At 38.2% G+C, this 115,343-nt stretch carries 122 protein-coding genes and 2 other annotated features (2 of these 124 only partly in view); of the genes, 96 read left to right on the top strand and 26 right to left on the bottom strand.

What is annotated here, in order from left to right:
• Together I5435_RS22780 and I5435_RS22775 are read right to left on the bottom strand one after the other, a co-directional pair.
• Window positions 1–14, bottom strand: partial view of a redoxin family protein gene (locus I5435_RS22780; RefSeq protein WP_337983028.1) — the beginning only. 517 nt of this gene lie to the left of the window's left edge; 14 of the gene's 531 nt are visible here — the first part of the coding sequence; it begins with the start codon at window positions 12–14; its stop codon lies beyond the left edge, outside the window.
• A gap of 14 nt (window positions 15–28) precedes the next feature.
• Window positions 29–745 carry a cytochrome c biogenesis protein CcdA gene (locus tag I5435_RS22775; protein ID WP_337983027.1) on the bottom strand — a complete coding sequence of 239 codons (717 nt, stop codon included), beginning with the start codon at window positions 743–745 and terminating at the stop codon, window positions 29–31.
• A gap of 215 nt (window positions 746–960) precedes the next feature.
• On the opposite strand from I5435_RS22775, the gene I5435_RS22770 reads away from it, so the two are divergent.
• Window positions 961–2,169, top strand: a complete 1,209-nt coding sequence (locus tag I5435_RS22770; protein WP_337983026.1) for an MFS transporter — start codon at window positions 961–963, stop codon at window positions 2,167–2,169.
• Between the two features lie 72 nt (window positions 2,170–2,241).
• On the opposite strand, the gene I5435_RS22765 is transcribed toward I5435_RS22770, so the two are convergent.
• The 9 genes from I5435_RS22765 to I5435_RS22725 form a co-directional block, all read right to left on the bottom strand.
• Window positions 2,242–4,137, bottom strand: a complete 1,896-nt coding sequence (locus I5435_RS22765; RefSeq protein WP_024364307.1) for a BMQ_0737 family morphogenetic spore coat protein — start codon at window positions 4,135–4,137, stop codon at window positions 2,242–2,244.
• Between the two features lie 208 nt (window positions 4,138–4,345).
• Complete coding sequence (locus tag I5435_RS22760) at window positions 4,346–4,618, bottom strand: hypothetical protein (RefSeq protein WP_024364306.1); 273 nt, start codon at window positions 4,616–4,618, stop codon at window positions 4,346–4,348.
• A complete protein-coding gene (locus I5435_RS22755) occupies window positions 4,615–5,283 on the bottom strand; it encodes a hypothetical protein (RefSeq protein WP_025220883.1) in 669 nt (222 codons plus the stop codon). Before I5435_RS22755 ends, I5435_RS22760 begins: the two co-directional genes overlap by 4 nt.
• Before the next feature lie 173 nt (window positions 5,284–5,456).
• On the bottom strand, window positions 5,457–5,870 hold the full coding sequence (locus I5435_RS22750; protein WP_024364304.1) for a MarR family winged helix-turn-helix transcriptional regulator: 414 nt from the start codon (window positions 5,868–5,870) through the stop codon (window positions 5,457–5,459).
• A gap of 72 nt (window positions 5,871–5,942) precedes the next feature.
• Entirely contained in the window at window positions 5,943–7,439 is a 1,497-nt protein-coding gene (locus I5435_RS22745) for a serine hydrolase domain-containing protein (RefSeq protein ID WP_025220882.1), read from the bottom strand.
• 33 nt (window positions 7,440–7,472) lie between these two features.
• Complete coding sequence (locus tag I5435_RS22740; protein ID WP_024364302.1) at window positions 7,473–8,132, bottom strand: hypothetical protein; 660 nt, start codon at window positions 8,130–8,132, stop codon at window positions 7,473–7,475.
• A 2-nt stretch (window positions 8,133–8,134) separates the two neighbouring features.
• A complete protein-coding gene (locus I5435_RS22735) occupies window positions 8,135–8,542 on the bottom strand; it encodes a permease prefix domain 1-containing protein (RefSeq protein WP_024364301.1) in 408 nt (135 codons plus the stop codon).
• On the bottom strand, window positions 8,539–8,868 hold the full coding sequence (locus I5435_RS22730) for a PadR family transcriptional regulator (protein ID WP_024364300.1): 330 nt from the start codon (window positions 8,866–8,868) through the stop codon (window positions 8,539–8,541). Before I5435_RS22730 ends, I5435_RS22735 begins: the two co-directional genes overlap by 4 nt.
• Before the next feature lie 176 nt (window positions 8,869–9,044).
• The gene (locus I5435_RS22725) at window positions 9,045–10,235 is read right to left on the bottom strand and encodes a M14 family metallopeptidase (RefSeq protein WP_337983025.1); all 1,191 of its coding nucleotides are present in this window, start codon (window positions 10,233–10,235) and stop codon (window positions 9,045–9,047) included.
• A gap of 352 nt (window positions 10,236–10,587) precedes the next feature.
• Between I5435_RS22725 and I5435_RS22720 the strand changes: the two genes are divergently transcribed.
• Window positions 10,588–13,335 (top strand): CHASE3 domain-containing protein, encoded by a 2,748-nt coding sequence (locus I5435_RS22720; protein ID WP_337983024.1) that lies wholly within the window; start codon window positions 10,588–10,590, stop codon window positions 13,333–13,335.
• 9 nt (window positions 13,336–13,344) lie between these two features.
• Window positions 13,345–14,199 (top strand): CheR family methyltransferase, encoded by an 855-nt coding sequence (locus I5435_RS22715; RefSeq protein WP_024364451.1) that lies wholly within the window; start codon window positions 13,345–13,347, stop codon window positions 14,197–14,199.
• Window positions 14,200–14,306: 107 nt separating this feature from the next.
• Here the strand turns inward: I5435_RS22715 and I5435_RS22710 are convergent, their stop codons facing one another.
• Entirely contained in the window at window positions 14,307–15,449 is a 1,143-nt protein-coding gene (locus tag I5435_RS22710) for a SpoIIE family protein phosphatase (protein ID WP_025220879.1), read from the bottom strand.
• Between the two features lie 280 nt (window positions 15,450–15,729).
• Complete coding sequence (locus I5435_RS22705; RefSeq protein ID WP_337983023.1) at window positions 15,730–16,740, bottom strand: hypothetical protein; 1,011 nt, start codon at window positions 16,738–16,740, stop codon at window positions 15,730–15,732.
• A 322-nt stretch (window positions 16,741–17,062) separates the two neighbouring features.
• Here I5435_RS22705 and I5435_RS22700 point away from each other — a divergent pair, with 322 nt between their 5' ends.
• A complete protein-coding gene (locus I5435_RS22700; RefSeq protein WP_337983022.1) occupies window positions 17,063–18,406 on the top strand; it encodes a GNAT family N-acetyltransferase in 1,344 nt (447 codons plus the stop codon).
• Here I5435_RS22700 and psiE read toward each other — a convergent pair.
• Window positions 18,354–18,803: a phosphate-starvation-inducible protein PsiE gene (psiE, locus tag I5435_RS22695; protein ID WP_337983021.1), complete on the bottom strand. Its 450-nt coding sequence runs from the start codon at window positions 18,801–18,803 to the stop codon at window positions 18,354–18,356. The two genes, I5435_RS22700 and psiE, sit on opposite strands and share 53 nt — an antisense overlap.
• A gap of 263 nt (window positions 18,804–19,066) precedes the next feature.
• Here psiE and I5435_RS22690 point away from each other — a divergent pair, with 263 nt between their 5' ends.
• Window positions 19,067–19,291 carry a hypothetical protein gene (locus tag I5435_RS22690; protein WP_024364446.1) on the top strand — a complete coding sequence of 75 codons (225 nt, stop codon included), beginning with the start codon at window positions 19,067–19,069 and terminating at the stop codon, window positions 19,289–19,291.
• Between the two features lie 210 nt (window positions 19,292–19,501).
• On the opposite strand, the gene guaC is transcribed toward I5435_RS22690, so the two are convergent.
• Complete coding sequence (gene guaC / locus I5435_RS22685) at window positions 19,502–20,485, bottom strand: GMP reductase (RefSeq protein WP_029747417.1); 984 nt, start codon at window positions 20,483–20,485, stop codon at window positions 19,502–19,504.
• Window positions 20,486–20,776: 291 nt separating this feature from the next.
• Here guaC and I5435_RS22680 point away from each other — a divergent pair, with 291 nt between their 5' ends.
• Window positions 20,777–21,199 carry a VOC family protein gene (locus tag I5435_RS22680; protein WP_025220876.1) on the top strand — a complete coding sequence of 141 codons (423 nt, stop codon included), beginning with the start codon at window positions 20,777–20,779 and terminating at the stop codon, window positions 21,197–21,199.
• A gap of 246 nt (window positions 21,200–21,445) precedes the next feature.
• On the opposite strand, the gene I5435_RS22675 is transcribed toward I5435_RS22680, so the two are convergent.
• The gene (locus tag I5435_RS22675; RefSeq protein WP_025220875.1) at window positions 21,446–23,395 is read right to left on the bottom strand and encodes a methyl-accepting chemotaxis protein; all 1,950 of its coding nucleotides are present in this window, start codon (window positions 23,393–23,395) and stop codon (window positions 21,446–21,448) included.
• Between the two features lie 246 nt (window positions 23,396–23,641).
• On the opposite strand from I5435_RS22675, the gene I5435_RS22670 reads away from it, so the two are divergent.
• Complete coding sequence (locus I5435_RS22670; protein WP_024364442.1) at window positions 23,642–24,016, top strand: VOC family protein; 375 nt, start codon at window positions 23,642–23,644, stop codon at window positions 24,014–24,016.
• Between the two features lie 115 nt (window positions 24,017–24,131).
• Here I5435_RS22670 and I5435_RS22665 read toward each other — a convergent pair whose 3' ends face one another.
• Entirely contained in the window at window positions 24,132–24,878 is a 747-nt protein-coding gene (locus I5435_RS22665) for a hypothetical protein (RefSeq protein ID WP_108031070.1), read from the bottom strand.
• Window positions 24,879–25,160: 282 nt separating this feature from the next.
• On the opposite strand from I5435_RS22665, the gene I5435_RS22660 reads away from it, so the two are divergent.
• From I5435_RS22660 to I5435_RS22625, 8 genes are all read left to right on the top strand, one after another.
• On the top strand, window positions 25,161–26,327 hold the full coding sequence (locus I5435_RS22660) for an acyl-CoA dehydrogenase family protein (RefSeq protein WP_108031069.1): 1,167 nt from the start codon (window positions 25,161–25,163) through the stop codon (window positions 26,325–26,327).
• Window positions 26,328–26,362: 35 nt separating this feature from the next.
• Entirely contained in the window at window positions 26,363–27,232 is an 870-nt protein-coding gene (locus tag I5435_RS22655) for a transporter substrate-binding domain-containing protein (protein WP_025220873.1), read from the top strand.
• A 113-nt stretch (window positions 27,233–27,345) separates the two neighbouring features.
• Window positions 27,346–28,053 (top strand): amino acid ABC transporter permease, encoded by a 708-nt coding sequence (locus tag I5435_RS22650; RefSeq protein ID WP_337983020.1) that lies wholly within the window; start codon window positions 27,346–27,348, stop codon window positions 28,051–28,053.
• 12 nt (window positions 28,054–28,065) lie between these two features.
• Window positions 28,066–28,767 (top strand): amino acid ABC transporter permease, encoded by a 702-nt coding sequence (locus I5435_RS22645; RefSeq protein WP_024364437.1) that lies wholly within the window; start codon window positions 28,066–28,068, stop codon window positions 28,765–28,767.
• A 13-nt stretch (window positions 28,768–28,780) separates the two neighbouring features.
• On the top strand, window positions 28,781–29,536 hold the full coding sequence (locus I5435_RS22640) for an amino acid ABC transporter ATP-binding protein (protein WP_024364436.1): 756 nt from the start codon (window positions 28,781–28,783) through the stop codon (window positions 29,534–29,536).
• 243 nt (window positions 29,537–29,779) lie between these two features.
• Window positions 29,780–30,517 carry a DUF4184 family protein gene (locus I5435_RS22635; RefSeq protein WP_337983019.1) on the top strand — a complete coding sequence of 246 codons (738 nt, stop codon included), beginning with the start codon at window positions 29,780–29,782 and terminating at the stop codon, window positions 30,515–30,517.
• Between the two features lie 292 nt (window positions 30,518–30,809).
• Entirely contained in the window at window positions 30,810–32,222 is a 1,413-nt protein-coding gene (locus I5435_RS22630) for a YfcC family protein (RefSeq protein WP_337983018.1), read from the top strand.
• Window positions 32,223–32,249: 27 nt separating this feature from the next.
• Window positions 32,250–33,419 (top strand): M20 metallopeptidase family protein, encoded by a 1,170-nt coding sequence (locus I5435_RS22625; protein ID WP_337983017.1) that lies wholly within the window; start codon window positions 32,250–32,252, stop codon window positions 33,417–33,419.
• 163 nt (window positions 33,420–33,582) lie between these two features.
• Here I5435_RS22625 and I5435_RS22620 read toward each other — a convergent pair whose 3' ends face one another.
• Complete coding sequence (locus tag I5435_RS22620) at window positions 33,583–34,773, bottom strand: coenzyme F420-0:L-glutamate ligase (protein ID WP_337983016.1); 1,191 nt, start codon at window positions 34,771–34,773, stop codon at window positions 33,583–33,585.
• A gap of 135 nt (window positions 34,774–34,908) precedes the next feature.
• Here I5435_RS22620 and I5435_RS22615 point away from each other — a divergent pair, with 135 nt between their 5' ends.
• The gene (locus I5435_RS22615; RefSeq protein WP_029747416.1) at window positions 34,909–35,829 is read left to right on the top strand and encodes a LysR family transcriptional regulator; all 921 of its coding nucleotides are present in this window, start codon (window positions 34,909–34,911) and stop codon (window positions 35,827–35,829) included.
• Window positions 35,830–35,865: 36 nt separating this feature from the next.
• On the opposite strand, the gene I5435_RS22610 is transcribed toward I5435_RS22615, so the two are convergent.
• On the bottom strand, window positions 35,866–36,753 hold the full coding sequence (locus I5435_RS22610; RefSeq protein ID WP_337983015.1) for a LysR family transcriptional regulator: 888 nt from the start codon (window positions 36,751–36,753) through the stop codon (window positions 35,866–35,868).
• Window positions 36,754–36,866: 113 nt separating this feature from the next.
• On the opposite strand from I5435_RS22610, the gene I5435_RS22605 reads away from it, so the two are divergent.
• The gene (locus I5435_RS22605; RefSeq protein ID WP_337983014.1) at window positions 36,867–37,883 is read left to right on the top strand and encodes a YeiH family protein; all 1,017 of its coding nucleotides are present in this window, start codon (window positions 36,867–36,869) and stop codon (window positions 37,881–37,883) included.
• Window positions 37,884–38,008: 125 nt separating this feature from the next.
• Here I5435_RS22605 and I5435_RS22600 read toward each other — a convergent pair whose 3' ends face one another.
• On the bottom strand, window positions 38,009–38,344 hold the full coding sequence (locus I5435_RS22600; protein WP_024364429.1) for a heme oxygenase: 336 nt from the start codon (window positions 38,342–38,344) through the stop codon (window positions 38,009–38,011).
• Window positions 38,345–38,670: 326 nt separating this feature from the next.
• Here I5435_RS22600 and I5435_RS22595 point away from each other — a divergent pair, with 326 nt between their 5' ends.
• The 7 genes from I5435_RS22595 to I5435_RS22565 all read left to right on the top strand — a co-directional run bounded on the left by I5435_RS22595 (window position 38,671) and on the right by I5435_RS22565 (window position 45,718).
• On the top strand, window positions 38,671–39,357 hold the full coding sequence (locus tag I5435_RS22595) for a response regulator transcription factor (protein ID WP_337983013.1): 687 nt from the start codon (window positions 38,671–38,673) through the stop codon (window positions 39,355–39,357).
• On the top strand, window positions 39,341–40,771 hold the full coding sequence (locus tag I5435_RS22590) for a sensor histidine kinase (protein ID WP_337983012.1): 1,431 nt from the start codon (window positions 39,341–39,343) through the stop codon (window positions 40,769–40,771). The genes I5435_RS22595 and I5435_RS22590 overlap by 17 nt, the downstream gene beginning before the upstream one ends.
• A 152-nt stretch (window positions 40,772–40,923) precedes the next feature.
• Entirely contained in the window at window positions 40,924–41,787 is an 864-nt protein-coding gene (locus I5435_RS22585) for a peptidylprolyl isomerase (protein ID WP_337983011.1), read from the top strand.
• 17 nt (window positions 41,788–41,804) lie between these two features.
• Entirely contained in the window at window positions 41,805–42,506 is a 702-nt protein-coding gene (locus tag I5435_RS22580) for a polyphosphate polymerase domain-containing protein (protein ID WP_024364426.1), read from the top strand.
• Between the two features lie 17 nt (window positions 42,507–42,523).
• Window positions 42,524–43,207, top strand: a complete 684-nt coding sequence (locus tag I5435_RS22575) for a DUF4956 domain-containing protein (protein WP_024364425.1) — start codon at window positions 42,524–42,526, stop codon at window positions 43,205–43,207.
• Window positions 43,208–43,242: 35 nt separating this feature from the next.
• The gene (locus tag I5435_RS22570) at window positions 43,243–45,030 is read left to right on the top strand and encodes a CotH kinase family protein (protein ID WP_337983010.1); all 1,788 of its coding nucleotides are present in this window, start codon (window positions 43,243–43,245) and stop codon (window positions 45,028–45,030) included.
• Window positions 45,031–45,121: 91 nt separating this feature from the next.
• A complete protein-coding gene (locus tag I5435_RS22565) occupies window positions 45,122–45,718 on the top strand; it encodes an SAM-dependent methyltransferase (protein ID WP_025220862.1) in 597 nt (198 codons plus the stop codon).
• Between the two features lie 217 nt (window positions 45,719–45,935).
• Here I5435_RS22565 and I5435_RS22560 read toward each other — a convergent pair whose 3' ends face one another.
• Window positions 45,936–47,363, bottom strand: a complete 1,428-nt coding sequence (locus I5435_RS22560; RefSeq protein WP_337983009.1) for a cryptochrome/photolyase family protein — start codon at window positions 47,361–47,363, stop codon at window positions 45,936–45,938.
• Window positions 47,364–47,437: 74 nt separating this feature from the next.
• Here I5435_RS22560 and I5435_RS22555 point away from each other — a divergent pair, with 74 nt between their 5' ends.
• The 7 genes from I5435_RS22555 to I5435_RS22525 all read left to right on the top strand — a co-directional run bounded on the left by I5435_RS22555 (window position 47,438) and on the right by I5435_RS22525 (window position 53,543).
• Window positions 47,438–47,866 (top strand): hypothetical protein, encoded by a 429-nt coding sequence (locus tag I5435_RS22555; protein WP_024364421.1) that lies wholly within the window; start codon window positions 47,438–47,440, stop codon window positions 47,864–47,866.
• A gap of 317 nt (window positions 47,867–48,183) precedes the next feature.
• The gene (locus I5435_RS22550; RefSeq protein ID WP_024364420.1) at window positions 48,184–49,404 is read left to right on the top strand and encodes an ABC transporter substrate-binding protein; all 1,221 of its coding nucleotides are present in this window, start codon (window positions 48,184–48,186) and stop codon (window positions 49,402–49,404) included.
• 206 nt (window positions 49,405–49,610) lie between these two features.
• Window positions 49,611–50,486, top strand: a complete 876-nt coding sequence (locus I5435_RS22545) for a branched-chain amino acid ABC transporter permease (RefSeq protein WP_337983008.1) — start codon at window positions 49,611–49,613, stop codon at window positions 50,484–50,486.
• A gap of 13 nt (window positions 50,487–50,499) precedes the next feature.
• Window positions 50,500–51,435, top strand: coding sequence for a branched-chain amino acid ABC transporter permease (locus I5435_RS22540; RefSeq protein WP_024364418.1), 936 nt, complete (start codon window positions 50,500–50,502; stop codon window positions 51,433–51,435).
• Window positions 51,435–52,214 carry an ABC transporter ATP-binding protein gene (locus I5435_RS22535; protein WP_024364417.1) on the top strand — a complete coding sequence of 260 codons (780 nt, stop codon included), beginning with the start codon at window positions 51,435–51,437 and terminating at the stop codon, window positions 52,212–52,214. Before I5435_RS22540 ends, I5435_RS22535 begins: the two co-directional genes overlap by 1 nt.
• Window positions 52,214–52,921, top strand: a complete 708-nt coding sequence (locus I5435_RS22530) for an ABC transporter ATP-binding protein (protein ID WP_024364416.1) — start codon at window positions 52,214–52,216, stop codon at window positions 52,919–52,921. The genes I5435_RS22535 and I5435_RS22530 overlap by 1 nt, the downstream gene beginning before the upstream one ends.
• 124 nt (window positions 52,922–53,045) lie before the next feature.
• The gene (locus I5435_RS22525) at window positions 53,046–53,543 is read left to right on the top strand and encodes a cupin domain-containing protein (protein WP_258842818.1); all 498 of its coding nucleotides are present in this window, start codon (window positions 53,046–53,048) and stop codon (window positions 53,541–53,543) included.
• Between the two features lie 373 nt (window positions 53,544–53,916).
• On the opposite strand, the gene I5435_RS22520 is transcribed toward I5435_RS22525, so the two are convergent.
• Window positions 53,917–54,636: a DUF6904 family protein gene (locus tag I5435_RS22520; protein ID WP_025220855.1), complete on the bottom strand. Its 720-nt coding sequence runs from the start codon at window positions 54,634–54,636 to the stop codon at window positions 53,917–53,919.
• Between the two features lie 22 nt (window positions 54,637–54,658).
• Window positions 54,659–55,360, bottom strand: a complete 702-nt coding sequence (gene rluF, locus I5435_RS22515) for a 23S rRNA pseudouridine(2604) synthase RluF (protein ID WP_069514256.1) — start codon at window positions 55,358–55,360, stop codon at window positions 54,659–54,661.
• A gap of 242 nt (window positions 55,361–55,602) precedes the next feature.
• On the opposite strand from rluF, the gene adh reads away from it, so the two are divergent.
• The 5 genes from adh (at window position 55,603) to I5435_RS22490 (ending at window position 60,818) form a co-directional block, all read left to right on the top strand.
• Window positions 55,603–57,123, top strand: coding sequence for an aldehyde dehydrogenase (adh, locus tag I5435_RS22510; RefSeq protein WP_024364412.1), 1,521 nt, complete (start codon window positions 55,603–55,605; stop codon window positions 57,121–57,123).
• A 21-nt stretch (window positions 57,124–57,144) separates the two neighbouring features.
• Window positions 57,145–57,507 (top strand): DUF779 domain-containing protein, encoded by a 363-nt coding sequence (locus I5435_RS22505; RefSeq protein WP_024364411.1) that lies wholly within the window; start codon window positions 57,145–57,147, stop codon window positions 57,505–57,507.
• Window positions 57,508–57,832: 325 nt separating this feature from the next.
• On the top strand, window positions 57,833–58,801 hold the full coding sequence (locus I5435_RS22500) for a DUF4003 family protein (RefSeq protein WP_337983007.1): 969 nt from the start codon (window positions 57,833–57,835) through the stop codon (window positions 58,799–58,801).
• Window positions 58,802–58,841: 40 nt separating this feature from the next.
• On the top strand, window positions 58,842–60,269 hold the full coding sequence (locus tag I5435_RS22495) for an aldehyde dehydrogenase family protein (protein ID WP_337983006.1): 1,428 nt from the start codon (window positions 58,842–58,844) through the stop codon (window positions 60,267–60,269).
• 69 nt (window positions 60,270–60,338) lie between these two features.
• Window positions 60,339–60,818, top strand: a complete 480-nt coding sequence (locus I5435_RS22490) for an acyl-CoA thioesterase (protein WP_024364406.1) — start codon at window positions 60,339–60,341, stop codon at window positions 60,816–60,818.
• Window positions 60,819–60,866: 48 nt separating this feature from the next.
• Here the strand turns inward: I5435_RS22490 and I5435_RS22485 are convergent, their stop codons facing one another.
• Entirely contained in the window at window positions 60,867–62,177 is a 1,311-nt protein-coding gene (locus tag I5435_RS22485; RefSeq protein WP_337983005.1) for a protoglobin domain-containing protein, read from the bottom strand.
• A gap of 320 nt (window positions 62,178–62,497) precedes the next feature.
• Between I5435_RS22485 and I5435_RS22480 the strand changes: the two genes are divergently transcribed.
• Complete coding sequence (locus I5435_RS22480) at window positions 62,498–62,707, top strand: hypothetical protein (RefSeq protein WP_024364404.1); 210 nt, start codon at window positions 62,498–62,500, stop codon at window positions 62,705–62,707.
• Between the two features lie 197 nt (window positions 62,708–62,904).
• On the opposite strand, the gene corA is transcribed toward I5435_RS22480, so the two are convergent.
• Window positions 62,905–63,867 carry a magnesium/cobalt transporter CorA gene (corA, locus tag I5435_RS22475; RefSeq protein WP_337983004.1) on the bottom strand — a complete coding sequence of 321 codons (963 nt, stop codon included), beginning with the start codon at window positions 63,865–63,867 and terminating at the stop codon, window positions 62,905–62,907.
• Between the two features lie 160 nt (window positions 63,868–64,027).
• Window positions 64,028–64,705, bottom strand: coding sequence for a class I SAM-dependent methyltransferase (locus I5435_RS22470; RefSeq protein WP_231785309.1), 678 nt, complete (start codon window positions 64,703–64,705; stop codon window positions 64,028–64,030).
• Window positions 64,706–64,829: 124 nt separating this feature from the next.
• Here I5435_RS22470 and I5435_RS22465 point away from each other — a divergent pair, with 124 nt between their 5' ends.
• From I5435_RS22465 to secY, 59 genes are all read left to right on the top strand, one after another.
• Window positions 64,830–65,135 carry a DUF4870 domain-containing protein gene (locus I5435_RS22465; RefSeq protein WP_024364401.1) on the top strand — a complete coding sequence of 102 codons (306 nt, stop codon included), beginning with the start codon at window positions 64,830–64,832 and terminating at the stop codon, window positions 65,133–65,135.
• Between the two features lie 248 nt (window positions 65,136–65,383).
• Window positions 65,384–65,854, top strand: coding sequence for a CtsR family transcriptional regulator (locus I5435_RS22460; RefSeq protein WP_024364400.1), 471 nt, complete (start codon window positions 65,384–65,386; stop codon window positions 65,852–65,854).
• A gap of 13 nt (window positions 65,855–65,867) precedes the next feature.
• Complete coding sequence (locus tag I5435_RS22455; protein ID WP_024364399.1) at window positions 65,868–66,410, top strand: UvrB/UvrC motif-containing protein; 543 nt, start codon at window positions 65,868–65,870, stop codon at window positions 66,408–66,410.
• Window positions 66,407–67,516 (top strand): protein-arginine kinase McsB, encoded by a 1,110-nt coding sequence (locus I5435_RS22450; RefSeq protein WP_024364398.1) that lies wholly within the window; start codon window positions 66,407–66,409, stop codon window positions 67,514–67,516. The genes I5435_RS22455 and I5435_RS22450 overlap by 4 nt, the downstream gene beginning before the upstream one ends.
• Window positions 67,506–69,950, top strand: coding sequence for an ATP-dependent Clp protease ATP-binding subunit (locus I5435_RS22445; protein ID WP_024364397.1), 2,445 nt, complete (start codon window positions 67,506–67,508; stop codon window positions 69,948–69,950). Before I5435_RS22450 ends, I5435_RS22445 begins: the two co-directional genes overlap by 11 nt.
• Window positions 69,951–70,060: 110 nt before the next feature.
• Window positions 70,061–71,437, top strand: a complete 1,377-nt coding sequence (gene radA / locus I5435_RS22440) for a DNA repair protein RadA (RefSeq protein WP_337983003.1) — start codon at window positions 70,061–70,063, stop codon at window positions 71,435–71,437.
• Window positions 71,438–71,738: 301 nt separating this feature from the next.
• Complete coding sequence (locus tag I5435_RS22435) at window positions 71,739–72,824, top strand: PIN/TRAM domain-containing protein (RefSeq protein WP_024364395.1); 1,086 nt, start codon at window positions 71,739–71,741, stop codon at window positions 72,822–72,824.
• A 12-nt stretch (window positions 72,825–72,836) separates the two neighbouring features.
• Window positions 72,837–73,532, top strand: a complete 696-nt coding sequence (gene ispD / locus I5435_RS22430) for a 2-C-methyl-D-erythritol 4-phosphate cytidylyltransferase (RefSeq protein WP_024364394.1) — start codon at window positions 72,837–72,839, stop codon at window positions 73,530–73,532.
• Window positions 73,533–73,726: 194 nt separating this feature from the next.
• Window positions 73,727–74,203 (top strand): 2-C-methyl-D-erythritol 2,4-cyclodiphosphate synthase, encoded by a 477-nt coding sequence (gene ispF, locus I5435_RS22425; RefSeq protein ID WP_024364393.1) that lies wholly within the window; start codon window positions 73,727–73,729, stop codon window positions 74,201–74,203.
• Between the two features lie 124 nt (window positions 74,204–74,327).
• Entirely contained in the window at window positions 74,328–75,788 is a 1,461-nt protein-coding gene (gene gltX, locus I5435_RS22420) for a glutamate--tRNA ligase (RefSeq protein WP_025220849.1), read from the top strand.
• A gap of 49 nt (window positions 75,789–75,837) precedes the next feature.
• Window positions 75,838–76,056 (top strand) — a binding site (T-box leader).
• A 181-nt stretch (window positions 76,057–76,237) separates the two neighbouring features.
• Window positions 76,238–76,888, top strand: a complete 651-nt coding sequence (gene epsC, locus I5435_RS22415) for a serine O-acetyltransferase EpsC (RefSeq protein ID WP_024364391.1) — start codon at window positions 76,238–76,240, stop codon at window positions 76,886–76,888.
• On the top strand, window positions 76,885–78,285 hold the full coding sequence (cysS, locus tag I5435_RS22410) for a cysteine--tRNA ligase (RefSeq protein WP_025220848.1): 1,401 nt from the start codon (window positions 76,885–76,887) through the stop codon (window positions 78,283–78,285). The genes epsC and cysS overlap by 4 nt, the downstream gene beginning before the upstream one ends.
• 5 nt (window positions 78,286–78,290) lie before the next feature.
• Window positions 78,291–78,710: a Mini-ribonuclease 3 gene (locus I5435_RS22405; RefSeq protein WP_024364389.1), complete on the top strand. Its 420-nt coding sequence runs from the start codon at window positions 78,291–78,293 to the stop codon at window positions 78,708–78,710.
• Window positions 78,710–79,462 (top strand): 23S rRNA (guanosine(2251)-2'-O)-methyltransferase RlmB, encoded by a 753-nt coding sequence (gene rlmB, locus I5435_RS22400; protein WP_024364388.1) that lies wholly within the window; start codon window positions 78,710–78,712, stop codon window positions 79,460–79,462. Before I5435_RS22405 ends, rlmB begins: the two co-directional genes overlap by 1 nt.
• A gap of 2 nt (window positions 79,463–79,464) precedes the next feature.
• Window positions 79,465–79,977, top strand: coding sequence for an NYN domain-containing protein (locus I5435_RS22395; RefSeq protein ID WP_024364387.1), 513 nt, complete (start codon window positions 79,465–79,467; stop codon window positions 79,975–79,977).
• A gap of 68 nt (window positions 79,978–80,045) precedes the next feature.
• Window positions 80,046–80,693: an RNA polymerase sporulation sigma factor SigH gene (gene sigH, locus I5435_RS22390; protein ID WP_024364386.1), complete on the top strand. Its 648-nt coding sequence runs from the start codon at window positions 80,046–80,048 to the stop codon at window positions 80,691–80,693.
• A 77-nt stretch (window positions 80,694–80,770) separates the two neighbouring features.
• Window positions 80,771–80,917 (top strand): 50S ribosomal protein L33, encoded by a 147-nt coding sequence (gene rpmG / locus I5435_RS22385; protein WP_080653390.1) that lies wholly within the window; start codon window positions 80,771–80,773, stop codon window positions 80,915–80,917.
• 48 nt (window positions 80,918–80,965) lie between these two features.
• Window positions 80,966–81,151 carry a preprotein translocase subunit SecE gene (secE, locus tag I5435_RS22380; protein ID WP_004233589.1) on the top strand — a complete coding sequence of 62 codons (186 nt, stop codon included), beginning with the start codon at window positions 80,966–80,968 and terminating at the stop codon, window positions 81,149–81,151.
• A 311-nt stretch (window positions 81,152–81,462) separates the two neighbouring features.
• The gene (gene nusG, locus I5435_RS22375) at window positions 81,463–81,996 is read left to right on the top strand and encodes a transcription termination/antitermination protein NusG (protein WP_024364385.1); all 534 of its coding nucleotides are present in this window, start codon (window positions 81,463–81,465) and stop codon (window positions 81,994–81,996) included.
• Window positions 81,997–82,227: 231 nt separating this feature from the next.
• Complete coding sequence (gene rplK, locus I5435_RS22370; protein ID WP_004233593.1) at window positions 82,228–82,653, top strand: 50S ribosomal protein L11; 426 nt, start codon at window positions 82,228–82,230, stop codon at window positions 82,651–82,653.
• 118 nt (window positions 82,654–82,771) lie between these two features.
• Window positions 82,772–83,470 (top strand): 50S ribosomal protein L1, encoded by a 699-nt coding sequence (gene rplA, locus I5435_RS22365; protein ID WP_024364384.1) that lies wholly within the window; start codon window positions 82,772–82,774, stop codon window positions 83,468–83,470.
• Between the two features lie 57 nt (window positions 83,471–83,527).
• Window positions 83,528–83,674 (top strand) — a sequence feature (ribosomal protein L10 leader region).
• A 32-nt stretch (window positions 83,675–83,706) separates the two neighbouring features.
• A complete protein-coding gene (gene rplJ / locus I5435_RS22360) occupies window positions 83,707–84,207 on the top strand; it encodes a 50S ribosomal protein L10 (RefSeq protein ID WP_024364383.1) in 501 nt (166 codons plus the stop codon).
• Window positions 84,208–84,279: 72 nt separating this feature from the next.
• On the top strand, window positions 84,280–84,639 hold the full coding sequence (gene rplL / locus I5435_RS22355; RefSeq protein WP_010860618.1) for a 50S ribosomal protein L7/L12: 360 nt from the start codon (window positions 84,280–84,282) through the stop codon (window positions 84,637–84,639).
• Between the two features lie 74 nt (window positions 84,640–84,713).
• On the top strand, window positions 84,714–85,316 hold the full coding sequence (locus I5435_RS22350; protein WP_337983002.1) for a class I SAM-dependent methyltransferase: 603 nt from the start codon (window positions 84,714–84,716) through the stop codon (window positions 85,314–85,316).
• A gap of 241 nt (window positions 85,317–85,557) precedes the next feature.
• Window positions 85,558–89,133, top strand: a complete 3,576-nt coding sequence (gene rpoB / locus I5435_RS22345; protein ID WP_172583030.1) for a DNA-directed RNA polymerase subunit beta — start codon at window positions 85,558–85,560, stop codon at window positions 89,131–89,133.
• Between the two features lie 200 nt (window positions 89,134–89,333).
• Window positions 89,334–93,020: a DNA-directed RNA polymerase subunit beta' gene (gene rpoC / locus I5435_RS22340; protein WP_305068877.1), complete on the top strand. Its 3,687-nt coding sequence runs from the start codon at window positions 89,334–89,336 to the stop codon at window positions 93,018–93,020.
• Window positions 93,021–93,157: 137 nt separating this feature from the next.
• Window positions 93,158–93,406, top strand: coding sequence for a ribosomal L7Ae/L30e/S12e/Gadd45 family protein (locus tag I5435_RS22335; protein ID WP_024364379.1), 249 nt, complete (start codon window positions 93,158–93,160; stop codon window positions 93,404–93,406).
• 98 nt (window positions 93,407–93,504) lie between these two features.
• Complete coding sequence (rpsL, locus tag I5435_RS22330; RefSeq protein ID WP_010860613.1) at window positions 93,505–93,924, top strand: 30S ribosomal protein S12; 420 nt, start codon at window positions 93,505–93,507, stop codon at window positions 93,922–93,924.
• A 149-nt stretch (window positions 93,925–94,073) separates the two neighbouring features.
• A complete protein-coding gene (gene rpsG / locus I5435_RS22325; protein WP_024364378.1) occupies window positions 94,074–94,544 on the top strand; it encodes a 30S ribosomal protein S7 in 471 nt (156 codons plus the stop codon).
• Window positions 94,545–94,586: 42 nt separating this feature from the next.
• The gene (fusA, locus tag I5435_RS22320) at window positions 94,587–96,665 is read left to right on the top strand and encodes an elongation factor G (RefSeq protein ID WP_024364377.1); all 2,079 of its coding nucleotides are present in this window, start codon (window positions 94,587–94,589) and stop codon (window positions 96,663–96,665) included.
• 135 nt (window positions 96,666–96,800) lie between these two features.
• Window positions 96,801–97,988, top strand: a complete 1,188-nt coding sequence (gene tuf, locus I5435_RS22315; protein ID WP_024364376.1) for an elongation factor Tu — start codon at window positions 96,801–96,803, stop codon at window positions 97,986–97,988.
• A 100-nt stretch (window positions 97,989–98,088) separates the two neighbouring features.
• The gene (locus tag I5435_RS22310; protein WP_025220844.1) at window positions 98,089–98,772 is read left to right on the top strand and encodes a response regulator transcription factor; all 684 of its coding nucleotides are present in this window, start codon (window positions 98,089–98,091) and stop codon (window positions 98,770–98,772) included.
• A gap of 6 nt (window positions 98,773–98,778) precedes the next feature.
• Window positions 98,779–99,795, top strand: coding sequence for a sensor histidine kinase (locus I5435_RS22305; RefSeq protein WP_258842850.1), 1,017 nt, complete (start codon window positions 98,779–98,781; stop codon window positions 99,793–99,795).
• 96 nt (window positions 99,796–99,891) lie between these two features.
• On the top strand, window positions 99,892–100,653 hold the full coding sequence (locus I5435_RS22300) for an ABC transporter ATP-binding protein (RefSeq protein WP_337983001.1): 762 nt from the start codon (window positions 99,892–99,894) through the stop codon (window positions 100,651–100,653).
• Window positions 100,643–102,622: an FtsX-like permease family protein gene (locus tag I5435_RS22295; protein WP_337983000.1), complete on the top strand. Its 1,980-nt coding sequence runs from the start codon at window positions 100,643–100,645 to the stop codon at window positions 102,620–102,622. The genes I5435_RS22300 and I5435_RS22295 overlap by 11 nt, the downstream gene beginning before the upstream one ends.
• A gap of 166 nt (window positions 102,623–102,788) precedes the next feature.
• Window positions 102,789–104,105, top strand: a complete 1,317-nt coding sequence (locus I5435_RS22290) for a Na+/H+ antiporter family protein (protein ID WP_337982999.1) — start codon at window positions 102,789–102,791, stop codon at window positions 104,103–104,105.
• 172 nt (window positions 104,106–104,277) lie between these two features.
• Window positions 104,278–104,754 (top strand): IS200/IS605 family transposase, encoded by a 477-nt coding sequence (gene tnpA / locus I5435_RS22285; RefSeq protein ID WP_337982998.1) that lies wholly within the window; start codon window positions 104,278–104,280, stop codon window positions 104,752–104,754.
• A gap of 439 nt (window positions 104,755–105,193) precedes the next feature.
• A complete protein-coding gene (gene rpsJ / locus I5435_RS22280; RefSeq protein WP_004233624.1) occupies window positions 105,194–105,502 on the top strand; it encodes a 30S ribosomal protein S10 in 309 nt (102 codons plus the stop codon).
• Between the two features lie 49 nt (window positions 105,503–105,551).
• Entirely contained in the window at window positions 105,552–106,181 is a 630-nt protein-coding gene (rplC, locus tag I5435_RS22275) for a 50S ribosomal protein L3 (protein ID WP_024364370.1), read from the top strand.
• A 26-nt stretch (window positions 106,182–106,207) separates the two neighbouring features.
• Window positions 106,208–106,831 (top strand): 50S ribosomal protein L4, encoded by a 624-nt coding sequence (gene rplD / locus I5435_RS22270; RefSeq protein ID WP_337982997.1) that lies wholly within the window; start codon window positions 106,208–106,210, stop codon window positions 106,829–106,831.
• Window positions 106,831–107,115, top strand: a complete 285-nt coding sequence (gene rplW / locus I5435_RS22265) for a 50S ribosomal protein L23 (RefSeq protein WP_036205532.1) — start codon at window positions 106,831–106,833, stop codon at window positions 107,113–107,115. The genes rplD and rplW overlap by 1 nt, the downstream gene beginning before the upstream one ends.
• A gap of 47 nt (window positions 107,116–107,162) precedes the next feature.
• Entirely contained in the window at window positions 107,163–107,993 is an 831-nt protein-coding gene (rplB, locus tag I5435_RS22260; protein ID WP_024364368.1) for a 50S ribosomal protein L2, read from the top strand.
• A 60-nt stretch (window positions 107,994–108,053) separates the two neighbouring features.
• On the top strand, window positions 108,054–108,332 hold the full coding sequence (gene rpsS / locus I5435_RS22255; protein ID WP_004233637.1) for a 30S ribosomal protein S19: 279 nt from the start codon (window positions 108,054–108,056) through the stop codon (window positions 108,330–108,332).
• 22 nt (window positions 108,333–108,354) lie between these two features.
• On the top strand, window positions 108,355–108,699 hold the full coding sequence (gene rplV / locus I5435_RS22250) for a 50S ribosomal protein L22 (protein WP_004233639.1): 345 nt from the start codon (window positions 108,355–108,357) through the stop codon (window positions 108,697–108,699).
• Between the two features lie 3 nt (window positions 108,700–108,702).
• The gene (gene rpsC, locus I5435_RS22245) at window positions 108,703–109,356 is read left to right on the top strand and encodes a 30S ribosomal protein S3 (protein ID WP_024364367.1); all 654 of its coding nucleotides are present in this window, start codon (window positions 108,703–108,705) and stop codon (window positions 109,354–109,356) included.
• A gap of 1 nt (window position 109,357) precedes the next feature.
• Window positions 109,358–109,792 (top strand): 50S ribosomal protein L16, encoded by a 435-nt coding sequence (gene rplP / locus I5435_RS22240; RefSeq protein WP_010860599.1) that lies wholly within the window; start codon window positions 109,358–109,360, stop codon window positions 109,790–109,792.
• On the top strand, window positions 109,782–109,982 hold the full coding sequence (gene rpmC, locus I5435_RS22235) for a 50S ribosomal protein L29 (protein WP_004233646.1): 201 nt from the start codon (window positions 109,782–109,784) through the stop codon (window positions 109,980–109,982). Before rplP ends, rpmC begins: the two co-directional genes overlap by 11 nt.
• 18 nt (window positions 109,983–110,000) lie before the next feature.
• The gene (rpsQ, locus tag I5435_RS22230) at window positions 110,001–110,264 is read left to right on the top strand and encodes a 30S ribosomal protein S17 (RefSeq protein ID WP_024364366.1); all 264 of its coding nucleotides are present in this window, start codon (window positions 110,001–110,003) and stop codon (window positions 110,262–110,264) included.
• A 43-nt stretch (window positions 110,265–110,307) separates the two neighbouring features.
• Window positions 110,308–110,676, top strand: coding sequence for a 50S ribosomal protein L14 (gene rplN / locus I5435_RS22225; RefSeq protein ID WP_004233650.1), 369 nt, complete (start codon window positions 110,308–110,310; stop codon window positions 110,674–110,676).
• A 35-nt stretch (window positions 110,677–110,711) separates the two neighbouring features.
• Window positions 110,712–111,020 (top strand): 50S ribosomal protein L24, encoded by a 309-nt coding sequence (gene rplX / locus I5435_RS22220; protein WP_004233652.1) that lies wholly within the window; start codon window positions 110,712–110,714, stop codon window positions 111,018–111,020.
• A 29-nt stretch (window positions 111,021–111,049) separates the two neighbouring features.
• Entirely contained in the window at window positions 111,050–111,589 is a 540-nt protein-coding gene (gene rplE, locus I5435_RS22215; protein ID WP_024364365.1) for a 50S ribosomal protein L5, read from the top strand.
• Window positions 111,590–111,610: 21 nt separating this feature from the next.
• Window positions 111,611–111,796: a type Z 30S ribosomal protein S14 gene (locus tag I5435_RS22210; protein ID WP_004233656.1), complete on the top strand. Its 186-nt coding sequence runs from the start codon at window positions 111,611–111,613 to the stop codon at window positions 111,794–111,796.
• Window positions 111,797–111,825: 29 nt separating this feature from the next.
• Complete coding sequence (rpsH, locus tag I5435_RS22205; protein WP_008181717.1) at window positions 111,826–112,224, top strand: 30S ribosomal protein S8; 399 nt, start codon at window positions 111,826–111,828, stop codon at window positions 112,222–112,224.
• A gap of 30 nt (window positions 112,225–112,254) precedes the next feature.
• Window positions 112,255–112,794, top strand: coding sequence for a 50S ribosomal protein L6 (rplF, locus tag I5435_RS22200; RefSeq protein ID WP_024364364.1), 540 nt, complete (start codon window positions 112,255–112,257; stop codon window positions 112,792–112,794).
• A 32-nt stretch (window positions 112,795–112,826) separates the two neighbouring features.
• Complete coding sequence (gene rplR, locus I5435_RS22195) at window positions 112,827–113,186, top strand: 50S ribosomal protein L18 (RefSeq protein WP_024364363.1); 360 nt, start codon at window positions 112,827–112,829, stop codon at window positions 113,184–113,186.
• Window positions 113,187–113,207: 21 nt separating this feature from the next.
• Entirely contained in the window at window positions 113,208–113,711 is a 504-nt protein-coding gene (rpsE, locus tag I5435_RS22190) for a 30S ribosomal protein S5 (protein WP_024364362.1), read from the top strand.
• A 13-nt stretch (window positions 113,712–113,724) separates the two neighbouring features.
• Window positions 113,725–113,907 carry a 50S ribosomal protein L30 gene (gene rpmD / locus I5435_RS22185; protein ID WP_024364361.1) on the top strand — a complete coding sequence of 61 codons (183 nt, stop codon included), beginning with the start codon at window positions 113,725–113,727 and terminating at the stop codon, window positions 113,905–113,907.
• Window positions 113,908–113,941: 34 nt separating this feature from the next.
• On the top strand, window positions 113,942–114,382 hold the full coding sequence (gene rplO / locus I5435_RS22180; protein ID WP_024364360.1) for a 50S ribosomal protein L15: 441 nt from the start codon (window positions 113,942–113,944) through the stop codon (window positions 114,380–114,382).
• Window positions 114,382–115,343, top strand: partial view of a preprotein translocase subunit SecY gene (secY, locus tag I5435_RS22175; protein WP_024364359.1) — the 5' portion only. The gene runs 334 nt beyond the window's last position; the window shows 962 of its 1,296 coding nt (coding positions 1–962); its start codon is at window positions 114,382–114,384; its stop codon lies beyond the right edge, outside the window. Before rplO ends, secY begins: the two co-directional genes overlap by 1 nt.

The following is a 115,343-nucleotide window of genomic DNA, read 5'->3' as shown; positions in this document are numbered from 1 at the left end:
TTTAAATGATTCATACTAAATCTCCTTTCTATTGTGGAATGAATGTTAATAATAGGTTTAAATTATTTGTCATTAAAACAATTCCCATGAAAATAATCATGACACCACCGGCAATTTTAATTTTCTTTGTATGCTTATTGATTTTTGTAACATGACGTAAAAGGAAATCGGAAAAAAGTGCAAGAACTAAAAAGGGAATTAGTAATCCAAGTGCATAGAAAAACATCATCAGCGCCCCATAAGTAGCTTGGCCCTCACTTGCTGATAAGCCTAACACTGCTCCTAAAATTGGTCCGATACAAGGTGTCCAACCCATACTAAATGTTAGACCCAAAAGATAGGTGCCGAGTAAGTCACGTTTATTACTCCGTGTTAGCTGCACTTTCGTTTCTTTATGAAGCACGGCTAATTTAATGAAGCCAATTTGATGTAGACCGAGCAAAATGACTACTGCCCCACAGACGACGATAAACCAGTCTGTATTAATGACCGAACCAAGAAAACCGGCGCCAAATCCTAAAATCACAAAGCTTGTTGAAAGACCGACAACAAAAATAATCGTTTTAAATAGTAAATGTGTATTTACATGCCATTTACCGATAGAGAAGCCATGTTGCATAGCAGTTCCACTTTCATTGGTTGACAAAACTGAAAAATAAACCGGTAGTAAAGGGACAATGCAGGGGGAGAGGAAAGAAAGAATTCCCGCAATAAAAACCGTACTGAATAAAAGCTGTCCGTCCATGATCGAAGCACCACCTTTCTTGTATAGTTTTATAGTAAGAAAAGTGAATGCAAAGCAACATAGAATGATTTTATGAAACTCTTAGAAATCATCTTGTAAAAACATTAAGTGTGTAAAGTTAGTGAATTTTGTGCGTTTAGGGTAAGAAGGTATTAAACGAATACACTATTATTTTTCAAGTTTTTGGTAAGATAAGGTAGGGGGGAGGGGTTGCTATGAAGATTTTTCGAAGCTATGGCTTATTATTAGGGGGATTTGGCTTTTCTTATTTAGGAAATTGGATTTATCTCGTTGCTTTAAACTTAATGGTTTGGCATTTAACGTATTCAGCAACAGCAGTAGCAGGTATCTTTATTGTTGGTCCGATTGCCCGCATCCTTACAAATTTTGTGGCAGGTTCCATTATTGATCGGTCAAATAAAAGAAACATTATGATTGCGATGGATGTTTTACGTGGACTAATTGTTTTCTTAATGCCCTTTATGACATCCATCTGGCTTGTCTACGGCTTATTATTTTTAGCGAATGTCGCTAGTAGTTTCTTTGGACCAAGCAGTACATATTATATTGCCAAATACGTGCACGATGCAGATAAGCAACGTTTTAATGCCCTGTTAGGCACATTCAATTCAGGTTCTTTTATGTTAGGCCCGGCCATCGCGGGTGTGCTTATTGCCTCTTTTAATATTAATATTGCGATGTGGGTAAACAGTGTGACATTTTTTGTTTGTGCATGGGTGATTGCCCGTTTACCGAACTTAGAGGAGGAAGTGAAAGAGAAGCGGGGAGTCCTGACAATTCGAGTAATGATAACGGACTTTAAAATCGTTTGGACTTTTATACAACAACAAAGGCAATTTTTAAAATTTTTTATTGCCTATCAAATTGCACTCATGGTTGCTTTTGCATTAGACTCGCAAGAAATGACGTTTATCAAAAAAGTTTTATCAGCTTCTGATAGTTTGTATGGTGTACTTGTCAGTGTTGCAGGGGTAGGGGCTATTGTTGGTGGTTTATTGGCAATGGCTTTAGTACAGAAATTTTCAATCACTACCTATATAGGAGTTGGACTAACATGTACGATGTTATCCTATACCTTGTTCTATGCGTCCAGCAATATTTGGTTTGCAACAGGTTGCTTTATCACGTTAGGTGTTTTTATGGCATTTAGCAATACGGGATATGATACGGTCTACCAAAAAAACATTCCACCACATTTAATGGGGAGATTCGGTAGCGCTGTCAGCCTTGTTCAAAGTGTTATTCAAATAGTACTTACATTTAGTTTAGGCGTAATGGCAGATTGGTTTTCTCTACAGCTTGTAGCTGTTATGTTTGGTGCAATTGGTCTGGTATTTGCCATATACATGGCTATCCATATTGCAACAAATAAGCAGGCACTGCAAATCAAAAAAACAAATTGACTATATTTTTATAGACTGTGAAATAAAGGTAGGACCCATCAACTAGTGAAAGGTCCTTCTTTGTCATAGCAATTATGGAATTGGCGTTGACACATTGCCCATTAAAGCAAAAGCATTTAATGACATCGTTCCTGGGGCATCAGTCATATTATAGCCAACTGGATCATTCGGAAAAACGACGTCATAAATATTTGGTGGTACTACTAATCCCCAAGGTAAGGCCACATTAAATATATTGTTATAGACTTGTATTTGGCCATTGGCTGGAATGGATGTTGGAAGCCCGAGTGTATAAGTATAGTCTACATAAACAGAAAGGTTACTTGAAACAGAAAATGGATCTGGACTTTCAATAGGTGGATTAGGATTTGTGATTTGATTGTTTTCAATCAATATCGGTGCAATTGTTGAAAAATTGTACGGCTGTGTAGGAGGAATAAACGTAATGGTCGGCCCTGGTCGGTCTTGTTGGTCAATAACATTGTTTGAAACATGAATAGAAACAGTGTCGTTAGCTGCAAGGTTAAATAATACAAAGTGTGAAAAACGGGTCACAGTATTATTTAATATAATAAATGAAGCGTTAATAAAAGTGTCTGTAGGTGTATCTACTTGGAAAATAATAGCGTTTCTGCTATCGGGTCCACCTGAAAATGTGTTGCCGGAAATATTCATTGTTCCTGTCCCGCTTCTGAGCTCTATGGCATGTCGATTACCAGTATGAATAAATGTTGAATTGAGGATGGCTATATTGGAGGCATTGATAATTGCAAGACGCTTTGGTCCTCCTTCTATAATAAGATTATTTAACGTTATATTATCATATAAAGTGTTGCCAGGAGCATGGTCAATTCTCAATAATGACACATCATCTGCATTTGTAATGGTCGGACTGAGAAAATGAAGATTGTTAATTGTCACATTATTTGCGGCAATATTGAGATTTGATTGTGCCACCGGTGGATTTGGAAACTCAATCACTGTATTCTGTGCAGAAAGGCCAGAAATTGTTAATGGTTTATTGACAGTGATATCAGCTGTTTCAATAAAATTTCCTGGGAAAACAATAAGACTATCCCCAGCATTGGCCCCATCAATTGCTGGTTGTAAATCGTTATAATAGATTCCCTGATTAATGTTAAGTATACGCCCTGCTGGTGGCGTACAAACAAAATCAGGTGAAAGTGAACGCCCTCCGGCAGGGCAAAATGTGCAGTTCGATGAAGTAAGACTTAATAATAATGTACAACTTTGGTTAGAACAAATGAAAGTCTCCTCACATATGCCCGTACACGTTTTACAAATGTAATCTCCAATACTAATACCATTACAATTTCCCGCCACATACATTACCTCATATACACAGGAAAAGGGAACATTGATTTGTGGAATGCTAATCGGTGTAATAACCCAATCATATACTTGTGGGACTTTCAAGCAGAGCTTTTCAAACAGTTGTGTTGTTTTTTCTAGATTTGGCTTAAATGGAATGGACGGTTGTTGATCTGGTAAAAAACATTTTGATAGTAATATATCTTTTCGAGGTTTACAAAACTGACTTTCCATTGTGACTACAATGTCATGGATAGACTGAACTGATAAACATAGGTCGATGGCTATTAATAAACCTTGGAACATACCATTTGCATTAACTGCCTGAGAGGAACAGTGAAAATCAGTCAGTCTACAGGTTATTTGCGTCCCCTCGGGTGCACATAATAAAATTTGTTTTGTTACAGAAAAAGGTTCTATATGTCTAAGGCCATTATCGAGCACAATCGTTACATAACCAGTGATAAGAATATCTACTCGTTGAAGGTCAATAGTTGTTCCATTTGGCAAGACGGACCATTGTTTAGGACGTGCGTTTGCAGTAGTTAACTCTGTACAGCTTATACTCTTTGGCAAATACGGGTCCAGTTCACGCCCGTTTTCATCTGATAGAAAACAACATAAGACGCTTACCATAATACCCTGTTAACGGATTTAAGCTTGTTTATTTTCATTATAAAATTGCTCCTTTTTCCATTACTCCTATCTCCCATTATTATATGTACGTTGTGGTAAGTTAACAGGTGATTGGCCTAGAAACCAATTTCATTTCCAACAAATGAAAAGAGGTTCAAGTAGTGATATAAAGATGTGAACCTCTTTGCTAAGAGCACGACGCACCATTTTAAAACTTTAGTTTTGAAAAACAAAATGTGATCGAACGTTTGATGTAAAGCGAGCAAAAGAACAGCAAGCAAGATATAACGAGTGCAAAAGGGATACTGAAAGCAATCGGAAGTTCAATGCCTTGCCAAATGCTCATTTTGATTTCATCAATGCCTACAGTTCGTAAAATACCAGCAAGTATGGATATTATGGCGCTTACAACCAGTCCTACGTATAGAATGGTTAACACAATAAGGGCTAAGGAACAAAAAAATCCACGAATCATTTTCATCCTTGTTCCCTCCTAATGATGTGATGTACTTTCGCAAGGGGGGAAATGGTATAACTTTCGGTGTAATAAAGTTTCTGTATTGTACAATGGTCCCCAACTTCAATAACAGTACCGTCTACAACCTCTGCAATTGTGTAAGCAAGGTGTAAATTTTTGCCCTTTATCGAATGACAATGCAGTTTTTTACTGAGAAGAGAAAGTGAGAACTTATCTTTTTCTATGATGATGTCATCTGCAACGAGTTGGGTAATGCTACTTGGACCAGATAATTTTAAGTGAAAATGAGATGCCTGTATTTCTTGAGCTTTCACAAAGCCGATTGCCTGGAACTGCTGTGCATGTAAGGATTGTGCAATTGTCAGTTTTCCTGTACTCGTAATAGTCGAAACTTCCCCAGAGCGGATTGTTACATTCCCCGCATTCGTCAACTCTCCTATTTCACAATAATCTTTCATATTACAAGAGCCTGTATTTTTTAAAGTGCGAGCAATAACACGGGAATGAAATACACTATGTCCATGTGTGGATATAATCTTTAAGTTCACTTTTTGATGGACACCAACCGCCCCGCGAATATTCAACTGTTCGCAGTCGGGCATTAAATCATAAATTTTGCCACTAGTAAGCGTAATACTATGCTGTTTTTGTATGCGTTCATTTGTCATGCTAATTATCACCTCTTTTAATTTAATTAATATATATTTTAATAATTAAAACATATATTAATTAAATTATATGCTGCTCTATTTTGTCAAGAATAAAAAACTGCCTAGTCTATAGGTGAAAAATAAATACCGTTATGAGGGCAATAAAAAAAGGATTTCAATGTTTGAAATCCTTAAAAAATTTTTTGCATTAACTGATTTACATCCGTTAATACATTTGCTATTTCTGTTAGTTTTTCTTGTGGAAGTTTTAAAAAAATTTCTTGTACTTTTTGTTCTCCTTCTGTCGTTAATTTCATATTTACGACACGTCGATCTTCACTTTCTCTAACGCGTTGAACAAAATTAAGCTTCTCCAATTTATCGCACATGGATGTAACAGCCCCGGGGGTTACACTAAAGAAATCAGCAATTTCTGTTGCCTTCATACCACCGTTGATTTTTAGCTGAAGAAGAAGGATAAGCTGGTTTTGAGATAATGTTTCGCCTTCTGACAGCAGATTCACAAACATCATAGATTTTTGCTGTATTTCAAGCATTTCGCGCATGATGCTTTCAACTTCGTGCATTGGATTATTTTTTGACATATGATCACAGCCCACTAAAATATTTACTTATTAAATTATATAGTAAATATATAATTTATGTGAAGTGAACCATTAATAATTTCCACGTAACCTTGAAGCGAGTATGGGTTTCTTCAGTAGGTATTGAACTAACGTGATGAGCCCTATTATTAAAAGTGATACAGGTACTATAAATAACAAATGTCCTATTCCAGGAGCAAATAAAGTTACAGTAGATAATGGACCAAATAATTGTGGGAAAGCAATTAAAACAAATGAAGGTAGTAGCAAGTTAAAGACCGCTAGTGAGAACCACTGAAACGCCCGCTGAAAAGTTGTTACTTTAGGTTTTTTACGGTTAAACAATCGATAAATAGACCGAACAATAAGCGCAATAATAATCGCTAATAGTAAATCGAATAGTATATATTTTAGAAAAGGCTTACTATTCGATAATGAGGGTTGTTCTTGATGGACAAGTTGATGAAGTCCATTTACGATGGCATCATATTCATTTAAATTAAAATAATCCATTGCATTGATTTGGAGACTAATACCGTATTCCTTGTCCAATAACACTTTTGAATAGGTGTTTTCTGTCCAGCCATTATGGGAGATAATCGCATTTTTTACTTCCCAACCCATGGCATAATAAGTACTATCCCCGATAAATGCAAAAGGGTGGTGTAATTTGTTCATTGCGTTTGGTGATAGTATGTTTTTCCCGTTAAAGTGACCATTATTCAATTGCGCTATCATGTAATTTGCCATATCTTCTGCACTAGAAAGAAGATATCCTGAAGAAACAGTACCACGATGGATTAACTGTTTTGTAGGCATCTTAAATCCAAATACAGTTTGATAACCCGTAGCGCTAGTATTGTTGCGATCATCTTTTGGATCTGCATAACTATTATGCATTGCCAGCGGCTTAAAAATATGTTCCTCTACATATTCTTTATAGGATGTATTTGTAACTTCCTCTATGACTGCACCTAATAAGTTATAATTCAAATTTGAATATTCATATTGGCTACCTACAGGTGATGCCAACTTTATAGTGGCTAAGGTTTTTACATGTTCTTGTAATGTTTGATCACCGTCGGATATTGCTACTTGGCCATCATAAGTAGAGAGACCGCTTGTATGGTTTAACAAGTGTAGAATAGTTATTTTTTTAGCTTCTTCTTTATTAGCAAGTTGAAACGTTGGTAGTATGGAGGACACTGTATCATCTAAATGGAGTTTCCCTTGTTCCACAAGCTGCATGATGGCAAGAGCAGTAAACGATTTACTAACGGAGCCGATGACGATAGGTGTTTGTGGTGTCATTTTTGTCCCATCTGGTTTTGAAACACCATAACCTTGCAAATATTCAACTTGGTGTTCCTTAACGATAGCGAGTGAAGCCCCTGGGATGTGCAATCGGTCAATTTCTTTTGTCATAAATGCGTCAATAGCAGAAATATCTAAGGTTTTATCTTTATCCATGACATGATCGCTAGTGGCAAATACAACACCATTGACAGTGAATAGTATGAGCAGGAAGATGACGATAATTTTCCCAATAGCTGATTGTTGTTTATACATAAAGTATGATTCCTTTAGCTGTATTGTAGTCGTTTAAAAATCTTTGGTCATGGTAGAACTTTGATAAAGTCTTCTTTTATAAACATAAAAATACATACTTAATGGCCACCAAAGTACTAAGAATATTGGGTAGATCGCCCAAATTACGCTTGGTGAAGAAACAATGTTGACGATAATAAAAAAGATACTGATGTGTAAGCTAGCATAAACCGAGAAGGCAACGAACGTTCTTTTTTGGGCATGATATAGAGCTAATGGCCACCATATCACTAAAAATGCCGGGTAAATCGCCCAAGGATATTGTGGGGACATGATGAAATTGATGAATGAATAATAGAAGATGGTGCTTGCACAGCCAATCAGTGCAATATTTAATGATTTCGCTTTTTCCTCTAAATACATAAGAATGGGCCACCATACTATCGGATAAATAGCATAGATAAACCATAAATGCTGCGGTGAATACAATAGATTTTCAATAATGAGAAAAGCAATAACCATGGCGCTACAAATGACGGCGTATTGTTTATATAGTTTTTTGGACATGAAATATAGAGTGATTGGCCATAGCAACAGCAATATACAAGGGTAAATAAACCATATTGTTTGAGGAGTTGTTGTATAATTGACAATTCCTAAAAATAGCATAGTCATCAAACTGCCAACAACCGAAAAACTAATAAAATGTTTCATATTTACTCACTCCATTTCTTACGTGACCAGACGAAGTACATCGAAAGGGGCCACCATAGTATTGCGAAAATTGGATAAATCGCCCAAATTGTATTGGGTGTGTAATAAAGATTGATAAAAATAAAGAACGCTGCTATTAATCCACTTCCCCATAGCGAAAATTCTAAATTTAACTTAGCCATACTTTTCTTTTCAGGCTCTTTTACACCCAATTCCTTTTTTAAATCTTCAATATCGCCAAATTCAACGATTGCTTTATTGATGGCATCCTCTTCTTCCTTCCCTTGCTCCATTAAATAAAATACTTTTTCTTCAAGGTTTTCGATGATTTCCTGTTTCACCATTTCTGTTTCAGTATTGCGTGGCATGTCTTTAAATAGCTCATCAATATGATGTTTAATTTTTTTCATTCTAAGCCCTCCATAAATAAGTCGATAATTTCCTTCACTTCTGCCCATTCTTTTACAAGCTCGCTTAAATAAGCCTTGCCTAATGAGGTAATGCGATAATATTTTCTTTTGCCTCCGTGCGATACATCGCCATAATAGGCTTCAATTACTTCTTTTTTTTCTAAACGTTGAAATACGGCGTATAGAGTTGCTTCTTTAATTTGAAAACGATTTTTTGTCCGGTTGCTTATTTCTTGGGAAATTTCGTAACCATAGCGATCCTTCTCTAAAATTAGCCGTAAAATAATTGAATCCAAGTGTCCACGGATAATGTCACTTCGAACCATACGTCACCTACTTAAAATTATTGCTCTATCTGATGGAGTAATATTAGCAAAGATTACTCTATCTGTCAAAGTAATAATTGGTACTTTATAGAAAAAGTTAAAAAATAAAAGCCGACCAAGTAGGACAAGTATCCTGAATGGTCGGCTTCGTTAAGTTTAAAAAGTAAAATTGGTTGTTATAAATACAATCCAGCTAAAAAAATACCTAACGCTTCTTGGTATATAGTATCGAACTGGCTAATTGGCAGCGGGTTTGTACCGCTACCTAGCTCTACTGTGAAGCCTGGTCTGCGCCAATCTTGAATAAACCAATCTTTATAACCAGCATAGCTATTTGCAGATTGAATGGGGTCATAACCACTTACTCTGCTAAATTCTTCTACCATTGTTTGTGATTCAGGTGGTTCAAGATTTTCAAATCCCCAATAAATGACCCTGCCTTGCGTATGAAATGCTAAAACCCAAGCAAAATGGCTGTTCCTTGTTAAATCAGCCATAGCAATAGCTTCTGGCTGGGTCAACGGAGCTTCCCCTCCATAATCACGTGGTCCTGGTGTTTGTGGATTGCGAGCATTTTCAAGCTCCCACTTTGCAGGAAATTGGTCGTTTAAATCAACACCATTAATGTTCGCCTTCCATCCAGAAAAGTTTTGACTGTTATGATTCCAAGCAATTAGTTTATTTTTTAATGCTTCGTTAGCTGGAGGACCGTTGATAACTAAATTGACGCCATCGGGGTTAACCATCGGAACTAGTGATAGCGTTGTTTGGTTATAAAGTGGTCCCATCGAGAGCCCTCTTATGGTCGTTTGATTTGTTAGTGCGAGTAAATAGTCGTTTAGAAAAGTCATGATGGTCGGTGTAGTAATCCATTCATTTGCATGAAAGGAACCGTTATAATGTATGCGTTTTGAGCCGTTTCCAATTAAAATCTCAGGAATTGGTTGTGCTAAAACGGAGTTGCCAATGGATGTGCTTTGAAGAAATGGATAGGCGGTTTGTAGTTTTTTTATATCATTCATCATCATGCTGTAATCATAATTTTGCTGGCCGTTTACGAGCCGCCAAGTTAGTCTTTGAGGAACTTGTATTGTCTGCCCAATGTGTAGTCGACTGGGTTGGATTTCTGGATTGACAAGTAAAATGGCATTGAGCGGAAGATTTTTGTTTTGGGCGATTTGCCACAAAGAGTCGCCTTGGGTAATGGTATAACTAGTTGTTACATAACCAGGTATTTGAATACGTTGTCCTACTTGAAGGTGTTGAGGGTTGATGTTTCGATTGGAGTCCAAGAGTAGTTGAAGGGGTATTTTAAACAAATCGCTGAAATACCACAGTGAATCACCAGGCCTAATCAATATATCCACATTTTTCTCCCCTTATTTCAAAATCATTCAATATAAGATGTATATGAAATTATAAGATGCTTATTAACAAAATCACGAAACAATACAAAAGACTTTCTTTAATTTGTCGACAAAAGAATGAATATAAATAGATATGTATAAATAGACAAATTTTCATTATTTTTTGGGGGTATTTTTGAAATGATAAGATTAAATGGCTTTGAAGCGGGAAATAAGTAGGGAGAAAGAAATGCCTAAATTTATAAATATGCAATTTTAGTAAAATGGATAAAAGGTGAAGTGCATCTGTAATTTTTAATTCCATCATTATACTGTTAATATGTTAGTAGGACAGGTAAAGGTAGGGAATACAATGGATAAAAAAATGAAAATGGGTATTCGGACTAAGATTACCCTCGGTTATGTAGTTATTATTCTTTGTTTACTTGCGTCAGTGATTATATTAAACAATCAAATTACTTCCCTACAAAAGGAAAGGAATTTTATTATTAAATATGATTCTCAAGTACAAACACTTACAAATCGTATTGAAAAATATATTTTAGATATGGAAACGAGCCAACGAGGCTATATTATTACGGGTGATTCGAGCTATTTAGAGCCATACGAAAATGCCGAAGAAAATTGGAAGATTGACTATGATGAACTCTATCAGTTATTAGAAAATAGGGGCAATCAGCAAAAGAAATTAGAAACTATTAAGGCTACGATAGAACATTGGATTGCGACATCTGGTGAACCGACAATACATTTAAAAAAAGAAAAGAATACGGTAGCATTGCAAGAATTTTTTAAAGTAGATGTTGGACGCAAAGATATGGACACGATGCGAAAGCAATTTGACGCTTTCCGTGCAGATGAGAACGCATTTACGCAAACTAAAGCAAAACAATTAGACAAAACAAATAGTAATTTAACTACGGCATTATTTGGTATCTTAGTGCTTGTATCTTTTATTGCGATTGTTATAGCTAGTGGGATTTCACGTTCAATCGTCAAAACAATAACAGAGGTCACACAAACAATTAAAGAAATTGCCGCTTCAAAAGGTAATCATCGAACAAGGATTCACGTTAAAACGAATGATGAAATTAATGCGCTGGCAGATGCGACAAATGAGTTGTTAGATACACTTGAGCGAAGAGAATGGCTGCAAGCTAATATCGCTGAAATCGTTACAAAATATCAAGGTATTTCTGCTATCACGAAATTGGCTGAAACTTTTCTTTCAGAAATGGCGCAAAAAACACAATCATCCTTCGGTGCATTTTATGTGCGAGAAATGCACAATAACGAAGTCTGCTTTGTGAAGAAAGCGTCCTTTGCTGACATGGGAGACAAGGTTGGTATTGACCAATTTAAAATTGGACAAGGTTTAATTGGTCAATGTGCGCTTGAAAAACGGGTTTTCATTAATCACGATGTTTCGCAAGATTATCGTTTAATCGGAACAGGTTTAGGTGAAGCACCACCAAAGAGTATTTTTATTTTCCCCATTATATTCGAAGATGAGGTTATAGCTGTCGTAGAACTTGCGACGATGAAGAGTTATACAGCGTTACAGCAGGAATTGGTGAACCAAGTAATCGAAACATTTGGATTAACGGTCAATAGCATTTTAGGACGTATGGAAATTGTACGACTCTTAAATGAATCAAGAGCCATGACAGAGGAATTACAAGTACAATCGGAAGAGCTACAAACGCAATCGGAAGAGTTACAAATGCAAACAGAAGAGCTCACGATGATTAATGAACAGCTTGAGGAAAGAACAAAAGAAGCTGAAATGAAAACGAAAGAATTAGAGAGCGCCAAAAAAGATTTAGAAGATAGTGCGGAGCAACTTGTATTAAATTCTAATTACAAATCTCAGTTTTTAGCCAACATGTCCCACGAATTACGGACACCATTAAATAGCATTTTAATTTTGTCTGAAATGTTATCAGAGAATGGCAACGATAATTTAACGGAAGAAGAGATGGAATTTGCAAGAGTCATTCATTCTTCTGGTGAGGATCTACTTGCATTAATCAATGATATTTTAGATATATCAAAGGTTGAGGCTGGTAAAATTGAAATTATTTTTGATGAAGTAAATATGAGTGAATTGCCAATGCAAATAGAGCAAATCTTTGCGCCAGTAGCTAAGAAAAAGAATTTAGAATTGCATATTTCGAAAGCACCAAACGTAGTCGATATTTTCTATACAGACGAAAAGAGATTCCAACAAATTTTAAAAAATTTATTATCAAATGCATTGAAATTTACGGAACAGGGTTATGTACATTTAAATATTAAGCAGCTTGATCATCAACAACTAACATCTAATATGCAAGAAGTAAGCACAGAATGGCTTGAAATTACGGTATCTGATACGGGAATAGGTATTCCAAAGGACAAGCATCAGCTAATCTTTGAATCCTTCCAACAAGCAGATGGGGCTACTGTACGTAAATATGGTGGAACAGGTCTTGGTTTATCCATTTGTAAGGAATTTGCAAAATTACTTGGAGGTTGGGTTGCATTACAAAGTGAAGAAGGGAAAGGCAGTAGCTTTACGCTCACTATTCCAAGTTTACCTAACGGCTTAAATACGACAGCCATAGATTCCGCTTATGTTGAAGTGGTCGCTACACTAGAAGCAGATGACATTGTTGAAGAAGTGGAAGAGCAAGTAGATGAAAGCTATCAGGTTTCTCCACAAGAAGTAGAAGTTTTCCAAGGGAAAAATATTTTAATCGTAGATGATGATAATCGCAATATCTATGCATTGAAAGCAGCGCTTGAAAAAAGAGGCATGAATATTCTCGTTGCGAAAGATGGATTAGAATGTTTAGAGATTATGGAGACGAATAATAAAATAGATCTTATTCTGATGGATATTATGATGCCGAATATGGATGGATATGAAACAATGTCTATTATTCGTACGAAAATGAAGCTTACTGATTTGCCAATTATCGCTTTAACAGCAAAAGCAATGAGTACAGATCGTGATAAATCTCTAGAAGCAGGTGCATCTGATTATATTAGTAAGCCGTTAAATCTAGATCAATTAGTATCGGTCTTACGCGTATGGCTAGTTTCTAAAGGGAGTTAAAAAATAAGCATGGATAATCAATTCCAAAATTTTGAGCTAAAGCAACAAATGAATAAGCATGCGGATATGGAAATTGAGTTACTACTCGAAGCTATCTATCGTTTATCCGGTTTTGATTTTCGACAATATAATCGCTCATCTATTTCTCGTCGCATTTATAATCGGATGAGGGTGAGTAATATACCGACTATTTCCCGGGTACAAGAAAAAGCGATACATGAAGAAAGTTTTTTGGAGCAGCTTTTGAATGATTTTTCTATCAATGTCACAGAAATGTTTCGTAATCCTAGCTTTTTTAAAGCGTTCCGTAAAGAAGTTGTGCCCTATTTAAGACAGTACCCAGAAATTCGTATATGGCATGCAGGATGTGCTACAGGCGAAGAGGTGTACTCAATGGCTATATTATTACAGGAAGAAGGACTAATAGATAGATCTGTGATTTACGCTACGGATATGAATGAGCATGTGTTAGAAAAGGCAAAAAAGGGCGCCTTCTCAATAAAAAAAATGCAAGCATATACAACGAATTATATGCTTGCGGGGGGGAATCATGCTTTTTCGGAATACTATAAAACTGACTATCAATACGCCTATTTCCATCCGGAACTTTTAAAAAATATTATTTTTGCACAGCATAATTTAGTAACAGATCAATCCTTTAATGAATTTCATGTGATTGTCTGCCGCAATGTTTTAATTTATTTTTCTCCTGCTCTACAAAGCCAAGTACATCATTTATTTTACGATAGTCTAAGCCGAGATGGCTTTTTATGTTTAGGTGATAAAGAAACGCTACGTTGTGACGGGATCATTTCAAAATATAAAGAAACTGTTGCCATTGAAAAAATTTATCAAAAAAAATAGAAGGTAGTCATAGAAAAAATCCGCTATACATTCTGTTGCAGACATTGCGTTTACGCTTGTCAGCAGCAGAAATGTATGCGGATTTTTGAAATTATTGACTCATAAATTTACATTGCTTGTGCTTGAATCATTAATACACACATATCGTCCGGTTGGTTTTTTTGCTTTTCTTTAGGTAGTAAATTATCAATCAGACATTGTGTATAATTCCATTTTTTTGAGGTTAGTTTTTGTAAAAGTTTTTCAGATTCTATTTCGCATGGTCCCATCGCCTCTAAAACCCCATCTGTATATAAAACAATTTGAACATCCTTTTGATATTGGATTGTTTGTTTTTGTACCTTTATTTCTTCAAAAAAGCCGACAGCACAGCTTCCTTGGTTTAAAGGAACTAGTGTAGTTTCATCAACAAGTGCGTATCCAGCAGGATGGCCCGCGTTAACGTATTCAATTGTTTTTTGTTCCGTATCAATCACTATGTAAATAGCTGTAAAGTAATGAATATTTTCTTCCTTTGCATTTTGCAGAAGCGTCATATAACGATTTAGTTCCTTAATAACGAGCTCGGGTTCCACCAACTGTTTGACAGCTTCCCTTAGTACAGAAGAGATAAACATACAAACGAGCGCTGCTGGTATACCGTGACCCATCATATCGAGTAAAATAACCGCGTAACGGTGATCGTTAATTTTATACCAATAGTACATATCCCCTGCTAAATTTGAAGAGGGGAGGTAGGATACCTCGATTTGAATATGATCTTCAGTTAAAGGTGCACTTAGTAAACTGCGTTGTACACGTGTGGCTAAATCTAATTCATACTTGATTTTCATTTCTTGTTTCATATGCCAATCTAATTCAGCCTTTAATCTTAGAGCAACACGAATTCTTGCAAGAAGTTCCGTCTTATTGATGGGCTTTGTAATATAATCGACCCCTCCAATATCGAGTGCTTCCGCAAGCTTGTTTTTATCTTCTAATGCTGTAACGAAAATAATTTGAATATCTTTGAATTTTTCATTTTGTTTTATCCGTTTGCAAGCTTCAATACCATCTATTTCAGGCATCATAATGTCTAATAAAATCAGCTCGACAGAAGTACCTGCGGGATTTTTTGCATCTAACTGAAGATAGTCGAAAAGCTCATAAGCTGATGAAAGAGATACACAGTTATCATAACCTGCATTTTTTAAAATTTTTTCGATTACGAATAGATTGACTGAATTGTCATCTACAAGAAGAATTGTCATAGTTTTTTCCCCTTATTCTGCTTGAACCATTGATGAAGTGCAGATTATAAATTGTATTAAAAATACTCTTAACATCATTATTATACAAAATATTAGAGAATAACGGTATTTTAATGAATTTAAGGTATATTTTACTAGGAAATAAGTTTGTTTTTTATTGCTAAACCTCTGTTAACTATAGGTGAAAGTCACAACGAGTAGTGAAAAAATATGAAAAAAAATCAATATTAATTTATTACCCTTTCTGTTTGGTGATTTAAACTATTTTTCACAAAGAATTTTAGCGCTTTTTAGCCTTTTTAAAGCCACTATAAATATCAAATGCACTTGCTAGAATCGTCAGAGTAATTACGACAAGTAGTATGCGATCTAGCGTAAACAAAATCTTTGTAGAAGTGGTTTCCATAATAGCCGCCATATAGGGTATTGCCGCACTATGAATAATATCAGGCTGATTTGCCATGACAATCAACACAATTGTACCCATACATTGAAGAACGGCACTTATAATGGCAATCGGCATGGTCCATTGTCTAACCTTCCATTTATATATGGTTAAAGCCATACTTAAAACGATGCAAAATAAAATAATCGGTCTATAAGACAAGAGGGTATCTTGGTTGAAAATAGGCATAACAAATTTTAAGCCACTTCTTTCATCCGAAGAGTAAATTCCAATCAGATGAGCGGCATTCAAATAAACAAACGTAAAAATGGCTATTCCTAATAGGCTAAAGATAATATCAGTAAGCGGTATATAATTGTCTTTGTCGATAATTTTTGTTTTCTTTAAATCTTCCGGTGTCCATTCTTTGTTGCTTTTCATAAAGAATAGTAGATTTTTCGTGTTACCATAGCGTTCCGTTATGATAAAGGCAATGGTAATCCAAAACAGTACTTGTAAGACTACTTCGATCATAGTGGCAATCGTTATAGATATGGCTTGAATAATAGCAGACAACAGCAATCCATCCGCTGGGAAGGAAAAAATACTTTTTACAAGAAGTACAATTATTGTAATAAGGATTGCCCAAGGAAGCACTACTTTGATTGTCTGCATGTAAGTGCTGTACAGTTCAGGACCAATTAAATATTTCGGTTCCTGTTGATAGCTCGCAGCAAGTTTTGCTGGGTCTCCAAGTTTTAAAAGAGCTTCTTTTACCTCTAATTCTGAAAAATCCTCGGGTAACATATCTTCAATTGTAGATTTTAATTCAACTCCAATCGCGTCCCTTTTATTTTTAGGAATCCTTCGAATCACTTCATAAATATAGGCATCAATCAAATCCAACTTTGTCATCCTCCTTATAGTAATGTATATAGCTCTAACAACGTTGTTAGAAGCAAAAGAAATAGCGTTTCAACACATCATATTTGAGGCAACTACTACGCTCTCTGTTTTGCATTTCCCAGCGAACATGTTGATATTGGGGGAAGCTAACAGCCCCGTTCCTTCGAAGGCACATTTTTATCGACACACATTTTTTAGCTTCTCTACAGTTATCATACAGTAATGAATAGTATGTGGTAATATATGTTATTAATGGGGGAGGAATTAATGTGAAAGCAAATGGCATTAAGCCAAATATTTTTATAATAATAGGAGGGTGTATATGCGAATTGTAAAGAAAATTCAAGAAGAAGAAGAAGTTTTAAAATATGTAGATATTGTTATTGGTGCTTATCCGGGAGTCGTGCAAACTTCTCCACAAACAAAGGAGCGATTAGTATCCATTTTTAAGCATAACATGAGCAATGAACCCACTATAAATTATTATGGACTATGGGAAAACCACAATTTATTGGGTGGTATGCGTATCCATGATTTTAAAATGAACTTATTTTCGAATATCATTCCAATTGGTGGTGTTGGTCAAGTTGCAGTAGACTTACTGCATAAAAAAGAGCGAGTTGCTAAAGAACTAATCGATCATTTCTTTCAAATTTTTTTAGAGAAGGATGTGCACATCGTTGCCTTATATCCATTTAGACCGGATTTTTATAAAAAAATGGGCTTTGGCTATGGACCGAAAATGTACCAATATTCAGTCCAACCATCAAGCTTTCCGAAAGGGTCCACCAAACAGCATCTTAAATATTTACATCAACAGGATCAGCAATTGTTGGAAGATTGTTATAACAGAATAGCACTGAAAAAGCATGGTATGTTTTTAAAAACAAAAAATGAGTTGGATAGCATTTTTCAAAGTTCGCAAAACTATATTATTGCAGTCGACAAAGGTGACCATATAGAAGGCTATATCGTATTTTCGTTTAAAAAGCAAAGTGAGTCGAATTTTTTGCTGAATAATATGGTTATAAAAGAATTTTTATATGAAACACCCGAGGCTTTACTGGAGCTTAGTACGTTTTTAAATAGTCAGGCAGATCAAGTAAATCGAATTGAATGGCATACACAGGATGACAATATTCATTTCTTTTTAGGGGATGTCCGTAATGAATCCAATCATTTAATTCCGAGTGTATACCATGCCAATGCTATTGTAGGGATTGGTTTAATGTATCGGATAATCAATGTAAGAGGTTTCTTTCAGGAACTCAAGCGACATCATTTTAATAATAGCAATATAACGTTTAAGCTTACTGTTTATGATTCGTTGTTAGAAGAAAATAATAAGCCTCTTATAATAAGAACGGTAGATGGCGCTCTGGAGATGTTAGAAAACGCACACTATGATGTAGAAATGATAATTGATATTGCGGAGCTTTCTTCGCTAGTGATGGGCGTGGTGACGGTTCAAGAATTATTTATGCTCGGCATGCTAAAGGTTAGTGATGAACAGTTTTTACAGGAATTGCACAAGTTCTTCTTTGTTTTGAATAAACCAACGTGTGTAACAGCATTCCATTCTAATAGAAGAAAGACGTTAAAATTTTTTCGTGTTAATCCTTTTTCATTAGGATGGATGAACGGATGGGTCTTTCTAAAGGTGTAATATTAATAATAAAATAGCTAATAATTAATATTAAAATAATAAGGGCATAGATTAATGTGTTAATGGCATGATCGTGTTCGACAATGATTAAGCGAATCATCGCTGTAATCCCTATATAGATAAAGTATCGTAGCGGGAAATGGTAATCCTCTTTAAAGTACTTAATAATCATTGTAATAAATTCAAAATACAAAAAGAAAATAAGAATATTTGCTAGGAAAAGTTTGTAGTCACTAGTACCACCTTTTAATAAGATGTTTAGAAACTCAATGAGCTCTTTCATAAGCAGGAAGGACAGTATAAGTGCTAATAATACAAGGCAGACGTTGAGAAATAATTGTAAAGATTTTGGGACAGCTTTTACAAGTTGTTGATACGTATTATGCTTGTGATTCATGTAATTCCTCCATCTTCTTATTTAAACATAATATTTATCTTATAGAATATGAATAAAACGTCGAAAAGAGAATAGCAATTTCACAAAAATTTGAGTTATTTGGTGTATTTTCTTACTTTTATTGAATATAACATGATAACGTAAACAGAAGATGCGTAATACTGTAAATAACTGTATAGTATTGTAAAAGAAAGTTTTTAAAAAATTTAGGCTGTATGATAAAATAGAGTTGCATGAATATAAAATAAAAGGGGTTTTTTTAAATGGCAAAATCAGCAAAATCTGATGCAAAAATTACACCAGAGCGTTTAGAAGAGGCGTTAAATGTTCGTGACCGTCTTATTATTGAGTTATTAGTTCAAGTTCTTGACGAGAAATTAGTCATTGAACGTCCTGTATTACGTGAGCGTTTAGGTAACCTTGTAGACCTTTCTGATCATGATGCAGAATTACAAGAAACTTTACATGCTGTAATCAACAAGCTGTAATATTTAAGCTTTAAAGGCGATTAGTAAAGCATAAAGATGTACTTCAAACAGGCAAGCTCCTTTGGGGGCTTGTTTCTTTGTCTATGGGATATTTCAAGTGCATTGTGTAGAGTTATCAACTTTCGCCATAATCGTATGAAAAGTGAAAAGTACCCTATAAGATAGATTGTTGTCTATCCTATAGGGTACTTTACGTTAAGCTAATAGTGCTTAGTAAACTTTATCGCCATTAAAAATTGAATTTTTTACAATAACGTAATCTACGTTGCGAATAGCCTCTAGCTTCGTGCCACCAGCATAAGAAATAGATGATTGAAGGTCTTGTTGCATTTCAATTAACGTATCTTTTAGGCTACCTTTATGTTCTACAAACATTTTTTTACCTTCGACATTTTTCTTCTCACCTTTTTGGAATTCTGATGCAGAGCCGAAGTATTCTTTTACTAATTTGCCATCGATTTCAATCGTTTCACCTGGCGATTCCTCGTGACCTGCAAATAAAGAACCGATCATGACCATTGAAGCACCGAAACGTACAGATTTCGCAATATCACCATTTGTGCGGATACCACCATCCGCAATAATTGGTTTCGTTGCAGCTTTTGCACACCAACGTAGTGCTGCTAATTGCCAACCACCTGTGCCAAAACCTGTTTTAATTTTTGTAATACATACTTTACCTGGCCCAATACCAACTTTTGTAGCATCTGCACCAGCGTTTTCAAGCTCACGTACTGCTTCAGGTGTACCAACATTACCAGCAATAACAAAGCTATTTGGTAAATGTTGTTTAATATGTTGAATCATACGAATGACAGCGTTTGAATGACCATGTGCAATATCAATTGTAATAAATTCCGGAACTAAGCCAGCACTTGCTAATTCTTCTACAAATGTATATTCCTCATCTTTTACACCGACACTAATGGAAGCAATTAAGCCACGGCTTTGCATATCTTTAATAAAGCTAATACGCGTTTCAGGGTTGAAACGGTGCATAATATAAAAGTAACCGTTTTCAGCAAGCTTAGCGGCAATACTTTCATCAATAATAGTCTGCATATTTGCAGGGACTACAGGTAATTTAAATTTGTGTCCGCCTAATGTAACAGATGTATCACATTCTGATCGACTGTTTACAATACATTTTGCGGGAATTAGTTGAATATCTTCATAATCAAATACGTTATCCATTATATACACTCCTAAAATACGAATATTTTTCGATGTTTATTTTAAATTGTTCGCCATTTGGTAATTTACATGATTTTCAATGAAAAGTCAAAGATTTTATCAAAATAAATAAAAAATAGACAGTTGGAGACAAGAAAGGTACTAAAACATAGAAAAGCATATCCTTTTTTGACAGTATAATATGAATGTTAGAAGTAAAACTATGGAGGATTTCCTAATGGTAAGACTAGCTTATCGTTCGCTATCTAAGTACAATAGAGTTGTTTCATAAATGACAGAGGAGTGGTGAGCATGGCAGTAGAGGTGTATTTAATTTTCAATGGCAATTGTCGAGAGGCTGTAACATTTTATGAGCAAGTTTTTAATACGGACAAGGCTGAAATTATGACATTTGGAGATTCACCAAGTGATCCAAGCTATCCATTACCAGAGGAAGCGAAAAATCTCGTTATGCATACACGCTTATCCATTTTAGGCAGTACGGTAATGTTTTCGGATACATTCCCAGGTTCACCGTTTACCATTGGTAACAATGTCACATTAGCTGTTGTAACAGATGATGAAGCGCAGTTACGACAAGCGTTTGAAAAACTGAAAGAGGGTGGCAAAGTGACGATGGAACTTCAAGAAACATTTTGGAGTAAATGTTACGGTTCACTTACAGATAAGTTTGGTATCGAGTGGCAGTTTAGCCATGAGGAAAAAGCTAAATAGGAAAATTGAAATAGGCTGGGACAAAAGAGAAAAAGTGTTAGATTGAACCTAATCAATCTAACACTTTTTTGCTATGTCGTTGTTGCCCGCGTCTTACATGGTGTGCTGTTCCTGCCGGAGTCACCGTCTCCGCTTGAACACTTCTCTTTATTGCAAAAGCAAGAAGAGCTAAGTTTTACATAAATAGCAAAAATTTATGAATATCTTTTCTCTGTTCCTTAAATTTTTTAGTTATGTCCCAGCCTCTTAATATTTAAAACGACCTACAAAGCTTTGTAACTCGTCCGCCATATCGAGTAAAGCTTTAGCTGCGGATGTCATCTCCTGCATAGAGGACAATGTTTGTTCAGTTGAAGCGGCAACTTCTTCAGAGGCTGCTGCATTCATTTTTGCATGATCAGTTAGCTCGATTGCCGTTGCAGTAACTTCTTCCACTACAGCTGATATTTCTTGAGCAGATGCAGAGATACCTTCCATTTTCGGTGCAATATTACGTAAACTTTCAGTAATGCTCGCGAATTTTTTACTTGTATCTTCTGATAGCTGTAAACCTTCATGTACATCAGAAGAAGCTTTGATCATCGTTTCCACCGATTTAGCCGTATCTTGTTGAATCCCTGTAATAAGGGAAGAAATTTGCTCAGCAGATTGATGTGATTGCTCGGCTAATTTTCTTACTTCATCAGCTACGACAGCAAATCCTTTACCGTGCTCGCCTGCTCTAGCAGCCTCAATCGCAGCATTTAATGCTAGTAAATTTGTTTGGTCGGAAATCGCACTAATAATTTCTAATATTGAACCAATTTCTTTTGTCCGATCATAAAGCGACTTAATCATTCTGTCTGATTGTGTCACGGATTCATTAATTGATACCATTTGATTTACAGTGCGTTCAACGGATTGACCACCTTCCTCGGCTTGCACAATCGCGTGGTTAGAAAGGTCTGTTACTTGCATTGCGCTATCTGCTACTTCAACGATTCCTTGTGCAATTTCTTCGATAGAGATAGCATTTTGGTCGATACCTGTTGTCTGTCTTTCTGCACTAATCGCTACTTGTTGCATCGCTTGTGAAACCTGCTCAGAAGAAGCAATATTTTGCTCTGCGTGGGCAGATAATCCTTGTGCGGATTCTTGTACATGTTGGACGCTACGGTCAACATTGCGAATCAGGTTTTTCAAGTTCACTTTCATTGAAATAAATGCTTCACTAAGTAAGCCAATTTCATCCTTAGAGTGAATTTCGATAAATTCCGTTAAATCGCCTTCACTAATTTTTAAAGCACTATGTTTTAGTCGATTAATTGGATTTACGACAGAACGAATCATAATCAGCATAAACATTACACCCACAACAATGGACACCGCAATAATGATTAAGTTCATATTAAACGTTGTAGCGGCCGCCTTTGTCGCTTCAGCAGTGAACATTGTACCAACAAGTTTCCAACCCGTTAGTTCATTTGTGATAAATTGTAGCTGTCGATCAGCTTCTAAAATTGTGCCACTATCCTGTTCATAAATTTTAGCGATATAACTTTCAGTAGCCTTGGAACCACTTTCTTTATCACGTTGAGAAATATATAGTTTGTTGTTATCTAATAGTGAGGCAAAGCCTGTTTTTCCAATACGAATATCATTCGTAAGGGCACTTAATGTAGATATATTGAGATCTAATCCGATGACTCCAGAATTATCTGGCAATGCTTGTGTAATTGTAATAACCATGTCACCAGAAGCTTGTGAAATATAGGGTTCTGTAATCGTTACCTGCCCTTTGTTGTTTACTGCTTGTGTATACCAGGGTCTTTTTCGTGGGTCAAAGTCACTTTGATATTGCTGAGCGGGCTCATCGAGAATTTTGCCCTCACTTGTCCCAAAATAGACAAGTTCAATCTCTGGATGCATATTTACGTATTCTTTAAATAGTGACTTAAGCTCCGGCACTTTACTTTCTTGTAAGTAAGATTGATTAAGTTTCTTAGTAAAATATTGAATGTCCTCAATCTTTGGCTTAATTGTACTAGTAATATTCGTATTAAGCATACGAATACTTTCGTTTGTACTTGCTTGTTGTTCCTTAGAAATTTGCTTCTCTGCACTTTGATAAGAAATGATACCGATTAATAAAGTTGGGATGAGAAGCATTGCTAAGAATGAAAAAATGAGCTTTTTCCGTAAACTTAGTTTTGTCAATTGTATAATCCTCACTAAAAATGTTTTATTGTTATTGTTCTATACTTTTCCCCAAGAAGGTAAATAATAGACGACTAGCTAATTTTAACAAATATACAATAAAAGTTAAGCCCTTATCGGTTTTTATTTTTAGATAATTGATCGTATCGAAAAAATATCTCAAAACTTGAAAAACATTCTTTGTTGATAGACATAGAAATGTTCTATTTGATGTATACTATTGCTCAGAAGAGGAGGGAATTTGTAATGATTCAACAAATTGGACAAGTAATGTTATATGTAAATGATCAAGATGCAGCTGTCGCGTTTTGGACTGAAAAAATAGGATTTGTAGTAGTAGCTGATAATAAGGAAGCAGGGATGCGTTGGATTGAAATTGCTCCTACAAAGGATGCCCAAACGTCATTCGTACTGCACAATAAAGAAGTAATTGCGAAAATGCAACCGGAATTAAATTTAGGGACACCTTCTATTATGTTTTACGCTGATAACATAACTGACATGTATCAAGATTTCCAAACGAAAGGAATTAAAGTAGGGGATTTAGTCATGATGCCAATCGGTAGAGTTTTTAACTTTGCAGATCCTGAAAACAATTACTTCGCTTTAGTGGAAAAATAAAAAAAGGGGGCTTTAAACCCCTCATTACTAAAAATCCGTAGGGCTGTCTACGGATTTTTTTTTATAAACACCAAAATAGTTCTATTTCCAGAGGGCTACCTGTCTTAATGAGCGTTTATGTTAAATCCTCACCATAAATGGCTACAGATTGTCGATCAACGGCAAACTCCCGACCATTCCATTTTAAAATGTTTTCAACATATCCTAATCCATCCGCATGATATCTTCCCGCAATTTCTTGATAAGCTAATATTTCATATGTGCCATCACGATCAAAATCAACAGGGTATAATCCACTGATAGGGTCAACCCAACCTTCAATCGGTTGCTTTAATGTGCCATCTTGATTATAAATTTCCGCTAAGTACTCGGGTCCTTTATATTGTAAATCAAGAATATATTGCTTTTTAGGATTAAAACTCCGCACGGATGCTTTATAGTTATTTAAGTAGTTGACTGAGTAAGTTAGTTTACTATTAAATGACTCGGTATCAAATATTGAACGTACTTTGCCGTTTATAGATGAAAAAATTTCACCGTTAATAATTCCTCCACTACCACCAGTATCAGAAATCACCATAATATCTTCTATATGATCTCCAGTAAAATCTCCGAGAAAAATGGTAGGACTATAGCCAACGTTTTCTTTCAGCCCAATTTGTTCGAATTGCCGTGTCTGCCCGTAAAAGATGACAAGTGTAATGTTTTTCCAGAGCGGGCTATCGGGTGTTTTAGTACCCATTAAAAATACAGTTTCAAAAAAACCATCACCGTTAATATCTCCAAATTTTGTTTGAATAATTTGAGGAGCCATTTGGGTCATGCTGATAGTACTTGGAGATGGATTTAAATTATTGTTCATTTATACACCTCTTTCTTAGTGTTAGCATATGTTTTGAATACAGCTTGGTGCATAAAATAAGTTGTGAAATAAAAGAGGGGAATAAATCCTATAATACTTACTAAAAAACTTGTAATTAGCCCATTGACAATTAACCATGTTGAAAGTATCATAATGTCAATGAATCAGAAAATTCAGTACCACAAGTTATCTCACTACTTAATGTAGGTAGAGATTTTTTTTAAACCGTTAATTCTTAGTAAATATATATGTTTTATATAATTTAGGAAGAAGGAGATTTTTGTGAAAGAGTTATTTATTAAAACGGAGCGTCAGCGTTACTGGCTAGAGCAGTTGGCTTCAATTGCAGAGCCAATCAAATCGGAGGCTGTAGAAGTCGACGAACAGTCCCGGTTTCCATTTGAGGCATATAAGCTACTATTACAAATCGGCTATCCAAAACTAACTTTACCGAAACAATATGGAGGAGAAGGATTATCTGTTTACGATATGATTCTCGTTCAAGAAACATTAGCTAGTTGCGATGAAAACGCCTCTCTTTCACTCGGATGGACATTAGGTGTTGTTGGCGAAATATATGACAAAAAGCTATGGGCTGAGGATTTACTCCAAAAATTCGCACAGAAAGTACAACAAGGTGCCATTATCAATCGAGCTGTCAGTGAATTAGCAACTGGTAGTCCAACGCGAGGTGGCCGTCCAGGAACAAATGCAGTATCGACAGCGGATGGCTGGTTATTAAATGGCCGTAAAATATTTACGACTGCATCGCCCGTACTCGATTATTTCTTAACGTCTGCTTGGATTGAAGAAAAAGGGCAAATTGGCTTTTTCCTCATTCATAAAGATGTAGCAGGGCTATCAATTGAAGAAAATTGGCAAATGTCAGCGATGCGTGGCACAAGTAGTCATGATTTAGTATTACAGAACGTAGTGGTTCCTACTAATCATTTAGTAGAATTGCCGAGTCATCCAAGTGGTGGCAAGATTAATGGCTGGATTTTGCACATCCCTGCAACTTACTTAGGGATTGCACAGGCAGCGAGAGACTATGCGTTACATTTCGCTAATCATCATCAACCAAACAGTTTAAATGCCCCGATTAGCACATTACCAAATGTACAGCAGTTATTAGGAGACATTGAATTAAAGCTACATCAGGCACGTTTTGTCCTTTATGGCGTGGCAGAGGCTTATGATGATCCAACAAGACGACATACTTTAACGAATGAAATGGCGGTTGCCAAGCATACGGTGACGAATATTGCGATTGATGTCGTGGATAAGGCGATGCGCGTTGTTGGAGCAAAAAGTTTACAGCTTACGAACCCGTTACAACGCTATTATCGTAATGTTCGTGCAGGATTACATAATCCACCAATGGATGATATGACGATACTAAAATTAGCGACAGCTGCCATTGAGCAACAAAAATTATCTGAACAGTAATCATATAATCACTTGAGATGAAGGAGAAATGACATATGTTTAAACAAAAGAAAAAATTATTTCAAATTGCAGCAGTCGGGTTGGCCTCTCTTGCTATTTTAGCAGGATGCAGTTCGGGCGAAGCTTCTAAAAATGAAACAGAAGATGGGGTTAAAGTACGTACTGTGAAGGTAGCATACGATCAAGCCTCTAAACCGATTAGCTATATTGACGATAAAGGTAATCCAACAGGCTACGACGTGGAAGTAATGAAGCTAGTAGATGAACTATTACCTGAATATAAGTTCGAATATGTTGGAACTACAAGTGATGATTTATTAATCGGTGTAGAGCAAGGAAAGTACCAAGTCGGTGTGAAAAATGCATTCTTCACGCAGGAACGTACAGAGAAATTCATTTTCCCTAAAGAATTTTTAGGATTAAGTAGTGCAGGTTTAGTGCTACGCAAAGAAGATGAAGGGATTAAAACATTAGCGGATTTTGCGTCAAAAGGATATTCATTAGCGCCGATTGCTGCTAACAATGCCCAGTATACAATTATCGATGAGTACAACAAAGCAAATCCTAACAACAAAGTAAAATTACAAGCAGGTGATGCCTTTACTGTCGATGTTGTGCAATGGGTAAATGAAGGGCGCGTTGATGGTGGTGTCATGATTGAAGGTCCATTTAAGCAGCAAGTATTAGCGGAAGATGGCGCTTATCATAATTTGAAGGATGAGGTTGTTTATAACGAATTTGCAGTGATTAAAACATGGCCACTGTTCAATAAAAAAGAACAAGAATTTGCGGATGCTTATGATAAAGCGATTGCCCAAATTAAAGAACAAAAGAAAACAAGTGAATTAAGTAAAGAGTTTTATGGCCGTGATTTATTTGAAGTGTTAGAAAACGTAAATCGATAATTTTAAAAGGCTGCCTGAGTCAAGTTACTCAGCAGTCTTTCTTAATAAACGGAGAGCGAAGGCGTTGAAATTTAGCTGCCTTTAGTGAAGACATTGATAAAGTTGGTGAGGAAATGGAGAAGTATTTTGATGCATCGTACATTTGGAACGCTATTCCCTTATTATTGCCGTTTTTAAAAGTAACCTTTTTAGTTGCAGGGTCTTCCATTGTACTAGGTATATTCTTCGGCTTATTATTAGCCGCTGCAAAGTTAAGTTCAATGAAGGTATTACAAAAAATGGCGAATTTATATACAACTATTATGCGTTGTACGCCATCCATTGTTCTATTATTCCTTGTTTATTATGGGGTACCTGCATTAGCAGAAAACATCGGTTTAAATCTTCATGCGATAGAGACAGCCTTCTTCGTCGTCGTGACATTTACATTGCAGTTTGCTGCAATTATGTCTGAGGTGATTAGGTCTTCCTATTTGGCTATTAATAAGGGACAGTTTGAAGCGGCTGTTAGTGTAGGGTTAACACCGTTCCAAGCTTATCGCCGCATTATTTTCCCTCAAGCGCTTGTAATCGCATTACCAAACTTCGGAAATGCCATGATTGCGCTATTACAAGAAGGAGCATTGGCATACACAATTGGGCTAATTGATATTGTTGGTAAGGCTAATTTAATTATTGCAAGTAATATTAATGCCCATGCATTAGAAATCTATGTCGCACTTGCGATTGTTTATTGGGTACTGTCGATTGTGATTGAAAAATTCTTTGCTATGTTAGAAAAGTTTTTTGGCAAGGGAAAAAGAACGTTAGAAACAACGTAAGGAGGCGTAATGATGAACTACCAATTTTTAGTTGAAACCTTTTTTGTAGCATTATCGGGTGTACCGATCGCACTCCTTGTAACGGTTGTTGCATTACTCGTTGCTCTTCCACTTGGCTTTTTATTAGCACTGACACGCATTAATAAAATTCCGGTTATACATCATCTAGCAAAGATTTATGTATCCTTTGTTCGAGGTACGCCCATTATTATTCAGATTTTTATTATTTATAGTAGTATTCCACTCATATTAAAAATGGTTTTTGAAAAATATCATATTACCTATGACATTTATAAAATCAATCCAATTTGGTATGCATTTATCGTGTTTGCTTTTAGTACAACAGCTATTTTAATAGAGGTATTCCGTTCGGCACTTGGTACTATTGAAAAGGGTCAGCTAGAGGCGGCACATGCAGTGGGTTTAACGACATTTCAAGCTTATCGCCGAATTATTATTCCACAAGCATTAGTAGTGGCGATGCCGAATATTTGTACAGCAACAGTAAACCTAATAAAAGCGACGTCATTGGGATATGCGATGTCCTTACCAGAAATTACATTGAAGGCAAAAGTTGCTGCAAATGTGGGCTACAATTATGTGGAAGCATATCTTGATATATTCATCGTGTATTTAATTTTATGCAGTACGGTTGAATACTTGTTTAAGCGATACGAGCAACATTTGAGCAAATACAAAGTGGCAAATGCCTAAGGGGTGAATCTTTATGTTAACAATCAAAAATATTCATAAATCATTTGGCGATAATGAAATTTTAAAAGGTGTAGATTTATCGATTGATAAAGGTGATGTAGTTGTTATTTTAGGCCCGAGTGGCTCAGGTAAAACGACTTTATTGCGTTGCATTAACTTTTTAGAAAAGGCAGACCAAGGGCATGCGACATTCGGTACAATCGATGTGGATTTTCAAAATGTCAAAAAGAAGGACGTCCATGCTATTCGTCAACGTGTAGCGTTTGTATTCCAAAATTATAATCTTTTTACGAATAAAACAGCTTTAGAAAATGTGACAGAAGGACTTGTTATTGGCCGAAAAATAGCAAAGGCTGAAGCGATTGAAATCGGTAAAAAAGCGCTTGATAAAGTAGGGCTGTCAGAAAAATATGATGCTTATCCAAGTCAGTTATCTGGCGGTCAACAGCAGCGTGTTGGTATTGCCCGTGCAGTGGCCTTGAACCCAGATATTATTTTATTTGATGAGCCGACTTCTGCCCTTGACCCAGAACTAGTGGGAGAAGTATTGACGGTTATGAAGAACATTGCGAAAGAGGGCACGACAATGCTTGTTGTAACGCATGAGATGGGCTTTGCAAAGGATGTAGCTAACCGCGTTATTTTTATGGATGGTGGGGTTGTTGTCGAAGAAGGAAGCCCACATGATATATTCGTTAGCCCGAAAGAAGAGCGGACGAAAAAGTTTTTAAAGCGTGTGATACCAGAGGATTATACATTTTATATTTAAGGTTTTCATTGGAACTAGTGAAACGTTTTTAGTGGCAGGGATGTAGCTCTAGTTGTTGTAATATCTTTCTTCGGACCGATGATTTACGTTTTTATTTGTCATTGCGTCCTATAGAATTTATACTTTTACTTGAAAAAAGGTTCAATTCTTGTAGGCATAACAAGGAGTTGAGCAACAGTTTTATTCGGAAAGTTTTTGAGAACTTACAGTAAAAGCTAAATTTTCAAAAAGGGGTTTACAACAATGCCACTTACTTTTGCACATCCCGCTGCCGTATTACCGTTCTCAAGAAAAAGTAAGTATATTCATTTTTCTGCCATGGTTATCGGTAGTATGGCGCCAGACTTTGAGTATTTTCTAAGAGGTCAACCTAAGGGTGAAATAGGTCATACTTTTATGGGGTTTATTACGTTCAATCTACCGTTAGTAGCTTTCATCTACTTTATCTACCATTTCTTTATACACCAAACCTTCGTTCATTATTTGCCTAATATACTACAAGATACTTCTACAAATAGAGTAGATTCCAATAAATTGTTGAAATTAGTCGTGTTTATTTATTCTGCCTTGTTTGGCATGCTTACTCATGTCGTATGGGATTCCTTTACACATATAAATGGTTATATGGTGCTTACTTTCCCTACAGTATTTACTAAAATCTATCGTATTTATGGTTTTGATCTACCTTTGTATAAGTTTTTGCAACATGGTAGTACATTACTGGGATTCATTTTGATATTTGGTTATATGTATTTCAGAGCATTATCTCAGAGACATAGAAATGCTACCGTTGGTGTTACACATAAAATTATTTATTGGTCATCCTTATTCATAATGACATGTTCAGTAGTAATTAGTTGGTATGTCATTGACCATGTTCCATTTTTAAATTATGGCATTCTTGTTGTAAGAATAATCGATTCTTTTTTTATTAGTTTATTCATCATATCAATCTACTTAAAATATTGGCTAAAAAGGTAAAGTACTGAGATTTATCTTTAAAGAGACTGTTCTGGTAAATGGAACAGTCTTTTTTGTTGCTGAAAGGAGCGTGGGATTTTGGCTATATGAAGGGAGCATCTTTCAATTTTTATTAAACAGAATTATCAAAAAATATTGACATTTAAGTTTTCTTTTTTTATATTTTTACTAATATATTTCCGTTTATCGGAATTAATTTCCGTATAGTGGAAATGTATATGGTGGATTTTTTGTCTTATGTAGCAAGTTGCTACTTTAAGGTTTTGTACTACGAATGCAAAGGGGAGAGAGGATGGCAAATCTACAAGAGAATCATAATGTTGAAGAGCCGAAAATCAAGGGGATTAATGCGTTTGTTTTAATGTTTATTATTATTTTAGTTATGAGTGTCCTTACGTATATTATTCCAGCTGGTCAGTATGATCGAGTTGAAATAAACGGGCGTATGGTTGTAGACCTTGAATCATTTAACTATATAGATTCGAGTCCAGTTGGTTTCCTTGAAATATTCAATAGTGTCCATTTAGGGATGCTAGAAGGTGCTTCCATTATTTTATTTGTTTTCTTATTTGGGGGAGCGCTTGGTATTATGCAAAAAACGGGAGCGATCGATTCATTTATTAAAGTAATGGCTTCTAAATTTGGTCAGAAGGAGTACGTGTTAATTCCAATTCTGATATTAATCTTTGGTAGTTTAGGAACATTAATCGGTTCAGCAGAGGATACACTTGTGTATATTGCCATCATTATTCCATTAACGATGGCTCTAGGAATGGATGCCATTACAGGCTTTGCAATTGTCATGTTAGGGACATTAGCAACTGGTTTTACATCTGGCATTACCAATCCATTTAACATCGGCGTTGCTCAAACGATAGCTGAATTGCCAATGTATTCAGGTATGTCTTATCGCATTATTGTATTTGTTGTGTTCTATCTTTTAACAGTAATTTATATTATTCGGCATGCAAAAAAAGTGAAAGAAGACCCAGCGAAAGGAATCTACGGAAAGTTTAAGAGAGAAGAAACGGTGGAACTATCTTTAGACTTTAAAATGAGCGTTCGCCATTTATTGGCTTTGCTGGTGTTGTTAGCGAATTTTGTTGCATTAATTGTCGGGGTTATTAAGTTTCAATGGTATATCAGTGAAATTGGAGGCGTATTCTTATTAAGCAGCATTATTATGTCGGTAATTTGTAAAATGAGTCCAAATCAAATGGCTGAAGGCTTTATTTCAGGAGCGCGAGATATGGTGGAGGGTGCTTTAATTATTGGCTTTGCTCAAACAATCCTCGTTATTACGACATCGGGTGGCTTAATTGATACTATTTTACATTTTGTAGCGAATGCAGTCAGTGTACTACCTGCTTCTATTAATGCAGTAGGCATGTTCTTGCTACAACTGTGTTTAAATTTCTTAGTGCCATCAGGTAGTGGACAAGCTGCTTTAACAATGCCCATTATGACACCATTAGCTGATTTAATTGGTGTAACAAGACAGACAGCCGTATTGGCTTTCCAATTTGGAGACGGTATATCGAATATGGTCATTCCTACAAGTGGTGTTTTGTTAGCAGGTTTAGCAATCGCAGGTATTCCATTTTCCAAATGGTTTAAATGGGTTTTCCCATACTTCGTTATTCAAACGACGTTAGCCATTATTTTATTAGTTATTGCGCACGTTATGAATTACGGCCCGTTTTAATTTAGAGAATGATAGGAGGTTTTACAAATGATAAAAACAAAAGATTTACATCAACAGGTCATTGCTTGGAGACAGCATTTACATATGTATCCTGAATTATCACATCAAGAGCATCAAACAGCACAGTTTATTTATGAGCAATTAATAACATTCCCATATTTAGAAGTAAAACGGTTAACAGAAACGAGTGTTTATGCATGTTTAAAAGGGACGAAGACGGAGGGGCAGGGTCATACGATTTTATTGCGTGCAGATATTGATGCATTGCCAATTGAAGAAGAGACCGATTTGCCATTTAAATCAAAAAATCCAGGGGTGATGCATGCTTGTGGGCATGATGCACACCCAGCGATGTTATTAGGTGCTGCGAAAGTATTAGCTGAGCGAGGTACAGATTTCAATGGTGAAATCCGTTTTATTTTCCAGCATGCTGAGGAGGTAACGCCAGGGGGAGCTGCTCAACTTGTGTCATTAGGTGTTGCGGATAATGTAGATTATGCCTTTGCATTACATGTAAGCCCGGATTATCAAGTCGGTCAATTTGCCATGAAGGATGGAAAGTTTACGGCAGCTGCAGATGATTTTGAGATTAAGATTTACGGTCGAGGTGGACATGCTTCGACGCCAGAGGTTGCAATTGATCCGTTATTGATTGGGTCAGAAATGGTTGTGGCATTGCAAACTATTGTGTCGCGTAAAGTACCAAGCATTCATGCTCCGGTTTTAACGGTAGCAAAATTTCATTGTGGTACAGCTTTAAATATTATTGCGGATACGGCTGAGCTTGGTGGTACAATTCGTTCGCTTGATGCGACAGTACGTGTGGAGGCTCGTCACCATTTAGAGAAAATTGTCAATGGTATAGCGTCCATGCATGGGGCTAGAGTAGATATTAAATGGGAACTTGGTTGTCCTTCTGTAACCAATGACGAGGAGCTTACAGCTTTATCGCGTCAAATAGCGGGGGATATTGTAGGGGCAGAAGGTGTACAGGAATTACCTGCACCAATGTTTGGAACAGAAGATTTTGCCGATTTTTCAGAGATTGTTCCTTCTTCAATGCAGTATATAGGGGTGCATAATGAGGATTTTGGTGAAGCCTATCCTTTGCATCACCCTCGCTTTAAAATTGATGAGGATGCCTTGATTTATGGTGTTCGCTATTTTGAAAAAATCGCACGGACATTATGCCCTTAAAACCATCATCAGTGTGGGTGGGTGTTTGAGTGTATTGGTGTAAAGTATCTAGTAGTTAATTGGAGTGAAGTATGGAGACGCCTGCGGAAATCAACGGCAGTAACTATCTACAACAATAAACACCCACCTTATGCAGGCGGGTGTTTATCGTTGTTATCGCGTATTATTTTGTATAGTTATCAAAATAACCTTGAATATAAATCATTGGTGTTCCTTTATCGCCTGAGCCTGAAGTTAGGTCAGAAAGAGAACCGATTAAGTCTGTTAATTTACGAGGTGTTGTACCTTGAGCGGCCATTTGACCAGTTAAATCTTCGTCTTTATTTTGAATATATTCAGAGATAGCTGTTTTTAATTCTTCTCCGCGAAGATCAGCAAAATCATTATCTGCTAAGTATTTTAATTTTACTTCATTCGGTGTACCGTCTAAGCCTAAAGTGTAGGCAGGTGAAACAACAGGGTCAGCAAGCTCCCAAATTTTACCCACTGGATCTTTAAATGCACCATCTCCATAAACCATTACCTCTACTGTTTTACCAGTAGCTTCTTTGATTTTTGCTTGGATGCCATCAACGATTGGTTGGCAAGTATGTGGGAATAGTTTTACACTTTCCTCAGTTGCTTTGTTTGAGCCAAGTAGACCGTATTCTGCATTAAAGCCAGAACCATTAATAGATTCAGCTAAAATATTATCTAACGAAAATACCTTTTCAGCACCATTCGTTGTTAAAATACGTTTTGTACGGAAGCGAGTGTGAATATCGCAAGTTAGTACACTTTTTGTATAGGCTAAAATTGTTTTTGGATTGTTTGAGAAGATGACTTCACAAGCTGCACCTTCAGCTTCGATTAATTCTTTGTAGTATTCAATATAATCTACACCTGTAAATGTGTGTTTTTTATAGCCGAAATGCTCGCGGAACTCAGCTTCTGTTAAGGTATCAGTCCAAGGATTAATACCTTTAACATCTAGTTCGTCGATATCAACTAAGTGGTTGCCAACTTCATCCGATGGGTAGCTTAGCATTAAAACGACTTTTTTTACCCCTTTCGCAATACCACGTAAGCAGTTTGCAAAGCGATTACGGCTTAAAATTGGGAAGATCACACCAACTGTATCATCACCAAACTTAGCAGCTACATCCGTTGCAATGTCATCGATTGATGCATAGTTACCTTGTGCACGGGCTACAACAGATTCTGTTACTGTCACAATATCTTGATCCTCAATTGAATAGCCTTCCACTTTAGCAGCGTTTAGTACTGTATCGACAACGATTTGTTCGATGTTATCGCCTTCGTTAATAATCGGACCACGAAGACCTCTTACCACTGTTCCAACTACACGTTCCAAAATAATCTCTCCTTATTAAATAGCTATATGTTAATTTTTAATGAGATGAATAAAACCAATATGATTTTACTATACGCTCAGTTAATGATATAAGTAAAATTAATAGTTTAAATAATAGCTATAAGGAGAGCTTATATGATAGGGAAATTAGATTTATATCGTGTTTTTAGTGTCGTTGCAAAAAATAGTAGCTTTTCTAGGGCGGCTAAAGATTTATTTATGACACAACCCGCCGTTAGCCAAGCCATGATGCAGCTCGAAAGGGAGCTAGGCACTAGACTCTTCAACCGAACACCAAAGGGCGTCACATTAACGACAGAAGGAAAGTTGCTATTTGAATATACTAACTCGGCATTAGGTCTTTTAGATGCAGGGGAAGAAAAGCTGCTAGAATTTAAAAATTTAACGACAGGCCAATTGAAAATAGGGGTAGGAGATACAATTTCACGCTTCTTTTTAATGCCTTATCTTGAGTCTTTTCATACGATGTATCCAAATATAAAATTGCAAATGTTAAATGGCACTACTTCGGAAATATGTAACTTTATAAAATCGGGTGAGGCTGATGTCGGGCTTTGCAATTTCCCGATAGAAGATGTCAGTTTACAATTAACCGCGTGCACGGAAGTTCAAGATATTTTCGTCTGTGGAGAGAAATATAAAACGCTCAAGTCAAAAAGCTTAAGTTTTGCGGATTTATTAAAGTTCCCCCTTATTTTTCTTGAGAAGAAATCGAACTCGAGAAACTATGTTGAAACTTATTTAATGTCAAAAGGTATTCAAATTGCACCAGAGTTTGAGCTCGGTTCACATGATTTAGTGCTTGAATTCGCACGTAGTAATTTAGGAATCGCGTGTGTAACAAAGGAATTTTCAAAGGATTATTTACAGCGAGGGCTACTTTATGAATTACCACTTGTAGAAAGCATTCCAAATCGTAGTATTGGGATGTGTTATTTAAAAAGTGTTCCATTGTCCCGTGCTGCTACAAAATTTATCGAGATTATTGAACGTAAACAAGCTCGGAAGCAGATAAACCCCCGAACTTTAAAATAAGCTTAGCGACTAGATGATAGCCTGCTAAGCCTTTTTTTATGCTTCGCTTTTCTTTGTAATCAATTCAATCAGTGCATCAACATTTCGTTTGTTTTTCATTGTAGGAGAGTGTAGATAGGAAAATGTCCGGATAAATCGTTGTTCAGCAAGTGGCAAAATAGCAAGATCACCATTTCGAAGGTCGCGCTCAATTACACTGCCAGATAGTAAAGATAGGCCTAGTCCTTCAATCACACTTTCTTTCACACCTTGGTTGCTACTAATGGTTAAGAGTGATTGCACTTGAAGTCCGTTTGTTCTAAATAGATGATCTAAATAATTACGTGTACCTGAACCAACTTCACGTGCAACCCAATTTTGCCGTTGTAATTGTGGGATCGTGATAGCAGATTGTTGAACAAGAGGGTGGTCGTTTGCGCTAACTATAAATAACTCATCTTCCATAAAAGGATGAATAATAAGCTCGTTGTCATGTGCCTGACCTTCAATAAGCCCTATATCTACTTGTAATAGTTTAGTAAATCGAATAATTTCATCGGTATTGCCAATAATAACTTGTAGCTCTAATTGAGGGAATTTGTGCTGAAGTTTCGACAACATGGCAGGCAATATATTTTCTCCAATTGTAAAGCTAGCCCCTATTACGAGCGTGCCTTGAATCGAATGATGATAAGCTAATATATCTTCCTTTGCTGCCTCAGCAATAGCCATAATTTGTTTGGCACGCTTATATAAAATCTCACCAGTTGGTGTTATTTGCACAGACTTTGGCGAGCGGATAAATAAAGTAGTTTGCAACGCTTGTTCAAGGTTTTTAATATGCAGACTGACACTAGGTTGGGAAATATGGAGAATTTCTGAGGCCTTCGTAAAGTTATTGACTTCAACTAATGTAACGAACGTTTTTAACGCATCGTATTGCATCGTATCACCCCTTATTATTAGAAAAATTAATAATTGTAATTATATATATGTATTTTACTGATGATTAACTTTTTTATAAAGTATAATCATCAAGAATGAAAGAAGTGGACAGCATGAATCAACAACAGGGGATAAAGAATTTACTAGCGCCACCATTTATGAAGGGGATTATCTTGACATTAGGTCTTGCCTTAGTGGCTAAGTATATTTCGACATTTCCTTTTTTCTCAATATTGGGCCAGCTTGTAATAGCAATCATACTTGGGATGGTATGGCGAGCAATATTTACTGTACCTGATGTCTGGCAAACAGGTATATCTTTTTCGAGTAAAAAACTATTGCGATTAGGCATTATTTTGCTGGGTATGCGCTTGAATTTAGCTGATATTTATCATGCAGGAGCGAGAGTCTTTTTGATTGCCTTTCTCAATTTAGTATTTGCTCTCTTTGTTGTTTACTGGTTAACGAAGGTATTTCATGTCGATAAAAAGCTCGGCATTTTAACGGCTTGTGGAACAGCTATTTGTGGAGCTGCGGCTGTTGTAGCGATTGCCCCTCAAATTAAGGCGAATGAAAAGGAAACTGCTGTAGGTGCAGCGATTGTCGCCTTGCTTGGCACAGTATTTACACTTATTTATACAGTGGTGTATTCACTTATTGGCTTAACACCGACACAATATGGCATTTTTGCAGGAGGTACATTGCATGAAATAGCTCACGTTATTGCAGCAGCGGCGGCGGGTGGCGATGAGGCTGTAGATATGGCGGTCATTGTAAAATTAACGCGTGTCGCTTTGCTCGTACCAGTAGCGATTGTAATTGGAATTATGTATCAAAGAAGAAACAAAGAACAAGGAAACAAAGCATTTTCGTTATCTATAATTCCTTGGTTTATTCTAGGTTTTTTAGTTATGAGCGCTATTAATTCGTTAGGAATAGTACCACCAGCATTTGCACAAACAGTCGTAAATTGCGCATATATTTTAATTGCTATGGCGATGGCAGGCTTAGGATTGAATGTAGAAATGAAAACATTTAAGCAATTAGGCATTAAAGCCTTTATCGCAGGACTGATTGGTTCGGTATGTTTATCAATAGTCGGTTATTTCTTAGTAGTAGTATTTCAATGACTAAGAATTGTTTGAGAATTGTTTGAGTGCCTGACACCAAGAAAAAACCATGCATATTTTCTAGAAATATGCATGGTTTTTTAGATAGAATCAGAAGATAATTTAAATAGGTTTACAATTTGTTATTAACGTTGTGCTTCGATAGAAGAAGCTAGCTCAGCAACGACAATTTTACTGCCGATAATTGGGCTGTTCTCAGGTTTTGCGCCTTCAGAGCCAGGCTCAGGACGGTGATGCGCCGCCGCAAAAGCATCGCTATTACGCCACGCTTGGAAATGCTCTTTCGATTCCCAGTACATATTAACGCTCATTTCGTCATATGTAGGATCGTCTGTAGAAATTAATACTTCTACTTTGTGAAAGCCCTCAAACTGTTGCAGTGGACCTGGCTTCGTAAAGTTTGGAGCCATTTTCGCAGCAAAGCCAGGCTTTACTTGAATACGATTGGTAACAATAATCATACTAATACCCCCTAATCATTTTATTGAAGATAAATTAAAGCAAAATCGAATGAATTATCAATGATTATCATTCGCAATCAATGATAAGTGTCCTAGGAAGTCATTGTCAACAAAATTGCAAAGGAAAACGATATTTCAAATGACGATATTGACTTCTATTCTTTATTATATCTCAACCAGTAGTTGTAGGCATTCTATAACTATCGTTACCATCTTGTTTTCAAATATACATACATAGGTTCTTTTGTAGCGTGTGCTGACATTTTGTTGACATAAATAGATGCTATTATAAAAAATCAACAAGCAAGTGGCGAGGTGAGAAAGTGATGATAAAAATATTAGTGGTAGAAGATGAGTTTGCAATTAGCCAAGTACTGAAGGCTTATTTGCAAAAGGTTGGCTATGAAGTTATACAATGCTTTACTGGTGGTCGTGCATTGGAATTGTTTCTGGAGCACCAGCCAGATTTAGTGTTATTAGATATTATGTTACCTGAAAAAAACGGTTGGACAATTTTGCATGAAATTCGCAATGAGGGCTCTTGCCCAGTTATTATGTTAACGGCTTTAGGCGATGTAAATTACCGCTTAGAAGGGTTCGATCAAGGTGTGGATGATTATATTGCGAAACCATTTATAGCGGACGAAGTTGTTGCGCGAGTAAAAGCTGTTTTAAGACGATTTGAAAGCAAGCGAGAATCATCTTTAACGAAGCGATTTGGACAGTTGGAAATTGATATGCAGGCACATCAAGTGTTCCTCAATGGTCAAGAAATTGTGTTAACACCACGAGATTTATCGGTATTATTATTTTTAGCTGAGCATCCAAATCAAACATTCACTCGTGACCAGCTTATTGAACATGTGTGGGGCTGGGAATACGAGGGCAGTGATCGAGCTGTCGATTTAGCAGTGAAGCGATTACGGAAGGCACTTACAGACTGGGATGAGGCAGAAGGAGAGATAAAAACATTACGAGGATTGGGGTATCAGTTAAGTGTTCAAAAAAAATAAGCGAATCTCCTTACTTCAATATTGGACGAGCCGTTACTTACTCACACTCTTTCTAGGGCTAGCTATTATTTCTTTTATTTCTGCTAGTTGGATACGTCACACAACTTTGGAGAATCGACTAGACTTAATGAATTTTATAGCAGAGGAAACGGTTTATCGTTTGTCGGATTCAGCTGCTCCAAATAATAATACGCCCTCAGAAGGTATACCAGGCTTTATCGGCAATCGTGAACGCTTGAACATGAGGGAAATTGACCCAATCTTATATGTAGTTGATGGGAAAGGCAATATCTTGACAAGCAATCGTCCCATGCCACCGGGAAGTAGTGATAATGTGACTAGCTTATTAGATGGAGAAGAGGGAACGAAAAAAATTGTTGTGGAAGCTGAAGGAAAAAAGATGGTTCATTATGTGGTGAAAAAGAAAATTGTAAAAGAGAATAAGGTTGTTGGCTGGGTGCTTGTGTTAGAGAAGAAGGAAAACTTGACGAAAGTTCAACAAGCATATGGACAACTCGCCATCATAATTGGAGCACTTGCTATCCTCGGCTGGGGAGCTATCTATTTTTTATCGAAGCGCTTAGTGCGTCCGATTAAGCAAGTAGCGGAAGCGGCTAAACAAGTACAAGAAGGCAATTATACATTTGAGTTACCTCAAAATAGTAAAGAGGAAGAAGTATTTGAACTTGTTACATCCTTTAAGGACATGGCCAATAAGTTACAACAACTCGAACGAACGCGAACGGAGCTGTTAGCAGGAGTTACCCATGAGTTAAAAACGCCCGTTACATCTATTAGTGGGTTGTTGCAGGCTGTAAGAGATGGCGTTGTAACGGGGGAAGATGCCAAAGAATTTATTCAAATGGCTCTTTTAGAAACGACGAAAATGAAAACAATGGTTGGGGATTTATTAGCTTTTAACAGTTTTGCGGTGGATGCGATTCCTGTTAAGCTCGTAACGCTCAATGTCAATCACATTGTACGGGATGCAGTGGCACAGTGGGAAGTGATGGAGGATGAGCAACATATTAAGATACAGGTGCACTATCTTCCGGAGCCGGTAAATGTGCAAGCTGATGTTGTACGTATACAGCAAATATTCACCAATCTTTTAACTAATGCAAAGCAAGCCATGCAGGCTGGTTACGTGACGATTACATTAAGGGAAAATCTTGATTGTGTTATTATTGCTGTACAGGATTCAGGAAACGGAATATCACAAGAAAATCAGGCATTTATTTTCGAGCGCTTTTATCGAGGTGAGAATAAAAAATATACTGTTCGAGGGCTAGGCTTAGGGCTTCCATTAAGTAAAATGATGGCTCAATCAATTGGCGGCGATTTACGATTAGTTGAAAGTAACCCTTCTGGAACATGTTTTGAAATAATAGTATTGAAAGCTACTACGCAGTAACGGCGTGGTAGCTTTTTGTTATGCCGTAAGAGTAAGGGTTGGGCAATGTAAAAATTTATTGAAGGAATTGTAAAGCTGACATCTGACTGACACATTAGCCCTTTATAGTAAGCAATGTAAACGAGGACATACAAGAAAGGATGTTATAGAGAATGGCTATATATTCAAGGTATACCAATATCATTGCCGTTCCTGTTGCCTTCGTGCTGCTGTTAACGGGATGTGGTGATAGTAGCGATTATGTGGCAACGGTGGACGGTGAAAAAATTCTTCAGACAGAGCTAGATCAGGCATTGCGCGAACAATATGGCGCAGAAGTGTTAGACACACTTATAAACAATAAAATCATTGCGCTTGAGGCAGAAAAAGAAGGTATTACTATATTGGATAATGCTATTCAAGCGGAATATGATGAGCTGGTCGAGTCTTATGGCGGAAAGGCAGCTTTACAAGAGGCACTCGATGCCAATGGTCTAACTGTGGAAAGTGTTAAAGATAATATTCGCATGTATCAGTTGACAAAAGATGTTATGGCGAAAAGCATAGATATTTCGGATGAAGAATTACAGCAATATTTTGAAGAACACAAGGATGACTACGGTCAACAGGAGCAAGTGGCGGCTAGTCATATTTTCCTTGAAGATGAAGCAACTGCAAAAGAGGTTGAAGAGAAGTTAAAAGCGGGTGAAGACTTTGCAGAGTTGGCGAAAGCCTATTCCGTTGATACAGATACAAGAGAAGATGGTGGCGATCTAGGTTATATTCAGCGTGGTCAGATGGATGAGCAGTTTGAAGCGGCAGCATTCGCTCTTGAAAAAGGGGCTGTAAGTAGTGTCGTGCAGTCAGTAGAAGGTTATCACATTATTAAAGTAACAGGTAAAGAGCCTGCACAACAAGCTGTTTTTGAAGACGTTCAAGATGAAGTGTATGAAACCGTTTTAGAATCACGTATCAACGAAGAATATATGACATGGCTAACAACGAAACAAGAGCAATACAAGATTGAAAAGCAATAAAGGAAGGAGCGCTAATCATGCCTAAAGTAACATCTTTTAACCCAAATGGTCGGAAAGAAATTAAACAGGCAATCTCCTATCCGGACTATGCACTGTTAAAAAGTAAAATCCAGCATTTGATGAAGTTAGATCGTAACGCTGGTCCAGATGGAAAGTATTTAATTCGAAGCACATACTTCGATAATTTTGCGAACAAAGTATTGAATGAAAAAAAAGAAGGGTTTATTAATCGCGATAAATATCGGGTACGTATTTATGGGAAATCGGCTGCTTTAGTAAATTTAGAGCGTAAAAGTAAGCGCAATAATTTAACGTTTAAAACGAAATGTGTGATTTCACAAGCGGAGTACGAAAAGATGCGTATCGGGGACATAGATTGGATGGAAAATGATGACCGCCTATTAATACGGGAATTATTTTATGAGATGAAATATAATCAACTAAAGCCGACGACAGTTGTCGATTATGAGCGCGAGGCGTACATTTACCCTTTTGGTAATGTGCGTGTAACGTTTGATAGTAAGGTGCAGTCAAGCCTGCGCAATACCGAAATGTTCAATCAAAATCTGCCAATGGTGGATGTACTTGAGCCGAACCTTGTTATTTTAGAAGTGAAATATGATTCGTACTTGCCAGACATTATTAAGTATTTACTTCAATCTGTAGATACCCGTGCTGAAGCTTATTCGAAATACCAGCTTAGTCGTATGCACGTATAACAAAGGAGAAATAAAAAATGGATAATATGAATTTTAGTGATATTTTTAAATCAAATTTTCTAGAGAAAACGACCTCATTTTCATTAACCGATTCCATTATTGGATTAGTTGTTGCTTTCTTTGTTGGGCTATTTATTTACGCTGTTTATAAGAAAACCTTTAATGGTGTAATTTATTCCCACTCGTTTAATATTTCGTTGCTCATTATGACCATGGCAACAGCGCTCGTTATTATGGGGATTAGTTCCAACGTCTTGTTGTCACTTGGTATGGTAGGGGCATTATCCATTGTTCGTTTCCGTACACCGATTAAAGACCCAATGGATTTAGTGTATATTTTCTGGGCAATCGTATCAGGTATTCTTTGTGGAGCAGGATTTATTCCACTCGTTATTATCGGTGCTATATTAATAGGCTTAGTTCTACTAGTATTAGTAAATAAAATTACGATTGAAAATCCTTATTTATTAATTGTGAAATTTGAAGAAGATGTAGCTTGTGAAGAAGTTGAACGTATCATTGCTGCACAATCTAAAAAATTCGCGTTAAAATCAAAATCAATTATTCAAAATGATGAAGTTGAAACCACTTACGAAATTCGCGTAAAGCAAAATGATGCAAAGTTTATGGACAATGTAACAAAAGTACCTGGTGTCAAATCAGCAATTATGCTGAGCTACGATGGTAATTTCACAGCGTAATGGTTTTCTAACGGCGAACAAGAGAGGTGCAGTCAATGATTAAAAATCGCATTGTCTATACTAGTATGGCGATTCTCCTTCTACTCTTTGGCGTGATGGTGGCTGTGCTTCCAAACTTAAATATCGAAACAAAAAACACGGAATTTTCCTATGAGACGCTTGTGTTCAATAAAAGCAAAGTAACAACTGTAGATATTGAAATAGCTCAAGAGGATTGGGAGGACATGCTAGAAAATGCTGCTGATGAGGAGCTAAAGCAAGCCAATATTACGATAAATGGTAAGACAATAGAAAATGTGGCGATTCGTACAAAAGGAAACTTATCGTTACGTTCTGTTGTGAATAGTGACTCCGACCGTTATAGCTTGAAAGTCGATTTTGACTATTATGATGATACGCAAAGCTTATATGGACTGAAGAAATTAAATTTAAACAATAATTACAGTGATTCAACTTTAATGCGCGAATATATTTCGTATGAGCTGATGGAAAAAATGGGCTTACCGACGCCTGCTCACGCCTATATGTATGTCACGGTAAATGGTGAAGAGCGGGGTCTATATTTAGGTATAGAAGCGGTCGACGAAACATTTTTAGCGAATCATTACGGAGCCAACGATGGATTTTTATTTAAACCAGATGGTACAGGCAGTGATTTAAAATATATTAGCGATGATCTGGCCGATTATACGGGAATTGGTTTAAAAACGAATGAAGATAATGTTGAAAACTCAAAGCTAATCGATATGCTCGATGCCATTAATAATGGTGGAAATATCGAAAAATATTTAGATGTCGATGAGATGTTACGTTACTTTGCTGTAAATACAGCGCTAGTAAACTTAGATAGTTACCAAGGGAATATGAAGCACAACTACTATTTATATGAGGATAAGGGTGTGTTTTCAATTATACCGTGGGATTATAATATGTCATTTGGTGGCTTTGGTGTTGGTGGTGGAATGGGTGGTAATCCAAATCAAATGCAGACAAATGCAGTTGAGGAGGAAAATGGAGCTACCCCAGCGATAAAGCAACCACAAGGTGACCAGTCAAATGCTGAACAAATTCAAGAAAGACAAGCAAATGCCAACCGCAATAAAGGAGACTTCAATATGTTGGGCGGAATGACTGGAGATTTAATGGCGGATAGTGCCATTAATTTTAGCATTACGACACCAGTATCTGGGACAACTTTAGAAGAACGCCCACTATTAAATGCATTATTGTCTAATGAAGCGTACCGCGCTAAGTATGAAGGGTACTTAGAAAAATTAGCAACAAGCTATTTAACAGAAGATTATATTCAGTCGCTTACGAACAATTTAGCGTTGCTATTAACAAGCTATGAGGAAGCCGATCCTACAAAATTTTTCACAACAGAGCAGTTTTTAGAAGGTGTGGAGGGGGACAACAGTCTACCTGAATTTGCAAAACAACGTTCTGCATCGATTTTAAAGCAACTATCTGGTGAACTAGTTGTCGAAACAAGTGCAACTGCACAGGGAAATATGATGATGCCAAATGGTGATGTAAATGGCAACCCAATGCAAATGCCTGATGACTTTGACCCGAGTCAATTACCCGAAGACTTCGACCCTGCACAAGCACCTGAAGCTGGCGAGGGCAATGAACAGGGAGAAGGGGCGCGAGGTGGTCCAATGCAACGTCCAGAGGGAATGGGCAATCCAAATAAGGGCAATGAGCAGACGATGCAAGCAACAGGAATCGATCAAAGTACAGTGTTAACAGCAACCGCTTCGTTTTCATTTTTAGTAGCTGCTCTCCTCTTTGTTTTTAGATTTAATCGTAGAGGACGCTAAAAAAACACGATATCCAAATTTTTTGGATATCGTGTTTGCTTTTTTACATGCTAAAATAAAGCATTCTTTTTTTTCGAGGAGTATCTAACTGATGAATGAACAACAATTTGATAAATTTTTGCATATTAATACGGTCGGTGAACAATATGGATTTCCTAAACTGGCTCACTACCATCGCTACGAGCCAACGCCCTATACTGGCTTAGAACAATTATTTTCCCAATATGAGATGCCGAAAAATCCAGTTTTTATTGATATGGGCTGTGGGAAAGGCAGGGTTCCTATTTATATTCATCATAAATTTCACATTCCGACAATTGGAGTTGAAATGGACGCAGGTTTTTATAAAGAGGCAGAGCATAACAAGGAAAGTTATTGCCGAAAAAAGGGCTCACAAGCGAACATTTCTTTTGTTCATACAATTGCGGAAAACTATAACATACAGCCACATGATAATGTTTTTTTCTTTTTTAATCCATTTTCCATTAATATATTCCGTACGGTTATTCATAATATATGGAAGTCTTATGAGCAACAGATGCGCGAAATCCATATTATTTTATATTATCCACCATACGATTATTTGCAGTTTTTACATCATGGTACCCCTTTTGAATTGATACATGAGGTGCATCTAGAACATGAAACAAATATAAATGAACGCCTTTGCGTGTTTGCAATAAAGTAATTTCCGTGCAAGAAGCTCCCTTTCCACAGGCACGGCTCCAACTAATTTTTGTGGCGGACGCTTTTTCCGCTCGTGTTATTCCTACAGGAGTGTTGCGCTTTCCACTCCAATCAACTGGAACAGCCCACTGGCAGCAAAGTTTGCTCCTAGTATAGTAAAAATATGTTTATTGTTTATTTTTATTCAATCTAATTCGATGCTTAGAGCACGGGTAGCTCTAAGCTTTTTTTATAGCGTTGTATCGTTCTAATGCACGGGCTCGTGCTGTTTTATGATCTACGATTGGCAATGGATAGGTAACACCTAATGTGATTCCGGCTTGTTCCAAGATGGCCGTTGGTGCTGTTTGTGGCGCGTGTATATACTTTGCAGGGAGAAGTGCTAATTCAGGCACCCATTTTTTTATATAAGCACCATCTGCATCAAATTTCTCTCCTTGTAACGAAGGGTTGAAGATACGAAAATAAGGAGCAGAGTCGATACCCGTACCGCTTACCCATTGCCAACCCATAGCATTATTTGCTGCATTAAAGTCGACAAGCGTATGCTCAAACCATGCATAACCTTCTTGCCAAGGTTGTAATAAGTGTTTCACTAGAAAAGATGCAACAACCATTCTTACACGGTTATGCATATAGCCGGTTTCCCAAAGCTCACGCATCCCTGCATCAACAAGAGGATACCCAGTTTGTCCAGTTTTCCATGCTTCAAGACGAATGGAATGAGGCTCCCACTCAAAATGTTGAAAATTACTGCGTAATGAATCGGTAGAAAATGTAGGATAGTTCAATAGTTGATAAATCGAAAACTCTCGCCATATAAGTTGTCTTAAAAAGCTTTCTATCTGCTGACTAAATATTGTGTTGTCCTCATCATCTATTAGCTCTTGGCATGTTGCCCAAAGAAAGCGAATGCTAATGTTACCCACTGCAAGAAATGGCGACATTTTAGAAATGGTTTCTTTGGCAGGGTAATCTCGCTTATCTTGGTAGTCAAATAACCCTTGTTCTACGAAAAGTTCCCACTGCTCCATTGCCCCATCTATCCCAGGGTTCCAATAATGGTGAAACTTGTGATACCAATTACCATGCAGTAATTGCAATTGCTCTAAGGCTAGAGATGATACCTTCGTTGGAAAAGCTCTAATATTAGTAGGTTGACCAAGCGGTTTACGTACGGGCTCCTGCAAACAACGCTTATAAAATGATGTAAAAATGGCATAAGGCTTGTTTTGTTGATTTTGAATGTTCGATAAGTTGAATAATGAATCACCATAGAATGCTTTTACTTCAATATTATTAGCCTGTAATATATTGGTTAGCTGCTCATCTTCATTTCGTTCAGTTGGAAGAAAACGCTCGTTAAAATATACAGCGTTCGCTTCAGTATCTACAGCTAACTGTAGTACTTCTGAAATGACTTCACCCTTTCGTAAAATCAGTTGCATGTCATAGTCATCAAGTGTCGCTTGTAGATTCTGAAGTGAATAGTACGTCCAAAAACTTTGAGCGGTATTGCACATTGAAAATTGCTCATTATGAATATAAACCGGTAAAATGACCCCTGATTTAGCTGCATGCCAGAGCGCGGGGTGATCATCTAGTCGTAAATCATTACGAAATAGTACAATTATTTTTTTATTCATTTTGAATCATCCTTTTATAGTTTAAAAATATACGTTAGTACAATAAGTCGTTGGATTAAAGCAAGGAGGACATTATGAAAACACTATTCAATCGTCAAGTAATGATAGCATCCTTAGTTGCGGGTTGCTTATTTGGTATTTTCTTTAAAGTTGTTGAAAATCTAACAGGAAGCCGCGTTTATACATTACTATTAAATGTCGATTATATACCGATTTTAAAAAATTATCGATTTCCAGAGGTGATTGAATTTTCCTTTCATCTCGTGATTTCGTGGTTCATAACAGCCATATTATATACCCTTCGTAATAAGTATAAGTGGAATAATGGTACGTTAATCAGAAATAGTATCGTACTTCAAATGATTATAGGATGTATGTTGTTTCCTACAACAACCTTCTCAACACGAACACCTAACTTTACAGATTTCTACGCATTTAGTTGGTGGCTTGCAGGCCATATTTTGTATGGAGTATTGGTAGGGGTTCTTTTGAAAAAAAGATAAGCAGTTAAACTATAAAAGGAAAGCAATTTTTGCAAAATGGACATTATTTTTCTAACGTCGAAAAAAATAGGATAAGAGGTTTCTGCTAATTTATACCAATAATTGATAGATAATTCACAAATAACTAATTATACTGAAAAATCACTCTAGACTAAATATAAAGAATGTTTTACAATGTAAAAGGCTTAATTGAATATTATCTAGCTTCAAAATTAGATAGTTATAAATAATTATTTTTGCTATTGAGGATTAGCCGTAGATTGTTTATAATTATCAGAAATATCTAACATTTGAGAATTTTCAGGGGGAATTAAATTATGAAAGAGAACAACAAGCTTAAAAAGTTCGGTTCACTTCTAGTCGCTTCTTCACTTCTTGCAGGCGTACTGGCAGGTTGCGGTGCTGGAGATAGTGATACAAGTTCGGGAGGCGGCTCATCATCAGGCGGCTCAAAAGATGGCGATACAATTAAAATCGGTGCAAACTTGGAGCTTTCAGGTAACGTAGCTTCTTACGGTTCTTCAATCGGATTAGGTGCAGAGTTAGCTGTTAAAGAAATTAACGATGCAGGCGGTATTGATGGCAAGAAGATTGAGCTTATTAAAGTAGATAACAAATCAGAAAACTCAGAGGCAACAGCAGCTGCTATTAAACTAGCGACGCAAGATAAAGTAGTAGCGATGATGTCTCCAGCAACTTCTGGTAACACCATTGCAACAGTTCAAATTGCGAATGATAACAAAATTCCTTTAGTTGGTGCAGCTGCTACAGCACCAAACGTAACAGTAAATGATGACGGTAGCGTTAATGAATATGCGTTCCGTACATGCTTTATTGACCCATTCCAAGGGATTGTCGCAGCAAACTTTGCAACGGGTGAGCTGAAAGCGAAAAACGTAGCCATTTTTGCTGATAACGCTTCTGACTATGCAAAAGGATTAGCAAAGTCATTTAAAGATACGATTGCTGAAAATGGCGGAAAAGTTGTGAAAGAAGAAGCTTATGTTGCGAAAGATACAGATTTCCGTACGCAATTAACAAACATCAAATCATCAAATCCTGACTTCATCTTTATCCCTGGATATTATGAAGAAGTGGGTCTAATTGTTAAACAAGCGCGTGAAATGGGCATTACAGTGCCACTTATGGGAGCAGATGGTTGGGATTCTCCAACTTTAGTTGAGTTAGCGGGCGCAGATGCACTGAATAATACGTACATCACAAACCACTATTCTGCAGAAGACCCAGATCAAAAAATTCAAGACTTTGTAAAAGCATTTAAAGCTGCCAATGGCGATAAAGCACCAGATGCATTTAACGCACTTGGCTATGATACGGTTTATTACATTGCAGATGCAATTAAACGTGCAGGGTCTACTGACGGTGAAGCAATTAAAAAGGCATTAGCTGAAACAAAGGATCTTTCTTTAGTAACAGGTACTTTCTCAGTTGACGAAAACCATAACCCAATTAAAACAGCAACAGTTCTTGAATTTAAAGACGGTAAACAAGTGTTCAACTCTAAAGTAAATCCTTAATTTTTAAGCAAGGGGGAGGCGGGCAACCTGCCTTCTCTTTTATTTTTTCATAGACAACTAGACTAATAAAAAAAGCATAGATTCTAGCATAAGGAATCGGAAATACTTTTTATGAGGGACACGAGTTTTTCTGCATTCACTTTCACTATGTAGAAATAGGTCCCATTTTTGCATGCTTTTAAAAAATAATAAAGGAGTGAACGCTCATGGAATGGATACAACAGCTTGTGAATGGTATTTCACTAGGTAGTATCTACGCGTTAATAGCGTTAGGGTATACGATGGTATACGGTATTATTAAGCTCATTAACTTCGCCCACGGTGATGTTTTCATGATTGGGGCATTTATTGGCTTTTACGCAATTGCTAAATGGGAGCTGGGCTTCTTACCAGCATTATTATTAGCGATGGCAGTTTGCGCAATTTTTGGTGTGTTAATAGAACGTATAGCATATAAACGGTTACGAAATGCGACGCGTATTGCTGCTTTAATTACAGCAATCGGGGTGTCGCTATTAATCGAATATACGACAATTTTCTTCAGAGGGGCACAGCCTGCAGCATATCCTGAAGTCATTAAAAATACAACATTTGATGTCTTCGGGGTTCAAATTAGTAGTACATCTATTTTAATTTTATCTGTCTCTATCGTACTGATGATTCTTTTACAATTCATCGTACATAAAACAAAAATTGGCAAGGCAATGCGCGCAGTTTCACATGATGCAGATGCGGCACGCCTAATGGGAATTAATGTAGATAATACCATTTCAGCAACATTTGCTATAGGTTCGGCATTAGCTGGAGCTGCGGGTGTAATCTTCGGTGTGTATTATACGAAAATTGACCCGTTAATGGGTGTTATTCCAGGGGTTAAAGCGTTCATCGCCGCGGTTCTTGGTGGTATTGGTATTATTCCAGGGGCAATGGTTGGCGGTATGCTACTAGGTGTCGTGGAATCATTTGTAAGTGCACTTGGATTCTCTTTATGGCGCGATGCAGTAGCATTTGTCATTTTAATTTTAATCTTGATTTTCAGACCATCGGGTATCTTCGGTAAAAACGCCCGCGAGAAAGTGTAGGTGAGCGGTAATGATGAAGAAGTCTAAAGTTTTCTGGGGCTATGCAGTATTAGCGCTAGTCATCTATGTGGTTGTTCAGGCACTAATTACAACAGAAGTAATTGACTTGTACTATAAAAATATGTTAATCACCATGTGCATTAACATCATGCTAGCTGTCAGCTTGCACATCGTTATCGGGGTTACGGGGCAATTCTCTATTGGACATGCCGGTTTCCTTGCAGTTGGTGCTTATATTTCAGCTATTATTACAACAAAGCTAATGCTGCCGTTCCCATTAGCTATTTTCCTAGGGGCGCTTGCAGCAGCAGTAGCTGGATTAATCGTAGGTATTCCAACGCTACGTTTAAAAGGAGATTATTTAGCAATTGCAACACTTGGCTTTGCTGAGATTATTCGTATTGTCTTTTTAAATACGGATTACGTCGGTGGGGCAGCGGGGATGCAAGTGAAATATTTATCGAATTGGACATATGCATTCGTAGGAGTGGTATTGACGATTTTAGTTATTTCTAACTTTACAAATTCTCGCCATGGACGTGCTTGTATTTCGATTCGAGAAGATGAAATCGCTGCGGATGCCATGGGTATTAATACAACTTACTATAAAGTTGTAGCATTCGCGATTGGCTCTTTCTTTGCCGGTCTTGCAGGGGCTATTTTTGCACATAACTTCTACATTATTCAACCGACTACGTTCGGTTTCTTAAAATCATTTGATATATTAATTTACGTTGTGCTTGGAGGCTTAGGAAGTCTGTCAGGTTCTGTTATTGCAGCAGTATTTTTAACGTTGATTTCAACATACTTAGCGAACTTCCCAGAAACACGAATGATTATTTACAGCTTAGTATTAATCATTGTTATGCTATACCGTCCAACCGGTTTAATGGGGACAAAGGAAATTACGCACTTATTTAAGTTTGGTAAAAAAGGAGGTACAAAATAATGACTGGAAACCTTCTTATCAAAGTAGAGAACATGGGTATTCAATTCGGTGGTTTAAAGGCGGTACAGGGCGTTAATATGTACCTAAATCAAGGTGAATTAGTAGGGCTTATCGGGCCAAATGGTGCAGGTAAAACAACAAGTTTTAATATGCTAACAGGTGTGTATACGCCGACTGAAGGAACGATTACATTTAACGGATTAAAGTTAAATGGCCTTGCACCCTATCAAGTAACGCAAAAAGGTATTAGCCGTACGTTCCAAAATATTCGTCTCTTTAAAGAACTATCTGTATTAGATAATGTAAAAGTAGCGAACCATTCTTTAGCAAAACACTCTATGTGGTCATCTATTTTCCGTTTGCCAAGTCACTTTAAAGGTGAAGCGGCAATGGAACAGCAATCAACGGAATTCTTAAAAATATTTGGTTTAGATATTTATAAGAATGAGTTAGCCAAAAACCTTCCGTATGGTATGCAGCGTCGTCTGGAGATTGCACGTGCATTAGCGGCAAATCCAAAGCTATTGTTACTCGATGAACCAGCGGCAGGGATGAATCCACAAGAAACACACGACTTAATGGAACTAATTGCGTTTATCCGTAAAGAGTTTGGATTAACGATTCTACTAATTGAGCACGATATGAGCTTAGTAATGGGGATATGTGAACGAATTTACGTCCTCGACCACGGGCAATTAATCGCTGATGGGACACCAGAAGAAATTCGCAACAATCCAAAGGTCATTGAAGCGTACCTTGGTGAGGAGGTTATCAGCTAATGCTAAAAGTACAAAATATTGATGTATTCTATGGAAATATTCAAGCATTGAAAGGCGTCTCTTTAGAAGTTAACGAAGGGGAAATTGTCACATTAATCGGTGCCAATGGTGCTGGTAAAAGTACATTGTTAAAAACCTTGTCAGGCTTATTAAAACCTAAAGGGGGCATCCTTGAATATGAGGGTTTCTCGATTGCAGGTAAGGCTGCACAAACCATTGTAAAATCAGGTATTTCACACGTGCCTGAAGGTCGCCGTGTATTCGCTAATATGTCAGTAGAGGAAAACCTTGAGCTTGGCGCATACTTGCGTAACGATAAGGCTGGCATAAAGAAAGATATGGATCATGTCTTTGAGTTATTCCCGCGTCTACTGGAGCGTCGTAAACAGCAATCTGGCACATTATCTGGTGGTGAGCAACAAATGTTGGCGATGGGTCGTGCATTAATGGCAAAACCAAAGTTGTTGTTAATGGATGAGCCTTCAATGGGGCTTGCACCACTTATGGTAAAAAATATCTTCAATATTATTGAACAAGTGAATAAAGAAGGTACAACGGTATTGCTGGTAGAGCAGAATGCCAATATGGCATTATCGGTAGCTGACCGCGCATATGTACTTGAAACAGGACGCATTGTATTATCAGGTACAGCGAAAGAGCTACAAGAAAGTGAACAAGTAAAAGCGGCATATTTAGGTGGTATGTAATCGGAAGGGGTGTCTCGGAATTGATTCGAGATACCCTTTTTCATGTTGTAGAACGACGATAATAGATGGAAGTAGCGCGAAACCTTTCTTTTTTGGTAAGGTGAGAAAAAGGAGTGAGGTTAGCATGCACTATTCAGCACAATATTTTATAGAAAAATTAGCATTGGCACAACATCCTGAGGGCGGATACTATATTTCTACGTTTAAATCGACAGAGGAAATAGCTGTAAGAGATGTAGAACGACCGATTTATACAAGCATTTATTTTTTATTACGTTCGCAAGATATCTCTCATTTACATCGGTTAAAGTCAGATGAGCTTTGGTATTATCATGCAGGTAGCCCATTAACGGTTCATATGATTTTCCCTGATGGTACATATGAGGCGAAAAAATTAGGTTTAAATATAGAAGCGGGTGAGGTGCCACAGGTGGCGGTGCCGAAAAATACGATTTTCGGTTCGTCTGTTGAGGATGCCAATACATTTAGTTTAGTAGGCTGCATGGTAGCACCAGGTTTTGATTTTGAGGACTTTGAGCTATTTACACAAGATGAGCTTTTAGCTGATTATCCGCAACATGAAGCGGTTATTCGTAAAATGGCTTACGAGACGATTAAATAGTCACAAAGAGTTTAGCAAAGAGCACTAGGTACACCGCAGAAAGCTACTGCACAGTAATTAGTGGCTGGGACATAACTAAAAAAATTTAAGGAACAGAGGAAAGGTGTTCATACATTTTTGCTTTATGAAGAACTTATCTATTCTTGCTTTTGCAATAAATAAAACATTAGAAGGGTTCACTAGTTGTTGGTAGCGGAGGAGGTGACTCCTGCGGCAGCACACATCGTAAGACGCTTGCATTCCGCGCGTTAGCGAGGGTTGCGGCTTACGTGTGTGACCGCGGAAAGTACCGTCGAAGCCAACAACAACGGTGAGCAAAAAAGGTGTTAGATTGACTGCCATCAATCTAACACCTTTTCTCTTTTGTCCTAGATTACCATAAAATTTCTTCAGGGTAACTTGCATTGATTGGAATTTCATGTAGTGCTTTTTTTGTCGTACTGGCAACTTCGATTAATTGCGATTTAAGTGCAACGTATTCCTCATCCTCTAACATTAAACGAAGTGCAAAGGAGGCTAAATGCGCTTTGCGTGTTTGCGTATTTAAATCTATGTATTCTAAATTTAGTACATCTACATACTGCGTAGCATAGCGGAAGGTTAAAGGGCTCTTAGAATGAATCATCCTTAAAAATACTAAAAATTCATCTTCCGTAAGCTCTTGCTCCAGACAGTCAGCAACCGCTGCTTGGAATTTACGAATCGTTGCCACATCACCATTCCAATCGGAAGAATCAATCAATTCCTGATGTAAGCGAATGAAATCATTTAAAGCAATCGCTGTAAAAAGAAGCTCCGGCCACAGTACCTCTGTCCCGTAGTAGACATTTTTAGTTGGAAAAATCGTTTCATGTCGAGAAAGTATACTTTTGTTCAGTCCATTACTGACAAATTCAAGCTGATGCTCACCTTGCATTGCTTGATGGAGATTACGGCAAATACCAAGAATGCGAAGTCGCGCACCTTGGTAATCATAGTATTTGTTTTCATCTCCAGTTACTTGATAAATCGCTTGAATAAGGGCATCTAAATCCCAAAAGTCACCGCTTATTCGTACACCCGTAAGTTGTTCAGTACTTTGAATAGAAAGCATCTTTCCAATCCTCCCAATTGCTTTATTTTACTGTGTAATGAAGTAGTTTAAATAATTCTGCTCGCTCTTTATCAGTTAAATCGCGCCATTGACCAACCTTTAAATTGCCAAGCTTAATATTCATAATGCGTATGCGCTGTAATCGTTTAACGGAATACCCTAATGCTGAACACATACGGCGTATTTGGCGATTTAAGCCTTGCTCTAAAATAATTTTAAACACTTTATCTGAAATTTTTTCAACGTAGCAAGGTAATGTCGTTGTATCTAAAATATCAACGCCAGCAGCCATCTTTTTAATAAATTGTTCTGTTATCGGCTTATCAACTTGTACGATGTATTCTTTTTCATGGTGGTTTTCTGCACGTAGAATTTTATTTACAATATCGCCATCATTGGTCATTAATAATAATCCTTCAGATTCCTTATCCAGTCGACCAATATGGAAAATGCGTAGAGGATGATTGATAAAATCAACGACATTTCCTTTGATATGACGCTCTGTTGTACTTGTAATACCAACTGGTTTGTTTAAGGCAATATAAACTAGTTGCTCTTCTTTTTTTACCTCTTTGCCATCCACACAAACAATATCGCCCGCTTCTACTTGGCTGCCCACAGTAGCAAGTACGCCATTGATTGTTACTTTACCTTCTTCGACCCATTTATCAGCACCACGACGAGACACGATGCCCGCTTCACTTAAATATTTGTTAATTCTCATATAGTTCTCCTAAACATTTTATCGTAGCTTAAGTATACCCTATCGTTGTTTATAGCGTGAATTCTAGAAGCTTTTCTACTAAAAATAAATATTACAAAATTTTAATTTAAAAAGTTGAAATAATCATGCATTTCTGACAATATAGTGGGTAAGAAGGTTTCTATGAAAATATCGTTATTTCGATATATAATTACGATTTTTCTAGATATTTTCTATTATTTTGTGTAAAGGGGAGAAGTAAAATGGTTTATGCATTTCCAAACACTGAAGGATCGGTAGTTCAATTCAAAGAAAGATACGATAATTACATTGGTGGAGAATGGACACCCCCAGTGAAAGGTCAATACTTCGATAATGTCACTCCTGTTACTGGACAAGTTTTTACACAAGCAGCGCGTTCCTCTGCTGAGGATATTGAACTTGCACTTGATGCAGCACATGCCGCAAAAGATGCATGGGGACAAACATCCGCTACAGAGCGTGCTAACATTTTACTTAAAATTGCGGACCGTATTGAACAAAACTTAGAAAAGTTAGCTGTTGCCGAAACATGGGATAACGGTAAGGCAGTACGGGAAACGTTAAATGCAGATATCCCTTTAGCCATTGATCATTTCCGTTATTTTGCTGGTGCATTACGTGCACAAGAAGGCGCACTAAGTCAAATTGATAATGATACGGTTGCTTACCATTTCCATGAGCCAATTGGGGTAGTGGGTCAAATCATTCCTTGGAACTTCCCAATATTAATGGCTGTATGGAAACTAGCTCCTGCCCTTGCTGCTGGCAACTGTGTTGTGTTAAAGCCAGCAGAGCAAACACCAGTATCTATTATGGTATTAGTAGAGTTGATTGGTGATTTATTGCCACCAGGCGTACTAAACGTGGTGAACGGATTCGGTTTAGAAGCAGGAAAACCACTTGCATCTAACCCTCGTATTGGCAAAATTGCCTTTACAGGTGAAACGACAACAGGTCGTTTAATTATGCAATATGCTTCTCAAAACCTTATTCCAGTTACGTTAGAATTGGGCGGAAAGTCTCCAAATATTTTCTTCGAAGATATTATGGATGAAGATGATGCCTTTTTAGATAAAGCGGTAGAGGGCTTTGTATTGTTTGCCCTGAACCAAGGTGAAGTTTGTACATGCCCTTCACGCGCATTAATTCAAGAATCGATTTATGACAAGTTCATGGAGCGTGTATTACAACGTGTTGAAGCGATTCAAGTTGGGAATCCGTTAGATCCAAATACAATGATGGGTGCACAGGCTTCAAGTGAGCAAATGGAAAAAATTCTGTCTTACTTAGATATTGGTAAACAAGAAGGTGCACAATGTCTAATTGGAGGCGAGAAAAATAATGTAGGGGCAGGCTTTGAAAATGGCTACTACGTTAAACCAACTGTCTTCAAAGGGCACAATAAGATGCGTATCTTCCAAGAAGAAATTTTTGGCCCAGTTGTTGCAGTGACAACATTTAAAACAAAAGAAGAGGCATTGGAAATTGCCAATGATACATTGTATGGATTAGGTTCGGGCATTTGGACACGTGATATGAATACAGCTTATCGTTTTGGACGTGGTATTCAAGCGGGGCGTGTTTGGACAAACTGCTACCATGCATATCCTGCACATGCAGCGTTCGGTGGCTATAAAATGTCAGGAATCGGTCGTGAGACACATAAGATGATGCTATCGCATTATCAACAAACGAAAAACTTATTAGTAAGCTATAACGAAAACAAACTTGGTTTCTTCTAATTAGTAAGGAGGTGCTAACGCGTGGTTGAACGTGTTTTAGCAACAGAAGAAGCGCTGGCACTAATCGAATTATTGAAGGAAAAGCATGGACCGGTTATGTTTCATCAATCAGGGGGATGCTGCGATGGCTCCTCTCCGATGTGTTATCCTGACGGTGACTTAATATTAGGTGAGCAGGATATATGTTTAGGTAAGGTAGGGGGCACACCATTTTATATGCACAAAAACCAATATGATTATTGGAAGCATACACAAATTATTTTAGACGTAGTTGACGGCAGAGGCGGTATGTTCTCTCTTGAAGGCGTAGAAGGTAAGCGGTTTTTAACAAGGTCTAGAGCTTTTTCGACAGAAGAGTTAAAAGAGCTAGGTTTAATCGAATAGTTAGGGACAGCGGCAAAAGCATTTTTGTCGCTGTTTTTTTATGCTAATTTTTTTGGAAAAGAGTATGTAGACTTACGTTAGTTGTGGAATTTCGCAATAATAAATAAAGCTGTATTCGGTGTTGTAAAGTTTGAGTGAATAAGTATTTTTTTATGGTTCTTTCAATCATAATAAAGCCCCCCATTCATCGTGTATTATCGTTATTTAACCATATAATACCTAATTCTTACATTAATTTAAGTTTACTTTTTATGTTTTTTGTTACAAAATGATTGAATCTTTACAACAGAATATTACGTAAATAGTGAAAAGGAGTGTGCGGAAGATGGATATTGTTATAATTGAAAACCAATTTACACAAACGGTAGAGGCTGTATCGAAGGTTGCAGGAAGGGCAGTTGATCGCAAAATTATCTTAGCTATTGCCAGCACATATGTTGCAGCAGGGAAAATGTTTGATACAGAAAAGTTTAAAGCTACTATAGAAGAAATGAAGAGTCAAACATCGTGGATGTCGCCATTGCGTACATCAATAGGGTACAGCATTGCAGCCAATATGATGGAGCAAGACAATACCGAAGAGGCGGTAAAGACGTTATTAAATAATGAAAAAATATTAAAAGAAGCTCACTTTAAAAGAGGAAACTTTAGTTTTATTGGTGCTCAATTTTTAACACAAAATGAAAATGAGAAGAGGGTGCATGCACAGACGGCAAGAGCTTTATATGAAGCTATTCGCAAACATCACCGCTTTCTCACTTCCTTTGATGATATCCCATATACTGTGCTATTAAGTAGCCCGAATGACGATGTTGTTTTACGCGCAGAAACAATGAATCGTTATTATAAGGAATTACGCACGTATCAATTTAGTGTGGGAAATGAACTACAATGGTTATCCCAAATTTTAACCTTCTTATCTGCTCAATATGACAGTGACCTTATATCTACTGTTGCGACAATTCGCGATAATTTAAAGAAGCAAGGTGTCAAAGTAAAGTATATACATTATCCATTACTAGGTTTTTTAGCGATTTTTCAATTAAATTCAGGACAGCTACAGCAAATTATTGATTTGTATCATGATTTAAAGGGAATGAAATTATTGAAGTGGCATCAAGAATTTGTGTTGTTTATGGCGGTTCAAATGGCTATTTATGATATGGCTAAAGTGCAACAATCATTATCTATGGCAATTATGTCATCTATTGAATTACTAATTCAGGCACAACAGGCGGCGATGATATCCGCCATGACCGCAGCAGCAGTAGCGTCAAATTCCAGCACTTCATGATAAACTAAAGAGGAACAGAATATTCGGAGGTGTATTGAAAATGAACGAAACAAAGCTTTGGATAAATGGACAATGGCAAGAAGCGAAGGAAACCTATGAATTAACTTCGCCTTATAACGGTGAGATTATTGCAAAGGTTGCCAAGGCATCTGTTTCAGATGTTGAGCAAGCAATTGAAGGTGCCCAAAATGCTTTTCTTTCATTTAAACAAACTACTGCATACGACCGTGCCGAAATTTTATATAAAGTAGTCGACATTATGCGACGTCGAAAAGACGAATTGGCCGAAATTTTAGCACAAGAGGCGGGTAAACCTATTTCAGCAGGTTTACCTGAAATAGAACGCACGATTGCAACCTATCAGTTTGCAGCCGAAGGAGCGAAACAGGTGAAAGGGGAAACGGTACCGATGGATGCTGCGCCTGGAGCTGGCGACCGCATTGGCTGGACAAAACGTGAGCCATTAGGCGTTATTTCTGCCATTACACCGTTTAACTTTCCTTTTAATTTAGTTGCGCATAAATTGGGGCCTGCCTTTGCTGTGGGGAATACGGTCGTGTTAAAGCCCGCAACCCAAACACCGCTCAGTGCAATTGTAATGGCGGAAATATTTAAAGAAGCAGGATTACCAGATGGCGCTCTACAAATCGTTACGGGTAGTGGTGGTGAGCTAAGTGATACACTTGTGACTCATCCATTCGTGAAAAAAGTGACCTTCACTGGAAGTGGTAAGGTTGGATTAGGCATAAAAGAAAAAGTAGGCTTGCGCAAAGTAACGTTAGAGCTAGGCTCAAATGCGGCGGTGATTGTTGAGCCATCGACCCCTATTGAAAAAATTGTCGCGCGTTGTGTTAGCGGAGCATTTAGCTTTGCAGGACAAGTGTGTATTTCGCTTCAGCGTATTTATGTACATGCCTCGATTGTTGATGCTTTTACAAAAGCATTTGTAGCTCAAACGGAAAAGTTAATTGTCGGTAATCCACTCGATAAAAATACAGATGTCAGTGCCATGATTAATCCGAATGAAGTTAGTCGTATTCGTGCATGGATTGAGGAAGCGAAGGCTCAAGGTGCAGTGGTTGCTACGGGTGGAACATTTACTGAACGTACATTAACACCAACAGTAATGACAAACGTGACTGCCGATATGAAAATTGTTTGTCAGGAAACATTCGCGCCAATCGTGTCAATTGTTTCATATGAAACATTAGACGACGCAATTCGACTAGTGAATGAGTCGGAACTTGGCTTAAATGCAGGAATTTTTACGAATGTCTTGCCAGATGCATTACGTGCAGCCGATGAATTACAAGCAGGTGCTGTTATTATTAATGATATTCCAACATTCCGAATCGATAATATGCCATATGGCGGTGTGAAAATGAGTGGCTACGGTCGAGAGGGTATTAAATGGGCGATTGAAGAAATGACGGATATGAAGTTTATAACGATGAAAAAATCATTCTAAATTTGCATCCATTCTTTTTCTACGATACGATGACGAAAGGACATTACATGAAAGGAAGTAACTAGAACTATGACAACCAATGCTGTACCCATGAGCCAATCACGTACGGTTCAGACGCGTCTCGTATTACCACCGGATACTAATAATCATAATTCCATTTTTGGTGGAAGAGTGTTAGCTTATATTGATGAAATTGCGGCAATTACAGCGATGAAGCATGCAAAAGGGCATGTTGTCACTGCCTCCATTGATTCTGTTGATTTTTTATCAGCAGCGCATGTGGGTGATATTCTTGAAATTGAAAGTATTGTGTCATCTACAGGACGTTCATCTATGGAAGTCTATGTCCGTGTTATTTCTCGTAACATTGAGACGGGTGAAGAAAAATTAACAACCGAATCATTTGTAACGATGGTTGCAGTAGATGATGATGGTAAACCGAAGGCTGTTCCTGCTATTTTCCCAGAAACGGATGCAGAAAAACGGTTATTTGAAACAGGTCCGGCTCGACGAGAGCATCGCAAGCAAAAACGTGCTTTGGCACATTAAAACGAAAAGGAAATTGATACGATGTGATCAATTTCCTTTTTTGTTGTGTTATATGTTTAATTCATTTACAACATTAATGAGTGAGTCAGAAGAAGAGGAGACGAGTGTTGCCCCTTGCGATAGCTCTGTAATTAAATTTGAAATGGCTGAAATATCCTTAGCCGTGTTTACATATTGTTGTTGAATACCTGATACTGCTTCAGCAATATCATTAAATGATTTCGAGAGGCTTGTTTGTGTATCAACGCTATGTTGGATTTTTTGATCCACATTGATAACTGAATTCGCCATTGTTGAAATATTACTTTCTGTTTCTTTTATCAGGTGTGACACGTTTTGCACAGCGCTTTTTGTTTCTTCTGCAAGCTTGCGGACTTCCTCTGCTACAACAGCAAAGCCTTTGCCATGCTCACCAGCACGAGCGGCTTCAATGGAAGCATTCAGTGCTAATAAATTTGTTTGGTCTGCAATACCTGTAACAAGTCCAACAATTTCAGAGATTTTTTGAGACGACGTACGCAATTGGTTCATCGTTACTTCAAGGCCATTAACACTTTGCAAAATAACATGTATTAAGTCATTTTGTTCTTGTAATTGCTGCTGTCCGCGTTTAGATTTGTCTTGTGTATCGGCAACGAAGTTCAAACCTTGTTTAGTGGCTACTGCAATATCATCCGTTTGAGAAGAGATGACTAAAAGGGAAGCGGCTGTTTCTTCGCTGATTGCATTTAACTCTTCTGCCGTACTTTGAATTGTAGTAACAAGTGCGTGCTTCGTTTTATCTGCAACGCTACGAATGCGTTCTTCTTCTTTTTCATAAGCCTCAATCACAAGTTGTTGTTCAAAGTTAATAAGTTTACAAAAGGCATTGATGGCACGGATAGCGTCCTGCTTTGAAATATCTAAATCATTCGTAAAGTTTGTAAAAGTCGAAGTTAATGATTGGAATGAAGCGATATACCACTTTGATTGGAGCCCAATTCGAACATGTGTCTCAGCGATTGCCTTTCTTTCTTTAATGTAGTCGTCATTAATACGACTTTCGAACATATCACTTAGATGCTTATGTAAAGTCACTTTTAAACGGTCGATTTGTGATGTTCTGTTAATAATATCTAATAAATTTTGGCTTAAGCTAATCGCTGCATAAAATTGATCGACCATTTCAGGAATAACATTTTTCACTAATGGCTGCAATTGTTTAATGATGGCTAAATCTTCAGTAGTTAAGTCTAATAGTTGTAATTGTTTTTGTAACTTAGGATGATTAGAAACATCTAATTGTACTTGTTGTATAAACGCTTCTGGTGTTAGTGTAATTGAATAACCATAATTGTTCTTTTTTGAAAACCAACTCATTGTTGTCTGCTCCATTCTTTATAAATCCATAATAATATAGGTATCGAAGACGTTTTGTGTATATATTGTTAGGTTTGTAAATTTGGTGAATATATGGTATTTAATCTATTCTACTATTTTTTGTAGTGTATTTGGTTAAAAATTTCGTTTATTTCTATAATTTTTCACATTCTTGGCGGACATATTTCAGATTTACCTTTAAGCATTAGCGTTTCGCTCATAAAGCGTAATTTGAATTTCATTTAGGAAACATGTAAAATACGAACTGTTTAGCGTAACAAAAAATGTATGTGAAAGAAATCGTATTGAGGAGGTATTACATGGAGAAGAAGCGTTTTAAGTTTGTGATTCCTGTGATGGTAATTGTAGCAATTGGATCTGTTTACATGTTAACGAACTATTATGCAGAGGTACCTGACTTAAACCAACTATTAATAACGATTTGTGCAACACTAATATCGGGCGTACTGGCATACTTTTTATTCCCGCAGCAAGGTGAAAATAAAGTAGATGATCGAGGTCCCTATTAATTATAGTGGAGACATTTAAAAGTTCCCCAAGTAAAACCAACTATTTTTTAAAATTAAAAATCCGCGTTTCGCCTTCTGTGGGTAAAGCATGAGTTGCAACATGTACGAATGTAAGATGTTGTTCCTCATGTCTATTTTCCCTAGAGGGCTATGCGCGGATTTTGTTTTTCAAAAAAATGTTTTGTTACTGCTTTAAGTTACGGTTTAAACAATTTGAACCAGCCTTTATATTTGAAAAATGCCAACATAAATAGCCCAATCAATAGCATAATACCGAGAACAATAAAGTAGCTGTAACGGCCATGTAGTTCAGGCATGTTATCAAAATTCATGCCATAAACTCCTGCTATAAATGTTAATGGAATGAAAATGGTGGAGACAATTGTCAGCATCATCATAATGCCATTCATTCGGCTAGAGTTCATAGCCATATAGCTATCACGCATATCTGCGGTCAGCTCACGATTAGATTCGACCATTTCCGTAAGCTTGACTAAATGGTCGTGAATATCCCCAAAGTAGGCTCTTTCTGATTTTTTTAGGGCAAAGCGATAAGAATTAAGTATACGGTATAATAGGTCGCGCATTGGTAAAATGGTGCGCCGTAAATGGAGTAAATCACTGCGGAATTCAAAAACAATTTGCATCGCATTTACATTACTTTGATAAGTTAATTCATCTTCAAGCGCATTCAAATGGTCCTCAATTTTATAGACGAGAGGGAAATAACTATCAACTATTTTATCAATCGTTTGATAGGTAAGGAAAAAAGTACCGCGTTCCCAATATTTCGGTTGCTCTTCTAAAAGTTTCTGTACTTTATCGATTTCAGGTGCTTCATTTTTGTGGAATGTCACAATAAAATGATCGGAAACGAAAATATTTAATTCCTCAGCAATTAACGTTTCTTCATTCAGTTTATGAATAACGAAAAAGTGATAGTCTTCATAAAAATCCAACTTTGGTCGTTGTAAACGCATTAAGCAGTCTTCAATCGCAAGTGGATGAAAGTGGAAAAATGTATCAAGCAATAGTTCTTCTTCAGTAGTTGGGCAACTAAAATCTACCCAATACCATTCGTAATGGTTTTGCTTAATGTTTTCAAGTGGAAAGTCCTTTATTAATTGTTGATCTTTCGTCATGGCCATCGTGCGAATCACGGCATTCACCTCAAATCTGTTTATCTCATTTTAAATAAGCACGAAGTCTCTCTTCAAAGCGTGAGAAGTAAAAGAAGACATGGGAAACGTCAGATCAAATACCCGTAGTACTTATAGTACACCACTAAGTTGCTAGGATGCATCAGGAAGGGATGGAACCTTACTCTTTATAGCATATCCAACCACCAAATAATGTCGTTGCAAAAAATCGTGATGGCTGTGTAAAGCCTGCCTGCTGTAGAAGCGTAACAATGTCATCTTCACGCATAAATGAAAGCGAACGAATGGACTGCTCCATGCTAGCTAAATCAGTAGTGGAAAGTTTTGTGTGCTGCTGCCAATATGCGCGCCATAGGTCAAATTGTAGCTCTGTTTCAGAAGAGTTAAGCTGTCCATATTTAGAAACAAGCACAAATGGTGCCCCTGATTTTAAATGGCTTGCAATCCCTTTTAATGTAGCAAGCTTCTCCTCATAGGAATTAATAAAATGAAGTACAAGTATACAGCTAGCAGCATCAAACTTTGTTGCAGGGATTGGTGCAGTTAGCATGGTGCCTTGTAGTAATGAAATCGCATTTGGTAGTGAATGTAGACGGTTTTCTGCAATTTCCAACATGGCTTCAGATGGATCGATACCGACAAAGGACCACTGTGGCCTTTGTTCAGCTAACTGTAGTATTTCATTGCCACTGCCTGAACCAACAACTAAAAAACTAGCATTCTCTTGTAAAGCGGATTGATAAAAAGTTTTCGTTAAACGTAGCATCGTATCGTAACTCGGTAAAGTACGACGAATGCCTTTTTCATATTCGTTCGCAAGTGTGCTGTTAAATTCCATCTGTGTATCACATACCTTTCAAAATAATTTTAAAATTGTCGAAACGATTTGAAACTATTTAGCGTATTGCTCCGTAAATAATAGTATTAATAAAAAGACATATTAAAAAGGGAAGGTTGAATAGATGGAAACAAAATGGTCTAAGGTCATCATACATGCCAGTGCGTTTTTTGCGCCATTTTTAGTGCCGATTATATTTTTCTTAATTAGTTCGGAAGAAGAAGTGAAAAACGTTTCTGTGCAAGCTTTATTGTTCCAAATCGCAATGGGCGTACTAATTGTCATTGCCAGTATTTTAAGTATTGTATTAATTGGTTTACCTTTCTTACTAATATTTATCGCTATGGTATACATCGTACCAATTATCGGAATCGTAAAGGCTATTTCAGAGGAACCTTGGCGTTATCCGATTGTCGGTCGCTGGGTATAATTGATAAAGACGCAAGTATATGCAAAAAGCATATGCTTGCGTTTTTTCTATAAGCAAAAAGGGTACATTAAACGATAAGTACGTTTTCGAGTGGTTAAAATTTTTTTACAATCAATCAACGATAAAAATTGCTTTAGACATTTCTCTGTGCGAATTAATTGCAATTATTTTTAAGCGTTTTGTATAATATACTCAAAGATAGTCAAAGATAGTCAAAGTCAGTGAGGTAAGCGAGGTGTATTCCTAACATGCGTAATATTTCAGACATCATAGAAGGCTACTTAAAGCAAGTACTTGAATTAGGTGGAGAAGGGCATATTGAAATTAAACGAAGTGAAATTGCAGATAAATTTCAATGTGTGCCCTCACAAATAAATTATGTAATTAATACAAGATTTACAGCCGAGCGGGGTTACCTTGTTGAAAGTAAACGAGGTGGGGGTGGATACATTCGAATTTTACGTGTCCGTGCAAACTCACAAATTGATTTGATTGATGATGTGCTCCTACAAATTGAAGGTGGAGCCTCGCAAACAGTGGCGGAGGATTTAGTATATCGTTTAATTGACGAGCAGGTTATTTCAAAGCGAGAAGCGAAATTAATGTTAGCAGCGGTTGACCGTTCGACTTTAGATTTGCAGCTACCTTTACGGGACAGCATTCGAGCGAAAATTTTGCGAGCGATGTTAACCACTATAAAATACGAAAAGCAAAAGTAAAGAGGTGAGGGAAATGATTTGCGAACATTGCAAGCAGCGCAATGCGACAGTAACTGTGACACAAGTTCAAAATGGGCAGAAGGTGGAGCACCATTATTGCGATGTCTGTGCCTCGCAGTTCCATCCGTTCCATGCAGAGTTTAAACAAGAGCCTGTATCGATTCAACAATTGTTATCCAATTGGTTTGGCTCACCTACATGGCAAAAAGTTGGTGAAAAACAGCAAGCGCCACCTCAGCAACAAACATGTCCACAATGTGGATTTACGTATAAGCGATTTTTAAAAGAAGGTAAATTTGGATGTACCAGTTGCTATGACACATTTAGTGAGCATTTGCCAAAGCTATTTAATCGCATTCAAGCGGGGCCACAGCATATAGGAAAAATGCCTGGTGCTCGAAGCAATGTTTTTGTCATTAAAAAGCAAATTGAAGATATTCGAAAACGCATGAAGGCCGCTGTTGACGAGGAGCAGTTTGAAGAAGCAGCGAAGCTTCGCGACGAAGCAAAAAATCTCGAACAGCAGCTACAATTCGAAGGTGGTGATGTGTCATGATGATTGAATCGTTTTTAGCGCGAGCTACACCTGCATGGATGGAAATGGAGGATGATTATTCAGATATCGTCATCAGTACACGCATTCGGCTTGCTCGAAACTTAGATGGCTATCGTTTCCCTTTAGTTTTTTCAGAAAATGAAGCGTTACAAGTAGAGCAGGCTGTGACACATGCCATTCAAGACAGTCCGAAACTTCAAGAAAGATATTCTTATTTTTCCATAAAAGATTTAACACCGTTACAACGTCAAATTTTAGTTGAAAAGCATTTAATTAGTCCACAGCTTGCGAAAAAAGAGCAAGTCGGCTCAATGTTGCTATCTGAAGATGAATCAATTTGCATTATGGTGAACGAAGAAGACCATTTACGCATTCAATGTATGACGGCGAGTTTTCAACTTCAGAAGGCATACGAGGAAGCAAATAAAATTGATCGTGCCTTAGAAGGAGCCTTGCCATATGCATTTCGAGATACTTTCGGCTATTTAACAAGTTGCCCAACGAATATTGGTACTGGCTTACGTGCTTCGGTTATGATGCACCTTCCCGCACTTACACTGACAGGTCAGATGAATCAAATTATCAATGCAATGACGCGTTTAGGGATGACTGTCAGGGGTATATACGGTGAAGGTAGCGAAAATTTAGGTAATGTTTACCAAGTATCGAATCAGATTACACTAGGTAAAACAGAAGAAGATATTTTAGCAGACATTCAAAGTGTTGCAGAAAAAATTATTCAAAAAGAACGGCAGGCAAGAAATAAGCTAATGGAAAAAGCGGAACTTGCCTTAGAAGATCGGATATACAGAGCTTTAGGTACATTAACGCATGCACGCATTTTAACAAGTGAGGAAGCGGCAACCTGTCTATCGAATGTACGTTTAGGTGTAGATTTACAGTTGATTCAAAATATTAAAGCAACCACATTGAACGAGTGTGTGGTCAGTATGCAACCAGGGTTTTTACAGCACTATGCAGGAGAAGCTTTACCACCTGCTGAACGAGATCGAGTTCGAGCAAAAATGCTGCGAGAGGCATTATTTCTTGAAACAATGAGTAAGCCTACTATAGGGGGAAAAGGAGAGGATTCATATGATGTTTAATCGTTTTACACAACGCGCACAAAAAGTATTACAACTTGCACAGGAAGAGGCAATTCGTTGGAAGCACGAATCAATAGGAACAGAGCACATTCTTTTAGGGCTTATTCGTGAAGGCGGTGGTATTGCAGCGAAAGCATTAGAAGCCATCGATATTAGCCCTCAAATGATTGAAGCGGGGATTGAAGAGTTAGTTGGAAAAGGAACAGAGGATGTTGGACCAATCGTTCATTACACACCACGTGCCAAAAAGGTAATTGAACTATCTGTCGATGAGTCACGTAAATTAGGCCATTCCTATATCGGTACGGAGCACTTACTATTAGCGCTTATTCGTGAAGGTGAGGGTGTAGCCGCTCGTGTGTTAAACAATGCAGGTGTAGGCTTAAACAAAGCTCGTCAGCAAGTATTACTGTTGTTAGGCAATAATGATAACGCACAATCTGGACAACAAGCGACGCAGGCTGCAAATACGCCGACTTTAGATAGCTTGGCGCGCGATTTAACTCAAATTGCTCGTGAAGGTTCGCTAGACCCAGTGATTGGTCGCAGCAAGGAAATTACACGCGTTATTGAAGTACTATCACGCCGTACGAAAAATAACCCTGTGCTAATTGGTGAGCCAGGTGTAGGTAAAACGGCAATCGCTGAAGGCCTAGCACAACAAATTATTAACAACGAAGTACCAGAAATTTTGCGTGATAAACGTGTTATGACGCTTGATATGGGGACAGTTGTAGCCGGTACTAAATACCGTGGTGAATTTGAAGATCGCTTGAAAAAAGTGATGGATGAAATTCGACAAGCAGGCAATGTTATTTTATTCATTGATGAATTGCATACATTAATCGGTGCTGGGGGAGCAGAAGGTGCAATTGATGCATCAAACATTTTAAAACCATCCCTAGCACGTGGAGAATTACAATGTATTGGTGCTACAACATTAGATGAGTACCGCAAATACATCGAAAAGGATGCAGCGTTAGAGCGCCGTTTCCAACCAATTCAAGTGGATGAACCAACTGTTGAAGAAGCAATTCAAATTATTCACGGTTTACGCGATCGCTATGAGGCGCATCACCGTGTGAAAATTACAGATGAAGCAATTGAAGCAGCGGCAAAAATGAGTGATCGTTATATTTCAGACCGTTTCTTGCCTGATAAAGCCATCGACTTAATCGATGAAGCAGGTTCAAAAGTTCGCTTACGTTCATTTGCGGTGCCACCAAACTTAAAAGCACTAGAAGATAAACTTGAAAATGTTCGTTCTGAAAAAAATGCGGCTGTGTCTGGTCAGGAATTTGAAAAGGCTGCGTCGTTAAGAGATACAGAGCAAAAGCTAAAAGACGAAATTGAAACGACACGTAAAACATGGAAAGAAGAACAAGGCAAAGCAGAATCGAAAGTAACAGTTGACGATGTGGCAGCAGTCGTTTCTATGTGGACTGGAATACCAGTAGCTAAAATTGCCCATGAAGAATCAGCTAAACTATTACAACTTGAAGAAGAGTTACACAAGCGTGTTGTGGGTCAAGGCGAGGCAGTCGAGGCAATTTCTCGTGCAATTCGACGTGCAAGAGCTGGTTTAAAAGATCCAAAACGTCCAATCGGTTCATTTATTTTCCTTGGTCCTACAGGGGTGGGGAAAACAGAACTTGCTAGAGCGCTGGCAGAAGTAATGTTCGGTGATGAAGATGCGATGATTCGCGTTGACATGTCTGAATATATGGAGAAACATTCGACTTCACGTTTAGTCGGCTCACCTCCTGGTTATGTAGGTTTTGATGATGGTGGTCAGTTAACAGAAAAAGTTCGACGTAAACCATATTCTGTTGTGCTTCTTGATGAAATTGAGAAAGCTCATCCAGATGTTTTCAATATTTTACTTCAAGTGCTGGAAGATGGTCGTTTAACAGATTCTAAAGGACGTGTCGTTGATTTCCGTAATACGGTTGTTATTATGACTTCAAACGTCGGTGCGGATGCGCTAAAATATCAAAAAAATCTTGGCTTCAGCTTAGGAAGCTCAGAGTCGAAACATAAAGATATGAAGGGCACAATGCTTGAAGAATTGAAAAAAGCATTCCGTCCTGAATTCCTAAACCGTATCGACGAAATGATTGTGTTCCATTCATTAGAAAAAGAACACTTAAAAGAAATCATTTCAATGATGGCCAATACGCTAACAAAACGTCTGCAAGAACAAGATATTACGTTAGAGTTAACAGATGCAGCACTCAATAAAATTGCAGAGGAAGGCTACGACCCTCAATATGGTGCTCGTCCACTCCGTCGTGCATTGCAAAAACAAGTGGAAGACCGTCTATCGGAAGAACTGCTGAAAGGCAATGTAGAAAAAGGAAACCAAGTCGTCATTGATTATGTGAATGATGAATTCGTCGTGAAGAAAAAAGAAGGCGTTTCAATTTCCAAATAAGCGGTTAGCCTATTTAACAAGCATAAATTCGGAAGACAGCGAGGCATATCGTGCCAAGCTGTCTTTTTTTATGTAAAATGAAAATAAGAACAAATATTCGAGGTGGTATGATGGCGAAGAAAAAAACTAAATTTGTCTGTACAGGTTGTGGCTATGAATCGGCAAAGTGGATGGGACGTTGTCCAGGATGTGGTGAATGGAATAAAATGGTTGAGGAAGTGGAGGTTGTGGCGAAAGGCCCTAGAGGAGCATTCCAACACTCTGCAACCGTCACGCAAAAAGCTGTACCTATTATCCAAGTAGAAGCGGCAGAGGAGTCTCGTGTAGCTACAGAAATGAGTGAACTCAATCGTGTCTTGGGCGGAGGAATTGTTCCGGGATCTCTAGTGTTAATCGGGGGTGATCCGGGTATCGGAAAATCGACATTGCTATTACAGGTGTCTGCGTTATTGTCCAATAAAGGTCATCGTGTGCTCTATATTTCTGGTGAGGAATCCATTCGACAAACGAAACTGCGTGCAGAGCGTTTAGGGGTTGTATCTCAAGAGCTGTATATATATTCGGAGACGAATTTAGAATTGTTAAATCAAACAATCGACGATGTACAACCAAAGTTTGTTATTGTGGATTCTATCCAAACGGTGTTCCATCCAGAGGTGACAAGTGCGCCAGGTAGTGTATCGCAAGTACGTGAATGTACAGCGGAGCTAATGCGGATAGCGAAAACAAAAGGCATTGCCATTTTCTTAGTTGGACATGTGACGAAGGAAGGGCAAATTGCGGGACCGCGTATTTTAGAGCATATGGTAGATACAGTGCTGTATTTCGAAGGAGAACGACATCACAACCACCGTATTTTACGGAGCCAAAAAAACCGCTTTGGCTCTACAAATGAAATAGCTATCTTTGAAATGCTTCAGGGGGGCTTAAAGGAAGTTTTGAATCCGTCTGAGCTATTTTTACAGGAACGTTCACAAGGTGCAGCAGGTTCAACAATCGTGGCATCGATGGAGGGAACAAGGCCAATTTTAGTAGAAATTCAATCACTTGTAACCCCTACAAGCTTTAATTATCCGAAACGGATGGCAACAGGGGTGGACCAAAACCGTGTGCAATTGCTTATGGCAGTGCTTGAAAAGCGCATGGGCCTCATGTTACAGGCACAAGATGCATATATTAAAGTTGCTGGCGGAGTAAAGCTAGATGAACCTGCCATTGACTTAGCTGTCTTGACGAGTATTGTGTCTAGCTTTAAGGATCAGGCAGTACGGGGAACAGATTGCTTTATTGGAGAAGTAGGGTTAACAGGAGAGGTTCGTCGTGTCACACGAATTGAACAACGTGTGCTAGAGGCGGCAAAGCTAGGGTTTAAGCGAGCATTTATCCCTGCTTCTAATATTGGCGGTTGGGATTTCCCACAAGGTATTGAAATAGTTGGTGTGGAAACAATTAAAGATGCATTAAATGCCTGCTTTAGAGAGCTTTAAAGACATGCAGTAATGCGTCACCATGTTGCGTCACACTAGGCGTCTGTTGCTAGATGATGAAGTAATTTCAACTAAAATAAATGCATGTTGGGCGACATCCTAGCATGCATTTTTACTTCATAGGTGCAACAATCATTAATTTCATGAAATTGGATAACAATTATTGTGGAAATTAGGCATCTCTTAAGCCTTCCATAACGTCCAATAAACTGAAGGAAATTTAATAATGTTTTGATGAGCTCAAAAAAGATTTTCTACAGTAAAATATGTATAATCGAATATAAGAATTGGAGGTGACAGTATGAAAAAATTTATTCAAATTGCTTTTTTACTGATTGGAGGAGCTTTAGGCCTTGTTTTCTTACCGCCATTATACGAATTGCTTCATTTATCATCTAATCCTTGGCTTGATAATCCTTACGTATCAGTTGCTTTAGGTGCGTTTTTACTATTTACATTATCATTTGCTTTTTCCGATTATTTTGTTCGGCTAATTAGCTGGATGGAAGAGGTGCTTTTTAAAGTGCCGGTTGGAGATTTATTATTTGGTACGCTTGGGTTAATTGTAGGACTTATCGTAGCCTATTTCCTAGGCTTTGCGATTGATAGCGTTCAAATTCGCGGTATTTCAGAAGTAATTCCAATTATCTTATCTTTTGTACTTGGATATTTGGGATTCCGTGTAGGTTTTAAAAAGCGAGATGAGTTACTTCAGTTATTTACCTTACGTGGGAATAATGCAAAGAAAAAAGCTGCTGAAGGGATTGACGTACCAGAAAATCGCGGTAGTTATAAATTGCTAGATACCAGCGTTATTATTGATGGGCGTATAGCGGATATTTCGGAAACAGGTTTTATTGAAGGCGTTTTGGTTGTACCGCAGTTTGTATTAACTGAGCTACAGCATATTGCAGATTCCTCAGATACATTAAAACGTACAAGAGGTCGCCGTGGTTTGGATATATTAAAGAAACTGCAAGATGAACGTATGACAAAAGTAGAAATTACCGAAGAAGATTTTGAAGATGTGCAGGAAGTGGATTTAAAACTTGTACGTCTTGCAAAGAAAATGGATAATGATACACAAATTGTGACGAATGACTTCAACTTGAACAAAGTATGTGAATTACATCAGGTGAAAGTACTGAACATTAATGATTTGGCAAATGCAGTGAAACCAGTTGTGATTCCTGGAGAAGATATGCAAGTGGTCGTTATTAAAGATGGGAAAGAGCATAACCAAGGTGTGGCTTATTTGGATGATGGCACGATGATTGTTGTAGAAGGAGGCCGCAATTATATCGGACAGGCCATTACTGTAACGGTAACGAGCGTTCTACAAACATCTGCAGGTCGAATGATTTTTGCTAAGCCAAAGGACGATTAGGAAGTGGACAATGTGCAGTATGAAGTAGTGCTTCCGGCAGCAGGCAGCGGCAAGCGAATGGGAGCAGGTCAAAATAAATTATTTTTAGAGCTTTTAGAGAAACCGATTTTAATACACACATTAGAGGTATTTGAGCAAGATGAAAACTGTACTGGCATTTGGCTTGCGGTGAAACCTGAAGAACGTGCTGTTATTCAAAAGATGCTAGCAAACTATGGAATCTCTAAGGTCAAAGGCTTGCCTGATGGTGGAGCAGAGCGACAGCATTCAGTGCATGCTTGTATGAAAGAAATGGAGCAGGTTGATATTGTTTTAGTGCATGATGCAGCCCGCCCATTTATTACGCACGATATTATTGCAAACCTTGTACAAAGTGCGAATAATTTTGGTGCTGCAATCGCTGGTGTTCGTGCAAAGGACACAATGAAAAAAGTGCGTAATGGCATCATTGAAGAAACGGTGGACCGTGAAAGCTTATGGATGATTCAAACGCCTCAAGCCTTCCGCTTCGATTTGATAGTAGAAGCGGAAGATGTGGCTGAAAAAGTGGGCTTCCTCGGAACAGATGAGGCGATGTTAGTCGAGCGACTTGGTCATGAGGTGCACATTGTTGAAAGCAACTATGAAAACGTAAAGATGACAACAAAAGAAGATTTACTTTTTGGTGAAGCTATTTTACGTAAACGAGCGTTGAAGAATAATGTATAATCGCTTTAAAATCTCATCAGCAGAAGTAGCTGATGAGGTTTTTTTATACGATGGTAAACAAACTATAATATGTGGACTATAGTCGTTACGGACAGCTCAATTTCCTAGGAAATATGTTAAACTGTCTATAAATAGAAAATAAAAAAGGCAGGTGAATGCTGTTGCAATGGTCACTGTTGTAACGGCAGTATTGTATGTTTCGAGTAGGACAAGGTTTTGACGTACATGCATTTGAAGAAGGGCGTCCATTAATTATTGGTGGTATTACAATACCGCATGAAAAGGGTCTAGTAGGGCATTCGGATGCGGATGTCTTATTGCACACAGTAACTGATGCTGCGCTGGGGGCGATTGGAGAAGGGGATATTGGGCGACATTTTCCAGATACAGACCCAGAATGGAAAGATGCTGATTCAGCAAAGTTGCTAGAGTATATTTGGAAAATCGTTGAGGACAAAGGCTATGTGCTTGGCAATGTTGACTGCACAATTATGGCGCAACGTCCGAAAATGGCGCCTTATATTGAACAAATGAGAAATCGTATTGCAACTCTATTAAACGCTGATGCATCACAAGTAAATGTAAAAGCGACAACTACTGAACGACTCGGCTTTACAGGACGTGAAGAAGGCATTGCTTCAATGGCAACAATTTTACTGATTAAAAAATAAAAAAATGGCGCGTGTCCACTTGAAAAACACGCGCTACTTTAATTTCCTATACTACAGTGGTAAAATGAACAAAGTTAATAAGGTCGGAATTATTTTCAGACGAATATTTAGGAGGCATTTAATTATGACGAAAGAAGTTCGCGTTCGTTACGCGCCATCACCAACTGGATTTTTACATATTGGCGGTGCACGTACTGCGTTATTCAACTATTTATATGCAAAACATCATAACGGTAAATTCATCGTGCGTATTGAAGATACGGATATTGAGCGTAATGTAGAAGGTGGAGAAGCGTCTCAGTTAGATAACTTAAAATGGTTAGGTATCGAATATGACGAATCCATCGACATTGGTGGGCCGTATGCACCTTATCGTCAAATGGAACGCTTAGATATTTACAAAGAGCATGCTGAAAAGTTATTACAACAAGGCACAGCGTATAAATGTTTCTGTTCATCAGAAAAATTAGAAGCATCTCGTGAAGAACAAAAAGCTCGTGGTGTTGCAGCACCTACTTATGATGGAACTTGCCGTCATTTATCAGCGGAAGAAGTAGCGGCTAAAGAAGCGGCTGGCGAACAATATACAATTCGTATGCGTGTACCTGAAAACGTAACATATGAATTTGATGATTTAGTACGTGGACATGTAGCGTTCGAATCGAAAGATGTGGGCGACTGGGTACTTGTGAAAGCAAACGGTATTCCAACTTACAATTACGCAGTAGTATTAGATGACCACTTTATGGAAATCTCGCATGTGTTCCGTGGTGAAGAGCATTTATCAAACACACCAAAACAAATGATGATCTTCGATGCATTTGGCTGGGAGTATCCTCGCTTTGGACATATGACATTAATCATCAACGAAAATCGCAAAAAGCTATCAAAACGAGACGAATCCATTATCCAATTCGTAACGCAATATAAAGACCTTGGTTACTTACCAGAAGCGATGTTCAATTTCTTTGCTTTACTTGGTTGGTCTCCAGAAGGTGAAGAAGAGATTTTCTCTAAAGAAGAATTTATTAAAATCTTTGATGAGAAGCGTTTATCGAAATCACCATCTATGTTTGATAAGCAAAAGCTGACTTGGATGAATAATCAATACATCAAAAAATTATCTTTAGAAGAAGTAGTGGCATTATCTTTACCGCACTTACAAAAAGCAGGCTTATTACCAGAAGAGTTAACAGCAGAAGAGCGCGCTTGGGCAACAGATTTAATCGCACTTTACCATGAACAAATGAGCTTTGGTGCTGAAATCGTGGAACTGTCAAGCCTATTCTTTAACGATCATATTGAATATGATGAAGAAGCAAAAGCCGTTTTAGCTGGCGAGCAAGTACCAGAGGTAATGGCTGCATTTAAAGCACAACTTGAAAATTTAGAAGAGTTTACACCTGAAACTGTCAAAGCAGCTATCAAAGCTGTACAAAAAGAGACAGGTCATAAAGGTAAAAATCTATTTATGCCAATCCGTGTTGTGACGACTGGTGAAACACACGGTCCAGAGTTACCAAATGCGATTTGTTTAATTGGTAAAGAGAAAACAATTGACCGTGTAGAAAAATACGCGAAGTAATAGAATTTTATTGACAATTTATATTGTCGATGTAAAATGAATGTACATTGTGAAAGCGTTGATAAGGAGAAGTACGTAGCGCATGCTCTAAAGAGAGGACCATCACCGGCTGAAAGTGGTCTGAGCCAAGGCAAAACCGAAATGCACCTTTGAGCATAGAGCTGAACATTAGTAGGCTCTATCGGTTCGTTCCCGTTATAGGACGTCCAAAGTGGAAGGCTTTTGCCTTCAATCAGAGTGGAACCGCGCAAATTTCAGCGTCTCTGTCATTCCTTTATGGGAATGATAGGGGCGCTTTTTATTTTTTAAAAAAATTCATGTGTTAGATGTAAGAGGGCAATCATTACTAATAACAATAGGTTTTAAGGCTATTCATTGTGCGGGGTGTAGGATTTAAGGTCGCAAGGTTGAGGTCATGACACACATTGTAACGAAAAGGGGGAGTTTTAATGTTTAAAAGAATGAAGGAAGATGTAGATACTATTTTTGAGAATGACCCAGCGGCGCGCAGTGTACTGGAAGTCGTGTTAACATATTCAGGCTTGCATGCTACATGGGCGCATCGTATTGCACACTGGTTTTTTAAAAGACGTTTTTATTTTATCGCACGTGTAATTTCACAAATTAGTCGTTTCTTTACAGGAATTGAAATACATCCTGGTGCTAAAATTGGTCGACGCTTCTTTATCGACCATGGGATGGGAGTAGTTATAGGGGAAACGTGTGAAATAGGCGATAATGTTACCCTTTATCAAGGTGTTACACTAGGTGGTACAGGGAAAGAAAAAGGAAAGCGCCATCCGACATTAGAAGATAATGTGTTAGTTGCCACTGGTGCCAAAGTATTGGGTTCTATTACAATTGGTGAGAATAGTAAAATTGGCGCAGGTTCAGTCGTTTTAAAAGAAGTGCCACCGAACGCTACGGTAGTAGGGATTCCTGGTAAAGTTGTGATGAAAGATGGCGTTCGTTTAGAGAAAAAACTAGACCATCAAAATATTCCTGACCCTGTAGAGGAACGTTGTCAAGGTTTCGAGAAGCAAATCGCAGCATTGCAAGAAGAAATCGGGCGCTTACAAAAGGAGAGAGAAAAACAATGAGTATTCAAATTTTTAACTCATTAACAAGACAAAAAGAAACGTTCGTACCGCTAGAAGAAGGAAAAGTTAAAATGTATGTTTGCGGTCCGACGGTTTATAACTATATTCATATTGGGAATTCACGTCCTGTCATTGTTTATGATACGGTTCGACGCTATTTCCAATATAAAGGTTACGATGTGAAATTCGTCTCTAATTTCACGGATGTCGACGATAAGATTATTAAAGCAGCTAATGAGCTCGGTGAGGAAGTTCATGAACTTACAGATCGTTTCATTGCCGCATATTTTGAAGATGTGACTGCATTAGGTTGCAAAAAGGCAGATGTCCATCCTCGTGTAACGGATCACATGGATGATATTATTGACTTTATTAAAGTGTTAATCGACAAAGGTTATGCATATGAGTCAGCGGGCGATGTCTATTACCGAACTCGAAAATTCAATGGTTACGGTAAATTATCACATCAATCGGTAGATGATTTGAAAATTGGTGCACGTATCGAAGCGGGCGAGAAAAAGGATGATGCATTAGATTTTGCATTATGGAAAGCAGCAAAGCCTGGCGAAATCTATTGGGAAAGTCCTTGGGGCAACGGCCGTCCAGGATGGCATATTGAATGCTCTGTGATGGCGCGTGAGCATTTAGGTGATACAATTGATATACATGCAGGTGGTCAAGATTTAACATTCCCGCATCATGAAAATGAAATAGCGCAATCCGAAGCGCATAATGATACAACATTTGCGCGTTATTGGATGCATAATGGATATATTAATATCGATAATGAAAAAATGTCAAAATCCCTTGGTAATTTTGTGCTCGTGAACGATATCCGTAAACAAATCGACCCGCAAATTTTACGATTCTTTATGTTATCTGTTCACTATCGCCACCCAATTAACTTTGCAAAGGATTTAGTAGATGCTGCAGCAACAGGTTTAGAGCGTATTCGTACTGCATACAACAATGTTAAGTACCGCCTATCTGCAACTGCAAGTCTCGGCGATTGCTCAGAGGAATGGCTCCGTCAAATTGCTCAACAAAAGGCACAGTTTGAGGAAGCGATGGATGATGATTTCAATACGGCGAATGCTATTTCAGTATTATTTGAATTAGCGCGTATTGCAAATATTTACTTGAATGAAACAAATACGGATGAGAAAGTGTTATTAACTTTTATTGAAACTTTTGAGGTATTAGGTGACGTCTTAGGTATTGAATTTGCTAAAGAAGCTGAACTACTGGACGAAGAAATTGAAGCATTGTTGCAAGAACGCGTAGAAGCGCGCAAAAACCGTGACTTTGCCCGTTCAGATGAAATTCGTGACCATTTACAAGCGCAAGGTATCATTTTAGAAGATACACGCCAAGGGACAAGATGGAAACGAGGGTAAGTAACTTGGATAAACTCCGAAATGAAGATGTGAAGCAATTAAATGCATTAGCGCTTGCATATATGGGAGATGCGGTTTTAGAACAGAAGGTACGGGAGTACTTACTGCGTAGCGGACGTGTAAAACCGAACACACTCCATAGAGAAGCAACGCATTATGTATCAGCAAAGGCACAGTCAACAATTGTACATCGCATGATGGATGAAAACTTTTTAACAGAGCAGGAATTGGCAGTGTTCCGACGTGGACGCAATGCCAAATCCGGTTCTGTTCCCAAAAATACAGATGTACAAACTTATCGCAATAGTTCAGGCTTTGAAGCGGTACTTGGAAGCTTGTACTTACTAGGTGAATTAGAACGCGTTTATGCCATCATTGCATACGCTATTCAAATAATCGAGGAATTAAAAGGAGTGTCAAAATAATGGCAGAACAAAATGGTGAAATTATTGCCGGTAAAAACCCAGTGTTAGAAGCACTTCGTTCAGGCCGCGATATGAATAAAGTATGGATTGCAGAAGGTGTAAAAAAATCAGGGGTCAATGAACTACTTGATTTAGCGCGCGAACGAGGCATCATTGTACAGTTTGTACCGAAAAAAAAGGTCGATCAATTATCAGATGCTAACCATCAAGGAATTGTGGCATCTGTAGCAGCATATAGCTATGCAGAACTAGACGATTTATTTGCAGCGGCACAAAACAAACAAGAAGATCCGTTTTTCTTAATTTTAGATGAGTTAGAAGACCCGCATAATTTAGGCTCTATTATGCGAACTGCAGATGCAATTGGCGTACATGGTATTATTATTCCAAAGCGTCGCTCAGTGAGCTTAACAGCAGTTGTGGCGAAAGCGTCAACAGGCGCCATCGAGCATGTACCTGTCGTGCGTGTTAATAACCTAGCCCAAACAGTTGATGAGTTAAAAGAACGGGGCGTATGGATTGCTGGTACAGATGCAAAAGGCTCTGCGGATTATCGCAAAATGGATGCAACCCTACCGCTTGCTATTATTATTGGTAGTGAGGGTAAAGGGATGGGGCGCCTACTAAAAGAGAAATGTGACTTTTTATATCATCTGCCTATGGTTGGGCATGTCACATCATTAAATGCTTCTGTAGCTGCGGCGCTTTTAATGTATGAAGTGTATCGCAAACGTCAAGAAGCGAATGACTAACGATGAAGAACATTTTGCTTGTTGACGGCTATAATATGATCGGAGCTTGGAAAGAGCTACGTCCATTACGTGACACGAACTTTGAAGATGCACGTAAGCGTCTAATTGAGCTTATGGCAGAATATAAAGCGGCGATAGGGTGGCGCGTGATAGTTGTTTTTGACGCCCATCTTGTGCCGGGCGTGGAGCAATCTTATATAGAAAATGGCGTCGAGATTATTTATACAAGGAAAAATGAAACAGCAGATGAACGCATTGAAAAGATGACACAAGAACTAAAAGCAAGACATATTCAAATTCATGTGGCGACTTCCGATATGGCTGAACAAAGTGTTATTTTTGGCAATGGTGCACTACGCAAATCGGCAAGAGAGCTTGAAATTGATTTAAGCATTATTCAACATAAAATTTCTCATGATGTAAAACGTAAGCAGGATAGCAAGCCACCTTCACGTATAGAGCTAAAGCCAGATGTGGCACTTGCTTTTGAAAAATGGCGCCGTGGTTTGAAATGATTGATTGACTGATATTTTCCAATTCCGTTATACTGTTCCTAATTATCTGTTGCAGCTGAGGTGATACCATGTTTAAAAATAGTATTGTACAAGTGACACAAGATTTTGAACGATTCAATGATGAAGAGCTTATTGAAATGGTGCATCAAGGTAATACAGATGCGTTGGATTTTTTAATTACAAAATACCGTTTGCTAGTAAGAGCAAAGGCGAGATCCTATTTTTTAATTGGTGCTGATAAAGAAGACATAGTACAAGAAGGAATGATTGGCTTGTATAAAGCTGTCCGTGATTTTAAAGGGGACAAGCTAGCTTCTTTTCGAGCTTTTGCGGAGTTATGTATTACAAGACAAATTATTACTGCAATTAAAACAGCAACAAGGCAAAAACACATTCCACTGAATTCCTATGTTTCGTTAGACAAGCCTATTTTTGATGAGGAATCTGATCGTACATTAATGGATGTATTAACAGGGGCGATTATGGATGATCCAGAAGAGTTAATGATTCATAGAGAAGAGTTTGGTTATTTAGAAGAAAAAATGAGTGAGATTTTAAGTGAATTAGAGCTACAAGTGCTAGCTCTCTATCTAGATGGGCAATCCTATCATGAAATTTCTGCAAAACTGAATCGCCATGTGAAGTCAATTGACAATGCTTTGCAACGAGTAAAGCGGAAATTAGAGCGACATTTAGTGCTCGAGGAAATGTCGTAGAGGTCACTTACCCTTGTTGACATTGACAATTTTAGGTGTTAGTCTTTAAAAGACAAAGTGCCAAAAAAGGTGATTACATGACAAAGAAAGTCGTGCTAAATTGTGAAAAATGCGGTTCGAGAAATTACACATTTCCTGCTAAGGGAGATTCTACTGTACGCCTCGAATTAAAGAAATTTTGCTCGCATTGCAATGAACATACAGTGCATAAACAAACGCTATAAAATATTTTGTAAATAGACAGATATGATTGATTCGGAGGTTAGGCTAGAATGGGTAAGATTAAAAGTTTTTTCAGCGACGTAATGTCGGAAATGCGAAAAACTAGCTGGCCAAAAAGTAAAGAACTGACGAAATATACAGTCGTTGTAATTTCAACTGTAGTAATTATGGCTTTATTTTTTGTGTTAGTAGACTTAGGTATTTCATCATTATTCCGCTGGTACTTAGATTTATAATTAGAAAAGAGCATGTTAATACTTTTGAAAATAGCCCGTCCTTTCCAATAACGGGTTTTTTCGTTTGTTTTATGAAGTAAAGAGCAGTAAAATGTTCTCATTATGATAAGCGTGCTACTAGTAAAAGTATGCTGGTAGCAATAGATGACTATGCTAATTAGGTATTTATCATCGGGCTTTCGCTTGCTATGGCGAAAGCTATGTTTTTCTATTGAGAAGCTTGTGAAAAGAATAAAGGATGCAAAATTGCATATCGCGATCATTTTCACTTTTATTAGTAAGGGAGGGACGGACGAGTAGTCCTAGCAGTTATGGAGAAAAATTGGTATGTTGTTCATACGTATTCAGGGTATGAGAACCGTGTAAAAGCAAACCTAGAAAAACGTGTTGAAACAATGGGGATGCAAGATAAAATCTTCCGTGTTATCGTGCCTGAGCATGAGGAAACAGAAATGAAAGACGGCAAAAAGCGCACAATGATGCGTAAAGTTTTCCCTGGTTATGTCCTAGTAGAACTCATTATGACAGATGATTCTTGGTATGTTGTACGTAATACACCAGGAGTAACAGGCTTTATCGGTTCATCAGGTGGTGGAGCAAAACCAACACCGCTATTACCAGAGGAAGCGGATCGTCTATTACAACAAATGGGTATGACAGATAAAGTTGTTGAAATCGATATCACAGTTGGTGAAGCGGTTGAAGTATTAGAAGGACCGTTTGCGCACTTCCAAGGGCGTGTTGAAGAAATTGACGCTGAAAAAGGAAAACTGAAAGTATCTGTAGATATGTTTGGTCGCGAAACGATTATGGAACTGGATTTTGAGCAAATTCAAAAATTATAACTTTAAATTCTAGTAACTAATTAGTGTATGATTGAGCGTATAACGCAAATTTTGTTAATTACTACTTGCTTAAAAAAATTAAAAGTGGTATCATTTCAAAGGTCAGACTGTCAAACTTCGGTTGACGTCTGTAATGATAATTTTAATGTTATCGGCACTTAGCTGACAGACAGATATTGAGTGGGAGGGGCAACCCAATTACCACATCACGGACTTAAGGAGGTGTGTCTCGTGGCTAAAAAAGTTATTAAAGTTGTTAAACTTCAAATCCCTGCTGGTAAAGCAAACCCAGCTCCACCGGTTGGTCCTGCATTAGGTCAAGCAGGTGTGAACATCATGGGATTCTGTAAAGAGTTCAATGCGCGTACTGCTGATCAAGCTGGTCTTATTATTCCGGTTGAAATTTCAGTATTCGAGGACCGTTCTTTCACTTTCATTACGAAAACTCCACCTGCAGCAGTTTTACTTAAAGTAGCAGCTGGTATCCAATCTGGATCTGGTGAACCAAACCGTAAAAAAGTTGCAACGGTTAAACGTGATAAAGTTCGCGAAATCGCTGAAACTAAAATGCCAGACCTTAACGCTGCTTCAGTTGAAGCTGCTATGTTAATGGTTGAAGGTACTGCACGAAGCATGGGTATTGTTATCGAAGACTAATTCCCATTTACTTGATGTTTTTGTTTTTTGGAAGGTTGCGGAGTTTCTTTGTGAACGCGCAACCTTTATTCGTGGGAGGTAAAATCCGCTATAACCACAATCAAGGAGGAAATATATAATGGCTAAAAAAGGTAAAAAACTGCAAGATGCAGCGAAATTAATCGACCGTAACAACGTATACGGCGCACAAGAAGCAATCGAACTTGCTCAAAAAACTAGCACAGTAAACTTCGACGCTACTGTAGAAGTTGCTTTCCGTTTAGGAATCGATACTCGTAAAAACGACCAACAAATCCGTGGTGCAGTAGTGCTACCAAACGGTACTGGTAAAACTCAACGCGTATTAGTATTCGCTAAAGGTGAAAAACTTAAAGAAGCAGAAGCTGCTGGCGCTGACTATGTAGGCGATGCAGAGTACATCCAAAAAATCCAACAAGGTTGGTTTGACTTCGATGTAATCGTAGCAACTCCTGACATGATGGGTGAAGTTGGTAAACTTGGTCGCGTATTAGGACCTAAAGGCTTAATGCCAAACCCTAAAACTGGTACAGTTACATTTGACGTAACAAAAGCAATCGAAGAAATCAAAGCTGGTAAAGTAGAATACCGCGCTGACAAAGCTGGTATTATCCACGCTCCTATCGGTAAAGTTTCTTTCGCAACAGAAAAACTTGTAGAAAACTTCTTAACTGTATTTGACGTTGTTCAAAAAGCAAAACCTGCTGCAGCTAAAGGTACTTACATGAAATCTGTAAATGTTACAACTACAATGGGCCCAGCTGTTAAAATTGACGCTGCTAACGTAGTAGTAAAATAATTTATTTATATAAATCGGTTGACAGCTATCCGCATCTTTGGTATGATGGATGCTGTTGTGAATCATCCATTTGTACCGTAGACAGTAGGAGTGACTTGTCACTTAATGTTCCTACCGAGGACATCGGAATTCGGATTCTTATTTTAAAGATGATGACTTTCAGCCTCTGTGTCTATATGACTCAGAGGCTTTTCTTTTGTCGGTATAAATGACCCATTCTAATAGGAGGTGTCATCATGAGCAAAGCAATCGAAAACAAACAATCTCAAGTGCAAGAAATCACAGAAAAATTCCAAAGCGCTGCTTCTGTAGTGGTAGTGGATTACCGTGGTCTTAATGTTGCACAAGTGACTGAACTTCGTAAACAACTTCGTGAAGCTGGTGTTGAGTTTAAAGTTTACAAAAACACATTAACTCGTCGTGCTGCTGAAGCTGCTGGTGTTGAAGGGATCAACGAAGTATTAACTGGTCCTAACGCAATCGCGTTCTCAACTGAAGATGTTGTAGCTCCTGCTAAAATCATCAACGAGTTCGCTAAGAAAAACGAAGCTTTAGAAATTAAAGCAGGTATTATTGAAGGTGCAATCTCTTCTGTTGAAGATGTTAAAGCACTTGCAGAACTTCCATCACGCGAAGGTCTTCTTTCAATGCTTTTATCTGTACTTCAAGCTCCAGTGCGCAACTTCGCACTTGCAACAAAAGCTGTTGCAGAACAAAAAGAAGAACAAGGCGCGTAATTTCTTACGTAGCATAACTTCCGCGGCTTGACCGCAAAAAACTAAAACATATCCAATTAGGAGGAAATTATAATGAACAAAGAGCAAATCTTAGAAGCTATCAAAGCTATGACAGTTCTTGAATTAAACGATTTAGTAAAAGCTATCGAAGAAGAATTCGGTGTAACAGCTGCTGCTCCAGTAGCAGTAGTTGCTGGCGGTGCTGCTGCAGCTGAAGAAAAAACAGAATTCGACGTAGTATTAGCATCTGCTGGTGCTGAAAAAATTAAAGTAATCAAAGTGGTTCGCGAAATCACTGGTTTAGGTCTTAAAGAAGCTAAAGAAGTTGTAGATAACGCTCCTAAAGCTCTTAAAGAAGGCGTTTCTAAAGATGAAGCTGAACAAATCAAAGCTAAACTTGAAGAAGTTGGCGCATCTGTAGAAGTTAAGTAATCTCGTATTACTTTTATACAAAAGGAAGCTCGTCATTATGGCGAGCTTTTTCTTCATTCTGAGGAGGCGTGAAAATGTCAGATCACTATTATACAAGTAAGCCTCAAACTGAAAGTAAACCTCGTCACTGGACGTTCAAGTTACTTGGGCATACGTTTTCCTTTAAAACGGATGCAGGTGTATTTAGTAAAAGCGAAGTAGATTTTGGATCCCGTGTATTAATAGATGCGTTTCAAATGCCGGATGTGGATGGTGCTATTTTCGATGTAGGTTGTGGGTATGGGCCGATTGGGTTGTCTATTGCCAAAGCAAATCCTGAGCGAACAGTATTCATGATGGATATTAATGAGCGGGCAGTTGCGCTTTCACAAAAAAATGCGCAAGTAAACGGTGTTCAAAATGTACGTATATTTGTAAGTGACGGACTATCGAATGTTGATGATGAGGCGAAAGCTGCAGCTATTTTAACCAATCCTCCAATTCGCGCAGGAAAGGAAACGGTTTTCCGCTTTTACGACGGTGCTTATGATAAGTTAGTGACTTCTGGAGAGCTCTGGGTAGTAATTCAGAAGAAGCAAGGTGCACCATCAACGGTTAGCTATTTAGAGGAAAAATTTTCTGTAGTGGATATTGTGGAAAAGAAAAAAGGCTACTGGATAGTGCGTGCAAAAAAATAAATGAAATATGTATAAAATATTGACTTGACAAAACGGCTATGATAATATGATACAATGCAAAAATATTATTTTGAGGTCGTGTGCCCTTTTGGTATATGAATGATTTAATATGGGTATACTTGCCAAGATAAGTTTAGTTAACCGAAAATGAGATCTTTTGAAGACTCGTTTTCTTTTTGTCTTTCGAAATCATACACTATTTGGATGATTTTGCAAAGACCTAATATCGCTTTATTGAGGGGTGAATGAGTTGACAGGTCAACTAGTTCAGTACGGACAACACCGCCAGCGTAGAAGCTTTGCGCGTATTAAAGAGGTGCTTGAGCTTCCAAATCTGATTGAGATTCAAACGGCGTCTTACGAGTGGTTCCTTGAAGAAGGTTTACGTGAAATGTTCCGTGACATTTCGCCGATCGAGGACTTTACAGGTAATCTTTCATTAGAATTCATCGATTATTCATTAGGTGATCCTAAGTATGATGTCGATGAGTGTAAAGAGCGAGATGTTACTTACGCAGCTCCATTACGTGTGAAAGTACGTCTTTACAACAAAGAAACTGACGAAGTGAAAGAACAAGATGTATTTATGGGTGACTTCCCATTAATGACAGAAACAGGTACGTTCATTATCAATGGTGCTGAACGTGTTATTGTTTCGCAATTAGTTCGATCACCGAGTGTGTATTTCCATGATAAAACTGATAAAAACGGTAAAAAAGGCTTCGGTGCAACAGTCATTCCAAACCGTGGTGCTTGGTTAGAATATGAAACTGACGCGAAAGATGTAGTATATGTGCGTATTGATCGTACTCGTAAGCTACCAGTAACAGTGTTACTTCGCGCACTAGGCTTCGGTTCAGATCAAGAAATTATCGATATTATCGGTGATAACGAGTATTTACGTAATACGCTAGAAAAAGATAACTCTGAAAGTACAGAAAAAGCACTTTTAGAAATCTATGAGCGTTTACGTCCAGGTGAGCCACCAACAGTAGAAAGTGCGAAAAGTTTATTATACTCTCGTTTCTTCGATGCTAAACGCTATGATTTAGCGAATGTTGGTCGTTACAAAATGAATAAAAAGCTTCACATCAAAAATCGTTTATTCAACCAAACGATTGCTGAAACGCTTGTTGATCCAGAAACAGGCGAAATTTTAGTAGAGAAGGGCACTGTGCTTGATCGTCGTACTTTAGATAAGATTTTACCTTACCTAGAGGATTCTTCTAAAGGTATTGGCTACCGCACTTTATCACAAGTTGGCGGAGTACTTGAAGATGACGTAACAATCCAATCTATTAAAATTTATGCTCCGAAAGATGAAGCACAAAAAGAAATCAATGTAATTGGCAATGCCTACATTGACGAAGAAGTGAAGAACATTACACCTGCTGACGTCTTATCTTCAGTAAGTTATTTCTTCAACTTACTTTACCAAGTAGGGGCAACAGATGATATTGACCATTTAGGTAACCGTCGTCTACGCTCTGTTGGTGAATTATTACAAAATCAATTCCGTATCGGTTTATCTCGTATGGAACGTGTAGTGCGCGAGCGTATGTCTATCAATGATACAGCCGCTATCGTACCGCAACAATTAATCAATATCCGTCCAGTAATTGCGTCTATTAAAGAATTCTTTGGTAGCTCTCAATTATCTCAATTCATGGACCAAACAAACCCACTGGCAGAGTTAACGCACAAACGTCGTCTATCTGCATTAGGACCTGGTGGTTTAACACGTGAACGCGCTGGTTTCGAAGTGCGTGACGTTCACTATTCTCACTATGGTCGTATGTGTCCGATCGAGACACCTGAGGGTCCAAACATTGGTTTAATTAACTCATTATCTTCTTTCGCTAAAGTAAATAAATTTGGTTTCATTGAAACGCCATATCGTCGTATTGACCACGAAACTGGCCGAGTAACAGATCAAATTGATTACTTAACAGCTGACGAAGAAGATAACTACTATGTAGCGCAAGCGAACTCACTATTAAATCCTGATGGTACATTCGTAAACGATGAAGTTGTAGGTCGTTTCCGTGGGGATAATACTGTTTTCAACAAGTCTCAAATGGACTATATGGACGTATCGCCTAAACAAGTAGTTTCTGCAGCGACTGCATGTATTCCATTCTTAGAAAACGATGACTCTAACCGTGCGCTTATGGGTGCCAACATGCAACGTCAAGCGGTTCCTCTTTTAAATCCAGAAGCTCCGTTTGTCGGAACTGGTATGGAACACGTAGATGCACGTGACTCAGGTGCGGCTGTAGTAGCAAAATACGATGGTATTGTTGAGCATGTAGAAGCTCGTTCAATCCACGTACGTCGCATTGAAACAATCGACGGTAAAGAAGTTAAAGGCGATTTAACAAAATATAAATTACAAAAATTCATTCGTTCAAACCAAGGTACTTCATACAACCAACGTCCACTTGTAAAAGTTGGCGAACGTGTGAAACCTCGTGATATTTTAGCTGACGGTCCATCAATGGAAAAAGGTGAACTTGCATTAGGTCGTAACGTACTTGTTGCATTCATGACTTGGAACGGGTTCAACTATGAGGATGCTGTTATCATGAGTGAACGCCTTGTAAAAGACGATGTATATACTTCAGTTCATATTGAAGAATATGAATCAGAATCTCGTGATACAAAATTAGGACCTGAAGAAATTACACGTGACATTCCAAACGTTGGGGAAGATGCACTTCGTAACTTAGACGAACGTGGTATTATCCGTATCGGTGCGGAAGTACGCGATGGTGATATTCTTGTAGGTAAAGTAACGCCTAAAGGGGTTACAGAGTTAACGGCTGAAGAGCGCTTATTACACGCAATCTTTGGTGAAAAGGCACGTGAAGTTCGTGATACTTCATTACGCGTACCACATGGTGCGGGCGGTATCATCCTTGACGTGAAAGTATTTAACCGTGAAGACGGCGACGAGTTACCACCAGGTGTTAACCAATTAGTTCGTGCTTACATTGTTCAAAAACGTAAAATCCGCGTTGGGGACAAAATGGCCGGACGTCATGGTAACAAAGGGGTTATCTCTCGTATCTTACCGGAAGAGGATATGCCATTTATGCCAGATGGTACTCCTGTCGATATCATGTTAAACCCACTAGGCGTACCTTCTCGTATGAATATCGGACAAGTTTTAGAACTACATTTAGGTATGGCTTCTCGTTACTTAGGTGTTCATATGGCAACGCCAGTATTTGATGGTGCCAACGAAGAAGATGTATGGGAAACAATGGAAGAAGCAGGGATGAACCGTGACGGTAAAACAATCCTGTATGATGGACGTTCAGGTGAACCATTCGATAACCGTGTATCTGTAGGGATTATGTACATGATCAAACTTGCACACATGGTTGATGATAAACTTCACGCACGTTCAACTGGTCCTTACTCACTTGTTACACAACAACCACTTGGTGGTAAAGCGCAGTTCGGTGGACAACGCTTTGGTGAGATGGAGGTATGGGCACTTGAAGCATATGGTGCTGCATACACACTTCAAGAAATTTTAACTGTTAAATCTGATGACGTTGTTGGTCGTGTGAAAACATACGAAGCTATCGTTAAAGGTGAAAGCGTTCCAGAACCAGGCGTTCCAGAATCATTTAAAGTATTGATTAAAGAACTTCAGTCTCTTGGTATGGACGTTAAAATGTTAACAATCAATGATGAAGAAGTAGAGCTTCGCGATCTAGACGAAGAAGAAGATCTTCAACCTGCTGACGCACTTAACATTGCGCCACAACCAGAAACAGAAGAAGAGCCAGTAGAGTCTTTTGAATAATGGATAAGTTCACATTCGTGTGAATATGGTCAAACTTATTTTTCAAATTAGTCGGGCAGGATTTAACGCCCTGCCCGACTTTCTTTACGAATGAAAACAATCTATTTTTAATCTTTTGTCAAAAGGTATTTTGGCAAACGATTGTCGAGCTGCGTAAAAGAGTCTTTATAAAGACCTATAACTAGAGGGAGGTAGGCTCCTTGATAGACGTTAATGAATTTGAATATATGAAAATTGGTTTAGCTTCCCCTGACAAGATTCGTTCTTGGTCATATGGTGAAGTAAAAAAACCAGAAACAATTAACTATCGTACATTAAAACCAGAAAAAGATGGTTTATTCTGTGAACGTATTTTCGGTCCTACGAAAGACTGGGAATGTCACTGTGGTAAATACAAACGCGTTCGTTATAAAGGCGTAGTTTGTGACCGTTGTGGTGTTGAAGTAACACGTGCAAAAGTTCGACGTGAACGTATGGGTCATATCGAATTAGCAGCCCCAGTTTCTCATATTTGGTACTTCAAAGGTATACCAAGCCGTATGGGTCTTATCTTAGATATGTCTCCACGTGCTTTAGAAGAAGTAATTTACTTCGCATCTTACGTTGTCATCGAACCAGGTGCTACAAACTTAGAAAGTAAACAATTACTTTCTGAAAAAGAGTATCGTGCATACCGCGAAAAATTCGGTAACACATTCGAAGCTGCTATGGGTGCAGAAGCCATTAAAAAGCTTCTTGGTAAAATCGATCTTGAAGATGAAACACATTCTTTAAAAGAAGAGTTAAAATCTGCACAAGGTCAACGCCGTACACGTGCGATTAAACGTCTTGAAGTGGTAGAGTCATTCCGTAACTCAGGTAACTCTCCAGAGTGGATGATTTTAGATGTACTACCTGTTATTCCACCGGAGCTTCGTCCAATGGTTCAACTAGATGGTGGTCGTTTTGCAACTTCTGACTTAAACGATTTATATCGTCGTGTCATTAACCGTAATAACCGTTTAAAACGTTTATTAGATCTTGGTGCACCAAGCATCATCGTTCAAAACGAAAAACGTATGTTACAAGAAGCAGTTGATGCATTAATCGATAACGGTCGTCGTGGTCGTCCTGTAACTGGACCAGGTAACCGTCCGTTAAAATCACTTTCTCATATGTTGAAAGGGAAACAAGGTCGTTTCCGTCAAAACTTACTTGGTAAACGTGTAGACTATTCTGGTCGTTCCGTTATCGTAGTAGGTCCAAACTTAAAAATGTACCAATGTGGTCTACCGAAGGAAATGGCGATTGAGCTATTTAAACCTTTCGTTATGAAAGAATTAGTAGAACGTGGTCTTGCACATAATATTAAATCTGCTAAACGTAAAATCGAACGTTTAAACAACGACGTATGGGACGTTTTAGAAGATGTTATCCGTGAGCATCCGGTCCTATTAAACCGTGCTCCGACGCTTCACCGTCTTGGTATCCAAGCATTTGAACCAACACTAGTTGAAGGTCGTGCAATTCGTCTTCACCCGTTAGTATGTACAGCTTACAACGCTGACTTCGATGGTGACCAAATGGCGGTTCACGTACCATTATCAGCAGAGGCACAAGCTGAAGCTCGCCTTCTAATGCTTGCTGCACAAAACATCCTAAACCCGAAAGATGGTAAACCAGTTGTTACACCATCTCAAGACATGGTATTAGGGAACTATTATTTAACACTTGAGCGTGAAAATGCTCGTGGTGAAGGTTCGATTTTCTATGGACCAAACGAAGTGCTAATCGCATATGATACTGGCCATGTTCACTTGCATACTCGTATCGCGATCAAAGCAAGTTCACTGCACAATCCAACGTTTACAGAAGAACAAAATAATATGTTCTTACTAACAACGGTTGGTAAAGTAATCTTTAACGAAATCTTGCCTGAATCATTCCCGTTCATTAACGAACCGACTGATTTCAACTTAGAGCAAGTAACACCAGATAAATACTTCGTAAACTTAACAATTGACGAAGAAACTCTAGCAGAGCTTGAAGCAGATGCTGCTTACAACGAATTAGATGAAAAAGGTAAAGTTGACGCACAACGTTCAGCGGTACTTCGCAAATACTTTGCATCTGTACCTGTTGTAAACCCATTCCGCAAGAAATTCTTAGGAAATATCATTGCAGAAGTGTTCAAACGTTTCCACATTACTGAAACATCTAAAATGCTTGACCGTATGAAAAACTTAGGTTTCAAATATTCAACTCGCGCTGGTATCACTGTTGGTGTATCTGATATCGTGGTATTACCAGATAAAGGTGACATCTTAGCAATAGCACAAGAGAAAGTAGATAAAGTTCAAGCGCAATTCCGTCGTGGTTTCATCACAGAAGAAGAGCGTTATGACCGTGTTATCTCTAGCTGGAGTGCGGCGAAAGATGAAATTCAATCAAAACTGATGAAGTCGCTTGAGAAAACAAACCCAATCTTCATGATGTCTGACTCAGGTGCCCGTGGTAACGCATCTAACTTTACACAGTTAGCAGGTATGCGTGGTCTGATGGCCAACCCGGCTGGTCGTATTATCGAACTTCCAATCAAGTCTTCATTCCGTGAAGGTTTAACAGTATTGGAATACTTCATCTCAACACATGGTGCGCGTAAAGGTCTTGCTGATACAGCCCTAAAAACTGCCGATTCAGGTTACTTAACACGTCGTCTTGTAGACGTTGCACAAGATGTCATTGTGCGTGAAGATGACTGTGGAACAGACCGTGGCTTAACAATCGGAGCGTTAATGGAAGGTACAGAACTAATCGAAGCGTTAGACGAACGTATTGTTGGTCGTCATACGAAGAAAACGATTTTCCATCCAGAAACAGGCGATGTTATTTTAGAAAAAGACGGCTTAATCGACCAAGATATCGCTCGTATTATTACGGAAGCTGGTATCGAAGAAGTAACAATCCGTTCTGCATTTACATGTAATACAAAACATGGTGTATGTAAAAAATGTTACGGCATGAACTTAGCAACTGGTGAAAAAGTAGAAGTTGGGGAAGCAGTTGGTATTATTGCGGCTCAATCAATCGGTGAACCAGGTACTCAGTTAACAATGCGTACATTCCATACAGGTGGGGTAGCCGGAGACGATATTACACAAGGTCTTCCACGTATCCAAGAGATTTTCGAAGCACGTAATCCAAAAGGTCAATCTGTTATTTCTGAGATTGCTGGTACGGTGTCAGATATCACTGAAATCCGTGAAGGTCTAAAAGAAATTACCGTTCAAGGTGATGTAGAAACTCGTAAATACCAAGCACCTTATAATGCACGTCTAAAAGTCATCGAAGGTGACGCAATCGAACGTGGTCAAGTATTAACAGAGGGTTCTATCGATCCAAAACAATTATTAAAAGTAAAAGACGTTTCAACAGTTCAAGAATATTTACTAAAAGAAGTACAAAAAGTTTACCGTATGCAAGGGGTAGAAATTGGAGATAAACACATCGAAGTAATGGTACGCCAAATGCTTCGTAAAGTGCGCGTAATCGAAGCTGGTGATACAGAATTATTACCAGGCTCATTATTAGATATTCACCAATTCTCAGAGGCAAATGCAGATGCTGTGCTAAACGGCAAAAACCCTGCAACATGTCGCCCTGTAATTCTAGGTATTACAAAAGCTTCATTAGAAACAGAATCATTCTTATCTGCTGCATCATTCCAAGAAACAACTCGTGTGTTAACGGATGCTGCAATTAAAGGTAAACGTGATGAACTTCTAGGATTAAAAGAGAACGTAATTATCGGTAAACTTGTTCCTGCAGGTACTGGTATGCAACGTTACCGTCAAATCCGCATTGAAAAAGATGAGCTTGACGCAGAAGATCTAGTTTCTGCTGAATAACTTAAATGAAAGCTCCGAAGAGATGACAAAAGCGCATCTCTTCGGACTTTTTAAAGATATTAGTTGACAGTAGAAATTGATAATGATAATATATTGAAGGTTGATAGTTAACTGTCTGTACTTCGGAGGATATGAAAATGTCTTATGATAAAGTAAGGGCTAGTCAAACAATCATTGGTACAAAGCAAGCAGTAAAAGCAATGCAAGCTGGTTTAGTGAAAGAGCTTTTTGTGGCACTTGATGCAGACAATTGGGTAACCGATTCGGCCATATCTTTCGCGAGAGAAATCGGTATACCAGTTATTCTTGTCGAGTCCAAAAAGGAACTAGGCAAAGCCTGTGGAATCCATGTTGGAGCTGCGGTAGTTGCTATTGCTGTAGATTAGTTTTTGTGTATAAAACACAAAGACTTTGTTTTTACCCAAAAAATGAACCACCTGGATGTGTGGTATTAATAGTGAATGAATGAAGGGAGGAAAAACCGATGCCTACAATTAACCAATTAGTACGTAAGCCTCGTCAATCTAAAATCACGAAATCAAAATCACCAGCGTTAAACAAAGGATATAACTCATTTAAAAAATCTTTAACTGATGTTAAGTCTCCTCAAAAACGTGGTGTTTGTACTCGTGTAGGTACAATGACACCTCGTAAACCAAACTCAGCGTTACGTAAATACGCTCGTGTGCGTTTAACTAACCAAATTGAGGTTACAGCTTATATCCCAGGTGAAGGCCACAACTTACAAGAGCACAGTGTTGTTCTTATCCGTGGCGGACGCGTAAAAGACTTAGCGGGTGTTCGTTACCATATCGTACGTGGTGCTCTTGATACAGCTGGTGTAAACGGTCGTTTACAATCACGTTCTAAATACGGAACAAAACGCCCTAAAGAAAAAAAATAATTTAACACGCTAAGTGTTAATAAATAACGAGCCTGATGTTGGTATCACCGATTTCCAATCATGCTAGCTGATGTGGAAATTTAGTGATAACGACATTTTAGGCGAAGTTTATAAAAAAAATCGATAATTATTCGAAAGGAGGAAAACACATGCCTCGTAAAGGTCCTGTTTCCAAACGTGACGTGTTACCAGATCCAATTTATAATTCAAAACTAGTAACTCGTTTAATCAATAAAATGATGGTTGATGGTAAAAGAGGTACTTCTCAAAAGATTTTATACGGTGCGTTCGAACTAGTTAAAGAACGTTCTGGTGAAAATCCAATTGAAGTATTCGAAGCTGCTCTAAACAACGTAATGCCAGTTCTTGAAGTACGCGCTCGCCGTGTTGGTGGTTCAAACTACCAAGTACCAGTTGAAGTACGTCCAGAACGTCGTACAACTTTAGGTCTTCGTTACCTAGTTAACTATTCTCGTCTTCGTGGTGAAAAAACTATGGAAGAGCGTTTAGCTAACGAAATTCTAGATGCTTCTAACAACACTGGTGCATCAGTTAAAAAACGTGAAGATATGCACAAAATGGCAGAAGCGAACAAAGCATTCGCTCACTACCGTTGGTAATCTAAACATAGCATAAGCCCAATATGGAAGGAGAAATACCTAATGAAACGCGAATTCTCTCTAGAGAATACTCGTAATATTGGGATCATGGCTCACATTGATGCTGGTAAAACAACAACAACTGAGCGTATCCTTTATTACACAGGTAAGATTCACAAAATCGGTGAAACTCATGAAGGCGCTTCTCAAATGGACTGGATGGAGCAAGAGCAAGAACGTGGTATTACAATCACTTCTGCTGCAACAACAGCTCAATGGGCAGGCCACCGTGTAAACATCATCGATACTCCTGGACACGTAGACTTCACTGTAGAAGTAGAACGTTCTTTACGCGTACTTGATGGTGCTGTAACAGTACTAGATGCTCAATCTGGTGTTGAGCCTCAAACAGAAACTGTATGGCGTCAAGCTACAACTTACGGTGTTCCACGTATCGTATTCATTAACAAAATGGATAAAACAGGTGCAGACTTCTTGTATTCAGTAGGTACTCTACACGAACGTTTACAAGCAAACGCTCACCCAATCCAATTACCTATCGGAGCTGAAGATCAGTTCTCTGCTATCATTGACTTAGTTGAAATGAAAGCAACTTTCTACGGCGATGAAAAAGGTACTGCAGTAACTGAAGGTGAAATTCCTGAAGAGCACCGCGAAATCGCTGAAGAATACCGTGAAAAATTAATCGACGCTGTTGCAAGTGTTGATGAAGAAATCATGGAAAAATATTTAGAAGGCGAAGAAATCACTGTTGCTGAGCTTAAAGCGGCTATCCGTCGTGCTACAATCGCAGTAGAATTCTACCCAGTAATCTGTGGTACAGCATTCAAACACAAAGGCGTACGCCCAATGTTAAATGCAGTTATCGATTACTTACCATCTCCAGTTGATGTACCAGCAATCAAAGGTACTTCAGTTGATGGTGACGAAGAGTTAGAACGTAAATCTTCTGATGACGAGCCATTCTCAGCTCTTGCATTCAAAGTTATGACTGACCCATTCGTAGGTAAATTAACTTTCTTCCGTGTGTACTCTGGAACATTAGATGCAGGTTCATACGTACAAAACTCTTCTAAAGGTAAACGTGAACGTGTAGGTCGTATCCTACAAATGCACGCTAACTCTCGTGAAGAGATTTCTAAAGTGTTCGCTGGGGACATCGCAGCAGCAGTAGGTCTTAAAGATACTACTACTGGTGATACTCTATGTGACGAGAAAAACCTAGTTATTCTTGAATCAATGGAATTCCCTGAACCAGTAATTTCTCTTTCTGTAGAACCAAAATCAAAAGCTGACCAAGACAAAATGGGTCAAGCTTTACAAAAACTTCAAGAAGAGGATCCAACTTTCCGTGCTCACACTGACACAGAAACTGGACAAACAATCATCTCAGGTATGGGTGAGCTTCACCTTGATATCTTAGTTGACCGTATGCGCCGTGAATTTAAAGTAGAAGCTAACGTAGGTGCTCCAATGGTATCTTACCGTGAAACATTCCGTAGCTCTGCAAAAGTTCAAGGTAAATTCACTCGCCAATCTGGTGGTCGTGGACAATATGGTGACGTAACGATTGAGTTCTCTCCAAATGAAGAAGGTAAAGGCTTCGAATTCGAAAACGCTATCGTTGGTGGTGTAGTTCCTCGTGAATACATCCCTGCAGTTGAAGCAGGTCTTCGTGACTCTCTTGACCGCGGTGTAGTAGCTGGTTACCCACTAATCGACATTAAAGCGAAATTAGTATTCGGTTCTTACCATGACGTTGACTCGAATGAGATGGCGTTTAAAATCGCAGCTTCTATGGCTCTTAAAGAAGCAGCTAAACAATGTGATGCTGTAATTTTAGAACCAATGATGAAAGTAGAAGTTGTAATTCCAGAAGAGTACCTTGGTGATATCATGGGTAACATCACTTCTCGTCGCGGACGCGTTGAGGGTATGGATGCTCGCGGTAACTCTCAAGTTGTTCGTGCAATGGTTCCACTTTCGGAAATGTTTGGTTACGCAACAACTCTTCGTTCAGCAACTCAAGGTCGCGGTGTATTCTCAATGACATTTGATCATTATGAAGAAGTACCAAAATCAATTGCTGCTGACATCATCAAAAAAAATAAAGGTGAATAATTGAATTTTCATCTTGCATAAAGTATAACTAATTTGTAAGCTATGATTGCAGGATAGAGGATGGGCCCGTTCTCTATCAGCATTCATTCTATAAATTTTTAAATAAAACATACAATTTCGAGGAGGCAATCTCTAATGGCTAAAGAAAAATTTGACCGTTCAAAAACGCATGCTAACATTGGTACAATCGGACACGTTGACCATGGTAAAACAACTTTAACTGCTGCAATCGCTACAGTTCTTTCTAAAAAAATGGGTGGTACAGCTAAATCATACGCTGATATCGATAACGCACCAGAAGAAAAAGAACGTGGTATCACAATCAATACTTCTCACGTAGAATACGAAACAGAATCTCGTCACTATGCACACGTTGACTGCCCAGGACACGCTGACTATGTTAAAAACATGATCACTGGTGCTGCACAAATGGACGGCGGTATCTTAGTAGTATCTGCTGCTGACGGCCCAATGCCACAAACTCGTGAACACATCCTTTTATCTCGTCAAGTAGGTGTTCCATACTTAGTAGTATTCATGAACAAATGTGATATGGTAGACGACGAAGAATTATTAGAATTAGTAGAAATGGAAATCCGTGACCTACTTTCTGAATATGACTTCCCAGGCGACGATATCCCAGTAATCAAAGGTTCTGCTCTTAAAGCTCTTGAAGGTGAACCAGAATGGGAAGAAAAAATCGTTGAATTAATGGACGCTGTAGATTCTTACATCCCAACTCCAGAACGTCAAACTGACAAACCATTCATGATGCCAGTAGAGGACGTATTCTCTATCACTGGTCGTGGTACAGTTGCAACTGGCCGTGTTGAACGTGGTCAAGTTAAAGTTGGTGACGTAGTTGAAATCGTAGGTATCGCTGAAGAAGCTAAATCTACAACTGTAACTGGCGTTGAAATGTTCCGTAAATTATTAGACTACGCTGAAGCTGGTGACAACATCGGTGCTTTACTTCGTGGTGTAGCTCGTGAAGAAATCCAACGTGGTCAAGTATTAGCTAAACCAGGCTCAATCACTCCACACACAAACTTCAAAGCTGAAGTTTACGTTTTATCAAAAGAAGAGGGTGGCCGTCATACTCCATTCTTCTCTAACTACCGTCCTCAGTTCTACTTCCGTACAACTGACGTAACAGGTATCTGTAACTTACCAGAAGGCGTTGAAATGGTAATGCCTGGCGATAACATCGAAATGACAGTAGAACTTATCGCTCCAATCGCTCTTGAAGAAGGTACTAAATTCTCTATCCGTGAGGGTGGCCGTACTGTAGGCGCTGGCGTAGTTGCTTCTATCCAAAAATAATATTTAGCTTAGGCTAATTTTAAAACCAATCTGTAGGGACGCTTACAGATTGGTTTTTTATGTTAAAATATATAAGTGAAAGGAGCGTCAGCGTATGGAAATGAAGGTTTTATTGATAGAAGATGATCCATCAATTTTTGCAATGATCGAAGAACGCTTTTTGCAATGGTCATTACGTGTTGTAGGTCCAACTGATTTTCAAAAGGTGATGGATGATTTTATCGAAGAGAAGCCACAGCTAGTTTTAATAGATATTCAACTACCGGCATATGATGGCTTTCATTGGTGCCGTGAAATACGACATATTTCAAAGGTGCCGATCCTCTTTCTATCTTCACGAGATCATCCAATGGATATGGTAATGGCGATGCAGATGGGTGCCGATGATTTTATACAAAAACCCTTCCATATGGAGGTGTTACTTGCAAAAGTTCAAGCTATTTTACGCCGTACTTATGACTATGTTGAAGAAACAATGGATGTCACGCGTTTCAATGGTGCTGTTTTGGATTATGCGCGTAGTGAGATTATGTATAATGGGCAGCTTGTTTCGTTAACTAAAAATGAACTGTTTATTTTACGAGTTTTATTGGAAAAGGCTAATCATATCGTTTCTAGAGAGGACTTAATGAGAAAACTATGGGACGATGAGCGCTTTGTGAATGATAATACATTATCAGTCAATGTTAATCGATTACGTGCTAAGCTAGAGGATATCGGCTTACAGGAAGTTATTGTGACAAAAAAGGGGCTCGGCTATATAGCAGTGACGCAGGTGACGTGAGTGAAAATGCTATTTTTATTTATAAGAGAACGGCTAGCGTGGATTGGCTTTTTTGTTTTTCTTCTTGTCGTGCTTAACATATTATTTTCTTTAGACGTTGGTTTAGTTGGCATCTCCATTTGGTATGTCAATATGATTATGATTGTGGCGTTTTTCATTTTTTTATTATGGCGGTATACAAAGGAAATTGGTCAACTGAAAGATTTCCTGGGAAATGTAGATAGCAGGCTGGATGATGCTCATGCTAGAAGTTTAGCTCTATCACCTTTTCAGGAGGCATACTACCTAAAAATTGAAGACGTCTTCTATGATAAGGACGCAGAGCTGAATCATGCGAAGGTGCAGCTACAGGAGTATTCAGATGAGCTGTTAGCATGGGTACATGAAGTGAAGGCTCCTTTAACAACTATAAATTTAATGTTAGATCGTATCGAAGACTCAACTTTGCGTAGGAAGCTAGAGACCGAATGGTTAAGGTTGCATCTGCTTGTCGATCAGCAATTACACCAAACACGTCTTGCAACGATTGAAAAGGATAATTTTTTAAGTGAGATAGAACTGCGCGATGTTGTTTACAAAGAAATCCGTGCGATGCAAGCATGGTGCTTAGAAAAGGATATCGGCTTTGATGTTGGTGAATTAACAGAAGTGGTTTTAACTGATAGTAAATGGATAGCGTTCATTGTAAGGCAAATTCTATCAAATGCTATTAAATATAGCCCTATTAATACCGAAATCTTTATTTTTACAGAGGTTGATTCATCTGGTGCAACGTTGTTACATATTAAGGATAATGGCATTGGAATAAGAACAGATGATATGCCACGGATTTTCCAGAAATCGTATACAGGAACGGCAGGCAGAGAATCTGCACAGTCAACGGGGATGGGCTTGTATTTAGCACATAACATTGCTCAAAAAATTGGCGTTCGTATTAGTGTACAATCAGTAGTAGGGGAAGGATCAATCTTTACGCTACGATTCCCATTACAAAATGAATATGCCAAACTAACAGGTAGATGACGAAATTGTCACCTACCTTTTTATATTGTCATGTAAAACGCACGAATTGAACGTGTAGACAGGGTACACTTGTAGTATAGAAAGGGGCGTTAACCTGTGGCAGTTTTAATTGGACGTAAAGTAAAAAAAGTATATGGTAAAAAATCGACGGTACAAGAGGTGTTGAAGGGTATAGATTTAGAAGTGAATGAAGGAGAGTTTGTTGGCATTATGGGTCCGTCAGGCTCAGGGAAGACGACATTATTAAATGTGTTGTGTTCGATTGATTTTGCAACGGAAGGTGTCATTGAAATAAATGGACAAAGCTTACGAGGGATGAAAGAAAAAGCTTTAGCTAATTTCCGTCGCGAACAGCTTGGGTTCATATTCCAAGATTATAATTTATTGGACACTTTGACAGTGAAGGAAAACATCTTGCTGCCGCTAGCGATTAGCAAGTTACCGAAAGCTGTAGCAGAAAGTCGTGTCAAAGAGCTTACTTATTTACTTGGTATTGGAGATATATTAAATAAATACCCAAATGAAATATCTGGCGGTCAAAAGCAACGTACATCGGCTGCGCGTGCATTAATTACAAATCCATCAATGGTCTTTGCGGATGAACCTACAGGTGCACTGGATTCGAAATCAGCAACAGCTCTGTTGAAGAATTTGCAAAGTATCAATGAAACCAAGAAAGCGACAATTATGATGGTAACGCATGATGCAGTGGCAGCGAGTTTCTGTACACGTGTTTTGTTTTTAAAAGATGGGCTGATTTACAGTGAACTATACAAAGGTGATAAAACAAGACAGGCATTTTTCCAAGAAATCATGCATACGCAAAGTGTGCTAGGCGGTGACGGTTATGAGTCTTAGTAAGCTTGTATTCCGAAGTATGAAGAAAAATATGAAACATTATTATTTATACTTCTTTGCACTTATTTTTAGTGTGACACTCTATTTTTCTTTTGTGACATTACAGCATAATGGTGAAGTTTTTGATTCCGTTCAAAAGAGTGGCACAGCATCAGCAGGATTTAAGGCTGCAACTTATATTTTGTACTTTATTATTTTATTTTTTGTGTTATATGCAAACCACTTATTTATGAAGCGTCGTAGCAAGGAAATTGGCTTGTATCAGCTAATAGGAATGACAAAGGGATTAATTGTACGCTTATTGGCTTTAGAAAGCATTCTATTATTTGTAGGAGCTGTCGCTGTAGGGATAATTGTTGGTTTCTTTAGCTCTCGCCTAATCGCCATGATTTTATTGCGTATCATTGAAAAAGAGACGCTTGTGAAAATGACCTTTAGTACTCAAGCATTGCAACAATCTATCGTTGTTTTCGCTCTCTTATTAGTAATTGTCTTGTTCCAAATGACGTGGATGATTCACCGTGTATCACTATTATCCTTATTTAGCGCGGCTAAACAAGCAGATGAGCGTGTAAAACGATTCAGCCCATTACAAATGGTTATTGGCTTTTTAGGGCTTGTGCTTATTGTATATGGCTACTATGCATCAACGAAATTATTTGATATTAATAATGCAGGCAATCTATTTAATAATATGATTATTATTTTGGCTACAACAATTGGGGGAACATTCCTAGTTTTCCGTTTCTCTGTAGCATTTATAATGAATACTGTTCGTTTAAAGAAAAATGGACATTTGACTGTCCATGATGTATTAGCGTTAACACCAATTATGCATCGCATGAAAAGTAATGCTAAATCATTGACACTAATTACAGTTTTAACGGGTGTATCACTTGGGATTACCACTTTATCATATATTTCGTATTATTCTTCAGAAGCTGATGCCTATAGTCAAATCCCTGGCGATTACATTTTGCATGAAGATCAAGGACAGGATTTTTTAAAGAAACTAGAGGAAAATAATATCGCTTATGATAAGGTTGAATATCGTTTACAAGGGGTTACAGCTACCATCGCTCAGTTAATGGCTAAAGAACAAAAAGATAGTCCATTTTATAACATGGAAGGCACGATTTATACCATTCCACTTTCTGATTATCAACGTAGAAACCCAAATACAACAATTGCGGGTAATGATGTTATTTTAACGAACTATGGTGGCTATATGGCGGAGATGTTCCCATTAGAAAAGGATCGTAATCTAGTCGTATCAGCAGGTAAACTTAAAGAAACACTGCATGTCAAAGCTATTCATGATGAAAGTATTATTGGTGGAACAGTAACGTCTGGTGGCGGAGGTCCAATTTTTGTAGTGTCTGATGCATTGTTTGAAAAATTGTCAACGCAAGCAAAACTATTCCCTTGGCATAAACAAACTTCGATTACATTACAGTCAAAGAAAGACCTTGCACTAGCTGAAAAATTGTATGAAGAATCAGGCGCAGATGCCATTACTATTTTTGATAATGATGGCAATACGCAAAACTTTAAAATCAAGTCATTTGAAGCTGAACGTAAAGGAAATATTGAATCACTTGGGTTAATAATTTTTACGACAGCATTTTTAGGCTTAGCATTTTTAATGACGACTGGTAGCATTCTGTACTTTAAACAAATGTCTGAAGCAGAAGAAGAACGAGGAGCTTATACAATTTTAAGAAAGATCGGCTTCTCAGAACGAGATATCATGAAGGGAATCTTTATGAAACAGGCGTTCAATTTTGGTGTTCCTTTACTGATTGGTCTACTTCATAGTTATTTTGCAGTGAAATCAGGATGGTTTTTATTTGGTTCAGAATTAACAACACCGTTATGGATTGCTATGAGCTGTTACGTCGCTTTATATGCAATTTTTGCAGTCCTTTCGGTTGGTTATTATAAAAAAGTAATAAGAGAATCATTATAACTATTAAATAGGAAGAAACTCCGAAAAACAGTATGATCTAATACAGGTCATACTGTTTTTTGAATTTTACATTTAATGAAATATTTCATAACAGCTTGACTTTCGTTTGTCAGAATATTAAAGTTTAACATATTAATAATCTAGTGTACGAAAGTGAAGTGTCTTTATGAATGCGGTAATTGTGGCAGTAGCTGTCATGTTAATATTAAGTTTGCTTCGAATCAATGTTGTCCTTTCACTTGTTTTAGGAGCCTTTGCAGGGGGCTTAATAAGTGGTATGGGTATTCAAGCAACTGTCGAGTCGTTTACAGAGGGGTTAGGGGCAGGTGCTACTATTGCACTTAGTTATGGTCTACTTGGTGGATTTGCTATAGCTATCTCGAAGACAGGTATACCTGACTTATTCATTGCAGGTATGTTAAACGTGTTAAATAAAAATGGTTCAAGTAATAGGAAGGGCTTAGTAAAAGTATTAATTTTTCTTCTTATTTTTATCATGGCCATTTTTTCTCAAAATTTAATTCCAATTCATATTGCTTTTATCCCTTTACTAATACCACCGATTTTAAAGGTTTTAAATATGCTTGAAGTGGATCGTAGAATAATAGCAACATTGATTGCGGTTGGCTTAATTGGCACCTATAGTTTTGTACCAGCAGGCTTCGGGGCCATCTTCCAAGAAATTGTGTCAACGCAAGTTACAAATGCCGGAATGGTTGCACAAGCAAGTGATGTGCCTGTAGCAATGGCTATTCCTATCCTAGGTATGTTAGTAGGACTAGGGATTGCCTTCTATGTATATCGCAAACCACGTATATACAAAAATACAGATGTAGAAACAGCGACTTTAACTGTGAATGTCAGTAAATCAGTTATTATTTCTACGGCACTAGCATTAATTGTTTCCCTTATCGCGCAAATCGCAACAGATTCCATGATTGTCGGAGCCTTTGCAGGGATCATGATTATGTATTTTACGGGTGCTCTTAAATGGAGAGAGGCCGATGAAATTCTATCAGAAGGTATGAAAATGATGGCGTTCATTGGCTTCGTCATGATTGCTGCCAATGGATTCGCCTCAGTAATCAATGCTACGGGTGATGTAGATAGCTTAATTACAAGCTCTCTGACGTACCTTGAAGGCAATAGAAGTTTGGCGGTATTTATAATGCTGGTGATTGGATTAGTTGTAACAATGGGCATTGGTTCTTCTTTTGCGACAGTACCGATTATTGCGACTTTATTTGTTCCGTTAGCACAAGAATTAGGAATGAGCCCTTTAGCGATATTGTGCTTAATCGGAACTGCGGGCGCATTAGGTGACGCAGGTTCACCAGCATCAGATTCAACATTAGGACCAACTGCTGGCTTGAATGTTGATGGACAACATAATCATATTTGGGATACATGTGTACCAACGTTTATCTTTATTAATATTCCACTAGTCCTATTTGGTTGGATAGCCTGTGTATTCTTTCTATAATATTGAGAAGCAGTTTCTAATTTTAGAGACTGCTTTTTTTATTTGTATTTTTTTGAAAACCCCTTGCTATGCGAGGGGTTCTAAAGAGCTTCTAGCTATGGACAAGAAAAAAACCCCAGCCGTACAATGAAATCAGGTCTGGTCAACCGACTCCGTACGAAAGGGGATCTAAATGGATAATAAAAGTTTAGCACACACGACATGGAATTGTAAGTATCACATCGTCTTTGCGCCAAAATATAGAAGACAGATTATTTATGGACAAATCAAGGTAGATGTTGGTCGAATTCTTCGGCAGTTATGTGAAAGAAAAGAAGTAGAAATAATTGAAGCAACAGCCTGTCCTGATCATATTCACATGTTAGTGAGTATCCCACCAAAATTAAGTGTTTCATCATTTGTGGGTTATTTGAAAGGGAAAAGTAGTTTAATGATATTTGATCGACATGCGAACCTGAAATACAAATATGGGAACAGGAAGTTTTGGTGCCGAGGATATTATGTAGACACCGTGGGAAGAAATAGAAAAATTATTCAGGAATATATAAAAAATCAATTACAAGAAGATATTCTTGAGGATCAAATGAGCATGAAAGAATTCATTGACCCATTCACAGGAGAAGAAATAAAAAATAAGAAGAGAAAATAAATAAAACCACTTTAGTGGTAGCGTGAAAACGGAGTGCGGTTGGTGGACCTTTCAGTGTGTCTTTAGACATGGGCCAGTACCCCAGCGTTTCCCGCGTAGAGCAAACCACCAGTTAGACTGGTGGTTCTGATTAATTGTTCGAAATGTTCGAAAACGTAGATAGCACAGGTTATGTGTTGCAAAATACACGAAAATTATATATACTAGTAAACGGCTTAAATAAGCGAGAAATATTAGTAGTAAAGAATATCTACAACATTTAAAAGAATTTAGCGAAAAGACTTGCTTATTCTTTTTTTATTGTATATAATGTTGAATGTTGGTCTTTGACTGCGATGAAACGAGAGGTTGCCGACACACCCGGCCGCTTTGCCATGGCGGTGCGTTGGAGAATTTTCGTGGAGAATGTCTAGAAAATAGGCGAGAAGGAGGGAAAATAATGGCAAAACAAAAGATTCGTATTCGTTTAAAAGCGTATGATCACCGTATTTTAGATCAGTCTGCTGAGAAAATTGTGGAGACTGCAAAACGTTCAGGTGCAAGTGTATCAGGTCCGATTCCACTTCCAACTGAGAAGTCTGTGTACACAATTCTACGTGCTGTTCACAAGTACAAAGATTCTCGTGAACAATTCGAGATGCGTACGCATAAACGTCTGATCGATATCGTTAACCCAACACCACAAACTGTTGATGCGTTAATGAAACTTGATTTACCATCTGGCGTTGATATCGAAATCAAACTTTAATGGTAAAAACAATATAACAACTTTTTAAAACTTACAGGAGGTGTGACAAATGGCTAAAGGAATCTTAGGTAGAAAAATTGGTATGACACAAGTTTTCGCTGAAAACGGCGATTTAATCCCGGTAACAGTTATCGAAGCTACTCCAAACGTAGTTCTTCAAAAGAAAACTGTTGAAACAGACGGCTACGAAGCAATTCAAGTTGGTTTCGAAGATAAGCGCGTTAAGCTTTCTAACAAACCAGCGCAAGGTCACGTAGCAAAAGCGAATACTGCTCCTAAGCGCTTCATTCGTGAATTCCGCAACGTGAACGTTGAAGAATACGAAGTTGGTCAAGAAGTCAAAGTAGAAATTTTCGCAGAAGGCGATGTAATTGATGTAACAGGTGTTACTAAAGGTAAAGGTTTCCAAGGTGTTATCAAACGCCACGGACAATCTCGTGGTCCTATGGCCCACGGTTCTCGTTACCACCGTCGTCCTGGTTCAATGGGTCCAGTTGCTCCGAACCGCGTATTTAAACAAAAGAAATTACCTGGTCAAATGGGTGGCACAGTAGTTACAATCCAAAACTTAGAAATCGTAAAAGTTGATGCAGAACGTAACTTACTACTTGTTAAAGGTAATGTTCCTGGTTCTAAAAAAGCTCTAGTTACAGTTAAAACTGCAATTAAAGCTAACTAATCACTTCAAGAAAGGAGGAAACAGGAATGACAAAAGTATCTGTACTTAGTCAAACAGGTGCTTCAGTTGGTGAAATCGAGTTAAACGAAGCGATCTTCGGAATCGAGCCAAATGAAGCAGTATTATTCGACGCTGTAGTTGCACAACGCGCTTCTCTTCGTCAAGGTAATCATAAGGTGAAAAACCGTTCTGAAGTTGCTGGTGGTGGTCGTAAACCATGGCGTCAAAAAGGAACTGGTCGTGCTCGTCAAGGTTCTATCCGTTCTCCACAATGGCGCGGCGGTGGTATCGTATTCGGTCCAACTCCACGTAGCTATTCTTATAAATTACCTAAAAAAGTTCGTCGTTTAGCTCTTAAATCTGCTTTATCAGCTAAAGTAGTAGAACAAAACTTCGTAGTTCTTGATGCTCTTACACTAGCAGCACCAAAAACAAAAGAATTCACTAAAATTCTTAAAGATCTTTCTTTAGAGAAAAAATCTTTATTCGTAACTGCTGACCTAGATGAAAACGTAGCATTATCTGCTCGTAACATCCCTGGTGTAACAGTGTTAACTGCAAACGGAATCAACGTTCTTGATCTTTTAGGTCACGAAAAAGTTGTATTCACTAAAGCTGCAGTAGAAAAAGTTGAGGAGGTGCTTGGATAATGGAAGCACGTGATATTTTAAAACGTCCGGTCATTACTGAGCGTTCTTCAGAACTTATGGCAGAGAAAAAGTATACTTTCGAAGTAGACACTCGCGCTAACAAAACTCAAGTAAAAGACGCTGTAGAAGAAATCTTTGGCGTAAACGTTGAGAAAGTAAACGTTCTTAACTACAAAGGTAAATTCAAACGCGTTGGCCGTTACGGTGGTTACACAAACAAACGTCGTAAAGCGATTGTTAAACTAACTGCGGACAGCAAAGACATCGAATTATTCGAAATGTAATCCTTTAAGGATTTATGATTTGAACAATCAAGAAGGAGGGAAACACAATGGCGATTAAAAAGTATAAACCTACCTCTAATGGTCGTCGTAATATGACGTCTTTAGACTTTGCGGAAATTACAACTAACAAGCCTGAGAAATCATTGCTTGAACCAACTAAACGCAAAGCTGGTCGTAACAACCAAGGTAAAATCACTGTTCGTCATCATGGTGGTGGTCATAAGAAGCAATATCGTGTTATCGATTTCAAACGTGTTAAAGATGGCATTCCAGCGAAAGTTGCTACTATCGAATATGATCCAAACCGTTCTGCGAATATCGCATTAATCAACTACGCTGATGGAGCAAAAGCTTACATCTTAGCACCAAAAGGTCTAGAGGTTGGTCAAACAATCGTATCTGGTCCAGATGCTGATATTAAAGTAGGTAACACTTTACCATTAGCAAACATTCCAATGGGTACAACAATCCATAACATCGAGTTAAAACCTGGTAAAGGTGGACAATTAGTACGTTCTGCTGGTACTTCTGCGCAAGTACTTGGTCGTGAAGACAAATACGTAATCGTTCGTCTACAATCTGGTGAAGTACGTTTAGTTCTTGCTACTTGCCGCGCTACAATCGGTCAAGTTGGTAACGAACAACATGAACTTGTACACATCGGTAAAGCAGGTCGTAGCCGTTGGTTAGGTAAACGCCCAACTGTTCGTGGTTCTGTAATGAACCCTAACGATCACCCACACGGTGGTGGTGAAGGACGTTCTCCAATCGGACGTAAATCACCGATGACACCTTGGGGTAAACCAGCACTTGGTTACAAAACTCGTAATAAGAAAAACAAATCGGATAAATTCATCATCCGTAGTCGTAAAAAATAAAGTGGTTAAACTACGGTTCTATGTGAGAGCCGTGGTGGAATCACAGAGGGAGGTTCCTACATGGGTCGCAGTTTGAAAAAAGGACCTTTTGTTGACGACCACTTAATGAAAAAAGTGGAAGCACAAGAGGCTTCTGAGAAGAAACAAGTTATTAAAACTTGGTCTCGCCGTTCTACAATCTTCCCGAACTTCATCGGACTAACAATTGCTGTATATGATGGACGTAAACATGTTCCTGTATACGTAACAGAAGATATGGTAGGCCACAAACTTGGTGAATTCGCACCGACACGTACTTACAAAGGTCACGGTGCAGACGACAAGAAAACAAGACGCTAATTTTGAGAGGAGGTAAATCCTAATGACACAAGCTAAAGCTATCGCTCGCACAGTACGTATCGCTCCTCGTAAAGTTCGTCTAGTTGTAGACTTAATCCGAGGTAAGCAAGTAGGTGAGGCAGTTGCAATTTTACGTCATACTCCAAAAGCGGCGTCTCCAGTCGTTGAGAAAGTATTAAAATCTGCAGTTGCTAATGCTGAGCACAACTACGATCTAGATATCAACTCTTTAGTAGTTTCTGAAGTATTCGTTGATGAAGGTCCAACATTAAAACGTTTCCGTCCACGTGCACAAGGACGTGCAAGCGCAATTAACAAACGCACAAGCCACATCACTTTAGTGGTATCTGAGAAGAAGGAGGGTTAATCCGTGGGTCAAAAAGTACATCCAATAGGACTGCGCGTTGGTATTATTCGTGACTGGGAGTCAAAATGGTACGCTGAAAAAGACTATGCAACTCTACTTCACGAAGACATCAAAGTGCGTAAATATATTGAAACGGCTCTTAAAGACGCTTCTGTTTCTAAAGTTGAAATCGAACGTGCTGCAAACCGTGTAAACATTACAATTCACACTGCTAAACCAGGGATGGTAATCGGTAAAGGTGGTACTGAAGTTGAAAATCTTCGTAAATACCTTGGCGAATTAACTGGTAAACGTGTACACATCAACATCATCGAAATTAAACGTGCTGATCTTGACGCTCGTCTAGTAGCTGAAAACATCGCTCGTCAATTAGAAAACCGTGTTTCATTCCGTCGTGCACAAAAGCAATCAATCCAACGCACAATGCGTGCTGGTGCAAAAGGAATTAAAACACAAGTATCTGGTCGTTTAGGTGGCGCTGATATCGCGCGTGCTGAACACTATAGTGAAGGAACTGTTCCACTTCATACTCTACGTGCTGACATCGACTATGCACACGCAGAAGCTGACACTACTTACGGTAAATTAGGCGTTAAAGTATGGATCTACCGTGGTGAAGTTCTTCCTACGAAGAAATCTGTGGAAGGAGGCAAATAATATGTTATTGCCTAAACGCGTAAAATACCGTCGTGAACACCGCGGAAACATGCGTGGCGAAGCGAAAGGCGGTAAAGAAGTATCTTTCGGCGAATGGGGCTTACAAGCTCAAACTGCTAGCTGGATTACTAACCGTCAAATCGAATCTGCACGTATCGCGATGACTCGTTACATGAAACGTGGCGGTAAAGTTTGGATTAAAATCTTCCCGCACAAACCTTACACGAAAAAACCTCTAGAAGTCCGCATGGGTTCTGGTAAAGGTTCTCCTGAAGGTTGGGTAGCAGTTGTTAAACCAGGAAAAGTAATGTTCGAAATTGCTGGTGTATCTGAAGAGATCGCACGTGAAGCACTTCGTTTAGCATCACATAAGCTTCCTGTTAAATGTAAGATCGTAAAACGTCAAGAAACTGGTGGTGAATCTAATGAAAGCTAATGAAATCCGTGACCTTGCCACTTCTGAAATTGAATTAAAAGTGAAATCACTGAAAGAAGAGCTTTTCAACCTTCGCTTCCAATTGGCGACTGGTCAATTAGAAAACACAGCTCGTATTCGTGAAGTGCGTAAAGCAATCGCGCGTATGAAAACTGTTATTCGTGAAAGAGAAATCAGTGCAAATAACTGATAAAGGAGGTTTTCAAGTATGACTGAGCGTAATCAACGCAAAGTTTACACGGGCCGCGTTGTTTCAGATAAAATGGACAAAACAATTTCTGTTTTAGTTGAAACTCACAAAAAGCACAAGCTTTATGGTAAACGTGTAAAGTACTCTAAAAAGTTTAAAGCTCATGATGAGCAAAACCAAGCGAAAATCGGTGATATCGTACGTATCATGGAGACTCGCCCGCTATCAGCTACTAAACGTTTCCGTCTAGTTGAAGTTGTAGAAAAAGCGGTTATTATTTAATAACTATTTCGGAACAACCAATTTCCGAAGGGAGGTAACCTAAGTGATCCAACAAGAAAGTCGTATGAAAGTTGCTGACAACTCAGGTGCACGTGAAGTTCTTACAATTAAAGTGCTTGGTGGCTCTGGCCGTAAAACTGCTAACATCGGTGATATCGTTGTTTGTACAGTTAAGAAAGCAACACCAGGTGGCGTTGTCAAGAAGGGTGACGTTGTTAAAGCTGTTATCGTTCGTACTAAATCAGGCGTACGTCGTAAAGACGGTACTTACATCAAATTTGATGAAAATGCTTGTGTAATTATTCGTGATGATAAATCACCACGCGGAACTCGTATTTTCGGACCTGTTGCACGTGAATTACGTGACAGCAACTTCATGAAAATCGTTTCTCTAGCTCCAGAAGTTCTTTAATTTCATGACAGTGCCAATCAAGGAGGTGCGACAGCATGCATGTAAAAAAAGGTGACAAGGTTAAGGTTATCACTGGTAAGGACAAAGGCAAAGAAGGAGTAATCCTAGCTGCTTTCCCTAAACAAGACCGCGTTCTTGTTGAAGGTGTAAACATCGTGAAAAAACACGTTAAACCTAACCAATTGAATCCACAAGGTGGGATTGTAAGCCAAGAGGCTGCAATTCACGTTTCGAACGTAATGCTAATCGATCCTAAATCTGGCGAGCCGACTCGTGTAGGTTATAAAATCGAAAACGGTAAAAAAGTTCGTGTTGCAAAAAAATCAGGTGCAGTAATCGACTAATTAGTAAATAAAAGAAGGGAGGTACACACATGAGCCGCCTAAAAGAAAAATATTTAAATGAAGTTTCTCCTGCTCTAATGAGCAAATTTGGATATAAATCAGTTATGCAACTTCCAAAAGTTGATAAAATCGTTATCAACATGGGTGTTGGCGATGCAGTTCAAAACTCTAAAGCGCTTGATGCAGCTGTAGAAGAATTGACAATTATCACTGGTCAAAAACCAGTAGTAACTAAAGCGAAAAAATCGATCGCAGGTTTCCGTCTACGTGAAGGTATGCCTATCGGTGCTAAAGTTACATTACGCGGTGAGCGTATGTATGAATTCTTGGATAAATTAATCGCAATCGCATTACCTCGTGTACGTGACTTCCGTGGTGTTTCTAAAAAAGCATTCGATGGTCGCGGTAACTACACTCTTGGTGTTAAAGAGCAATTAATTTTCCCAGAAATCGATTACGATAAAGTTTCAAAAGTACGCGGTATGGACATCGTGATCGTAACGACAGCGAACTCTGACGAAGAAGCTCGCGAGTTATTGACACAATTCGGTATGCCGTTCCAAAAGTAATTAAACAAGGAGGGCGAAAACGTGGCTAAAAAATCTATGATCGTTAAACAACAACGTAAGCAAAAGTTTAAAGTGCAAGAGTATACACGTTGTGAACGCTGTGGTCGTCCACACTCAGTATATCGCAAATTCAAACTTTGCCGTATTTGTTTCCGAGAACTTGCATATAAGGGACAAATTCCTGGCGTTAAAAAAGCCAGCTGGTAATCCCCTAATTTGGGAAGGAGGTAAATGTAATGACAATGACTGATCCGATTGCAGATATGCTTACTCGCATTCGTAATGCGAACATGGTTCGTCACGAGAAGTTAGAAGTACCAGCTTCCAACGTGAAAAAAGAAATCGCTGAAATTTTAAAGCGTGAAGGTTTCGTACGTGACGTAGAATACGTGGAAGACAACAAACAAGGTATCATCCGTATCTTCTTAAAATACGGTAAAGATAACGAGCGCGTTATCACTGGCCTAAAACGTATTTCTAAACCTGGTCTACGTGTATATGCTAAAACAAATGAAGTTCCTAAAGTACTGAACGGTCTTGGTATCGCTTTAGTGTCAACTTCACAAGGTTTATTAACAGATAAAGAAGCTCGCGCTAAACAAGTTGGCGGCGAAGTTCTAGCATACGTTTGGTAATTAGCAATAAATGAATGGAGGTGCAACTAAATGTCTCGTGTAGGTAAAAAAATTATCGAGGTACCAGCTAACGTAACTGTTACTGTCGCAGCTGACAACACTGTTACTGTTAAAGGTCCTAAAGGCGAACTTGTTCGTTCTTTCCACCAAGATATGAAAATTGAGCAAGAAGGAAATGTGATCTCTGTATCTCGTCCTTCTGATTCAAAAGAACACCGCACAAACCACGGTACTACTCGTGCGCTTTTAGCGAACATGGTTACTGGTGTTTCTGCAGGTTTCGAAAAATCATTAGAACTTATCGGTGTCGGTTACCGTGCGCAATTACAAGGTAAAAAGCTTGTACTTAACGTAGGTTACTCTCACCCAGTTGAGTTCACACCAGAAGATGGTCTTGAAGTAGAAGTTCCGACTAATACAAAAATCATCGTTAAAGGTATCAGCAAAGAACGCGTTGGCGCTCTTGCATCTAATATCCGTGACGTTCGTCCACCAGAGCCTTATAAAGGTAAAGGTATCCGTTACGAAGGCGAATACGTTCGTCGTAAAGAAGGTAAAACAGGTAAATAATGCTGCTTAAGCATTAGAAAGGAGTGACCCTTGTGATTACGAAACAGGATAAAAATCAAGTTCGTAAAAAACGTCATGCGCGAGTTCGTTCTAAAATTTCGGGTACTGCTGAGCGTCCACGCTTAAACGTATTCCGTTCTAACAAGAACATCTACGCTCAACTTATCGATGACGTAGCAGGCGTAACACTTGTTAGCGCATCTTCTCAAGAAAATGGTTTTGAAGGTGCTGGTAACAACGTAGAAGCTGCATCAAAAATCGGTGAAACAATCGCGAAACGCGCTGCGGAAAAAAACATTACTGCAATTGTATTTGACCGTGGTGGTTACTTATATCATGGACGTGTAAAAGCTTTAGCTGAAGCTGCACGTGAGAACGGTTTAGAATTTTAATAAGAAGGAGGGACACATTTCATGAGTCGAATTGACGCAAACAAACTTGGAGAACTTGAAGAACGCGTAGTTACTATTAACCGTGTTGCTAAAGTTGTTAAAGGTGGACGTCGCTTCCGCTTCACAGCATTAGTTGTAGTTGGCGATAGAAACGGACATGTTGGTTTCGGTACTGGTAAAGCTCAAGAGGTGCCAGATGCTATCCGTAAAGCTGTTGAAGATGCGAAGAAAAACTTAATCGAAGTGCCACGTGTAGGTGGAACAACTCCACACTTAGTGCTTGGTCGCTTCGGTGCAGGAGAAATCCTAATCAAACCTGCTGCTCCTGGTACAGGGGTTATCGCTGGTGGTCCAGTACGTGCCGTACTAGAACTTGCTGGTATTACTGATATTCTTTCAAAATCACTTGGATCTAACACACCAATCAATATGGTGCGTGCTACTGTTCAAGGTTTAACTGAATTAAAACGCGTAGAGGACGTTGCAAAATTACGTGGCAAATCAGTGGAAGAAATATTAGGATAAGGGGGGAATAATAATGGCTAACAAATTAGAAATCACCCTTACAAAATCTGTGATCGGTTCTAAACCGGCACAACGTAAAACTATTGAAGCTCTAGGATTACGTAAATTAAATCAAACTGTTGAGAAAGCTGATAACGCTGCTACTCGCGGTATGCTTGATAAAGTAGCTCACTTAGTTACTGTAAAAGAAAATTAATTTTTAATTAATGAACAAGGAGGTGCCACCCACTATGAAACTGCATGAGTTAAAACCAGCAGAAGGATCTCGTAAGCAACGCAATCGCGTTGGTCGTGGTATCGGTTCTGGTAACGGTAAAACATCAGGTAAAGGTCATAAAGGTCAAAACGCTCGTTCTGGTGGCGGTGTACGCCCAGGCTTTGAGGGCGGTCAAAACCCGTTATTCCGTCGTTTACCTAAACGTGGATTTACGAACATTAACCGTAAAGAATACGCTATCGTTAACCTTGACACATTAAACCGTTTCGAAGACGGTGCAGAAGTAACAACTGCATTATTACTTGAAACTGGTCTTGTGAGCAATGAAAAAGCTGGAATTAAAGTTCTAGGCAATGGAACACTTAACAAAAAGCTTACAGTAAAAGCTCATAAATTCTCAGCTTCAGCAAAAGAAGCAATCGAGAATGCCGGCGGAACTACTGAGGTGATTTAATGTTTCAGACAATCTCTAACTTTATGCGTGTTCGAGATATAAGAAATAAAATCATCTTCACTCTTTTAATGTTAATTATTTTCCGTATTGGTACATTCATACCAGTACCGAATGTTGACGCAACTGTATTAAAGGCAACTGATGAGTTTAACCTCGTTGGTTTCCTCAATACTTTTGGCGGTGGTGCGTTGCAAAACTTCTCTATCTTCGCGATGGGAATTATGCCATACATCACAGCCTCAATCATTGTTCAGTTATTGCAAATGGACGTAGTACCGAAGTTTGCTGAATGGGCAAAGCAAGGTGAAGTCGGAAGACGTAAACTTGCACAATTTACTCGCTACTTTACAATTATTCTTGCTTTTATCCAATCATTCGCCATGTCATTTGGCTTCAACAAAATGTACGGTGGATCTTTGATTAAAGAAGAGGGAATTCTAACTTATATTACAATTTCAATTGTATTGACAGCAGGTACAGCATTCCTTGTATGGCTTGCTGAACAAATTACCTCACATGGTGTTGGTAATGGTATTTCTGTTGTAATCTTTGCTGGTATCGTGGCAGCATTACCTACAGGAATAAACCAAATCTATGCACAACAAATTGAGGGTGCAGGTGATAAACTGTTTATCAACATTATCATCCTTGCATTACTTGCTTTGATTTTACTTGCAATTGTCGTTGGGGTTATTTACGTGCAACAAGCACTTCGTAAAATTCCAATTCAATATGCAAAACGAGTTACTGGACGCAACCAACAAACAGGTGGTCAACAAACGCACTTACCGTTAAAAGTAAATGCTGCAGGGGTTATTCCGGTAATCTTCTCAGTAGCGTTCCTTGTCACACCTCGTACGTTAGCAGCGTTCTTTGGTCAAAACGATATCACAGCATTCATTGAAAACACGTTCGATTATCAGAAACCTGTTGGAATGTTGATTTATGTTGCATTGATCGT

This window comes from Lysinibacillus sp. C5.1 (assembly GCF_016350185.1).
Classification (GTDB): Bacteria; Bacillota; Bacilli; order Bacillales_A; family Planococcaceae; genus Lysinibacillus; species Lysinibacillus sphaericus.
This window is presented reverse-complemented; position numbering and strand designations above follow the sequence as displayed.

Excerpts from the sequence above, each read along its gene's own strand:
- gltX (WP_025220849.1), top strand. The coding sequence starts at position 74,328 with ATGACGAAAGAAGTTCGCGTTCGTTACGCGCCATCACCAACTGGATTT.
- I5435_RS22350 (WP_337983002.1), top strand. The coding sequence starts at position 84,714 with ATGTCAGATCACTATTATACAAGTAAGCCTCAAACTGAAAGTAAACCT.
- I5435_RS22295 (WP_337983000.1), top strand. The coding sequence starts at position 100,643 with ATGAGTCTTAGTAAGCTTGTATTCCGAAGTATGAAGAAAAATATGAAA.
- I5435_RS22615 (WP_029747416.1), top strand. The coding sequence starts at position 34,909 with ATGATAGGGAAATTAGATTTATATCGTGTTTTTAGTGTCGTTGCAAAA.
- fusA (WP_024364377.1), top strand. The coding sequence starts at position 94,587 with ATGAAACGCGAATTCTCTCTAGAGAATACTCGTAATATTGGGATCATG.
- I5435_RS22625 (WP_337983017.1), top strand. The coding sequence starts at position 32,250 with ATGATAAAAACAAAAGATTTACATCAACAGGTCATTGCTTGGAGACAG.
- I5435_RS22555 (WP_024364421.1), top strand. The coding sequence starts at position 47,438 with ATGAAAACACTATTCAATCGTCAAGTAATGATAGCATCCTTAGTTGCG.
- I5435_RS22485 (WP_337983005.1), bottom strand. The coding sequence starts at position 62,177 with ATGAGTTGGTTTTCAAAAAAGAACAATTATGGTTATTCAATTACACTA.
- cysS (WP_025220848.1), top strand. The coding sequence starts at position 76,885 with ATGAGTATTCAAATTTTTAACTCATTAACAAGACAAAAAGAAACGTTC.
- ispF (WP_024364393.1), top strand. The coding sequence starts at position 73,727 with ATGTTTCGAGTAGGACAAGGTTTTGACGTACATGCATTTGAAGAAGGG.
- I5435_RS22605 (WP_337983014.1), top strand. The coding sequence starts at position 36,867 with ATGAATCAACAACAGGGGATAAAGAATTTACTAGCGCCACCATTTATG.
- I5435_RS22770 (WP_337983026.1), top strand. The coding sequence starts at position 961 with ATGAAGATTTTTCGAAGCTATGGCTTATTATTAGGGGGATTTGGCTTT.
- rplW (WP_036205532.1), top strand. The coding sequence starts at position 106,831 with ATGGAAGCACGTGATATTTTAAAACGTCCGGTCATTACTGAGCGTTCT.
- radA (WP_337983003.1), top strand. The coding sequence starts at position 70,061 with ATGGCGAAGAAAAAAACTAAATTTGTCTGTACAGGTTGTGGCTATGAA.
- I5435_RS22580 (WP_024364426.1), top strand. The coding sequence starts at position 41,805 with ATGCCTAAAGTAACATCTTTTAACCCAAATGGTCGGAAAGAAATTAAA.
- I5435_RS22595 (WP_337983013.1), top strand. The coding sequence starts at position 38,671 with ATGATAAAAATATTAGTGGTAGAAGATGAGTTTGCAATTAGCCAAGTA.
- I5435_RS22545 (WP_337983008.1), top strand. The coding sequence starts at position 49,611 with ATGGAATGGATACAACAGCTTGTGAATGGTATTTCACTAGGTAGTATC.
- I5435_RS22680 (WP_025220876.1), top strand. The coding sequence starts at position 20,777 with ATGGCAGTAGAGGTGTATTTAATTTTCAATGGCAATTGTCGAGAGGCT.
- I5435_RS22610 (WP_337983015.1), bottom strand. The coding sequence starts at position 36,753 with ATGCAATACGATGCGTTAAAAACGTTCGTTACATTAGTTGAAGTCAAT.
- rpmC (WP_004233646.1), top strand. The coding sequence starts at position 109,782 with ATGAAAGCTAATGAAATCCGTGACCTTGCCACTTCTGAAATTGAATTA.
- I5435_RS22470 (WP_231785309.1), bottom strand. The coding sequence starts at position 64,705 with ATGGAATTTAACAGCACACTTGCGAACGAATATGAAAAAGGCATTCGT.
- I5435_RS22600 (WP_024364429.1), bottom strand. The coding sequence starts at position 38,344 with ATGATTATTGTTACCAATCGTATTCAAGTAAAGCCTGGCTTTGCTGCG.
- I5435_RS22630 (WP_337983018.1), top strand. The coding sequence starts at position 30,810 with ATGGCAAATCTACAAGAGAATCATAATGTTGAAGAGCCGAAAATCAAG.
- I5435_RS22550 (WP_024364420.1), top strand. The coding sequence starts at position 48,184 with ATGAAAGAGAACAACAAGCTTAAAAAGTTCGGTTCACTTCTAGTCGCT.
- rplJ (WP_024364383.1), top strand. The coding sequence starts at position 83,707 with ATGAGCAAAGCAATCGAAAACAAACAATCTCAAGTGCAAGAAATCACA.
- I5435_RS22495 (WP_337983006.1), top strand. The coding sequence starts at position 58,842 with ATGAACGAAACAAAGCTTTGGATAAATGGACAATGGCAAGAAGCGAAG.
- rplL (WP_010860618.1), top strand. The coding sequence starts at position 84,280 with ATGAACAAAGAGCAAATCTTAGAAGCTATCAAAGCTATGACAGTTCTT.
- rplC (WP_024364370.1), top strand. The coding sequence starts at position 105,552 with ATGGCTAAAGGAATCTTAGGTAGAAAAATTGGTATGACACAAGTTTTC.
- I5435_RS22490 (WP_024364406.1), top strand. The coding sequence starts at position 60,339 with ATGACAACCAATGCTGTACCCATGAGCCAATCACGTACGGTTCAGACG.
- adh (WP_024364412.1), top strand. The coding sequence starts at position 55,603 with ATGGTTTATGCATTTCCAAACACTGAAGGATCGGTAGTTCAATTCAAA.
- I5435_RS22500 (WP_337983007.1), top strand. The coding sequence starts at position 57,833 with ATGGATATTGTTATAATTGAAAACCAATTTACACAAACGGTAGAGGCT.
- I5435_RS22305 (WP_258842850.1), top strand. The coding sequence starts at position 98,779 with ATGCTATTTTTATTTATAAGAGAACGGCTAGCGTGGATTGGCTTTTTT.
- guaC (WP_029747417.1), bottom strand. The coding sequence starts at position 20,485 with ATGGATAACGTATTTGATTATGAAGATATTCAACTAATTCCCGCAAAA.
- I5435_RS22335 (WP_024364379.1), top strand. The coding sequence starts at position 93,158 with ATGTCTTATGATAAAGTAAGGGCTAGTCAAACAATCATTGGTACAAAG.
- I5435_RS22700 (WP_337983022.1), top strand. The coding sequence starts at position 17,063 with ATGCGAATTGTAAAGAAAATTCAAGAAGAAGAAGAAGTTTTAAAATAT.
- rpmG (WP_080653390.1), top strand. The coding sequence starts at position 80,771 with ATGACAAAGAAAGTCGTGCTAAATTGTGAAAAATGCGGTTCGAGAAAT.
- I5435_RS22710 (WP_025220879.1), bottom strand. The coding sequence starts at position 15,449 with ATGACAATTCTTCTTGTAGATGACAATTCAGTCAATCTATTCGTAATC.
- rpsG (WP_024364378.1), top strand. The coding sequence starts at position 94,074 with ATGCCTCGTAAAGGTCCTGTTTCCAAACGTGACGTGTTACCAGATCCA.
- sigH (WP_024364386.1), top strand. The coding sequence starts at position 80,046 with ATGTTTAAAAATAGTATTGTACAAGTGACACAAGATTTTGAACGATTC.
- I5435_RS22455 (WP_024364399.1), top strand. The coding sequence starts at position 65,868 with ATGATTTGCGAACATTGCAAGCAGCGCAATGCGACAGTAACTGTGACA.
- I5435_RS22760 (WP_024364306.1), bottom strand. The coding sequence starts at position 4,618 with ATGAAAATGATTCGTGGATTTTTTTGTTCCTTAGCCCTTATTGTGTTA.
- rluF (WP_069514256.1), bottom strand. The coding sequence starts at position 55,360 with ATGAGAATTAACAAATATTTAAGTGAAGCGGGCATCGTGTCTCGTCGT.
- I5435_RS22655 (WP_025220873.1), top strand. The coding sequence starts at position 26,363 with ATGTTTAAACAAAAGAAAAAATTATTTCAAATTGCAGCAGTCGGGTTG.
- tuf (WP_024364376.1), top strand. The coding sequence starts at position 96,801 with ATGGCTAAAGAAAAATTTGACCGTTCAAAAACGCATGCTAACATTGGT.
- I5435_RS22465 (WP_024364401.1), top strand. The coding sequence starts at position 64,830 with ATGGAAACAAAATGGTCTAAGGTCATCATACATGCCAGTGCGTTTTTT.
- I5435_RS22690 (WP_024364446.1), top strand. The coding sequence starts at position 19,067 with ATGGCAAAATCAGCAAAATCTGATGCAAAAATTACACCAGAGCGTTTA.
- I5435_RS22460 (WP_024364400.1), top strand. The coding sequence starts at position 65,384 with ATGCGTAATATTTCAGACATCATAGAAGGCTACTTAAAGCAAGTACTT.
- I5435_RS22755 (WP_025220883.1), bottom strand. The coding sequence starts at position 5,283 with ATGACAAATGAACGCATACAAAAACAGCATAGTATTACGCTTACTAGT.
- tnpA (WP_337982998.1), top strand. The coding sequence starts at position 104,278 with ATGGATAATAAAAGTTTAGCACACACGACATGGAATTGTAAGTATCAC.
- psiE (WP_337983021.1), bottom strand. The coding sequence starts at position 18,803 with ATGAATCACAAGCATAATACGTATCAACAACTTGTAAAAGCTGTCCCA.
- I5435_RS22310 (WP_025220844.1), top strand. The coding sequence starts at position 98,089 with ATGAAGGTTTTATTGATAGAAGATGATCCATCAATTTTTGCAATGATC.
- rpsS (WP_004233637.1), top strand. The coding sequence starts at position 108,054 with ATGGGTCGCAGTTTGAAAAAAGGACCTTTTGTTGACGACCACTTAATG.
- rplA (WP_024364384.1), top strand. The coding sequence starts at position 82,772 with ATGGCTAAAAAAGGTAAAAAACTGCAAGATGCAGCGAAATTAATCGAC.
- I5435_RS22435 (WP_024364395.1), top strand. The coding sequence starts at position 71,739 with ATGAAAAAATTTATTCAAATTGCTTTTTTACTGATTGGAGGAGCTTTA.
- I5435_RS22540 (WP_024364418.1), top strand. The coding sequence starts at position 50,500 with ATGAAGAAGTCTAAAGTTTTCTGGGGCTATGCAGTATTAGCGCTAGTC.
- I5435_RS22445 (WP_024364397.1), top strand. The coding sequence starts at position 67,506 with ATGATGTTTAATCGTTTTACACAACGCGCACAAAAAGTATTACAACTT.
- I5435_RS22775 (WP_337983027.1), bottom strand. The coding sequence starts at position 745 with ATGGACGGACAGCTTTTATTCAGTACGGTTTTTATTGCGGGAATTCTT.
- rpsJ (WP_004233624.1), top strand. The coding sequence starts at position 105,194 with ATGGCAAAACAAAAGATTCGTATTCGTTTAAAAGCGTATGATCACCGT.
- I5435_RS22480 (WP_024364404.1), top strand. The coding sequence starts at position 62,498 with ATGGAGAAGAAGCGTTTTAAGTTTGTGATTCCTGTGATGGTAATTGTA.
- I5435_RS22740 (WP_024364302.1), bottom strand. The coding sequence starts at position 8,132 with ATGAAACATTTTATTAGTTTTTCGGTTGTTGGCAGTTTGATGACTATG.
- I5435_RS22715 (WP_024364451.1), top strand. The coding sequence starts at position 13,345 with ATGGATAATCAATTCCAAAATTTTGAGCTAAAGCAACAAATGAATAAG.
- I5435_RS22570 (WP_337983010.1), top strand. The coding sequence starts at position 43,243 with ATGATTAAAAATCGCATTGTCTATACTAGTATGGCGATTCTCCTTCTA.
- I5435_RS22520 (WP_025220855.1), bottom strand. The coding sequence starts at position 54,636 with ATGCTTTCTATTCAAAGTACTGAACAACTTACGGGTGTACGAATAAGC.
- I5435_RS22530 (WP_024364416.1), top strand. The coding sequence starts at position 52,214 with ATGCTAAAAGTACAAAATATTGATGTATTCTATGGAAATATTCAAGCA.
- I5435_RS22290 (WP_337982999.1), top strand. The coding sequence starts at position 102,789 with ATGAATGCGGTAATTGTGGCAGTAGCTGTCATGTTAATATTAAGTTTG.
- I5435_RS22730 (WP_024364300.1), bottom strand. The coding sequence starts at position 8,868 with ATGGTTCGAAGTGACATTATCCGTGGACACTTGGATTCAATTATTTTA.
- I5435_RS22720 (WP_337983024.1), top strand. The coding sequence starts at position 10,588 with ATGGATAAAAAAATGAAAATGGGTATTCGGACTAAGATTACCCTCGGT.
- I5435_RS22765 (WP_024364307.1), bottom strand. The coding sequence starts at position 4,137 with ATGGTAAGCGTCTTATGTTGTTTTCTATCAGATGAAAACGGGCGTGAA.
- I5435_RS22735 (WP_024364301.1), bottom strand. The coding sequence starts at position 8,542 with ATGAAAAAAATTAAACATCATATTGATGAGCTATTTAAAGACATGCCA.
- I5435_RS22565 (WP_025220862.1), top strand. The coding sequence starts at position 45,122 with ATGAATGAACAACAATTTGATAAATTTTTGCATATTAATACGGTCGGT.
- I5435_RS22745 (WP_025220882.1), bottom strand. The coding sequence starts at position 7,439 with ATGTATAAACAACAATCAGCTATTGGGAAAATTATCGTCATCTTCCTG.
- epsC (WP_024364391.1), top strand. The coding sequence starts at position 76,238 with ATGTTTAAAAGAATGAAGGAAGATGTAGATACTATTTTTGAGAATGAC.
- I5435_RS22750 (WP_024364304.1), bottom strand. The coding sequence starts at position 5,870 with ATGTCAAAAAATAATCCAATGCACGAAGTTGAAAGCATCATGCGCGAA.
- rplE (WP_024364365.1), top strand. The coding sequence starts at position 111,050 with ATGAGCCGCCTAAAAGAAAAATATTTAAATGAAGTTTCTCCTGCTCTA.
- rplP (WP_010860599.1), top strand. The coding sequence starts at position 109,358 with ATGTTATTGCCTAAACGCGTAAAATACCGTCGTGAACACCGCGGAAAC.
- rplV (WP_004233639.1), top strand. The coding sequence starts at position 108,355 with ATGACACAAGCTAAAGCTATCGCTCGCACAGTACGTATCGCTCCTCGT.
- rpsL (WP_010860613.1), top strand. The coding sequence starts at position 93,505 with ATGCCTACAATTAACCAATTAGTACGTAAGCCTCGTCAATCTAAAATC.
- I5435_RS22670 (WP_024364442.1), top strand. The coding sequence starts at position 23,642 with ATGATTCAACAAATTGGACAAGTAATGTTATATGTAAATGATCAAGAT.
- I5435_RS22525 (WP_258842818.1), top strand. The coding sequence starts at position 53,046 with ATGCACTATTCAGCACAATATTTTATAGAAAAATTAGCATTGGCACAA.
- rplF (WP_024364364.1), top strand. The coding sequence starts at position 112,255 with ATGTCTCGTGTAGGTAAAAAAATTATCGAGGTACCAGCTAACGTAACT.
- rplO (WP_024364360.1), top strand. The coding sequence starts at position 113,942 with ATGAAACTGCATGAGTTAAAACCAGCAGAAGGATCTCGTAAGCAACGC.
- rplX (WP_004233652.1), top strand. The coding sequence starts at position 110,712 with ATGCATGTAAAAAAAGGTGACAAGGTTAAGGTTATCACTGGTAAGGAC.
- nusG (WP_024364385.1), top strand. The coding sequence starts at position 81,463 with ATGGAGAAAAATTGGTATGTTGTTCATACGTATTCAGGGTATGAGAAC.
- rpsE (WP_024364362.1), top strand. The coding sequence starts at position 113,208 with ATGAGTCGAATTGACGCAAACAAACTTGGAGAACTTGAAGAACGCGTA.
- I5435_RS22650 (WP_337983020.1), top strand. The coding sequence starts at position 27,346 with ATGGAGAAGTATTTTGATGCATCGTACATTTGGAACGCTATTCCCTTA.
- rplB (WP_024364368.1), top strand. The coding sequence starts at position 107,163 with ATGGCGATTAAAAAGTATAAACCTACCTCTAATGGTCGTCGTAATATG.
- rplD (WP_337982997.1), top strand. The coding sequence starts at position 106,208 with ATGACAAAAGTATCTGTACTTAGTCAAACAGGTGCTTCAGTTGGTGAA.
- I5435_RS22535 (WP_024364417.1), top strand. The coding sequence starts at position 51,435 with ATGACTGGAAACCTTCTTATCAAAGTAGAGAACATGGGTATTCAATTC.
- I5435_RS22635 (WP_337983019.1), top strand. The coding sequence starts at position 29,780 with ATGCCACTTACTTTTGCACATCCCGCTGCCGTATTACCGTTCTCAAGA.
- secE (WP_004233589.1), top strand. The coding sequence starts at position 80,966 with ATGGGTAAGATTAAAAGTTTTTTCAGCGACGTAATGTCGGAAATGCGA.
- I5435_RS22560 (WP_337983009.1), bottom strand. The coding sequence starts at position 47,363 with ATGAATAAAAAAATAATTGTACTATTTCGTAATGATTTACGACTAGAT.
- I5435_RS22585 (WP_337983011.1), top strand. The coding sequence starts at position 40,924 with ATGGCTATATATTCAAGGTATACCAATATCATTGCCGTTCCTGTTGCC.
- I5435_RS22450 (WP_024364398.1), top strand. The coding sequence starts at position 66,407 with ATGATGATTGAATCGTTTTTAGCGCGAGCTACACCTGCATGGATGGAA.
- rpmD (WP_024364361.1), top strand. The coding sequence starts at position 113,725 with ATGGCTAACAAATTAGAAATCACCCTTACAAAATCTGTGATCGGTTCT.
- rlmB (WP_024364388.1), top strand. The coding sequence starts at position 78,710 with ATGGCAGAACAAAATGGTGAAATTATTGCCGGTAAAAACCCAGTGTTA.
- rpsQ (WP_024364366.1), top strand. The coding sequence starts at position 110,001 with ATGACTGAGCGTAATCAACGCAAAGTTTACACGGGCCGCGTTGTTTCA.
- rpsH (WP_008181717.1), top strand. The coding sequence starts at position 111,826 with ATGACAATGACTGATCCGATTGCAGATATGCTTACTCGCATTCGTAAT.
- I5435_RS22665 (WP_108031070.1), bottom strand. The coding sequence starts at position 24,878 with ATGAACAATAATTTAAATCCATCTCCAAGTACTATCAGCATGACCCAA.
- I5435_RS22395 (WP_024364387.1), top strand. The coding sequence starts at position 79,465 with ATGAAGAACATTTTGCTTGTTGACGGCTATAATATGATCGGAGCTTGG.
- I5435_RS22640 (WP_024364436.1), top strand. The coding sequence starts at position 28,781 with ATGTTAACAATCAAAAATATTCATAAATCATTTGGCGATAATGAAATT.
- I5435_RS22645 (WP_024364437.1), top strand. The coding sequence starts at position 28,066 with ATGAACTACCAATTTTTAGTTGAAACCTTTTTTGTAGCATTATCGGGT.
- I5435_RS22575 (WP_024364425.1), top strand. The coding sequence starts at position 42,524 with ATGGATAATATGAATTTTAGTGATATTTTTAAATCAAATTTTCTAGAG.